We start from the raw sequence: 115,343 nt of genomic DNA, 5'->3' as shown, positions 1-115,343 counted from the left end.
TTGTTGGCGCTACCTTACGGTGGCAGGAGCCGCAGCACCAGGGCTACCAGCAGCTGAAATCAGCCTGGATCAACTTTAAGGGAAAATATAGTGACATGAAATGGGATTCCGTGCCCGCTTCATATACGGATACACCTGCCTACCGGCAGCAGTTGATCAACCGGCTGGTACAAAGCGGCCACCTGGATACTTCCGGTGGCCATGGCACTGATACGGTGCTCCTGAAAAAGGCTATCCGTGCTTTTCAGAAAGAGTTTAATATGTATGAAGATGGCCAGGCAGGCAAAAAAACTGTCCAGGTGCTGAACAAGAGCTACCGCGACTGGCGGGCGCAGGTGGCCGTGAATATGGACCGCTGGCGCAAACTGCCCGATACCCTTCCTCAACGCTTCATCATGGTGAACATCCCCGGTTACAGAATGGAGCTGTGGGATAGCGGAACAGTAGTGCTGACATCGAAGGTCATTGTAGGCGCGCCACGCACACGTACGCCTTTGCTCAATTCCCGCATGACCAATTTCATCATGTTTCCCTACTGGCGCGTACCTTTCAGTATCACCATCAAAGAAATGCTGCCTGCCATCAAAAAAGACAGGGCATACCTGGCCAAAAAGAGCCTGGAGATCATTGACAGGGATGGAAATGCCATCAATCCTGATAGCGTACACTGGGAGCGCATGAGTAAAAACTACTTCCCTTATGTACTCCGCCAGATGGATGGCCTGGAGAACTCACTGGGTATCATGAAGTTCAATTTTATGAACAAATACGCGGTATATCTGCACGATACAAACAACAGGGGCCTTTTCTCCAATGCCTACAGGGCGCTTAGCCATGGCTGCGTGAGGGTGCAGCAATGGGATAGCCTGGCAATGTACCTCACAAAAGATGATAGCCGCCACCCGCGCGACAGTATGCGTATGTGGCTGGCGAACGGAAATAAAAAGCAGATCGATATTCAGCGGGCAGTCCCCATTTACCTGCGGTATTTTTCAGCGGAAGGAAGAGAGGGCAGTATCGTATTCCATGAGGACATCTATGGCGAAGACAGAGTACTGCGGAGGATAATGGGAATGTAGGTAGTTATGTGATTTTCGTACCTTTGTCCTCATGTCTGGTAGTCTATCAGTAGCAGAAAGGATAAAAGCAGGAATACCTGTTTTTAATAATAATACACCGCCTGATTTCAATGTGGCGTACTATGAAGTGAAGAGTGTTCCCATTTCGCTGCCATATCACCGGCGCGACTATTTCAAGATCTGGATCATCATTGGTAACAGCAGATTACACTTTGCCGACAAGACTATTGATATTGACAGGCAAAGGCCGGCCATCGTATTCTCCAATCCTTTAGTGCCTTACTCGTTTGAAACGGAAGACGACGAACGTTGCGGGTACTGGTGTGTTTTCACAGAAGAATTCTTCAAAACCAAAGACAGGAATGAAAGCCTGCAGGAATCTCCCTTGTTTAGAATAGGAGGGGACAACGTATTCTATCCGGACAAAGATCAACTGGCCACATTCCGCCATTTATATGATAAGATGATCGCGGAAATGAACGCTGATTATGTTCATAAGTATGATATGATCAGAAGTTACATTAACCTCATTATCCATGAGGCGATGAAAATGCAGCCTGCTATGAGTGCCGCCAGGCATAAGAATGCTAATCAGAGGATCGCCTCCATTTTTATAGAGCTGCTGGAGCGGCAGTTCCCTATTGAATCTCCGAAGCGCACACTGGTGCTCAGAAGGGCGGGCGACTATGCTGCGGCGCTTTCTATACATGTGAATCATCTGAACTTTGCTGTAAAGGAAATCACCGGTAAATCCACTTCTACACATATCACAGAGAGGATGCTCAATGAAGCCAAAGCCCTGCTGAAACATAGCGATTGGAGTATAGCAGATATAGCCTACAGTCTTGGCTTTGAATATCCGAACCACTTTAATAACTTTTTTAAAAAGAACACTAACACCACCCCGCTCTTATTCAGGAAATGAAGCGCCATTCATAGTAGCCCTTCCATTACAATCTTATCTGGCTGACTTATTTGATTTTCGTACTTTTTTCTTTGATCACGGCTCTTTTCCAGAGCCCGTGAAGGATAGCTTTGTGCAGTATTAAAATCATATCGCATGAAGTATAAAGTATTGGGAAACACAGGATTGGCAGTGTCCACCTTATGTCTTGGCACCATGACATTCGGAGGAAAGGGTATATACCAGGTGGTGGGCACACTTGGTCAACCGGAAGTGGATAAATTGTTTAAACGGGCAGTAGACGCTGGTATCAACTTTATAGATACTGCTAACATATACTCAGAGGGTATGTCGGAAGAGCTGACGGGACAGGCTATCCGGAACCTGGGTTTAAAGCGGGATGACCTGGTGATTGCTACCAAGGTTTGCGCAGCTATGGGTGCTGGCCTCAATGATAAGGGACTGTCCCGCAAGCATATCATGCAGCAGGTGGAAGCAAGTCTGAAGCGCCTGAATACCGACTATATCGATCTTTATCAGGCGCATGCCTATGATCCGGTGGTACCATTGGAAGAGACGTTAAGAGCAATGGACGATCTGATCACCAGTGGGAAAGTGCGCTACATCGGAGCCAGCAACAATGGCGCCTGGCACCTTATGAAGGCGCTGGCTTGTGCGGAGAAGCACAACCTGCATGCATACATCTCCATGCAGTCGCATTATTCTATAGCCACCCGTGAACTGGAACGCGAAGTGATCCCTGCACTGGTTGACCAGCGCGTGGGTTTGATGGTCTGGAGTCCTTTAGTGGCTGGCCTGTTGAGCGGTAAGTATAAGAGAAACGGCGAATCAACTGAGGAGGGCCGGTATAAAAAGTTTTCATTTATCCCGGTGGATACAGAACGTGCTTTTAACATCCTGGATGTACTGCAGGAAATGGCTGCTGAGAAAGGATCCACCGTTGCACAGCTTTCGCTGGCATGGCTGCTGCATCAACCTGCGGTAACGAGTGTGATAATAGGGGCGAACAATTTATCCCAGCTGGATGATAACCTGCAGTCTGTAAATGTTCAGTTCACGGCCGAAGAACTGCAGCGGCTTGACGATGTGAGTAGGCTGCCGGTGGAATATCCTAACTGGATTTTCGATTGGAGGAATAGATAAAAGCGTCCTGGACAACGGTGTCAACCAGATTAAATCGAAACCCGGTGATCATTCGCGCCAATGAGCTCCGTTGGGAGCGATGTGTTTGTAGCGCGGGGTTTTCAACCCCGGGGCCGCATAACGTGATCATTCGCTGCCGGTGGCATGCGATGTGTTTATAACGCACGATGCACCCCGCAACGGCAAAACGGCCATCAATCGCTTCAATGAGCTCCTTTAGGAGCGATGTGTTTGTAACGCGGGGTTTCAACCCCGGGGTTTAAAATAACGAGGTCCCTGCATTCGCAGGGACCTCGTGTTTATATCAGTATTACGTACGTGGCTTATTTTTTCAGTTTCGCTTTCAGTGCGTTATCCAGTTCCTGGAGGAACTCTTCAGTGTAAAGATAATGCTTTCCGTGCTCAACTTTGTTACCGTGTATACAAACTGCCAGATCTTTTGTCATCTTGCCGCTTTCTACTGTTTCAACGCAAACAGCTTCCAGTGCATGACAGAAGTCGATCAGTGCCTGGTTTTTATCCAGACGGCCACGGAATTCCAGACCACGGGTCCATGCGAAGATAGACGCGATAGGGTTGGTGGAAGTTGGTTTACCAGCCTGGTGATCGCGGTAGTGGCGGGTTACAGTACCGTGTGCAGCCTCCGCTTCCATTACAGTACCATCAGGAGTAACCAGGGTAGAAGTCATCAGACCCAGTGAACCGAAGCCCTGTGCAACAGTGTCAGACTGAACGTCGCCATCGTAGTTCTTACAAGCCCATACGAAGTTACCGTTCCATTTCAGTGCGCTCGCCACCATGTCATCGATCAGGCGGTGCTCGTAGGTCAGGCCGTTTTTCTGGAATTCAGCCTTGAATTCGTTCTGATAGATCTCTTCGAAAATGTCTTTGAAACGGCCATCGTATTTTTTCAGGATGGTGTTCTTGGTGCTCAGGTACAGCGGCCATTTTTTGATCAGCGCCTGGTTGAAACAAGCACGTGCAAATCCTTTGATAGACTCGTCAGTGTTGTACATTGCCAGGGCAACGCCATCGCCTTTGAAGTTGAATACTTCATGCTCGATCACTTCACCGTTCTCGCCTTCGAACTTGATGGTCAGTTTACCTTTACCTTTAGTTACGAAGTCTGTAGCGCGGTACTGGTCACCGAAAGCATGACGACCGATGCAGATAGGAGCAGTCCAGTTAGGCACCAGACGAGGTACGTTCTGTGTCACGATTGGCTCGCGGAATACAGTACCGTCAAGGATGTTACGGATAGTACCATTTGGAGACTTCCACATCTGTTTCAGCTTGAATTCCTTCACACGCTCTTCATCAGGAGTGATGGTAGCGCATTTGATACCAACACCTACTTCCTTGATAGCATTAGCAGCATCAATGGTCACCTGGTCATTGGTAGCATCACGATGTTCCATGCCGAGGTCAAAGTATTTGATATCAACGTCCAGGTAAGGAAGGATCAGTTTATCTTTAATGAATTTCCAGATGATTCGTGTCATTTCATCTCCATCCAGTTCAACCACCGGGTTGGCGACTTTGATTTTTTCTGCCATTTCGACTTTGATTTTTAATTAGATACGAGTGTTCATGTGATAATCGTGAAATATACGATAACCGGGTATAATTTACAAGTTCCGCTTTCCATGGGCTGGTTTTGCAACAATTCTTTGACAAAAAAATGAATTATCACTGTCTACCAACGCCTTGAAAAGCGGAACTATATGTTTTTGTGTATCCCGGAGGGTTACAGGTGCTTGATCACTTCATCTGCAAATTCACTGGTTTTTACCAGTGTAGCGTCGTCCATCAGCTTGTAGAAATCTATGGTCACACGTTTACGTGCAATCGCTGTGCTGAGGCCGTGTATAATGATATCTGCTGCTTCTTTCCAGCCCATATATTCCAGCATCATTACGCCGCTGAGGATAACTGAGCTCGGGTTCATAGTATCTGTATTGGCGAAGCGCGGTGCAGTACCGTGAGTAGCTTCAAATACAGCGTGGCCGGTCAGATAGTTAATGTTAGCGCCCGGAGCGATACCGATACCACCTACTGCAGCGGCAAGCGCATCGGAAATATAGTCGCCGTTCAGGTTCAGCGTAGCTACTACAGAGTAGTCCTGTGGCGCGAGGAGGATCTGCTGAAGGAAGTTATCTGCGATAACATCTTTCACGATCAGTTTTTTATGTGCGATAGCTACATTCAGTTCTTTGTTGGCCTCGTCTTCACCGCTGGCTTTTTTAGTGGCTTCCCACTGTTCCCAGGTGTATACTTTGTCGCCGAATTCACGTACCGCCAGTTCATAACCCCAGTTTTTGAAGCCGCCTTCGGTAAATTTCATGATGTTCCCTTTGTGTACCAGGGTCAGGGAAGGCAGTTTCTGTTCCAGCGCATATTTCAGGGCTGCACGTACCAGCCTTTCAGTACCTTCTTTGGAAACAGGTTTGATACCCAGGGAAGAGGTTTCCGGGAAGCGGATCTTCTTCACACCCATTTCGTTCTGCAGGAAGTTCAGCAGCTTTTCAGCTTCCGGTGTTCCGTACATGTATTCTATACCAGCGTAAATATCTTCAGTGTTCTCGCGGAAGATCACCATGTCCACTTTTTCAGGATGTTTTACCGGAGAAGGTACTTTATCAAACCAACGTACAGGGCGTACACATGCATAAAGGTCCAGTTCCTGGCGCATTGCCACGTTCAGAGAGCGGATACCGCCACCTACCGGTGTGGACAATGGTCCTTTGATGGATACCAGGTACTCTTTAAATGCATCCAGTGTCGCTTTTGGCAGCCATTCACCTGTCCGCTGAAAGGCTTTTTCCCCAGCCAGCACTTCTTTCCATTCTATCTTTCTTTTTCCACCATAGGCTTTTTCAACAGCGGCGTCAAATACACGCACACTCGCCCGCCAGATATCAGGTCCTATTCCGTCACCTTCAATGAATGGAATAATGGGATGATTAGGCACCTGTAACTGGCCATTGGTCATTGATATTTTTTCTGCCGGCATAAAACAGTTTCTTTACGAGTTTCGTAATTTATAATAATCGAGCGCAAAGGTACGGAATCCACACATCTTATGGGCTACTATATATGGTCTATGGTCTTTTTCTTATTTTTAGCTGCAAAAAAAGAAGAGATCCCTATGATACCGGGTATTCACACCGCCCAGGACACTACTGTCAGCAATTTTACCTATCTGGCCCTGGGAGATAGTTATACAATCGGAGAAAGTGTGCCGGAAGAGCACCGTTTCCCCGTACAGGCAGCCAGGCTGCTGACCGAGAAAGGTATTACCGTCGCTCCTCCCCGCATTATCGCTAAAACAGGATGGACCACAGACGAACTGGAAGCTGCAGTCAACGAAGCAGCGATCACTGATACCTTCAGTATCGTGACCCTGCTCATAGGCGTGAACAACCAGTACAGAGGGCGTAGCGTCGTGGAGTACAAGACCGAATTCACCCACTTGCTGAAACAAGCCATCCAGTTTGCCGGTGGCCATTCAGACAGGGTGGTAGTACTGTCCATCCCCGACTGGGGTGTGGTGCCTTTTGCTGAGGGCCGCGACAGGCAACAGATTGCAGATGAAATAGACGCGTTTAATGCCGCCAATAAGACAATTGCAAAGAAATTCAGGGTACACTACCTCGATATTACTGCCGACAGCCGGGAAGCTGCCGGAGATCCCAGCCTGGTAGCCGGTGACGGACTGCATTACTCCGGCAAGGAAATGGCCATTTGGGCCGGTAAATTAGCCGGTATAATGGAGGCCATCCTGCAATGATCATTTTTACCGCCTTTTTCATGCCGTTTACCGGGAATGAGCAACCTGTTAGCCTAAATAGGCTTTCTTAACCCACAGGCTCTTCCTAAGTTTGTATCGTAAATGTTAAACATCACATGGATAACCAAGAATATACGAAAGACGAAAAACAGGCAGAAAGGAGCGCCGAAAGAAGAGCGGAGAGAAGGCTGAGAAGAGCGGAGAGAAATGAGGGCTATAAATTCGGCAAAGGCATTATCTTTTTACTGATCGGTATTTTTCTCTTCATAAATAGCCTCGATCTGAACCTTCCGCCCTGGATGTTTTCCTGGCAGACATTGCTGATCGTTATAGGCACTGTTGTTCTTGCCATCAGCAATTTTAAGAACTGGGGCGGTCTTATCATGATGCTGGTTGGCGCCATCTTCCTGGTAAAAGAATACGTATACATCTCATATGATATCACCCGTTTTATATGGCCAGCTGTCTTTACGGTGATCGGCCTGGCGCTGATCTTCGGCAAACGACAGGAATCTACCATGAAAGACAGGCGGATATTGCCCCCCAGTACCAGCGTAGAAGACTATATCGACTCCTCCGTTATTTTCAGCGGCGAAAACAGAGTAGTGGTATCCAAACAGTTCAGAGGCGGAAAGGTCGTAGCCATCTTCGGGGGCGCTGACATTAACCTGATACAGGCCGACTTTCAGGACCGTATTGAATTTGATGCCACCTGCATTTTCGGTGGTATTGAACTGATCGTTCCTGCCAACTGGGATGTACGTCTGGAAATGCAGACTATCATGGGTGGTGTAGAAGACAAACGCCCGATAGAACTGCTGGCCAATAATTCCGACAAGATCTTCGTGATCAAGGGCATGTGCATCTTCGGCGGAGTTGAGATTAAAAACTATATCTGATTAACTTTATTTCATCCTCTAATAATCATATTTTATGCAATGGTTTGTAGCGAAGATCGTTTACCAGATCATCACCGGAAAAGGAGAACATCACCCGCAGTTTGATGAACAATTACGTCTGATAAGTGCAAACACGCGTGATGAAGCCTGGAAACGCGCAAGCGAGATAGGTATGCAGGAACAATATGCATTCAGGAATCAAAGACAGGAACTGGTAGAATGGCGCTTTATCAGCGTACCTGAGGTGAATGTGCTGAACAACCTGGGAGATGGCATGGAGCTCTATTCCCGTATTGAAGAACCAGGAGATGCCAACGCATATATTTCCTGGTTGCAGGTAAAAGCGAATCACCTGAAAGGACAGCAACTGCTGGACATTCACGCTTAATTACTTAAATCTTTATTCCAGATTCTTTGGCAAATCCACTACTGGCAAACAAATCTTTCAGATGGGCTTTAATAGGTACGAGCTATGTGTTCACCATCCTGCATGCCTATCTGTTGATATGCTGGTTTAATATCAGTGACAGTATTGCATGGACAGACAGCGTAGTACACAATGTGTTACTGGCGTTGACGGGGGTAGCTGTTTGTTTCAGTATGTCACATTACCGGCCTGCGAAAGGAAAATACGTTTTCCTGCTGGCCTATTGTACAGGACTTACCATCGTATGGGAAACCTTCAGTTACTGTACCCTGTATCATATTTTTGATTCAGTAGCTTACTATCAGTCCTGGCTGATCACAGCGCTCCCGGTACGTTTTATAATAGGCTGGCTGGTCATCACCGCGCTGGGTATCAAAAACGTGATGTGGTACAGTATGGAAGATCAGCGGGAGGAGCTGGCACGTAAAGAAGCCACAGAACGCATGGCAAGAGAAGCCGAGTTGTATAAGCTGAGACAACAGTTGCAACCGCACTTCCTGTTCAACAGCCTGAATTCTATCAATGCGCTGATCGCTTTACGGCCGCAGCAGGCGAGGGAAATGGTGCTGAAACTGAGCGATTTTCTGCGGGGTACACTCAAACGCGAAGACCAGCAATGGATCTTTCTGCCGGAGGAATTACAGTATCTGCAGTTATATCTTGATATTGAGAAAGTGCGTTTTGGTCACCGTTTAGCTACGGAAATTACTGCGGATGATAATACAGGCCGTTTAATGCTCCCGCCGATGCTCCTGCAGCCCGTTGTGGAGAACGCCATCAAGTACGGACTATACGATACAACAGAATCTATTACGATTTCAATTGCAGCATGGCAGACAGATGACATGTTGCATATACAGGTACGGAACCCTTTTGATCCTGAACTGCAGACACATGCTGGCACAGGTTTCGGGCTCTCATCCATCGAACGGCGGCTTTATCTGTTATTTGGCAGAAAAGACCTGCTGGAAGCAAAAGCAAACGGAAACATTTTTACAACCCTGATTAAAGTGCCACAACTATATGATAAAAGCAGTAATAATTGATGATGAACCCCTGGCGCGTGAGATCGTAAAGGAATACCTGCAGTCCTTTCCGCAGGTACAACTGATGCAGGAATGTGGTGATGGATTTGAAGGATTGAAGGCCATACAACAGCAACAGCCTGATATCATCTTCCTGGATGTGCAGATGCCTAAGATCAATGGTTTTGAAATGCTGGAACTGGTGGAAGAACTGCCTGCGGTGATATTTACGACAGCGTTTGAAGAACATGCTATCCGTGCTTTTGAAGTGAACGCTGTTGACTATCTGCTGAAACCATTTTCAAAAGAACGCTTTGATAGAGCCGTGCAGAAATGGCTGGACCGTCATGCTGCCGATGAACTCCAGCAAACGGCTGCTGTGCTGGAAACTGCGGCTACGTCACCCATACAGAGCAATAGGGTGGTCGTGAAGATCAGTGGTAAGATCAAGATCATTCCCGTACAGGATATTCACTACCTGGAAGCTGCGGATGATTATGTAAAAATAGTGACGCCGGAAGGAACTTTCCTGAAGAACAAAACCATGCAGTTCTTCGAGAAATCACTGGACCCGCAGCAATTTGCGCGTGTACACCGTTCCTATATGCTGAACATCAACCAGGTGACGCGTATTGAACCTTATGAAAAGGAAAACCACCTGGCCATTTTAAAGACCGGCGCCAAAGTACCGGTAAGCAAGACAGGATATCCAAGGCTGAAAACAGCGCTGGGATTATAAGATATATTGCTTTTTTCAGGAGAAGAGGGAGAGATGCTGGTCATCTTTCCCTTTCTTTTTATTGTACCACCAATACGGGTATCCTTACTTTATGCCTTACCTGGTTGGTCGTTTCCCCATAGATCCAGTCTTTGATACCGGTATGTCCATGGCCGCCCAGCACCAGGAAATCAGCTCCTTCCTCCTTCACGATCCGCACAATTTCTTCTGCACGGTGCCGGTAGCCCAGCAATCCTTTCGCTCTGATATTTTTTGCATGCAGTAAAGAGATGTAAGCCTGCATCTGTTCTTTGTCTTTTCTTGTTTCGAAGTCGTCAGACTCTCTTCCAAGATATTTAGCAGAGGCGCTTTCCACCACATGTATCAACAGGTATTCCGTCATCGGGTTCCCGTGCGCCAATGCATTGGAGATGATCTTTTCATCGTCCCTGCTGAAGTCCAGCGCCAGTGCAATACGATTATATACCGGTGGCTGGATATCTCCCAGCGAGAAATCGGGCGTGGTATGAATACGGGAAGATGCTTTCTGCTGATAACGGCTGATCAGCGGATAAGCTATGGTGATAACGATGAGGGCCAGGAAACCTACACCCGCTGTAATGATCAGTATATCCACCCAGATGTTGCCATTGTTGCTGATATACTTAGCCGCTTCCGTATACACCATGCGGGTGTTCAGGTAAACCAGCACAGCGGTAATGATCCAGCTGATCACTTTTACCAGCGGACCAACCGCATAACTGCCCATGGTCTTTTTATCGCTTACAAAGTGTATGAGCGGAATGATGGCAAAGCCCAGCTGCAAACTTAACAGCACCTGGCTGAATACCAGCAGTTCGCCTACTTTCTCCGGACCGGCTATCAGGATCACGAAGAGGGCAGGGATGATCGCCAGCAGTCGTGTAAGCAGGCGGCGCAGCCATGGATTGATACGCAGTCGCAGGTAACCCTCCATTACGATCTGTCCTGCCAGCGTACCCGTAACAGTTGAACTCTGTCCGGCGGCAATCAGCGCAATGGCAAAGAGGGCAGGGGCCCATTTATTGCCCAGCAGTCCTTCCAGCAGCCGGTGTGCATCCTGGATCTCCGCAATGTCTGTACGGCCTGTTTTAAAGAACACCGTCGCCGCCAGTATGAGGATGGCTGCGTTCACAAAGAAGGCCAGGTTTAACGCTACAGCGCTGTCTATGAAGTTGAGCTTCAGTGCCTGCCGGATGCCCTTTTCATCGCGCTGGATCTTGCGGGTCTGTACCAGTGCAGAATGCAGGTAAAGGTTGTGCGGCATCACCGTAGCCCCTATGATTCCGATTGCAATATATAATGCAGCATTGTCAGGGATGGTGGGTACAAAACCCGTCACTACTTCCCCCATCACCGGCTTAGCCATCACCAATTCTACCAGGAAAGAGACGCCGACTATTGCCACCAGGCTAATAATAAAGGCCTCCATCTTCCGGATGCCATAGCGCTGTAATATCAGCAGCAGGAAGGTATCCAGCACGGTGATGCTTACACCCCACTGCAGTGGCAGACCGGTGAGCAGCTGTATACCAATGGCCATACCCAGCACTTCTGCCAGGTCTGTGGCTGCAATGGCTATTTCTGCCAGTATGTATAAAATGAAATTAACACCCGGGGGATAGGTTTCGCGATTGGCCTGCGCGAGGTCCCTTCCGCGTACAATGCCAAGACGGGCACTGAGCGATTGCAGCAGCAGCGCCATGAGATTACTCATTAAGAGCACCCACAATAATTTATAACCATACTGGCTACCGCCGGCCAGGTCTGTGGCCCAGTTGCCGGGGTCCATATATCCGACGCTGACGAGATATGCAGGGCCGAAAAATGCCAGTAATTTGCGCCAGCGGCTCGTGCTGGGCACAGTAGTATCTACACTTTGATGAACTTCGCCTAACGATGTGTGCTGATGATTCATATGTTAGCTGTTATGCAGCCGCAGACCTATGCCGGCTGTTCGTTGTACATGTGTCAGGACTGACCTGTATACGTGTTAATGGCCGGATGTATTGTCTGCCAACTGCTTTATATCGGTTTGACCATTATATTTTTTGAGACCTGCTCACTGATCGTAAATGCAGGCTGATTGCGGATCTTCAGTTCGATGGAGTTGTCAAACTCATACCGTTCTATTACATCCAGTTGTGTCCCTAAGCGGATGCCTTTGGCATTCAGGAATTCAAGTAATGCGGTTGACTTGTCGGAAACTGCTACTACCTCCAGTCTTTTAGCCTTTGCTTTATGCAGTGGCGTATGTGCGCGGGGCTTGCCCATTTTACCCTGGGCGTCAGGAATAGGATCACCATGAGGATCTATCTGTGGGTTACCCAGGAACTCGCTGAGGCGGTTGGTCATCTTTTCGCTGCGTACGTGCTCCAGCTCTTCTGCCAGCTCATGTACCTCCTCCCAGCTGAATGCTAATTTATCTACCAGGAAACACTCCCACAGGCGATGCCTGCGAATAATGGATAGTGCCGCCTTTTTTCCGTCCGCAGTCAGGTTGATACCCTGATACTTTTCGTATTCGATAAGTTTCTTCTCTTTTAGTTTTTTCGCCATATCGGTAACCGATGCAGGCTTGGTGTCCAGTTCGCCGGCCAGCGCGTTGGTCGAAACCGCTTCCTGTCCTTCTTCTTCCAGTTTATAAATTGACTTGATGTAATTCTCCTCAGCAATCGACAAATTCATAATTCCTTAAAATAAAGTTTAGGTAAATCTAAATAAAAGGTGTGAGAATTACAAATGCAACGGCCCGGGCAGTACCCTTATTTTGATCATATCATTTTTTTCTCTAACTTTTCGGCCATAATAAACAAGCATATACGCATGAATAAGCTCGTGTTAGCGCTGTTGACTATCGGTTTACTGGCCGGTTGCGGATCGAAAAAGAAGAATTCAGGAAAAGATACCTTTACGTTTGAAGATTTCCGTCAATTATTTACACAGGCAAAACTGCCCTACAAGTTAACTCCGGAAACCTTACGGGAGAAATCTCCTGATTCTGCTGCCATTTCGCCGGAATTAATGAAACAGTTCCTGATAGATACATTGGGTAGATCCGATTTTCCTGAAGGAACAGTTATCAGGTTTTATCCACTGGCTACTATCGATGGTGCTGCGGTGAATTATTTTGTGGTAAAAGCAGTAGGCAAAGCAACAAGTACAGCTTACATATGCTTCCTCGATAAAAAAGGTCATTACCTGAACCGTATGGCTGTAGCAAAGGTGGATGACAAAAAAGACCAGCATTATTTTTCTGTAGATACCCGCCAGGTTGTCAAGATCACTAACGAAACAGAAATAAGCCCGGGGCGTAGGGCCATCAGGGAAGATTTTTACGGTGTTGGGGAAGATGGAAGGGCGACATTGATCATGACCAACACCAGCGGAGACGCTGTTGCCAACCAGATATTTAACCCGATCGATACATTGGCTGCAACGCACAAACTGTCCGGCGACTATCTTTCCGGCGAAACCAGTGTTGTGTCTATCCGCGATGGACAAGATCCGAAATCATTCCTGTTCTTCATCTCCTTCTCAAAAGATAAGACAGGTTGTAAAGGAGAATTGTCCGGAACGGGGCATTTTACCGGCAATAATAAAGGTGAATATAAAGACAAGGAAACCTCCTGTGGTATTGCCTTTCAGTTTGCTTCCGACAGAGTGAGCATCAAAGAAATAGGGGGCTGCGGCGCCTACAGGGGGGTGCGTTGTTTCTTTGAAGGAAGTTACAAGAAGAAGAAAAAGTAAGTACGATCAGTATAGAAATGACTCCGCTTCGTGTATTATGGGGCGGAGTTTTTTATTGTGATTTTTTGATGATGCCGAGGAAGTCCTCACGCGCTATCATTCTTGCTCCCAGTGAGGCCAGATGGGCTGTATATACCTGGCAATCGATCATTTCAAGGCCCTGTTCTGCCGCATATTTCACAAAGGTAATAAAGGCCGCTTTAGAGGCATTGCTGACGCGGGCAAACATAGACTCACCAAAGAAACAATCGCCAATCTGTACGCCGTAGAAGCCGCCTACCAGTTTATCGTGCTGCCAGCATTCAATGGAATGGGCATAACCAGCTTCGTGCAGTGCCGTATAGGCTTTCTCTACATCCGGAGTGATCCAGGTGCCATCCTGACCAGGCCGGGGCGAGTCTTTACAACCCCTGATCACACCCCGGAAATCTTTATTGATGGTAAATGTGAACAAGCCCTTCTTCAGCACCTGTTTCATACTGGCAGAGATCTTCAGTTCATCAGGAAATAATACGAATCTTGGGTCGGGGCACCACCAGAGGATAGGTGGCTCGTTGTACCAGGGGAAGATACCTTCACTGTAAGCCAGCAGTAGTCTGTCCGGCGACAAGTCCCCACCATAGGCCAACAGTCCATCTGGCTCCGCCAGATCAACGGGTGGGAAAATCAAATCATTGGTGAGTTGAAATACTGGCATTAGCTTTCTACCGCTTCTTCAAGAGTAGCGCTGATGCCCCTGTCGAGCAGGGCTTCGCACATAGGGCGGAGACGGGAGAATTCACCCTGCTTTACGGCATACTTGCCATTGTGGTGAATGATCAAAGCACATTGTTCAGCCTGTTCCGGGGAATGGTCACACACTTCAATGAGAGATTGGATCACCCAGTCGAAGGTGTTAACCTCATCATTCCATACAATGAGGCTGAAAGGGAACTGCTCATCTTCAGCCACCAATACATCTTCCCATTCTTTTGTTTGCGTGCCTGTTTGCTTACGCTGGCTCATAATCCGGTAAAAACTTTACACAAAACTACGGCTAATAATCGTTAAATTAAATAGGAAAGTTTTAAACTAATGCCACAGTAATGGTTTTGAAAATCATGTGTTTAACATAATCGGCAGCCATTGGCTGATAATTGTTATTATTGTGGTCACTAGAAGCGTAGGTTATGAATGTATTGAACGGCATTAAATTGTTGATGGATATTAGCTTACCGTTAAAAGATCCGGTTCCGATTTTCTCTTTGGTATTGTTTATCATCCTGTTAGCCCCTATCATACTCCGTAAGTTCCGTATTCCGAGTATTATAGGTCTGATACTGGCGGGGATGGCGATAGGCGACCATGGGTTCAAGATCATTGAGAAGGGGAGTATTGATCTGTTTGGAAAGGCAGGTTTGCTCTACATTATGTTCCTTGCCGGCCTGGAGCTGGATATGACTGAATTCAGGAAGAACCGTAACCGCAGTCTCGTCTTTGGTGCATTTACTTTTTTTATCCCACTTATCTTAGGATATTTTGTCTGCCACTATCTGCTGCACTTCAATTTCATGGCTACCTTACTGGTATCCAGCATGTTTGCCACGCATACACTGGTGGCATATCCGCTGGCCAGCCGTTTGGGCATCACTAAAAATGAGGCTGTTACCGTTGCGGTAGGCGGCACCATCATTACCGATACAGCCGTGCTGGTGATACTGGCGATCATTACCGGTGCAGCAGCAGGCAATCTGAACACGCATTTCTGGGTGCGGCTATCTGTGTCCCTCATTGTGTTTGCCGCTATCATACTCTGGATATTCCCGCTGATAGGACGCTGGTTCTTCAAAAAGATCAAAGACGATAAAACATCCCACTTCATCTTCGTACTGGCGCTGGTATTCCTGGCGGCCTTCCTGGCTGAACTGGCAGGTGTGGAAGGTATCATTGGAGCTTTCCTGGCTGGTCTTGCCCTGAACCAGCTGATACCACACACTTCTCCGCTCATGAACAGGATTGAGTTTACAGGCAATGCCCTGTTCATTCCCTTCTTCCTGATCAGCGTAGGGATGCTGGTTGATCTGCGGGTATTGCTGAAAGGTCCTGAAGCACTGATGATAGCAAGTGTACTTACGATAATGGCGCTGGTCAGCAAATGGTTTGCTGCGTTCTTTACACAACTTTCCTTTGGTTATACACCGACACAACGAAATGTAATATTCGGATTAAGCGGTTCACACGCCGCTGCTACGATAGCTGTGATATTGATCGGGTTCAACATGGGTATCATCAATGAGAATGTGCTGAACGGTACGGTGGTGCTGATCCTGGTTACCTGTCTGGTAAGCTCTTTCGTAACAGAAAGCGCAGGCCGCAAACTGGCTATTGTGGAAGCTGAGCGGAAGCCGGTCGAGGAAGAGATGCCCGAAAGATTACTGGTACCTATTTCCCGGCAGGGACATATGGAAGCACTGCTTGATTTTGCCCTGATGATCAAAGATCCTGATGCCAGTACCCCTATTTATCCGCTGGCGGTAGTGCAGGATGATGAAGAGGCCAAGCAGAAGGTAGCGCTTACCGGCAAGATCATGGAGGCCGCTGTCATGTATGCGGGTGCTACGGAAAGCAGGGTGCAGGCAGTGACACGTATTGACCTGAACGTTTCTGATGGTATTGCTCGCGCAGCAAAAGAACTGCTGATAACAGATGTGGTACTCGGCTGGCCGGATAAAACCACTACAACAGAGCGTCTCTTTGGCTCCATCTTTGGTACTACGCTCGACAACGTGTTGCAGAGTGTATGGGAGAACGTCTATGTATGCGATTTCCACTACCCGCTGAACGCTACCCGTAAACTGGTGCTGGTCATGCCTAAGAATGCGGAATACGAAATCGGGTTCCTTCATTATATACAAAAGATCTTCCTGCTCAGCAAACAGATAGGCGCAAGGTTGCTGCTGTGTTGCTGTACTAAAACACAATCAGCCGTAGAAGCCTATCTCCAGCAGTTTAAACTGAATATAGAGATCACCTTCAGGCAGTTCAACAACATCGAAGAGTTGTTGAAGCTCGAAAAGGATATCACGAAAAATGATCTTCTCATGGTGGTGGCTGCCCGTAAAGGAACACTTTCTCATCATCCCTATCTGGATGGCATGCCGGGACGTTTAAGCAAACATTTTCCTGCCAATAATATTGTGCTGATCTATCCGGAGCAAAGAGAGATAGATTACATAGAAGCAGGTGTGCAGCCTGAAGACCTTACACTCGCGCCTATCCAGGAACAGCTGGCTAATCTGAATAAACTGGGTAAAGCAGTGAAACGCATCCTCAAAGGAAAGAAATAGTTTAGGGCATCCTTTCAAGGTGAATGAACTTGTTTTCTATCGGGATATACTCTTCACATACCAGCCGTCGTAAGAATCTATAAATAACATTATGATCCATGATGGATGGGCCGCATGCAGTGCGCCCATCTGTCTTACCATACCTGTAGGCCACCACTCCTGAATGCCCTACTACAGATTAATAAAATTCCCGGTTGAACGGCCGCCAATACATGGCGTCGTCCGGTATTTCTTTCTTCCAAATAACCGATATGGGCTGACAAATCTTTTCAGCGTCATCACATTAAACAAAACATTGTGTGAATGTTCCCACGGATATAGCAGCGCTGGGATCAGGGCTTTGGCAGTGGATCTGCCCTGAATTAGGGGATGCTCTTTAACCGGATTCGGGGATAAGCGGTTCACAGGAGCGGCAATACCTTTGACCATGTAACCTTTTTCCTCAAAACAGGACATTGGAACAAGACACAACTGTGAAGTCTATGTGATCACAGGTCTCGATAATCAGCAACAATTAAATGACATTTCAGCAATGAAAAACCACAACGAACAATTGAAAGGTAAAAAGATCCTTTTCGCAACAGTGCCTGCCGACGGGCATTTCAACCCACTGACCGGACTGGCAAAACATTTACAGGCATCGGGCTGCGATGTACGGTGGTATGCTTCCCCTCTCTTTACAAAGAAGCTGGACAAACTGGGTATTCAGCATTATCCTTTTGTAAAAGCACAGGACATAAACCAGGATAATCTGGGAACTGTATTTCCCCAAAGGGCACTGATCGAAGATCCTGCAGCGAAACTGGACTTTGACATGATAGAGATCTTCGCTAAAAGAGGGCCAGAGTACTACGAAGACATAAAAGCTATTTATCAGTCTTTTCGGTTTGATATCATGGTGGCGGATTCTGTGTTTACCGGCATCCCATTTGTCAGAGCCAGGATGAACATTCCGGTACTGGCAATCGGCATCGTTCCGCTCGCAGAGTATTCCGTTGATCTCGGACCTTATGGTTTGGCTTTACCTCCTGCTACCAATGAAGCTGAAAAAGCAAAATATGCGGAATTACACCAGCTGATGGATACAGTCGTGTTCAAAAAGTCAACAGATGTCCTGGATGACATTCTGAGCAGGTATGACATTGCTCACAAAAGGGGCTTCCTTTGTGATGTGCTGATACGTCAGTCCAGTTTGTATCTGCAGATAGGAACGCCCTCTTTCGAATATGAACGCAGTGATATAGGAAAGAACATCCGTTTTATAGGTGCATTGATGGCTTATGTGGAGAAGAAACAAACGCCATGGTTTGATGAGCGCCTGAAAGAATATAAGAAGGTAGTGCTATTGACACAGGGTACCGTAGAGAAAGATATCAATAAACTGATCATTCCGACGCTGGAAGCGTTTAAAGGTTCTGACGTGCTGGTAGTGACGGCAACCGCCAATAACCAGACAGCCGCATTACGGGCGCAATATCCGTACGATAACATCATCGTGGAGGATTATATTCCATTTGATGAGATCATGCCTTATGCCAGCGTTTATGTAACAAATGGAGGCTATGGCGGTACACTGTTGAGCATCAAACATAAGTTACCGATGGTAGCTGCGGGTATACATGAAGGAAAGAGTGAAATATGTGCCCGCATAGGTTACTTTAAACTGGGGCTTAACCTGGCTACGGATACGCCTACAGCAGCGCAGGTGAAAGATGCGGTGGATAAAGTACTTGCCGACAGCAGTTACAAAGAGCACATCACAAGGCTGGCCGATGAAATAAATACGTACAATGCGATAGAAACAAGTGCCGGTTATGTTGCCAGTTTAATACAGGCGCATGCTGCCAGCGCAGTTACGCAATAAGACATCTTGTAGCCATAAATGAAAAATAAGCCACAGATCATTGGTGTCTGTGGCTTATTCTTTTGGCAATATCTTTCGGATCAAATTAAATCATTCGAGCCATTAGGCTCCGTTAGGGGACGATGTGTTTGTAGCGCAGGTGCAAGTTGTGTAGCTGTATAATTAGATCATTCGTGTCAATAGGCTCCGTTAGGAGCCGATGTGTTTGTAGCCCGGGGTGCAACCCCGGGGCATAAAAAAAGGCCCATCTAAGATGGACCTTTAATACGTGGGAGTTGACGGATTCGAACCATCGACCCTCTGCTTGTAAGGCAGATGCTCTGAACCAGCTGAGCTAAACTCCCTTGAAGAAAAAAATCAGTGAAAAAACTTAAGAGTGGGAGTTGACGGATTCGAACCATCGACCCTCTGCTTGTAAGGCAGATGCTCTGAACCAGCTGAGCTAAACTCCCTCTTTTTTTCTTCGTTACCGTCAGGCCTTTCGTCTGATGGGATTGCAAAGGTATAAACTATTTTTATTCTGCCAAATTTTTTTGAGAAGATTTTGAAAAAAGTAAGTGCTTCTAAACTTATATTGCTATCAAATGCTTTGCTGTAAATAGTTTCAGACGATTGAAAAATTATAAGCAGTACTTCGTCACACTATTTCAATTCCCATTCTATGAGCTGATTTGTCCATTCCTGACGATAAGGTGTGGTCACTTTGATATAGTTATCAGTGTATCCTTCCATCATACCATCCTTGCCATGTTTTTCAAACAACACCTTCCTCGTTTCACCTACATGCTGTTCATTGAAATACTGTTGTTTTTTATGGCTCAGGTTACGCAGCATCTTATTGCGCTCATTCCTTATGTTCACAGGTACTACCGGGGTAATATCAAGCGCAGCGGTATTGGCACGTTCAGAATAGGTGAATACATGCAGGTAGCTCACGTCCAGTGAATGCAGAAAATCGTACGTTTCCTGGAAGTGTGCATCAGATTCTGCCGGGAAGCCTACTATTACATCTACACCAATGGCGCAATGCGGCATAAACTGTTTGATCAGGGCAACCTTCTCTGCATACAGTTCCCGGCGGTAACGGCGACGCATCAGGCCCAGTATTTCATTACTGCCGCTTTGCAGGGGAATATGGAAATGAGGCATGAACTTCTTGCTGTTAGCCACAAATTCGATGATCTCATTGCTCAACAGGTTAGGCTCTATGGAGGAGATGCGGTAACGTTCTATGCCTTCCACTTTGTCCAGTTCCTGTATCAGCTCAAAGAAGGTTTCTTCCCTTTTTTTACCGCCTTCCAGGCCCTTGCCAAAGTCTCCCAGGTTGATACCGGTCAGCACAATCTCTTTCACGCCGGTGGCTGCCAGGGAATGGGCATGCTGCACCACGCTGGCTACACTGTCGCTACGGCTTTTACCACGTGCCATGGGAATGGTACAGAAAGAGCAGGTATAATCACAGCCATCCTGCACCTTCAGGAAGGTACGGGTACGGTCGTTCAGTGAGTAAGAGGCATGGAAAGTGTTTACATCTTCGATATCGCAGGAGCAGATCTTTGCGCTATCGCCTTTAGTGAGCGTTTTCAGATGGTCCACAATATTGAACTTCTCTGCCGCCCCCAATACCAGGTCAACTCCTTCAATTTCAGCGATCTCCTTCGGTTTCAGCTGTGCATAGCAGCCGGTGATCACGATCATGCTTTCAGGGGCCCTGCGCTGGATACGGCGTACCAGGTGCCGGCACTCCTTGTCCGCATTGTCTGTAACAGAGCAGGTATTGATCACATAAACATCGGCCTGTTCTTCAAAATCCGTCTTCACAAATCCATCCTGTTCCAGCAGCCTGCTCAGGGAGGAGGTTTCTGAAAAGTTCAGCTTACAGCCGAGGGTGTGAAATGCTACTTTTTTACCTGTTGTCATAAGGAGTGCAAAGGTAGCACCTTTTTTTTATACTGATTATATTGCCAAAATTGTATAGATTGCCGCCCGGCAGAGCAAATGCTGAAATATTCCGTAACAGAGCGTAACCATGAAATCTAAGGGCAAGTATGTACCTATGTTGTTATTAGGGTTATTGTTGTGGCTGGCCTGGCAGCAACAATGGTGGAAAGGACCACAGCGGCATCCGCGTGTGTCTGCTCCTGGTAGCACAAATGTCACAAGAGCAAACCAAAAAAATTCCAATACCAGGGGCAGCGACCCGGCCATTCTCGACCGGCATGCCCCTCTCAGATATACCCGCCACGCCAGGTGCCGGATGGCCTGCCGCCATGTAACCGAAGAGGAAGTGGTCGAAATCCTGGAAACGGGACGCGTAAATACGGAAAAATCCAATCCCCACGACGAACCTTGCCCGACCTATGCACTTGAGGGCTATTCGGAAGAAGGACAGCACCTCAGGGTGGTCTTCGCACCATGTGAAGATACCACCAGCGTCGTTACCTGCATTGATCTTGACAAGGACTGGACTTGTAGCTGTAATTAGGTATTTCGGTCAGTAAGCAGTAATTTGCCGGCTTCGATCCGACTAATAAAGAGACTGGCATTTATTATGAAGTTATTGCTCAAGCCGTTACATGTAGTGTATATCATATATGCTGCAATTGTTTTTCTCGCTATCATGTTCCTTATCCTTCCGCCCATCTTTGTGGCCTCTTTCTTTGGAAAGGTAAAAGGAGGGAACTTCGTCTTCTATTTCCTGCGCTTCTGGTCTCATACATGGTTTCCTGCAGTTGGCATAAGAGTGAAAAGAATTTATAAATGCGACAGGAAGGATAAAACACCTTACGTGTACGTGGTGAACCATCGTTCCTATCTCGACGCTGCACTGGCCGTACAGGTGATGCGCCTGCCTTTCCGTCCGCTCGGTAAGATAGAAATGAAGAAGATCCCGTTTTTCGGGTTTATCTATAAACAGTCTGTTGTACTGGTAGACCGGAAGGATGCCAAAGCCCGTTCCCGCAGTGTAAGAGAGATGATTGCCGCCATTAAGGAAGGTATCTCTATCCTCATCTTTCCCGAAGGAACTACCAATCATACCGATGAACCATTGCAGCCATTCCATAATGGCGCTTTCCGTATAGCCATTGAAACGCAGACGCCCATTCAGCCTGTCCTGTATCTCGATAACGGAGACCGCCTCCATGCTAAAGGGTTCAACCTGAATCCCGGCCGCTGCAGAGTGGTATACCTGCCTCCCGTACCTGTCAACGGACTGAAAATGGAAGACCTGCCCACCCTGAAACAACAGGTGTTTGACATTATGGAACGGGAATTGAAAGCTAGTGTATAACATTTACAAATGAAGTTTGCTGACGTCATACTGCCATTGGCTCTGCCCAAAAATTACACCTACACGGTGCCTCCCCACATGGAGGAAACCCTGAAGGTGGGCAGCCGTGTGGCCGTACAACTGGGCAAACAGAAGAAATATGCAGGCATCGTAAAGGCTATTCACGAACAGGCCCCCGCCGACTATAAAACCAAACCATTACTGGATATGCTGGATAAAGATCCGGTGGTATATCCTACACAGCTGTCATTCTGGCAATGGTTGTCATCTTACTACATGTGCAGCGAAGGGGAAGTGCTGAATGCTGCCTTACCTGCTCACCTGAAACTCTCCAGCGAAACACTGCTGCTCTTCAACGATGCCTACGGCGATGATTTCTCCGACCTGGATGATGACGAATACCTGGTGGCAGAAGCCCTGCATATACGAAAAGAGCTGAGAATTGAAGAAGTACAACTCATACTCGACAAGTCAGACGTATACTCTACGATCAAAAAGCTGATTGAGAAGAAGGTACTGCTGGTATATGAGGAGCTGAAAGAAGTATACAAGGAGAAGAAGGAGAATTATGTGCAGCTCCACCCACAATATGAAGACGAAGAACAATTAGCACCGCTGTTCAATGAACTGTCCCGCGCGCCCAAACAGATGGAGCTACTGCTGGCTTACCTGCACCTGGTAAAAACACAGGGCAGCGTACTGCAGAGTGAACTGCTGAAAAAATCAGGCGCTACCTCCGCACAGCTGAAAGGACTGGTAGACAAGAACGTGGTGTGGATAGAACAGCGGGTGGTAGACCGTGTGCCGGGTAATGGCAAGGCAGAGATACAGATTGACTTTGAGCTTAGCCCTGCGCAGGAGAAAGCCCTGGCAGAAGTGCGTAACAGCTTTGCTGCAAGACCGGTTACATTGCTGCACGGCGTTACTTCCAGTGGTAAAACACAGTTGTACATAAAACTGATCGAAGAGTATGTGGCCAGCGGTAAACAGGTATTATATCTCCTGCCCGAAATAGCGCTGACCGCACAGATCGTGCGCCGCCTGCAGAAACACTTTGGAAAGAAGATCGGGATCTATCACTCCCGTTTTAATAATAACGAAAGGGTAGAGATCTGGAACAAGGTAAAGACCGGCGAACTGCAGATATTGCTGGGCGCACGTTCCAGCTTACTACTGCCTTTCCGCGACCTCGGCATGATCATCCTGGATGAGGAACACGATACCTCGTACAAACAACAGGACCCTGCCCCCCGTTATCACGCCAGGGATGCAGCTATCTATTACGCCGGATTGTTCGGCGCAAAAGTGTTGCTGGGCTCTGCTACGCCTTCTCTGGAATCCTACTTCAATGCACAGCAGGGGAAATATGGACTGGTAGAACTGATGGAGCGTTTCGGCGGACTGGAAATGCCGGAAATAGAAATCGTGGACGTAAAGAAGGAACGTGCAGAAAAGAATATGCAGGAGAACTTTACGCCACAGCTCAATGCTGCTATCAATAACAGTATGGCGGCAGAGAAACAGGTGATCCTTTTCCAGAACAGGCGTGGGTATGCACCTTTCCTGATGTGTACTACCTGCGGCTGGATACCTAATTGCAAAAACTGTGATGTTTCGCTGACCTATCACCGTCACCAGGATAAACTGCATTGTCACTATTGCGGTACCCGTTATCCTTATCCGCAGACCTGCGCGGCCTGCGGCAGCCAGACACTTATTCCCAAGAGCTTTGGTACCGAAAAGATAGAAGACGACCTGTTGCAGTTGTTCCCGAAGGCCCGTATAGCCCGTATGGATATGGATGCGGTGCGTAACAAGGATAGTCACAATAAGATGATCCAGCTGCTGGAACAAAAGGGCATAGATATCCTGGTAGGCACACAGATGGTGGTAAAAGGCCTCGACTTTGAGAATGTGAACCTGGTAGGTATATTGAGTGCGGATAGTTTACTGAGCTTCCCGGACTTCCGTGTGAATGAGCGGGCTTTTCAGCTGATGGAACAGGTGAGTGGCCGTGCAGGTAGAAAACATGGAAAGGGAAAAGTGATCATACAGGCCAGCAATACACGGCATCCGATATTACATTATGTTACCACCCATGACTATAAAGCAATGTATGCCGCTGAAATAGCAGAGCGGGAGCGTTTTGGTTATCCACCTTTTTACAGGCTGTTGAAAATTACTCTCAAGCATAAGAATCAGCAAACGGTAGAACAGGCAGCACAGGTGTTAGGCAACTGGTTGCGGCCGCATATCGGGCCAAGACTGGTGGGACCTGCAGTACCCCTGGTAGGCCGTGTACGTAATAACTACCTGCAGGAAATGCTGATCAAGTTACCCCGCGATACAAAAGTCATCGCCAATACTAAACGGCTGTTACAGGAACATTTCATCAAACTACTGGCTGAGAAGCAGTTCCGTTCGGTGATCATCGTACCGGATGTGGATTGTACGTGATGTTCATATTGCCAGGTCCTCAGTTCGTTATCAAATTATCTTTGTACTGATTACGCATGACCTTTGTTCTCTCAGGTCGTCAACTCGCTGGCAATGTTATTTTACAGCTTGTGGATTGTATATGACTTTTATCTTCCCCGGCCAGCCAATTCCCTAATAGCATCATATTCATACACATGCGTACCGTCTGGCGCTTTCTTGGCCACGTTGAGCATAGCACAGGCAACATTTGCAGCTTTCACAGGGCGGTATTTGCGCCATCGTCCCTGCCACAGGAAATAGAATACCATCGCGAGTACTATTCCCAGCCATTCCTTCAACCGGAATATCTTGCGTACACCCAGCAATATGGAAGGACGGAAAATATGCAGGGAGGGGAATCCCAGTTTTTCTACAGCGTGTTCCACTTCACCTTTTGTACGCAGATAAAAGTTGCGGGCATGGGGATTAGCACCGATGGCAGATATCAGCTGGAACTGCTGCATACCATGCCTGCGGGCCAGTGTGGCGCAGCGCACGGGTATTTCGAAATCCACCTGCCGGAACCGCTCTTTAGAACCTGCCTGACGGATGGTGGTGCCGATGCAGCAAAAGAGTACATCGCCCTGTAATGCTTCAGAAAGGCCCTCCTCATCGTTAAAGTCCACCAGTACGACTTCCAGGCCCGGACGCTGTTTGAAGGAAGGACTGCGTAGCAGTACCTTCACTTTACTGAAGTGCGGGTCGTGCAGCAGCAAAGTGACGAGAGTAGTACCTGTGAGCCCGGTAGCGCCTATTACAACAGCAGTTTGAGGCATGGTTTTATTATATTTGTCAGTTGTTGAACGCTGCAGTGCAGCTTTATACTAAATTTACGATCATATGCGCATATCCGAAAATGTTTCGCTCAGGTCTTATAATTCGTTTGGCATTGCTGGCCAGGCACGTTTCTTCGCCACTTTCAGGTCCACTGATGAGTTGAAGCAACTGCTTGAAAATCCGCCTTTACCGGAGCTGCCCCATATGATATTGGGAGGTGGCAGTAATATACTCTTCGTCCGTAATTTTTTTGAAGGCTTACTCCTGAAGAATGAAATAAGAGGCATTGAGGTAGTAGGTGAAGATGACCAGTACGTATATGTGAAAGCGGGAGCAGGGGAGAACTGGCATTACTTCGTGATGGACTGTATCAAAAATAACCGTGCGGGACTGGAAAACCTGTCGCTCATACCAGGCAACGTAGGCGCGAGTCCCATGCAGAATATCGGCGCATACGGTGTGGAAATAAAGGACTGTTTTCATGAGTTGGAGGCTTACCACCTGAAGGACCATGCCACCGTTGTTTTCAATAATGCGGATTGTCAGTTCGGATACCGTGAAAGTGTTTTTAAGCGTAAGTACAAAGGGCAGTTTGCTATTCTTTCTGTGACCTACCGCTTATCCAAACATCCAAAATTCAATACCAGCTATGGCGCTATAGAAGAAGAGCTGAAACACATGGGTGTACAGGAATTGAGCATACAGGCCATCAGTCAGGCTGTGATCAATATCCGCAGCTCCAAGCTGCCTAATCCGGCGGAAATAGGCAATGCCGGCAGCTTTTTCAAGAACCCGACAGTCACTGCAGAAAAGTACGCTCAACTAAAAGAAGCATTTCCGCATATCGTGGCCTATCCGGCAGCAGACGGGGGCTATAAGCTGGCAGCAGGCTGGATGATAGAACAGTGTGGCTGGAAAGGTTTCAGGGAAGGAGATGCAGGTGTACACGCCCGTCAGGCCCTGGTACTGGTGAACTATGGCAATGCCACCGGCGATGAGATTTATCGTTTGTCGCAGCGGGTACTGGACAGTGTCCACGAGAGGTTCGGCGTGGAACTGGAAAGAGAAGTGAACATCGTCTGATTATTCAGCAGGAACATATTGAAGAAGCGCAGGACACATTCTCTCGCTTCCGTCAGCCCGCCGCACCAGCCGGCGGGCTGCGTGTTTATTCGGATGTATCAAAAGAGCCAGGGCGCTAAAACCCACTTAAACGACTATCGGCCCATCAGGTAACGGAACAAAAAGGCTGCATCACATTGGATACAGCTCCCGCATTATTCGCGCAACCTGCCCGATATATGTGCAATGATTTTATCAGCATGATCTCTGGAGTTTTCAATGAACCAGACATGTGTGTCCATACCACCGCATACCACCCCTGCCAGGTATAAGCCGGGCATATTGGTCTCCATGGTATCCGGATTATAAGTCGGATATCGCTTAGCATCGCGGCTGAGGGTCACACCCACCTTTTCCAGGAAGTTGAAATTGGGCTGATAGCCTGTCAGCGCCAGCACAAAATCATTCTCTATAGTGATCATACCATCAGGTGTCAGTATGTCCACTTCGTTCTCCCTGACGGCTTTTACATGGGAATGGAAATAAGCCTTTATACTGCCTTCCTTTATACGGTTCTCAATATCCGGTTTTACCCAGTATTTGACCCGTTTTCCGATCCCATCCTCCCTTATCACCATTGTAACGTCAGCTCCCTTACGGTAAGTTTCCAGCGCTGCATCTACAGACGAATTGTTGGCGCCGATCACCACTACCTTCTGTGCCGCATAGAAATGAGGGTCTTTATAGTAGTGATTTACCTTCGCCAGATGTTCTCCCGGTATGTGCAGCATGTTTGGAATATCATAAAAACCTGTAGCAATGATGATATGCCGGGCATTATAGCTCGCCTTATCGGTTGTGACCTGATATATATTCTCCGTGCGTTTAATGTCTGTTACGGGCTCAAATAAGCGTACGTTGAGGTGATTGGAGATAGTGACCCTGCGGTAGTATTCCAGGGCCTCAGGACGCATCGGTTTAGCGCTGATCGAAACGAAGGGAATACCGCCGATCTCCAGCTTTTCCGAAGTGGAAAAGAAGGTCATGTATAGCGGATAATTGTACAGGGAATTGGTAAGACATCCTTTTTCCGCAATAATGTAACTTAATCCAGCCTTTTGTGCGGCCAGTCCACATGCAATGCCAATAGGACCGGCCCCTACTATCAGTATATCGTATGTTTCCATATATGCTAAAATTACGAATGATCATCCGTAATTGCCAGTCAGGAAGTCTAATAAGCGGTACATCGTTATGTTACTGCCCTCTATATATCGCTGTTCGCGTTTAATCGTATCTGCATCCTGCACATAGGCTGCCGGAATGAGTTCGTCCATGCCGTGTAACAACATCTCGCTGAGCGACTCGGGGGTTACCTCAAAATGGTATTGCAGTCCCATTACATTGTGTCCGATCAGGAAGGCCTGGTTGCGGGTAACCGGTGTGGATGCAAAACATACCGCATCTGCCGGCAGGTCGAAGGTGTCTCCATGCCAGTGAAAAACCGTCTGGGCCTCCGGCAGTTCTACCGCCAGGGCAGGAGGCAACAGGGCGGTGGAGTATACCACGGGGAACCAGCCGATCTCCGGCTGTGTGTTGGGATATACATTAGCCCCCAGTGTAGTGGCAATAAGTTGTGCCCCCAGACAAATGCCGAGTACCTTTTTGCCGGCCTGGATGGCCTGAAGTATGCATTGCTTTTCTGTCTTCAGCCAGGGATGCGCCGCCTCATCATGGACGCTCATTGGGCCGCCCATAACGACCAGAAGATCAACCTCCGTCATATCCGGCTGTTCAGGATGTTCATACCACCGGGTAAAAGTAACCCTGTGATGATGAGTATTGGCCCAGTCCGAAATACACCCCGGACCCTCAAACGAGACATGCTGAAAAATGTGTATATGCATGATATGTAATCTTCTTTTACTGTAAAACAATCTGATAAAAAGTACACTACATTTATAGCTTTTCAAATATTCCTTGTAAGGCCGCTACTACGGCTTAGTTCCGGATATAACCCATATATAACCCATATATAAGCCATATCTATAAAGATATGGGTTATATATGGGTTATATGTAGGTCAATGATGGTTTAGATATGCGTTACCATTGGGAAAGACACGGGACGTCTACGGTACCAAAACCGGTTCAAGCAGGCAATGGCCTTCACCGCGCCGGTTTCCGGCACTGGATCAAAAGTGATGGGAGCGGGCTTGCTTATGGAACTGTTACCCGTGCCATGGCTACACGGTAAAATTCATAACCTTTCATGTGAACGGCTTCATCGCCATAATACATGCGGCGGAAGGAGGGAGTGTCCAGATCATGCATCAGTTCCATGTTGTAGGAGGCCAGAAATTCCTTTATGTTGGCAGGATGGATACCGAAGTTCCAGAATTCGTTATTGCGGCGTAATAGCCTTGTAATGCTTGTAGCGCCGGTAAATTTTTCGGGCTTGTCAAGCATCTCCTTGTCAATATAGGCGAAAACGATAATAGTGCCGGGGCGGAAACGTTTGAAGTAGTCAAACACCATGGCGGGAGCTACGGGGGCTGTCAGGTTCTTAGTCACGCCTTCCCAGATGAACATGGTCTTATAGTGACCCTGTTGAAAGATCTGGGGAATTACATGATCCAGCTCCTGGGTGTTGAAGTCAACCGGCACATAATTGATCACAGCTTCCCCGCCATTCATACGCCGGTTATGTTCCAGAATATCTCTCTTTTGAGCCTGAAAGCCGGCATGGTCTATCTCGACAAACTGTATACGTTTCTTCAGTTTCAATCGCAGGGCTCTTGAGTCATAGCCGGCGCCGAATATAATCACCTGGTTGATGCCTTCATCGTGAATAGTGTTCTCCAGCATCACATCTACCAGCCTTGTTCTGGCGGAACAACAGGTGAGCGCTCCTCTCCAGTTCCTGTCTATAAACCAGGCAATAAATCTGTTCAGGAAGGATATACGGGACAGTTTTTCAACCAGTCTCAGGGAAGAGGGCAGAAAAAGTTTTGCAAACGGATCATAAATTAAGCGCTTACTTTCTGGACGGTTCGATTCAATAGCGCGCAATAAGGCTAAATAGGTCGCAGCCTTGCCGGCAGGAACCAGGTTCATAACGTTTAGTAATTTTTAGAAATGTATGACATGTGAATTAACATGATAGGTTTAGCAACAGCATACTCACCTGAATAGATACTGGTCAAATTTTGTACTGCTTAAATGTAGCGATTATTTACTTACCCGAGATGATAGCGGCAATTTTATTGTAAGCCCTGATGTATTTATTTAAGCGGGGAACATCCTTTTCTGATATTTCAGGAATACGCCTGATATCCATATTATCCGTCAGGTCGTTGATCTTCACTGCACATGCAAGCCGGTTAGTGATGATACGGTTAATGAAATGATCGTAGTCTTCATCTTCAGACACTTTCGTCACACAACGCAGCGCTTCCAGCTGATGCGGCGCAAGGCCTTTATCAACCAGCTGTTCAAAGGTCCATGAGCTATCTTCCACTACGTCATGCAACACACCGACGATCTTCTCGTCTTCTGTTTTACCCAGTTCCATTACACGCATTACATGTTTAAGATACGGAGCTCCGTATTTATCCAGCTGGCCTGCATGGGCTTCAACTGCAATCGATATAGCTGTAGCAAGTGTCATGTTCTAAAGCTACAGAAAAAAAGAATCAGGTTGAAAACCTGTATAGAGAAAGATCGTAGATCAGCCAGGCTTCAGACCGACTGCGTGTTTACAGCGTGAGGTACAACCCAAGGGAACACAACAAAATCATTCGCGCCAATCGGCTCCGCAGGTGCCGTCTTGTATCACGGGGAGGCAACCCCGGGAACAAATAACAATATCACACCCCGGGCCGAACAAATTAAAAAGCCCCCGTCCATTTGCTGAACGGGGGCCGTAATGTATTTTTAAAGCTGGCTATTACATGAAGTGATATCTAACGAAAGCCTCCATAGCCGCATATTTCTGCAAACCTAACTGGTCGTACAGGTTAGCGGTGTTGGCGTTACGGTCTTCTGCTCTTTCCCAGAACTCACGGAGGTCAGTACCCTGGAAAGGCACTACGTCTTTCTGGCTCTGGTGGATGAAGATACCAAGGCGTTTCTGCAATACCTGGTCAGGGCTCATTGGTACAGCCATTTCGATCTCATGGATGTTCCATTCCTGCCATGCACCTTTATACAGCCACACCCAGCAGTCTTTCATGAAGTCTTCGTGTTTCAGTCTTTCCAGTGCTGCAAAGATGATGTCCAGACATACCTTGTGTGTACCATGCGGGTCAGCGAGGTCGCCTGCGCAATAGATCTGCTGCGGTTTCAGCTGACGGATCAGGTCAACAGTCATCTGGATATCTTCTTCACCCATTGGTTTCTTCTCTATCGTACCTGTTTCATAGAAAGGCAGGTTCTGATAGTGAATATTTGTTTCAGGGATACCTACGTAGCGGCAGGTAGCTTTCGCTTCACCACGACGGATCAGGCCTTTGATAGCGCGGATCTCAGGAGTATCTTTCTGGCTTGGCTTCTTCACGCGGAGGAATGCTTTCGCATCTTCCAGGATCTGGGAGCTCTTGCTGCGGTCTATGTCGAACATACCTTCGAAACCTACGGCGAAGTCGATGAAACGCAGTACGAATTCGTCTGTTACAGCGATGTTACCGGAAGTCTGGTAAGCAACATGTACATCATGTCCCTGTTCGTGCAGACGGATGAAGGTACCTCCCATGGAGATGATATCATCGTCAGGGTGAGGGGAGAAGATCAGTACACGTTTATGCTGAGGCTCTGAACGTTCAGGATGGCTTGGCAGCTGTGCACCTGGTTTACCACCCGGCCAGCCGGTGATGGTGTCGCGGATACCGTTGAACTCTTCGATGTTCAGTTCATAGGCAGAACCATACTGTACGATCAGGTCATTCAGACCGTTTTCGTTGTAGTCTCTGTCTGTGAGCATCAGGATCGGCTTGTTCAGCTTTACGGCCAGGTTGGTAACAGCTTTACGACGGAGTTTTGGCGTCCATTCGCAGTCGCCGGTCAGCCATGGCTCTTTGAAACGGGTCAGCTCTTCAGCGGCCTGTTCGTCGATCACAAATTTACAGTCAGGGTGCTGTTGCAGTAAGGATGCAGGTACCTGATCGGAGCTGTGGCCTTCTACAGACCTGCGTACGATCTTGGCTTTGTGCGTACCCCAGGCCAGCAGTATAATGCGTTTAGCTTTGAAAATGGTGCTCAGACCCATGGTGATGGCCAGACGGGGCACCTGGCTCATATTGGCAAACTCGTATGCGTTAGCCTGTCTGGTAGCATTGTCCAGGGTAACGAGGCGGGTGTGAGAGGTCAGGGTTGAACCGGGCTCGTTGAAACCGATATGTCCGTTTGTACCGATACCCAGGATCTGAAGATCAATACCACCGGCTGCTTCTATGCGGCGCTCGTATTGAGCTGCATATTCTTTCACTTTTTCCTTAGGCAAAGTGCCGTCCGGAACATGACAATTCTCTGCAGGAATATCAATGTGATTGAAAAGCTGCTCTTTCATGAACCTGTTGTAGCTCTGAAGTGCATCTGCTTCAATCGGATAATATTCATCCAGGTTGAATGTGATCACATTTTTAAAGCTAAGCCCTTCTTCTTTATGCAGTCTTACCAGTTCTGCATACAGGTATTTGGGAGTTGAACCGGTTGCAAGGCCCAGTACTACTGGTTTATTGGTACCCTGCCTTTGTTTAATCAGTGCTGCTATTTCCTGCGCAACTGCTTTGGAACCGTCCTTAGCCGTAGGATGTATATCCACGGCTATTTGTTCGAAACTGTCGATCAGTTCAATTTCCTGATGATTAAGCGTCATGATCTATGTTTTGGATTAGATGCGGTTTAAAAACGAGACGGAAAATTAAAAAAAATCTCTCTATCCACATAGAAAGTTGGGGTTTTGTTTAAGTTATATTCGTAGAATTCGATAAATGTACAGAATACCCTTAACATACTATATATAAATGAGATAAAACCATCAGTGATGCAAACGTGTTAATTACCAGAGACAAACATCGGAAACTTGCAAAAAATAAAGCGGTTATAAGGGCATGACCGCAGAAAAACCTCAAATTTTCAGCCGGGAGCGCTACAAGCAGCCCTGTTGTCACGTACCGGTCAATCAATTTTTAAAATTTACATGTTTATGAAAAAGACATTTCTGTCGATGCTTTGCATCTGTTTCATCGTTGCTGCTCATGTGAATGTAAATGCAGCAAGCCCCGGCCCCATATACCACAAATATGCCCAGGAAGAGTGGTCGAAAGCCAAAGATGGTATCTGGAATGGTGTGAAAGACAAAAAAAACTACTGGTATAAGTTAGACAAAGACGCAAAGCTCTGGTGGAGCACCAACGGAAAGAAATGGGTTGCTGTGGACGATGGTATGTGGACCGATAAAGATGGCCACTGGCTGAAAGTAAGCGAAGCTAAACTAATGTGGAGCGCTGACAAAGGTGCCACCTGGTCTGAAGTGCCGGAATGGAAATGGGAGGGCCCTAAAGGTGAATGGTATAAATTTGATAAAGACTGGACTGTGTGGGTAACAGGCATCGGAATATCATAACCTGACACTATCAATTTATTTCAAATTATTTCAAATGCTTAATATTGAACATGTGTTCAGTATTAAGCATTTTTTATTTTAACTTTATCCGCCACCAGCAGAGAACCACTAGTATTAATAAAAGATAGCAGCGCGCATATCTACTAATATCAACCAAGTTCGTAGTGCAGTCAGATCATGCCACTTTACAAATGCTCGCCGGTAGGATTGCAACAGGGGACGAAAATGCTTACAGGCAGTTATTCAGGCTCTTTTACAAGCCATTGTGCCAGTTTGCTACTTCCATCGTAAGATCCAACGAACAGGCAGAGGAAATAGCTTCAGACGTATTCGTAAACATCTGGAAGAACAGAGAACGGCTTTTACAGGTCGGTAACCTGAAAGTATATCTCTATGTATCTACCCGTAATACCGCCCTTAACTATCTGAACAAACAACAGCTACAGCATTTTAGTATAGACGAATTGTCTGTAGAACTGACTGTCGCCGACAATACTCCTGAACAGCTGATGATCTCGGGCGAAATGGCCCGTAAAATGGCAGAAGCGGTCAATAACCTGCCTCCGCGCTGTAAGATCATCTATAAACTGATCCGTGAAGACGGATTGAAGTACAAAGAAGTGGCCAGCATCCTGGAAATATCTGTGAATACGATCGATGTACAGATGGCCATTGCCTGTAAGAAGATCAGTGAATCCCTCCGTTTGTATCTGCCCAAACGCTAATGTTTCCTTGTTCAAAATATTTTTTCAGAAGACTTAGTAGATGTCTTTAAATCCTTTGTCTTATTAAGTGTAAAGCCCATAAAAAGTTTATGAGTCAAGACAGAACCTGGATATTGCTGGGAAGAAAAATATCAGGTGAGGCTACATTAGATGAACTAAGGGAGCTGGAGGCTTTGTTGAAAGAGGATGCAGCACTGAGTTATCAGGCATCCCTGATCAAGGAGCTGGAACTGAGTACACCTGACATAACGGGGGAAACGGAAACCGCGCTGGAAAAGCATATGCAGCGTATGCAGGAACTGTACCCGCAAGATTTTCAGGTAACAGCAAGTGGGCTGGTTACAGGACCGGAAATGCCGGAAAGCAGGTCCTGGCTGAGAAGGAACGGTATCAAAGCGCTGGTGGCCGCGGCTTCACTCATAGTAGTGGCAATGGTTGGATTATGGAGCCTGCGCGACCGTAAAGCACCCGACAATAAAGAACTCGTAAGCGAAATATCTACCCGCCATGGCTCCCGTACGATGGTAACATTGCCCGACGGGTCCGTTGTTTTCCTTAATGTAAGCAGTAAGCTGACCTATGATTACGGAAATGACAACAGCAGACAGGTGGTGCTGGAAGGAGAAGCATTTTTTGATGTATTTAAAGACGAACAAAGACCTTTTATTATCCATACAAAAAAGATGGACATTACAGTATTAGGGACAACTTTTAACGTCAGGGCTTATGAAGAGGACAAGACTGTAGAAACCTCATTAATACAGGGGAAAGTAGAAGTAACAATAAAAGGCGAAGTGCCAAAAAAGGTGATTTTATCGCCCAACCAAAAGATCGTTTTATTTAACGAAGAACAACAACCAAAGATGGTGTCAGTACCTGCCACAGTGGGTCCGGACAAAGAATCATACCGGCTGGAAGAAGTGACGGTAAATCCGCACGACAGTCTGGTAGCAGAAACAGCATGGAAGGAGAATTGTCTTGTGTTTAACAATGAGCGCTTTGCAGATATAGCGCTCAAGATGGAAAGATGGTACGATGTACAGATCATTTTTGCAGACAAACAAGTGGAAGATTACCGCTTTACAGGGACTTTTATTAACGAAACAGTTGACCAGACTTTAGAAGCGCTCCGGTTTACGTCTCCATTTCACTACCGCATTGAAAAGAAGAAAATCATCATTGAACGATAAACAGACCTTACAAGACAAGACTTATGAAGTAACTATGAACTATTTGAACTTTAACTATTGAACTATTTGAATTTTAACAACTAACAAAAAGTAAGGGGAAATGCGGCAACATTCCCCCTCAACCAAGATCAGCGAGGGACAGGTGTTTCATTTGGCGATGAGACCTGCCCGACATTTTATTGACCTTAAACAATCTAAAAGTATGGAAAAAACCAGACTTAATCTGTTTCTTTTACCTAAACCAAAGTCTCTCCTAAAAGCAATTCTACTGATGAAACTGGCCTTTTTGCTGACGCTCGTGACCTGTATGCAGGTGTCTGCCAGTGTATACTCACAGAAAAGGTTCACCCTTAACCTGGAAGATGTGAAGCTGGCTAAATTGCTTAAAATCATTGAGAAGCAAAGCGACTATCGCTTTGTGTACAGCAATGATGTAATTGCTGCTGATACGAAGGTGACGGTATCTGTAACAGATAAGACTGTAGAACAGGTATTAGACAAGGCATTAAGCAGCACCGGACTTACATTCCGCGTAATGTCTGACAGGCTGGTAGGCATTGCGCCCAAAAGTGAAGTAATAGCAGATATCAATATCAAAGGCCGTGTAACAGATGCTGCCGGTACGCCACTGGTAGGTGTAAGCGTACGTGTGGCAAAAGGCAATAAAGGCACTGTTACCAATATGAAAGGCGAATTCGAGATCGAAGCGCCATCTACTGCTACACTCGTATTCAGTTATATCGGCCATTTGGACCAGGAAGTAGCCCTTAACGGTCGTTCCACCCTCAACGTAGTAATGCAGGTAGATACCAAGGGCCTGAACGAAGTGGTGGTAATTGCCTATGGTACTACCAGCCGCAAGACCTTTACCGGTTCCCTGGCACAGATCGATGCAAAATCATTGCAGACACGCCCTGTAACAAACGTGTTCAACGCACTGGAAGGCGCAGCTCCTGGTATACAGGTAAACGCCGGCAGTGGTCAGCCAGGTGAAGGCCCTTCTATCCGCATCCGTGGTGTGGGTTCTATCAACGCATCCAGTGAGCCGCTGTATGTAGTCGATGGTGTGCCTTTTACCGGTAATATTTCCAGCATCAATACAGACGACATCGAGAGTATGTCCCTGTTAAAAGACGCTTCTTCTTCCGCCTTATATGGTGCCCGCGCTGCCAACGGCGTAGTGATCATCACTACCAAAAAAGGTAAACGCAATGGTAACCATATTCAATTCAAAGCCATGCAGGGTGTTACTTCCCGTGCTATTCCCGAATATGACCGCGTAAATGCTTATGAGTATTATCCGCTGATGTGGGAATCTTACAGGAATAGTTTAATATCCTCTACGGTAACGCTGGAGCAGGCTAGTCAGACTGCTACAGCCAATATCAAATCCCGCCTGGGTTATAATCCGTTTAATGTTGCCGACAACGACATCGTACGTACGGATGGTACTATAAATCCTAACGCCAAACTGCTTTATGAAGATGACCTGGACTGGACAAAAGCTGTTCAGCGTACAGGCAGCCGTGGCGATTATGGTATTAGTTTCAATGGCGGATCAGACAAGAGTGATTATTTCATCTCCCTGGGATATGTGAAGGAAAAAGGTTTTGTGATCAAATCAGATTTTGAAAGGATCACTGGCCGTGTAAACGTGAATACCACGCCGCTGAAATGGTTTAAGACTGGTATTAACGTGAATGGGTCTTATGTGAAATCTAACCAGGGGAATACTGTTGATAACAGCTCGTCCTATATAAACCCGTTCAACTTCACGAGAGGTATGGGTCCTATTTATCCCATTCATGTACATGATGCCACTACCGGTGCTTTTGTATTAGACCAGTATGGCAACCAGATCTATGACCGCGGTGATGGCTCACAGGGCGGACAGGCTGCAAGACCTGCAGGCGCCAATGCGGGCCGTCACGTGATCATGGAGACCGAACTGAACGACAACAGTTTTAAGCGTAATACCTTGTCTGCAAGAACATTTGGCGAGGTATCTTTCCTGCGTGACTTCAAATTTACGACCAACATCAGTGCAGATCTTACCAACGACCTAGTAGCTACTTTCGATAATACCAGCATCGGTGATGGCGCTCCTGCAGGCCGTGCCAGCCGTACTAACCGTGTGAGGACAGGCTTTACCTTCAACCAGTTGCTCAATTACAGTCATGCGTTTGGTTTACATCATGTAGAGGTACTGGCTGGTCATGAGAACTATGACATGACGTACAATTATTTCTACGGTTCAAGACAGCAGATCATCCTCGATAACGGCAACTCTGAACTGGGTAATTTTACCACTACCAACAGCCTGACTTCCCGTACCGATAAATACCGCACGGAGGGGTACTTTTCCCGTGCAAACTATAACTACAATGAAAAGTATTTTGCTTCAGCATCCTTTCGTCGTGATGGTACAAGCCGTTTCTCGAAAGACCTGCGCTGGGGTAACTTCTGGTCAATAGGAGGTGCATGGAAGATCAACAGTGAGGATTTCATGAAAGATATCCGTTGGATAGATCTGTTGAAAGTACGTTCTTCCTATGGTTCTGTAGGTAATGATGCATTACTGACTGCAACCTCTGATGCTATCTATTATGCATGGCAGGCATTGTATGAGCCTTATGCAAATGCTGACGAACCGGGTATGTTACAGAGCTCACTCACCAGTAACCTCGTGTGGGAACAGAATAAGTCTTTTGATGTAGGTGTTGACTTCAGCTTTTTACATGAGCGTGTAAGTGGTAGCATTGAATACTTCCACCGTCAGTCAGACAACCTCCTCTTCCGCGTTCCATTGCCACTGTCCAGCGGTTTGAAGGAACAGAATGCAAACGTGGGTTCTATGTGGAACAAGGGCTTCGAATTCCAGGTAGGTGTTGATGTGGTGCGTAACAAAGATTTCAAGTGGAATGTGAACCTGAATGCAACAACTTATAAAAACCAGGTAACGAAACTGCCGAAAGAAGAGATCATCAGCGGTACCAAGAAACTGATGGTAGGTCACTCACAGTACGACTACTGGGTAAGAGAATTTATGGGCGCAGATGAAGCGGATGGTGCTCCGTTGTACCGGGCGCAGAACACTGCTCCGACAGCGAACAACACTACCCGCATCACCAAAAACGGCGATACGGTAACCACATTGTTATCCAATGCCCGTTACCATTATTCAGGCAGTGCGATACCTGATGTATATGGAGGTATCACCAATACGTTTAACTACAAGAACTTCGAATTGTCCATCCTGGTAAGTTACCAGATAGGTGGTAAAGTATATGATCAGACATATCAGAACCTGATGCTGGGCGGCGTGTATGGCACTGCGTTACATAAAGACGCATTACAACGCTGGCAGAAAGCGGGAGATGTAACGAACGTTCCTAAAATGAACTTCGCCAATCCGACCAACCTTGCTTCCGGTACCTCTGACCGCTGGCTGACGGATGCATCCTTTGTGAACCTGAGAAGGGTGAGCCTGGGATACAATCTGCCTAAAGCATATACTTCTTTATTACACCTGGCAAGTGCCAACATTTTTGCGAGCGGAGAGAACCTGTTCCTGAAAACAGCGCGTAAGGGCATGAACGTAACACAGTCTTTCACTGGTGTTACATCAAACGTATACGTACCTGCCCGCGTAGTAACCCTCGGTATTAATGTTACACTCTAAAATGGAAAAAAAGATGACGAAGAAATTATTATATACACTCATAGCTGTACCTGTTTTAATTTTTAGTGCCTGCAGTAAGGACTATTTAGATACCAATCCGACTGATGCCTATCCGTCAGAGTCTGTGTTTACAACCGTTGACAATGCATGGTCTGCCATCAATGGTATACACCGTGCATTGTACATTCAGTATGATAACCAGGACCAGGGTGGTCAGGGTAGTATCATGATCAACAATGACATGCTGGGCGACGACCTGGTAATGACGGCGGCTGGTAATGGCTGGTTCAACTCAAACTATCAGTGGGTGACACACCGTAATGCTTCTGCTGCATTTCTGAAATTCACTTACCTGTTCTATTACAAGATCATCGCTAATGCCAACATGATCATTGATAATATTGACAAGGCAGTGGGAGATGATGGCGACAGGAAGGTGATCAAAGGACAGGCGCAGGCATACCGTGCATGGGCTTACTGGAACCTGGTACAGATGTATGGCAAACGTTATGATGCCACTACCGACAACTCACAGGATGGTGTGCCGCTGGTGCTGACAAGTACTACCGCAGGCCAGCCAAGAGCAACAGTAGCGCAGGTATATGCGCAGATGGTGAAGGATATTGATGATGCTATCGTAAACCTGGCAGGTTTCAATAACAAGCCTAAATCACATATCAGCATTAACGTAGCAAAGGGTATTAAAGCACGTATCGCGCTGACTATGCAGAATTGGGAAGTTGCGGCAACTTATGCAGCAGAAGCAAGAGCAGGTGTGGAGCTGATGAGCAATGCCGATTACAAGACGGGTTTTAATGATGTGAGCAATAAAGAGTGGATGTGGGGCAGCCACCAGATCTCTGAGCAGACCACTTATTTCTACTCTTTCTTCGCCTTTATGTCTGCGAATTACAACTCTAGCAATATCAGGACGAATCCTAAGGCGATCAACTCTGTATTATACGGTAAGATTACGAATACGGATGTGCGCAAACAGGTGTGGAGCAATGATGGGCAGGACGTACCGGTACCTCCGAATGGCGCGAGATATCCATACATCAACAAAAAATTCCTGGTAGCTACTGCCTCCAGCATTGGCGACGTTCCTTTGATGCGTGCCGCTGAAATGTACCTGATAGAAGCAGAAGCAATGGCACATCTGGGACAGGATGGAGCTGCAGCGGATGCGCTGTATACGCTGGCGGTGAACCGTGATCCGCAGTATACAAAAAGCATTGCTACCGGCGATGCCTTACTGCAGGAAATTCTGACACAACGCCGTATCGAACTGTGGGGTGAAGGTTTCCGTTTTTATGACCTGAAACGCCTGCACCTGCCGTTGAACAGAACAGGGGCTAATCATACTACTGCATTAACAGCCGGAGCGATGGAAGTGCCTGTTGATGATATCCGTTGGGAGTTTCTGTTCCCACAGGATGAGATCAATGCCAATAAGGCTATCAGGCAGAACCCGATCTGATAATATTCAGCAAATCTAAACCGAAAAAAGGGCGTTCGCATTAGCGGACGCCCTTTTCAGTATGATTAAGTTTGTTGACGGTTTAAATACCTGCAGCTTCCTTTGCCTGCGCCAGTATCTTCTTTACCTCACTTACCTGTGTTTTGGAAATACCATATTCAGGTACACCTGGAATACCGCCCATACTCACGTTAGGGTTACGGTACTGCATACCGCTTTCCTCATAAGCTTTGGCAGTGGTGTGAAATTCGGCAGCGCCGGTCTCTTTTACCAGTTCGGCAATGTTGTGGGCGCGTACGCCTGAACCTACCATAATGGCAATGCGTCCTGCTGCTTTTTCTACCAATGTTTTCAGTAAAGGGATACCCTCGGTAGCGGTGTTCCTTTGGCCGGAGGTCAGGATACGTTCACAGCCGGTTTCGATGATATCTTCCATTGCCTGCAGCGGATCTTCCGTCATGTCGAAGGCGCGGTGGAAGGTAACGCCCATTGGCCAGGCCAGTTTCACAAGCTCTTTTGTACGGGCTACATCCACTTTACCATCTGCAGTTAACAGGCCGATCACCACACCATTACATCCCAGTGTTTTGCACAGTTTGATGTCTTTCTGCATGACGGTAAATTCCATGTCGTCATACAAAAAGTCGCCACCACGGGGGCGAATGATAGGATAGAGGTCGATATTCACCTTTTCACGCGCCACTGCAATAGTAGCGTAGCTGGGAGTGGTGCCGCCTTCCAGCAGGTTATCGCATAATTCTATTCGCTGTGCGCCTCCTTCTTCAGCTGCAATGCAGGAAGCTACGGACGCAGCACAGATTTCAAGCGTGATCTTCTTGTCCATTCTTTTTATCAGAAATAGTGCTTGCCGTCTATCAGGATGTTATTTTCCTTTTCAGACTTTACAGCATAGTTAAATCCTTTCTGCAGGCAATATGCGCCATGCTGACCTTTTTTATTGATAGCAAGGAAACCTACCTGTAAGCCCTGGGCTCTTTGTTTATTCTTCTTTACGATACGAGTTACTGCCTCTTTGCATGCCGCTTCAGGAGAATATCCCTGGCGCATCAGTTCTACTACGAGGAAGCTGCCAACTACGCGGATCACTTCTTCACCTACGCCGGTGGAGGTGGCAGCACCTACTTCGTTGTCCACGTACAGGCCGGCGCCTATGATAGGGGAGTCGCCTACGCGGCCATGCAGTTTATAAGCCATACCACTGGTGGTGCAGGCGCCGGAGAGGTTGCCGTTGGCATCCATGGCGATCATACCGATAGTATCATGGTTATATACGTTTCCCGGCAGTTTTAGCGGGTTAAAAGCCGATTCTTTCTCCGGACCATAGGAAGTGTTCTCTATGTTCATAATAGGCTTGTATTCGGACTTTTTCAGCCATTCACGCCATGCCTTCTCTGATTCAGGTGTAAGCAGGTTCTCTTTTTTAAATCCGTTGGCCAGTGCAAACTGGAGAGCACCATCGCCTACGAGCATCACGTGAGGTGTTTTTTCCATCACAGCACGTGCTACGGAAATGGCGTGTACAATGTGTTCCAGGGCGGCTACAGAGCCACAGTTGCCCAGTTCATCCATAATGCAGGCATCCAGGGTAACACGGCCATCACGGTCGGGATATCCGCTGTAACCAACGGTATGATTGTTAGGGTCTGCTTCCGGTACTTTTACGCCGGCTTCCACTGCGTCGAGGGCACGGCCGCCGGTTTTCAGTACATCCCAGGCCGCTTCATTGGCTGCACGGCCAAAGTCCCAGGTAGATACGACAATGGGTTTTGCCTTTGTTCCTTTCACAAAAGGCGCTGCGTGTGCCGGTTTAGATGTAATGCCATCTAAAGATAAAGCAGCGGCACTTAGTGCCGCTGCTTTCAGAAAATGTCTGCGATCTTGCATAATGCTTTATTTATGATACCGGATGTCCGGCCGAAAGTTTAATCTTTCATTTCCCAGGCTAGTGCGCTGGCGCCTAATATCGCTGCATCACTTTCTTTCAGCTCGGAGAACACCAGCTTAACCTTGTTCTGGAAGATAGGCAGCAGGTTTTTCTCCATGTGCTCACGTACGGGTTTCATGATCATGTCGCCTGCCTTTGTCAGACCACCGAAAAGAACGATGGCTTCAGGGCTGGAGAACATCACGAAGTTAGCTAAGGCTTCACCCAGTATTTTACCGGTGAACTGGTATACTTCCACAGCCAGTGGGTCGCCCTTCATAGCTGCTTCATATATGATCTTGGAGTTGATCTCTTCTTTTGGATGTTCGCGCAGAATGCTTTTGGTTTCCGGACGGTTAGCCAGGAATTCCAGTGCTGTATTGGTTACACCGGTAGCGGAAGCATATGCTTCCAGGGAACCGTGAGCACCGGTACCAGGGTGATATCTGCCGCCTGGTATCACGATACAGTGACCCAGCTCGCCGGCAAAACCATCATGACCATAAATCAGCTGGCCATTGGCAACGATACCGCTACCTACACCTGTACCCAGGGTAATAACGATAAAGTCTCTCATGCTTCTTGCTGCGCCATACTGGAATTCACCCAGTGCAGCTGCGTTGGCGTCGTTGGTAAGGATAGCCGGTACGCCGAATTTCTCACCCAGCAGTTTAGCCAAAGGAACTACGCCTTTCCAGCGAAGGTTAGGAGCATACTCGATGTTCCCTGTATAAAAGTTACCGTTTGGTGCACCTACACCGATACCTCTGATGTTTTCGATACCACCAACCTGTGCTATCAGTACGGAGAGATGCTCATGCAGCTCATCCAGGAAGCCATGAACGTCTTCGTGTTGATTTGTAAGCATACGGCCATCACACAGAATATTACCTCTGCGATCTACTATGCCAAACTTTGTATTGGTTCCGCCAATATCAATGCCCACCGCTAATTGCTGACTCATAATCTATTCCCTGTGATTTTAATATGTTTTTAACTCTGAATGCAAAGAAAGCCAGGTATGCGAAGCATATCACAGCTACAATGTAAGAATAATGAATACCTATTGAAGGAATGTCTGCCAGACCACCCTGAACCGGAGGGATCAGTGAACCTCCCAGGATCATCAATACAAGGAAAGAGGAACCCTGGCTGGTGTATTTACCAAGACCTGCAATAGACAGTGCGAAAATGCATGACCACATTACGGAACAGAACAAACCACCGCTGATGAAAGCGAAGATGGATACTGAACCGTTAGTGCAAAGACCTATTACCATGGCCAGAATACCAAGCAGTGCAAATATCATGAGGGTTTTCGCAGGCTTTTCCTGACCGGCAAAGAAACCAATGATCTGAACAACCAGCACCCAGGCGTACGGAAACAATACACTAACATCTGTACCCTTCAGATGGTTTGCACCCAGCACGACGCCGTAAGCAATAAACGGTACGAATACGGAAAGTATCTGACGGGCAGTTTTGGAAAGATTGAATACGGTGATGGCGCCAGTCCAGCGGCCCACCATCATACTACCCCAGAAAAGGGATACATAAGGGTCGATCTGGGACTCTGACAGGCCTTCCGGTGTCAGGAAGCCCGGATGTTTAAGCAGGGCGCCCATGTTGCTGGCAATAGTTACTTCTACGCCAACATATACGAAGATGCCGATCATACCCATGATCAACTGAGGATATCTCATTGCTCCCCAGCCATGACCGTCCTGACGGGCTTTACTGAGGGAGTAATAAAGAATACCAAGGATACCTACGATACCAACGACAAAGAAAGGTAATCCCAGATCAGCCGTTTCGGAAAATCCGATGGAAGTCTTGATCGCATTCAGTACGATACCGACCATGATCAGAATGAACATAGCGGTGATACCTCCCAGTGATTTACTTGCACGTGGAGACTGTTCAAACGGTTCGTCAGAAGTACCTTTCGGCATTTTGGAGAACCAGAAGATAGCAGCAGCTACCAGGAACAATACGATCAACAGAACGTACAGCGTATTGATTTTGCTGATGTCAGTATCTGCAGAAACGGAGGCATCTTTAGCGGAACCAAAGAGCAGGATGCTCACCACTAATGGTCCGATGGTGGTACCGAAAGAGTTAATACCTCCGGCCAGGTTCAGACGGTGAGTACCTTTTGCAGGATCGCCTAATAAGATGGCAAAGGGATTCGCAGCAGTCTGCTGCAGAGAAAAGCCCAAGGCAACAATAAAGAACGCACCGAGAATAAGATAAAAGGCCATAGTGGCATCAGCCATTTTATTACCGATGTTCACAGCAGCGATCAGCGCTACCGCACCTACTACGGAAATAAGTAGGCCATAAATGATCCCTTTCTGGTAGCCGATCTTGTTTAGAATATCTACGCCCCGTATTGCTGAAAAGAGATACAACAGTAACGAGCCGATAAAGTAAGCGCCGTAGAACGAGAAATCTATCAATTGCGATTCCAGTTGTCCCAGATGAAAGTGGGCCTTACAGAAGGGAATGAATATGCTGTTTGATGCAGCAACAAATCCCCAGAAAAAAAATACAAGTATCAGTACAAAGAAAGATGGATGTGTACTTTGCTTTGTTTGTTGAGCCATAAACGTGTTAAATTACTGTAATTTTTGCGCGATAAATGTATAAATTATTTTCCGAGAATTCCTAAATTTTCAAAATAAATGTGCCTATTTTCCTGAGGCAAAAACGTTTTAGCTAATATGTTATAAAATTTCTATTTAAATTGGACATAGACTGATTAAAATTCCGGATTGAGAATAAAAAAGCGTACTTTTTGAGCTAATTAAGATGGGAATTTAACTTAAATCTATTAAAAAAGCTGATTTGGTTGCAAATTCCTATGAAATGCAGAAATAGTTAACTAAGTTCGCAAAGATCAATCAAAATCATTAAAATTTATAAACAGGAAGTAATGGCTAACACCGCAACGACGCTTGCGCCGCCCAAACGGGCCGGCTATGTGCAGGCACTCAGTATTCTGGGGATTCTTTATTTCATTATGGGGTTTGTAACGTGGGTGAACGGAACACTGATACCTTTCCTGCGCATTGCATGTGAGCTTAATATCTCAGAAGCGCTGCTGGTAACGTTCGCGTTCTATCTGGCTTACTTCTTCCTGTCAGTGCCTTCTTCTTTTATCATTAAAAAGACGGGCTTTAAGAACGGCATGGCCCTCAGCCTTGTAGTAATGGCTGCCGGCTCCCTTATCTTCATCCCTGCTGCCAATGCACGCAGCTTCGGCCTGTTCCTGACCGGTCTGTTCGTACAGGGCGCAGGACTTTCCTTATTACAGACAGCTTCCAACCCATATGTAAGCATCATTGGTCCCATAGAGAGTGCTGCTAAACGTATCAGCATCATGGGTATCTGTAACAAAATAGCAGGTGCTGCCAGTCCGCTGATCCTCGCTTCCATCGTACTGAAAAATGCTACAGAACTGGAGGCAAAGATCGTGGCAGCTACTGATCCTGTAGAGAAAGCCGCTTTACTGGATAGTCTGGCTTCCCGCGTGATCGTGCCATATATCGTTATGGCCATTATACTGGTTTTACTGGCGGTAGTCATCAGCCGTTCTTCCCTGCCAGAGATTGAAACAGATAAGAATGGTTCATCTGATGGAGCCGGTAAATCGGTTGCAGATAACAGAACAAGCGTTTTCCAATATCCTTACCTGTTGCTGGGTACGCTGTGTATCTTCGCATATGTAGGGGTAGAAGTAATGGCCGGAGACGTGATCGGTACTTATGGTTCCGCCCTGGGTATGAGCCTTGATAAAACCAAGTACTTCACTACATTCACGCTGCTGGCGATGTTGGTGGGATACATTGTCGGCATCATCGCTATTCCGAAATATCTTTCGCAGGATATGAGCTTACGCATCTCCGCTATCCTCGGCATCATATTTACTGTATGTGCTTTCATGACCACAGGGTTTACCTCGGTTACATTCATCGCCTTACTTGGATTGGCCAATGCCCTGATGTGGCCTGCTATCTGGCCCCTGGCCATCGATAAGCTGGGCGCTTTCACCAAGATCGGTTCTGCTTTCCTGGTAATGGGTATTGTAGGTGGTGGCGTGCTGCCGCTGATATACGGTGGTCTTTATAACAAAGAGGGGCTGTTTGGCTTCCTGTATTCAGACACCATGGATTTCAGACATGCCTTCCTGTACTGTATGGTGCCTTGCTACATTTACATCCTGTACTATGCCATAGCAGGGCATAAAGTAGGTAAGAGATAATCGTACTTTATGATAGAAAAAGCCTTCCGTTGCAACGGAAGGCTTTTTTATTTTTAGTACTGGTCGTCCAGTGCAAAGATCGGTTTTCTGTTCATCCATCTTCCTCGTGTGAAATCCGGGATGTACTGCACATTCCCACCTTCGGCCACTGATTGTTCGCTCAGTGGTGTGATGGCATACCAGGTAGCCAGATCATATACATCCAGGGCATAAGGTGCGCCCCGTTTGATACTTTCCACAAAGGAATTGATCACATACCAGTCCATGCCGCCATGGCCTGCACCGGCAGCGCTGCTGGTGTAACGCTTCCATAAAGGATGATCATACCTTGCCATATAACTACCGGCATCTTTCTCTGTGCCTGCTTTCTCCCATTCATCATAAGGGCTTTTTCCTTCTACATAGATCGAATCGAAATCGTCCATCCACAGGCCATTAGTGCCCTGTACGCGGAAGTTGAGCGAGTAGGGGCGCGGAGAGTTGGTATCGTGTGATAACATGATGGTCTCGCCGTTATTGGTGCGGATCAATGTGGTGACAATATCGCCCAGCTTAAATTCTACTTTAGCATTCGGATGGTTTTCACCGCCATTATCCACGATGTACTTGTGTAAGCCCCTTGGTTTAGTGGCTACAGAAGTGAGCGACAGCAGGCGGTTGCCCCGGTTAATATTGATCATATTGGCAACAGGGCCGAGGCCATGCGTCGGGTACAGGTCACCATTGCGGTGTACACTATGATTCGTACGCCATTTGGCTTCTGACATTGCTTTCTCGCCAAATTCAACGCCGCCGCCATACAACTGTTTACCGTTGTTGAATTTTACCTTGCGCAGGTCATGCTGGTAACCGCCCTGGAGATGTGTCAGTTCGCCGAAAAGACCTTGCCGTACCATGTTCAATACAGCCATCACATCCCGGCGGTAGCATACGTTCTCCATGCCAAACAACGGAACGCCGGTGTCTTCACTTGTATCAACCAGGTTCCAGCACTCCTGGATGTCGGAGGCGCCGCATACCTCCACTGCTGGTGTTTTACCCGCTTTCATGGCAGCGACAGCCTGTATGGTATGCCACTCCCAGGGAGTAGCGATGATCACTCCATCGATATCATCGCGTTTCAGCATGTTGTAAAAATCTTCAGGGCCGTTGCTGTATTCGGCCACTTTTTTCTTACCGCCGTAGGCTTTCGAGATCAACTCGCGCGACTTAGGGATAGCCCATTGGGTATCAGGGTCGCAGATGGCAATAACGTCTACATCCTCGCGGTGAAGGCATAGTTCCAGGTGCCCTTGTCCGCGGGCGCCTACTCCGATCAATCCTAGTCTTACTTTTTCTTTTTTGGTGTTTGCAAAGAGGCGGGCGGGCGTGTTGAGAAGGGTCAATCCTACACCTGCTGCCACAGTGGTTTTGAGAAAGTTTCTCCTGTGAAAGTGCTGCTTTTTCATGCGTTGTTTGGTTTTAGCCCTTGCTAAAAGATCGAGACTGCTGGTGTATGTAGTTGATGTCTAAAAGTATAGAAAATGTGTTATAGTTGCTATAGCCCTTGTAAAATAGTTTCCGGCTGGAGGCACATTGTGTGTGCAGAGCCGCGGTGCACCTGCCATGTACCGTGTTATCAGGATAAAACGATGCGCACGCGATGGGGTATCAATATAGTATGTATTCGGTACCAATCCGGTACCAATGGCCTCATCTTATGTTCATCTTACGTTTAAAACGTAGGATGAACATAAGATGAGGCCATTGGTACCGGATTGGTACCGGATTGGTACCGGATTGGTACCGGGAAGATATGGAACATCCGATAAAAGTTTTAGGGAAGCGCGCTAAACCGGTTCTCCTGTATTTTAGCTTTCCCTACATCAATTTTCTCCTGTTGTATACTTAACGCCTTATTAAGCATTATTTTTAGATGTATACTCAGATACAGCATGTATCGGAATAAACAAAACAGGTCTATTACTACTGATTGCGCCGGGAGCAATTCCGGTTCCACGAAAGACAAACATCATAGATGAGAAAATTTCTATTAATGGCGGGGCTTTGCAGTACCCTGGCCACTGCTCATGCGCAGGAAATTGCCCCTTATGGTGCACTGCCCTCAAAAGCCCAGTTAGCCTGGCAGGACATGGAATACTACATGTTCATCCACCTGGGCCCGAATACCTTTACTGACAATGAATGGGGACATGGGGATGAAGATCCGAAAGTGTTCAATCCGAGTCAGCTGGATGCCCGTCAGTGGGCGCGTACTGCGAAACTGGCAGGGATGAAGGCCATCATTATCACCGCTAAACACCACGATGGTTTCTGCCTCTGGCCCAGTAAGTACAGCACTCATACCGTAAGGGAAAGCGCCTGGAAAAACGGGAAGGGCGACGTGCTGAAAGAACTGTCTGTCGCCTGTAAGGAATATGGCCTGAAGTTCGGTGTATACCTCTCTCCCTGGGACCGGAACCATCCTGCCTATGGCACTCCTGAGTACAACCAGGTATTCTCCAACACGCTGAACGAAGTGCTCAGCAGCTACGGCCCGGTATTCGAGCAGTGGTTCGATGGGGCGAACGGAGAAGGTCCGAATGGCAAAAAGCCGGTATATGACTGGGACCTCTTCCACAATACAGTGTATAAAAATCAGCCTAATGCCATCATCTTCAGCGACGTAGGTCCTGGTTGCCGTTGGGTAGGTAACGAAGATGGCATTGCCGGCACTACCAACTGGGCCACCCTGAATGTAGCAGGTTTTACGCCTGGTAAAGGGGCCCCTGCTCAGTCGGTGCTGAATGAAGGTAACATGAACGGTGAGAAATGGATACCTGCAGAATGCGATGTCTCTATCCGTCCGGGATGGTTCTATAGTGCTTCTACCAACTATAAGGTAAAGAGTGTGCAGCACCTGCTGGATATCTATTATGGCTCGGTAGGACGCAATAGCAATATGCTGTTGAACGTACCGGTTGACAGACGCGGATTGATCTATTCGACAGACTCTATCCGCCTCATGGAATTCAGGCGCTTCCGGGAGGCGACCTTTAAGAACAATCTGGCACTGAAAGCAAAGGTAACTGCTACAGTCACCCGTAAAAACAATACGAAAGTAAACGTACGCAACCTGATAGACGGCAATAACAAGACTTACTGGGCCACGCCTGATAACGAATTGAAAGGCAGCATCAGGCTGACATTTGCAGCGCCTGTGGTATTCAACCGGGTGGTACTGCAGGAGTACATCGCGCTGGGACAGCGTGTGAAGTCATTCTCAGTAGAAGCGCTGATCGATGGCGCCTTTAAAGAGATAGCGACTGCCACCACCATCGGCCATAAGCGCATTTTGTCATTCCCCGATGTGACAACTACACAGGTTCGTATTAATATACTCGATGCACTGGCTTGTCCGGTGATCAGCGAAGTACAGCTGTACAAGGCGCCGGGCTTACTGGCAGTGCCTGTTATATCGCGAGACAAACAGGGGAATGTAAGCATTACCTGTTCTTCTCATGATCCGGAACTGCATTATACATTGGACGGCACGGAGCCGAAGTTTACTTCTCCAAAGTATACCGGGCCCTTCCCACTGCCGGATGGCGGTATCGTGAAAGCGAAAGCCTTCCTGGACAAGGGAAAACAGGCGAGCGCGATGATAACCACTATATTTGACATTGCACCTGCCAAATGGAAGGTGACGCATACTGATGGCCATGCCAAAGGTTTTGACGGCGAGAAGGCAATAGACGGTGATCCCGAGACTTTCTGGAACAGCAGCGTGAAGCCTGATACAGCAAAATACCCGCATGAAATCCAGGTAGATCTGTCGGATGTGCTGACACTCACCGGCTTTACTTATACTCCGAGACATCTGGTGACACAATCCGGTGCTATCTATAAGTATGCATTCTATGTGAGTGCAGATGGCAAACATTGGGGAGACCCGGTGGCACAGGGAGACTTTGCCAACATAGCAAACAATCCTGTGACACAAACAGTCCGATTTAACAATCCGGCGAAGGGGCGTTTCATCAGACTGGTGGCAGTTGCTCCCGCCAATGAAAAGGAGCAATGGGCCAGTGTGGCAGAACTGGGTGTACTTACGAAATAATTAAATAGTTGATTTTCAGTAACTCCCCGTCAGGCCGACGGGGAGTTTTTTGTTATATGTATTTTTAAAATCTATGTTGGCCCGTAATTTGCAACTACCTATCTGATAATTTAACTTACCGTCCTTAATTTTTTTGACCGCAGAAAAAAATAATAGTATAACTTTGCGTTTGATTTTATTAAAGACAGTTTTTAACAATTTAATGCTGAACTGAAGTTGGAAAACTTTGCGGCCCATAATCTTTCTGCATATCATCCTTCTCTGATGGAAGGAGAGTACTCTATTGGGTTCAATGTCTTTAGATATCTTTCCCGACGACCTCGTATTTGATAGCGTTCGCTCACATTAATGCACGCTATCGCAGCACCGTGATATAACTCAGTCACACAAAAAAGGTGTTTTTTTATCCAGCAATGGATTCCAGATTATTAATTTATTGATTACGTTTTCAATTGACAAAATTGGAAAATCCAAATATCATTGTCAGGGTTGCTACCGCTGACGATAAGCATTATGGCAAAACCATCACTGACGAGATGGAATCTTCCGCCAAGGCACGTGGAACAGGTATTGCCAAACGTTCTCCTGAGTATGTCCAACTTAAGATGGAGGAAGGTAAAGCCGTTATAGCAGTAACAGATAAGGGCGAATGGGTAGGCTTTTGCTATATAGAAGCCTGGGGACATGAAAAATTTGTGGCCAACTCAGGGCTTATCGTGAATCCTGCCTTCAGGGGACATGGTGTGGCCAAGGCCATCAAACATCGTGTGTTCGAATTGTCAAGAGAGAAATACCCTGACGCTAAAATATTTGGTCTGACTACAGGGCTTGCCGTGATGAAGATCAACTCGGAACTGGGTTACGAACCGGTAACTTATTCAGAGCTTACAGATGATGATGAGTTTTGGAAAGGATGCCGCAGTTGTGTGAACTTTGATGTGCTGACAAGCAAGAACCGTAAGAACTGTCTGTGTACGGCGATGCTGTACGATCCTGTGGAGAAGGCAAAGGAAGAGGCTGAGAAGAAAGAGGCAATGAAAAAGGCCACGCTCAGCATTACGACAGAGCCGGCACATCCTCAGCCACAGGTGCTGGTAGCCGCAAACGGGCAGATGAAACACAACAAAAAAGCCAGGAAGTTCAAAGAGAACTTCAAGCTTTTCGAAAGGTGGCTGCGGTTCAAAAGATTTGTGCTGCTGAAGAGCGGAAAGGAAGGCGTCGGCGGCGGCAGTGCACCATCTAGTAAGAAGAAATTCTTCTTCCTGTTCAACTTATTCTAAAAGATCATTTTATTACTATAACGCATCGCCCATACATGGTATGGAGAAGGAGCACAATCTTATCATAAATGAAAAAAGTAGTACTTGGATTTAGCGGAGGGCTTGATACTTCCTATTGCGTAAAATACCTGACAGAAGAAAAAGGGTATGAAGTGCATTCAGTTATTGTCAATACCGGTGGTTTTTCAGCGGAAGAACTGCAGGAAATTGAGAAACGCGCATATAGCCTGGGAGTAAAGAGTCATAAGACGGTAGATGCAGTACGTTCTTACTATGATAGTGCTATCAAATACCTGGTATTTGGTAATGTGCTGAAGAATAATACTTATCCGCTCAGCGTAAGTGCAGAGCGTGTTACACAGGCACTGGTAATTGCACAGCATGTGAAAGAACTGGGCGCTGATGCAGTAGCGCACGGTAGTACCGGCGCTGGTAACGACCAGGTACGTTTCGACATGATCTTCCATATCATGATCCCCGGTGTTGAGATCATCACGCCGATCCGCGATATGCGACTGAGCCGTGAAGAGGAGATTGCTTACCTGAAAGGTAAAGGCGTGCAGATGAACTTCGAGAAAGCAGCTTATTCTATTAATAAAGGCATCTGGGGTACTTCTGTAGGTGGTAAGGAAACACTGACATCAGACGGATTCCTGCCGGAAGAGGCATGGCCTACCCAACTGTCCAAACAGGATGTTGAAAAGGTATCTCTGCAGTTCGTGAAAGGTGAACTGACCGGTGTGAATGGTAAGACCTTCAGTCATCCGTCAGAAGCTATCCAGCACCTGCAGGCAATAGCTGGTCCGTTTGCTATCGGCCGCGATATCCATGTAGGCGATACCATCATCGGTATCAAAGGCCGTGTGGGTTTTGAAGCTGCTGCGCCTGTGATCATCATCAAAGCGCACCATGCACTGGAAAAACACGTATTGACCAAATGGCAGCTGAGCTGGAAAGACCAGCTGGCACAGTTCTACGGTAACTGGCTGCATGAGGGACAGGTAATGGACCCTGTAATGCGCGATATCGAAGCCTTCCTGCAACACAGCCAGGAGCATGTAACCGGCGAAGTATATGTTACCCTCCAGCCTTACCGCTTCCAGGTAACAGGTATCAAGTCTGAATTCGACCTGATGAGCAGTAAGTTTGGTAAATATGGTGAAATGAATAGTGGCTGGACAGGTGAAGATGTAAGAGGTTTCAGCAAAATATTCGGTAACCAGACAATGATCTGGCATCAGGTGGCAGAAAGTGCGAAAGACAAATAGCCGGAGGCGCAAAACACAAGAAAATGGCAAACGACAAGAAAATAAAGGCAGGGATCATTGGTGGAGCAGGATATGGCGGTGGTGAAATGATCCGTCTTTTATTGAATCATCCCAACGTAGAGATCTCTTATGTAAATAGCCGGAGTAACGCCGGTAATCCACTGTACGCTGTACATGCCGACTTGCTGGGGGAAACTGAACTTACCTTTACAGGGGAAGTCAGCAGCGACATAGATGTATTATTCCTGTGTCTCGGACACGGAGAAGCAAAGAAATTCCTGGAAGAAACGGAGATCGCTCCAGCTGTAAAAGTGATAGACCTCAGCCAGGACTTCAGGCTGGGAGAGACGGTGAAAGGAAGGGAGTTCGTGTACGGATTGCCTGAAATGCAGCGTGAAAAGATTGTTACAGCCAATAATATTGCTAACCCGGGTTGTTTTGCAACAGGTATCCAGTTAGGATTGTTGCCATTGGCTAAGGCGGGTTTGCTGCAGGAAGTACATACCACCGGTATCACAGGATCCACCGGTGCAGGACAGAGTTTACAGGCTACCTCTCATTTCACATGGAGGGCCAACAACATCTCCACTTACAAAGTACTGAGCCATCAGCATTTAAAAGAAATACGACGAAGTTTACAGCTGTTGCAGCCGTCCTTTGCCGGCGACGTGAATTTCGTACCGGTACGCGGGGATTTTCCAAGAGGTATCTGGGTAACCTCTTACCTGCAGAGCGATTTGTCGCTTGAAGAAGCGCAGCAGCTGTATAAAGCCTACTACGCAGGACATCCGTTTACACATGTGAGTGATAAACAGATAGACCTGAAGCAGATCGTGAACACCAACAAATGCCTGCTCCAGCTGGAGAAGGTAGGTAACAAACTGGTGATCCACTCAATTGAAGATAATCTGCTGAAAGGTGCATCCGGACAGGCGGTGCAGAATATGAACCTCATGTTCGGACTGGATGAAACTGCGGGATTAAGGCTGAAGTCTATTGTATTTTAAACTATGCCCAACCTGGTGCCAATTTTTTACAATCTTCCGTATAAAACGGAAACAATCTGAGCTACGATGCAATTATTCGACGTATATCCCATCAACGATATCACTATAGAGAAGGCTGCGGGTTCCAACGTATGGGATGCGCAGGGCAATAAATATCTTGACCTGTATGGCGGTCATGCTGTAATTTCTATTGGTCATACACATCCTCACTACGTTCAGCGTTTAACAGACCAGTTACAGAAAGTAGGTTTCTATTCCAACTCTATCAAAATACCATTGCAGCAGCAGCTGGCAGAGAAACTGGGTAAAATTTCCGGTAAGGAAGATTATCAGTTGTTCCTTTGTAACTCAGGTGCTGAAGCCAATGAGAATGCGCTGAAACTGGCCTCTTTCCACAATGGAAAGAAGAAAGTGATTGCATTTAAAAAGTCTTTCCATGGCAGAACTTCACTGGCGGTAGCAGCTACCGACAATCCGAAGATCGTAGCGCCGGTGAATGAAACTGACAACGTAGTATTCCTGCCCTGGCAGGATGAGGCGGCTTTGGAAGCGGCTTTTAAACAATATGAAGTATCTTCTGTTATCATCGAAGGCATTCAGGGAGTAGGCGGTATCCAGGTAGCTGGCGAGTCTTTCCTGAGAAAGATCAGAAGCCTTTGCGATGCACATAACGCAGTGTTTATTGCTGATAGCGTACAGTGCGGTTATGGCAGAAGCGGTAAGTTCTACTCTCACGATTTTGCTGGTGTGAATGCAGACATTTACACAATGGCAAAAGGAATGGGTAATGGTTTTCCTATAGGTGGTATTATCATTGCTCCGCATATTAAAGCTTCCTACGGCCTGCTGGGTACCACTTTCGGGGGTAATCACCTGGCATGTGCAGCAGCGCTGGCAGTACTGGAGGTGATAGAGCGGGATAACCTGATGGCCAATGCTGCGAAGGTAGGCGGTTACCTGATAGAACAACTGAAAACATTCCCGCAGGTAAAAGAAGTAAGAGGAAGAGGATTGATGATAGGTATAGACCTGCCTGAGTCACTGAGTCATGTAAGGAAGGAACTGCTGTTCAAGCACAGGATCTTTACAGGTGAAGCAAAACCAAATGTAATAAGACTGCTGCCTTCCCTGGCGCTGACCATGGAACATGCAGACCAGTTCCTGACTGCATTCAAACAGGAAGTAGAGAAAAACTAAACAATCATCATTACAGAGCCATACAGAAAATGAAACAATTTATTTCCGTAGATGATGTGCCAAGTGTCCCGCGTTTAGTGGAGATCGCACTGGAGTACAAAAAACAGCCTTTCAAAGACAGAACATTAGGACAGAACAAGACGCTGGGAATGATATTTCTGAACCCAAGTCTGCGAACACGATTGAGTACGCAGGTGGCGGCGAAGAACCTTGGAATGGAAGTAGTGGTATTTAACATCGATAAGGAAGGCTGGCAGCTGGAAATGAATGATGGCGCTATAATGAACGGAAATACTTCGGAGCACGTAAAAGAAGCCGCTGCCGTAATGGGACAGTACTTCGATATAATGGCGATCCGTACGTTTCCGGGACTGAAGGACAAAGAGTCTGATTACAAGGAAAAATATATCAATCAGTTCATCAAATACGCAGGCGTGCCTGTATTGAGTCTGGAAAGCGCTACTCTGCACCCATTGCAGAGTTTAACAGACGTGATCACCATTAAGGAGCAATGGCAGCAGCCACGCAAACCGAAGGTGGTGATGACCTGGGCGCCGCACGTAAAGCCCCTGCCACAGGCTGTTCCCAACTCTTTTGCACAATGGATCAATGCCTGGGGTGAAGCTGATTTCGTGATCACACATCCGAAAGGATATGAGCTGGATCCGAAATTCAGCGGCAATGCGCAGATAGAATACGACCAGGATAAAGCCCTGGAAGGTGCGGACTTCGTGTATGTAAAGAACTGGTCTTCGTATAAAGATTATGGCAAGATCACCTGCACAGACAGCAGTTGGATGGTGACGAACGACAAGCTGAAGGGAAGCAACCAGGCAAAAGTGATGCACTGTTTGCCGGTAAGAAGGAATGTGGTAATAGCTGATGAAGTACTGGATGGACCTAATTCCATTGTGATCCCTGAAGCGGCTAACCGTGTATGGGCGGCACAGGCAGTATTAAGCCAGATCTTAAAAGGTTAATTTGTATGATCGATCTCTTTGTAATAAAAGTCGGCGGTAACGTCATCGATAATCCTGCATTGCTGGATGCATTCCTCGAAAAGTTTGCAGCCATCAAAGGAAAGAAAATACTGATCCATGGGGGTGGCAAGATAGCCACCCGCATTGGAGATCAGCTGGGTATCGAATCAAAATATGTTAACGGCCGCCGTATTACCGACGCTGCGACGATCGATGTAGTGACAATGGTATATGGTGGATTGGTAAATAAGCAGCTGGTGGCCAAATTACAGGCGAATGGCTGTAATGCTATCGGTATGACGGGCGCAGACGCCAATATCATTCCTGCCAGCAAACGTCCTGTGAAAGATATCGATTATGGATTTGTAGGAGATATCAACACCGCAGATGTACAGGGTGCTTCCCTGAGAGCGTTACTGGAGGCCGGCCTGATACCTGTATTTGCACCGCTGACACACGATGGCAAGGGGCAGATGCTGAATACAAATGCAGATACCATTGCTTCTTCCCTGGCGATAGCTTTGTCGAAATTCTACTCCGTACGACTGATCTATTGCTTTGAGAAGAAAGGAGTGCTGCATAGCCCTGATGATGATAATTCTGTAATTACCCTGATAGACCGTATGATCTATGAGGAACTTAAGGCTGATAACGTGCTGACAGACGGTATCCTGCCTAAACTGGAAAATGCTTTCGCAGCTATAGAAAGTGGTGTGGCGGAAGTACTGATTGGTCATGCTGATGACGTACAGAGCAACACCACAGATACAGTAGCGGGTACCTTAATACGCTAAACCTATGTGGAACCAACAGCTGTATGATGATGCAGTAACTTTATTAAAAGGGCTGATCTCCATCCCTTCCCTGAGCAGGGAAGAACAGGGGACGGCCCAACTGATCGCTGATTTCCTGAAGGAGCGGAATATTCCTTATCAGCAGCATCTGAATAATATATGGGCAAAGAATAAACATTTTGATCCCGCAAAGCCCGTAATTGTTTTTAATTCTCACCACGATACAGTAAAACCTAACCCGCAATATACACGCGACCCTTTTTCACCCGATGTTGAAGACGGTAAACTGTTTGGTCTTGGCAGCAATGACGCAGGCGGATGCCTGGTAAGTCTTATTGCTACCTTCCTGCATTTCTATGAACGTAGTGACATGGCCTACAATATCATTCTTACAGCTACAGCGGAAGAAGAGATCAGTGGTGTGAACGGTATTGAAAGTATCCTGTCGCAATTGCCTGCTATCGACTTTGCCATCGTGGGAGAACCGACTCAGACACAACTGGCAACAGCAGAAAAAGGCCTGATGGTACTGGATTGTACGGTACAGGGTAAAGCAGGACATGCCGCACGTGACGAAGGGGAAAATGCGCTGTATAAGGCATTGCCGGATATTGAGTGGTTCAGGACTTATCGCTTTCCGAAAGTATCTGATACACTGGGGCCTGTGAAGATGAGTGTAACCGTGATCAACACTTCTAATAAGGCACATAACGTGGTGCCGGCAGATTGCAGCTTTGTAGTCGACGTACGGGTAACGGAACAGTATACACTGGAAGAGGTGCTTGACATCATCCGGGCGAATGTGAAATGTGAGGTGAAGCCCCGTTCCCTGCGTATGCGTCCTTCAGGCATCCCGATAGATCATCCGTTTGTGCAGGGCGGCTTGCGTCATGGAAAAACTACCTATGGCTCGCCCACCACATCAGACCAGGCGCTGATACCGGCTACGTCCATCAAGATGGGGCCTGGCGATTCTGCCCGTTCGCATACTGCGGATGAATACATTTACCTGGACGAGATCCGTCAGGGTATTGATAGTTACATTAAATTACTGGAAGAAATCTTGTAGATATGAAAATCTGGCAAAAGGATAAAGCTGCGCTGGCAGAAGTGGACCGGTTTACCGTTGGTAAGGACCGTGAAATGGACGCTTATCTGGCGCCATTCGATGTGCTGGGCTCCCTGGCGCATACAACCATGCTGGAGAGCATCGGCCTGTTAACGGCAGATGAACTGGTCATCCTGCAAAAGGAATTAAAACAGATATACAAAGAGATACAGGAGGGTAATTTCAAGCTGGAAGATGGTGTGGAAGATATCCATTCACAGGTGGAATTACTGCTCACCCGCAGGCTGGGAGAAGTAGGCAAGAAGATCCATAGCGGCCGTTCCCGTAACGACCAGGTGCTGGTAGACCTGAAGCTGTTCCTCCGTCATGAACTGGAAGTACTGGTAGGAGAGGTGAAGACCTTGTTCGACCTGTTACAACAGAAAAGTGTTCAATACAAAGATCACCTGATACCGGGTTATACACACCTGCAGATTGCGATGCCATCCTCCTTCGGATTATGGTTCGGCGCGTATGCAGAAAGTCTGGTAGATGATCTGACTGTTTTGCAGGGTGCTTATAAGGTTGTAAATAAGAATCCATTGGGTTCTGCTGCCGGTTATGGTTCCTCATTCCCGCTGAACCGTACCATGACCACACAGCTGCTGGGTTTTGATGACCTGAACTATAATGTGGTATACGCACAGATGGGACGTGGAAAAACAGAAAAGATCGTTGCCTTTGCACTGGCGGGAATTGCTTCCACAGTGGCAAAAATGGCAATGGACGCCTGTTTGTTCATGAACCAGAACTTTGGTTTCATCAGTTTCCCTGACGAACTGACCACAGGTTCCAGTATCATGCCGCACAAGAAGAATCCTGATGTATGGGAACTGATCCGCTCACATGGCAACAAGCTGCAGGCGTTGCCGAATGAGATCACCATGATGATCACAAATCTGCCCAGCGGATATCACCGTGACCTGCAACTGCTGAAGGAAAACCTGTTCCCTGCATTTGGCGTGCTGAAAGATTGTTTGCGGATGGCAGGATTAATGCTGGAGAACATCCGCATCAGAGAAAACATCCTCGATGATGAGAAATACCGTTACCTGTTCAGCGTTGAAGTAGTGAACCGGCTTGTGCTGGAAGGCGTACCGTTCCGTGAGGCATATAAGCAGGTAGGTCTGGATATTGAGAAAGGCAATTTTGCACCTGAGCAGACCGTACAACACACACATGAAGGAAGTATCGGTAATCCTGGTAATGAAGAGGTGAGCAGGATGATGGAAGAAGTGATCAAAGGATTTCCTTTTGCAAAAGTAGCAGCGGCGGTAGAGAAGCTATTGAGTTAAGCGGAAGAAAGACTGGAACGATATAAAAGAAGAAGCCTGAAAGTATGACACTTTCAGGCTTCTTCTTTTATATCGTTCCAGTCTTTCCATTTTAAGCCCATTTAGAAGGCTATATTGACGCCAGCGAAGAAATTGGTACCAGCCATCGGATAATACCCGTTAGTCGATTTTTCGGCCCCATCTTCCTTATATGCGTAGGTCCAACCGTTAGGTGAGTACTTCTTGTTCCAGATATTGTTCAGCATGAACTGTAACCCCAGCTCTTTAAACAGCGGTTGAGGTATTACATAGTTAATGCGGAGATCGTTTGTGTAATAGCCATCCAGGCTGCGTGCTTTTGTGCTGGAGTTATCCAGGTACTGTCTGCTTACATATTTGCCCAGGAGACTTATTTCCAGGTTCCTCACCGGCTTGGCCGTCAGTGTATAACCACCTACAAAGGCAGGGGAGAAGGCGATATCGCTGTTGCTGTAAGTTACGGTATCCTGCAGGCCGGAATTCCAGTTGTCTAAGAAGTTACTGAAATCTTTTACCTTGTTCCGGCTCAGCGCAGCATTGGCAGAGAGTGTGAAGAGATGGCCGATCCTTGTGCTGGCTTGCAACTCTACACCAGCACGGTAGCTCTTCGGAATATTGGTGCGGGTATAAGCGCCTACATCATTCAGCTGACCGGTTTGCACCAACTGGTTTTTGTAGTCCATGTAGTAGACGTTGGCCTGTAATACCAGGTTATTGCTGCGGTAGGAATATCCGGCTTCCACATCACGAAGTGTTTCGTGTTTAGGTGTATTGTTCACACCCGCTTCGAAGTCGTTGCGGTTCGGCTCTTTGTTACCCACTGCAAAGGAAGCGTACACTTCCTGGCGGCCGTCCAACGTATAGGAGATACCTGCTTTCGGATTGAAGAAATTATAGTCGTTGTGTTGTATGAGGTGAGGATTGTCGTCAAACCCATCGATATTGTATTTCACCGTCCGGTATTGCAGGTCAGCAAACAGACGGAGATCTGTGGTGAGTTTGTATTCGCCTTTCCAGTATACGTTCAGATCGCGTTTGAAAGCGTCGTTGTCGTAATACCGGTGATCCTTATCTATGGCATATTGTGCCCAGATGATCTTACCGAAATGACCGCCTTCATAGCGGTTCCATCCGCCACCCAGGCTCCAGTTCAGTTTTTCGCCCTTATAGTTGACAGAGAAGATACCGCCATAGAAATCATTATCCAGCCAGAGTTGCCTGATAAGATCTGTTGTTGTTACGGGAGCGCCGTTAATGACAGGATCTGGCAGGCCATAATCGGCAAATGCTTCGCCTTCTCTGTACTGCTCGTAATAACCCCTGCCGCGTGTATAGTGTGCGGCAACGTTGAAGTCTAGCCTTGAGTTGAGTGATTGGTTCAGGAACAGCTGATAATGATCCTGCTGGTAGTTATCAGTTTCATTGTCGTAATAGGAGCCGTCAGAACGTTGTCCCGCGGAGTTGTATGTACGATGTGTCTTCAGTGAATCAAACGGTACACCGTTCCATGCCTGATAGGTCTTTTCTTTACCTGAAAATACGTTGAGGCGGATGGCGGTGTTTTTGGAGATATATGCAGCAGAAGTATAGAACGAGCGCAGGTCGGAAGAAGCGCGATCTATATAACCGTCTGAAGAAATTTTAGACAGTCGCGCATCGATGGTGAAATGGTCATTGATCAAGCCGGAACCTGCTTTCACCGTATGTTTCCAGGAATTGAAGGAACCGTAGCTGTTGCTGATCTCTCCATAAGCTTTATCTCTGAAATCGTTGGTGCTGAGGTTCAGCGAAGCGCCGAAAGCGCCGGCCCCGTTAGTGGAAGTACCTACACCACGTTGCAGCTGAATGCTGCTCACTGATGATGCAAAATCGGGCATGTTCACGAAGAAAGTACCCTGAGATTCGGCGTCATTAATAGGAATACCGTTTGCAGTGACATTGATACGGGTGATATCAGAACCTCTTACGCGGATACCGGTATAACCGATGCCCGTTCCGGCGTCGGAATTGGTAACCACGCCTGGCTGCTGATTAAGCAGCAGTGGCAGGTCCTGTCCAAGGTTCTGCTTTTTGATATCTTCAGCAGTCACGGTCGACTGTGTGAAGGGGGAGTGTTCACCTGCACGCAGGCTGGTAATCTCGACAGGCTTCACGAACAGCCCTGTTTCCTCCAGGGAGATGTCTGTCTGAATGTTGCTGCCATTGGCGCTGATATTTGTTGTGAATGTCCTGAAGCCGAGATACGTAGCCTGTAAGGTATATTGGCCTTTTGAAGGGATGGTGAAGCGATATTGACCGCTGGCATTGGTATGAACGCCGGTATTGGCGGAAGGGATACTTACAGACACGCCCTGCAGCGGTTTACCGCTGTTCTTGTCGGTCACTGTTCCTGTCAGCACAGTTTGCGCGTGTACAGTACTTAAGCTGCAAAACAGCAAAAGAAATAATAATTGTCTCATTGGACTATGACGGTTTAATAGCTTACAATCTGTAGCTTTCTTTCAATATGCGGGTAAGGAAGAGATTGTTCGCTTACCTTTCCTAAACAGCATTACCTGGTCAGGTTCAACGGGTCTGATCTCAGCCTGATAGTAAGGCACCCCGAGGTGAAACCGGGAGTTTTAAATGTTAATTTGCGCCAGTACGCACTCCTGTTTCCGGGAACAAAGTTATAGCTGCTTTGATTAAAAAGAGAAAATATTTTTCACAATGAAAGAAAATGTATAATTTCCATTCATTATACATCTCGCGCAAATTGAATCCTCCCTGAACTTTTTTTAATCGTTAACCAAATTAAATCTGTAATGATCAGACTACAGTTAATCGGGCATCTTGGACATGATGCAGTTCAGCGGCATGTGAATGGAAAGGCCGTGCTTAGTTTTCGTGTGGCGCACACGGAGCGGTTTACAAACAAAGAAGGCATATTGCAGGAAAAGACCATCTGGGTCGACTGCTCCTATTGGGAGCGTGAAAAGGTGGGGCCTTATCTGACGAAAGGCACACGTGTGTATGTAGATGGCAATCCATCTGCAGAAGTATACGTGAACAATCAGGGAGAACAGGCATCGTCGCTTCGGCTGCGGGTCACCACGTTACAGTTACTTTCCAGCCCGCGTGGAAGCGGCAGGAAGGATTTAGAGGTGGACGAGACCGTAAACGATGATGCGGAGGTTGCCGACGACCTGCCTTTTTAGATTCACATGGCAGCAGCAGCGGATGCGGTGGCCGGTGTTGGATATCCATTCCTTCAATCAGGGGTAATCGACATTTTATGGCGGCTGTAGAAGTGGCAGCCGCAGGGTGTTGGAATATCGGCTGGTTTAATCCGCGGGTAATGAGCAACATTTTGGACAGCAGCAGAAGTGGCTGCCATAAGTTGCTGAGTTATTCGCTGGTTTGAATCAACCGGGAAGGTCTGACATTTTCTGGCAGCAGCGCAAGTGGCTGCCATAGGTGTGAGTATTCGCTGGTTTGAATCAAACGGAAGGTCTGACATTTTATGGCCGCAGCGGAAGTGACTGCCATAAGGTGTGACTTATTCAACTGGTTTGAATCAACTGGAAAGGTTTAACATTTTTACGGCGGCAACAGAAGTGGCTGCCGTAAGGTGGTGAATTATTCGCTGGATTGAATCAACCGGAATAGCCCAACATTTTATGACCACAGCGGACGTGACAGTCTAAATGGGCTTAAATGCTGTGCTGTAAGGCATTTTATGTGAATTTTAAAGATGAATGCTGAAACTTTTTTCTAGCCTTTTTCAGATTTTTCTAAAAAAGATTTGGAGGGAATGATTTTAATCCTATCTTTGCACCCTCATTGCGAGGTAGAGCAGAGGTAGCTCGTCGGGCTCATAACCCGAAGGTCAGGGGTTCGAATCCTCTCCTCGCTACAAAAAGATCAAAGCAAAAAAAGGCCGAAGTGATTCGGCTTTTTTTATTTCAGGAAGTTAAGGAAATTCGTTGTGCATGCATAAAGCTGGTTTCGTAAATATCTTCGGTAAGGCCAATGCAGGGAAAAGTACCCTGATGAACGCGCTGGTGGGCGAAAAGCTCGCTATTGTATCTCCGAAGGTACAGACGACCAGACACCGCATTACGGGGATAGTCACCACGCCGGAATACCAGATCGTATTCTCTGACACACCCGGTATTATCGATCCCCGTTACCGGCTGCACGAAAAGATGATGGGAGCTGTTAAATCAGCGCTGGAAGATGCCGACGTTGCCATGTTGCTCATGGATGCCAAGGACAACCTGGAGGAAAACCTGGAGCTGTTTGGTTCACTGAAACTGAAAGCCCGCAGCATCCTGGTGATCAACAAGTCGGATCTCCTCATGAAAGATGAGCTGGACGCATTGGTAAAGAAATGCGAAGAGTGGGGGAAAGCGGAAAAAGTGGTAGTGATCTCCGCTCTGCAGGGAAAAGGTGTCCCCGCACTGCTGCAAACTGTGGTAGGCCTGCTCCCCGAAAGCGACCCCTTCTATCCGGAAGATACGTTAACCGATAAGTCTACACGTTTTTTTGTAGCCGAGATCATCCGGGAAAAGATATTTCACCTGTTTGACGAAGAGATCCCTTATCATACTGCGGTAATCGTTACGCAGTACCAGGAGAAGAACACGCTGATCAAGATCTCCGCGGAGATCATTGTAACACGTGAGACGCAGAAAGCGATCATCCTGGGCGACAAGGGAGCTTCCATTAAAAAGATCGGTACGCTGGCCCGCCAGGATATCGAGAAATTTGTGGGTCAGAAAGTGTTCCTTGAACTATTTGTGAAAGTGCGCAGCAAGTGGCGGGATAATGATATTTATTTAAGGGAATACGGTTATTAATTTTATTTAGTTATGGCAGGATTTACAGTAGCAATCGTCGGTCGTCCAAATGTGGGTAAATCTACCCTGTTCAACCGTTTGCTGGAGCAGCGTAAAGCCATCGTCGATGACGTGAGCGGTGTTACGCGTGACAGGCAATATGGTGTTGCGGACTGGAACGGGAAATCGTTCAACGTGATTGATACCGGTGGTTTTGTATCCAAAAGTGAAGATATTTTCGAGCGTGAGATACGCAAACAGGTAAAAATAGCAATGGAGGAGGCCAACCTACTGCTGTTCATGTGTGATGTGGCTACAGGTATTACCGACCTGGATGAGGATATGGCAAATATGTTGCGTCGCTCTTCCAAACCGGTGATACTGGTGATCAATAAAGTGGATAACAACACCCGTCAGCTGGAAGCGACAGAATTTTACAGCCTCGGGTTCGAAAACGTATTTTTCATCTCTTCCATGAGTGGTAGCGGTACTGGTGAATTGCTGGATGAGATAACCAGCAAGATCCCTGAAGACGATGAAACCCTGGAAGCAGCGCAGGAAGCTGCAGAACTGCCGAAGATCGCGATCATCGGTCAGCCGAATGTAGGTAAATCATCTCTGCTGAATGCCCTGATAGGGGAGGAGCGCAATATTGTGTCTGACATCCCCGGCACCACACGCGATACGATCCACACCCACTATAAGATGTTCCAGAAGGACTTCATCCTGATCGATACTGCCGGTTTGCGCCGTAAGAATAAAGTACAGGAAGATCTGGAATTTTATTCTGTCATCCGCGCTATCAAAGCGATGGATGAAGCGGATGTCTGCCTGTTGCTGCTCGATGCCGCGAAAGGTATTACTGCACAGGATCTGAGCATTTTCAGCCTGGCCGGCCGTAAAGGGAAAGGCCTGGTGGTGTTGGTGAATAAATGGGACCTGATCGAAGATAAAAGCACCAATACGGCAAGGGATTATGAAAAAGACCTGAAAAGCCGTCTGGCGCCATTTTCTGATGTACCAATCATATTCACTTCTGTAACAGAGAAACAGCGTATTTTCAAAGCGATAGAAGAGGCCTTGCGTGTATATGAGAACCGTAAGCGTAAAGTGCAGACTTCGAGATTAAATGAGGTGATGCTGAAGGCGATCGAGAATTTCCATCCGCCGGTAGTGAGAGGTATTCCTATCAAAATCAAGTATGTAACGCAGCTTCCGACATTTACACCGGCATTTGCGTTCTTCTGTAACCTGCCGGATGACGTGAAGCAGCCATACAGAAACTACCTTGAAAATCAGCTTCGTAGCAACTTTGATTTTGAGGGCGTGCCATTGAAACTATTCTTCAGGAAGAAATAAAGGTAAAATTTTGATATAGATGTTGTTCTATATTTAAAAATAACTATACCTTTGCGCATCTTTAAAAACAAACTAAAGCATGAAAAAATTATTCTTCTTCGCAGTTGCTACTAGCATGTTCTTCGTAGCTTGCGGCGGTGGTGCTTCTACCACTACTACAGATTCTACTGCTGCTGCTCCAACTGTAGATACAGTTGCTGCTACTCCAGCTGTTGATTCTGCTGCTGTTACTGCTGATTCAGCTGCTGCACCAGTTGCTGATTCTGCTGCTGCTGCTCCTGCTGCAGAAGCAAAACACTAATCTGTTTTGTAAGAATTATTGGCCGTCTCGTGTAAACGAGGCGGTTTTTTTTTGCCTATCCTCAAAAGGCGATAGTCAATGACGTCCGCTTATGTTTTGTTGTTCTACATATCATAGCGATGGCGATACCCGCGGTCTTCAGGCTGGGATCACTGGCTGAGTTCTTTGAAGCTGCGTGCTATTAAGCATTTGGGATCGTGTGAGCCATTGGATATGTATTAAACCCCTGTCAATCGTGTGAGCAGCTTCAAACAACTGATGCCAGTGATTCCCACCTGAAACCGCTATGCTTATTGGCTTCCACTAATGTTTTGTTGTTCTGCATATCATAGCGATGGCGATACCCACGGTCTTCAGGCTGGGATCACTGGCTGAGTTCTTTGAAGCTGCGTACTATTAAGCATTTGGAATCGTGTGGGCAGTTGGATATGTATTAAACCCCTGTCAATCGTATGAGCAGCTTCAAACAACTGAGGCCAGCGATTCCCACCTGAAACCGCTATGCTTATTGGCTTCCACTAATGTTTTGTTGTTCTACATATCATAGCGATGACGATACCCGCGGTCTTCAGGCTGGGATCACTGGCTGAGTTCTTTGAAGCTGCGTGCTATTAAGCATTTGGAATCGTGTGAGCCATTGGATATGTATTAAACCCCCTGTCAATCGTATGAGCAGCTTCAAACAACTGAGGCCAGCGATTCCCACCTGAAACCGCTTTGCTTGACGACTTCCGCTTATAGATTGATGGCTGCTATACAAAGGTGCAATGTATTGATGGCAATTACTGAAGACTGAATATCGAAGACCTGTCAATGTGTTTTATGTCAGCATACGCATCATCGTCCTGAAAGCCGGACTCACTATATTATCGTAGGGAGAGCGAAAGTAGCACCCGGTTTCAGATGGGAATGTCGGGCCTTCGGCTCTCTGGAGGTACGACCGATGCGTTTAAATCGACATTCCCAAGCCTATCCGATTGACAAAGCTAAATAGCTGCATACTGCCAGAGAGGCGCCGACCGACATCCCATACTGGAACCGGAGCTACTTAGCGTGAATAATATAAATATTCCCAAGCCTATCCGATTGACAAAGCTAAATAGCTGCATACTGCCAGAGAGACGCCGACCGACATCCCATACTGGAACCGGAGCTACTTAGCGTGAATAATATAAATATTCCCAAGCCTACCCGATTGACAAAGCTAAATAGTTGCATACTGCCAGAGAGGCGCCGACCGACATCCCATACTGGAACCGGAGCTACTTAGCGTGAATAATATAAATATTCCCAAAGCTATCCGATTGACAAAGCTAAATAGCTGCATACTGCCAGAGAGGCTCCGACCGACATCCCATACTGGAACCGGAGCTACTAGCGTGAATAATAGTCTTCGCATAAAAAAAGCCATCCGAAGTAACTCAGATGGCTTTTAAAAACAGATAAGCTTAATTATTTCTTCAGCACCTCAACCGCCTTCTTCATCATATCATCCTCCTTATTCAGCGATTCATAGAACCCCGCATAACTCCACATCTGCCTTGCCAGCAAAGCTTTCAGACGTGTCCTGATCTCAGCCTCATCATGCGCATTGATAGATTCTACCCCACGAACACTGTCTTTCGCAGCAAAAGCCTTATAAGCACTGTAAAGTTCATTACTAACCTGGTATTGGTTACTGAATTGAGTAGCATCTTTATATTGTTTGAACTCGTCTCTATGATTATTATAGTACTGATAAGCAAAGTTGCTGAAAGTACTACGTGAATACATGCTTGTCAGCACATTAGAGAAGCGGCTGGTGTCAAAAGGAATGAAGACATCCGGAGTGATACCACCACCGCCATATACAACGCGGCCACTGGAAGTTTTGAACTGTACTGTATCCAGCGGGTGAATGCTGTCGCGGTTAACGAATTCACCGTGATTGAAACGGTTCAGGATATCCTCATCGTAAGCCTCACGACCGTTGGCATAAGATTTCTGAATACTTCTGCCGGAGTTGAGGTAGTAACGTGCTACCGTGAGACGCAGGGCGCCGCCATTACTGAGATCGAATTGTTCCTGCACCAGGCCTTTACCGAAGGTACGGCGGCCGATAATGGTACCACGGTCCCATTCCTGTACAGCGCCTGCAAGGATTTCACTGGCGCTGGCAGAGCCTTCGTCGGTGAGAATGGCCAGTTCGCCTTTCTCGAATATGCCCGGCTTTTCGCAGCGGTAGTCGGAACGGGGATAGCTTTTTCCTTTGGTATATACAATCAGTTTGTTACCGTCGAGCAGTTCGTCGGCAATGCGGGTGGCAGCATCGAGATAGCCGCCCGGATTCTGACGCAGGTCGATCACCAGTTTGGTCATACCTGCCTGGGTCAGTTTGCGCATGGCATCCATGAATTCCTGGTAGGTGGTGCTGGAGAACTTGCTGATCTTGATGTAGCCAATTCCAGGCGCCGTCATGTAACTGGCATCGATACTATAAAGAGGGATGTCGCCACGGATGATCTGAACAGGAACCAGTTTCTGCTGACGTAACATGGTGACAGCCACTTTGGAGTTTTTCGGACCACGCAGCATCTTGCGGATCTTGTCGCCGGAAATGCTATTGCCGGCCACGAGAGAGTCGTTTACCTTGATGATCTTATCGCCGGATTGTACGCCGGCAGTCTCTGAAGGACCTCCTGCTACTACGGAAACAATGTTCACGGTATCTGCTATGATGTTGAATTCCACGCCGATGCCGGAGAAGTGGCCTTCGAGGTCTTCATTCACGGTTTGCAGGTTGGACGGTGGAATATAGATAGAGTGAGGATCCAGGTGGCTGAGCAGGCCTTCAATGGCTTCCTGTTGCAGATCAGCTACCTGTAAGGTATCAACGTATTTTATTTTCAGCAGGTCCATGACTTCCTGCAATGGTGCACGGCCCGCCCGGCTGAATAGCAGTGTTTGTGCCCCTGTATTAGCTCCCGGCATTTTATGACCCAGATACATTCCCAAAGCAAGCACTATTGCAAATAAGAGAGGTAAAAAAACATTCAGTTTCCTGTTCGACATAATGATGTATTGAAAACAGCTGCAAGGTAGCTTGTATCTTGTCGCTATTTATTTAACTTGTGGCAAAAATAGTATATTAAACCTCAACCTTCAACGGATGTGTCATGAAAGTACAGCTAATTGCAGATAGTGGATCTACCAAGGCTGACTGGTGCCTGCTGGGCGCCGGGGAGGCCACGCGTTATTTGACATCCGGGATCAGTCCTTATTTCCTGAATGCACAACAGATACAGGAGTTGCTGGAAAAAGAGCTCTTGCCTCAGTTACCGCCGGATAGTCAGATAGACGAGATCCATTATTACGGGACGGGCTGTTTACAGCGGAAGAGTGTGGAACTGGTGGAAACGGCCCTGCACGCGGTGTGGCCCGTGGCATCTTTTGAGGTGAACCACGACCTGATGGGAGCTGCCCGGGGACTGTGCGGAAAGGAACCCGGAGTAGCCAGTATTCTTGGAACAGGGTCAAACTCCTGTTTTTTTGACGGTACCACCATCAAAAAGAATAACCCGGGACTGGGCTACGTATTGGGAGATGAGGGGAGTGGCGCATTCCTGGGGAAAAAGCTGCTGCAATACTACCTGTATAATTCCTTTGATGAAGAGCTGAAAAGCCGTTTTGACGCCCAGTATAACACCAATCATGAGGAAATACTGGAAAATGTATACCGCAGGCCCTTCCCGAACCGTTATCTGGCTGGTTTTGCGAAGTTCCTGGGAGAGAACAGGGGCCATTTTATCATAGAAAACATCCTGGAAGATAGCCTGAACGAATTTTTCTTCAGCCATATTTACAAATACAGCGAAAGCTGGACACACCCGCTGCACTTTACCGGAAGTATCGCCTGGAATTTCAGGGATATCCTGGAGGAGTTATGTGAACTATATGAACTGCAGCTGGGCCGGATATTGCGCAGTCCTATGGAAGGACTGATGGCATATCATCAATAAACAAATACACTACAAATGTCCTTTGAGAGAGTAACAGAGCAAACATCACACTATCGCCACCTGGAGAAAATGAGTGTGCAGGAAATTCTCAGCAATATTAATCAGGAAGATACCACCGTGCCCCAGGCCGTAGCCAGGGCGCTGCCGCAGATAGAAAAGCTGGTGACCGCCATAGCAGACAAAATGCTGGCAGGTGGCAGGTTATTTTACCTGGGAGCAGGTACCAGCGGACGTTTAGGCATTGTTGATGCCTCTGAGTGCCCGCCCACCTTCGGAGTGCCTCATGGATTGGTCATAGGCCTGATAGCCGGGGGAGACGCCGCCATCCGTAAAGCGGTGGAGTTTGCCGAAGATGACAGGGAACAAGGCTGGAAAGATCTGCAGGAATTTAATGTTACAGAAAAGGATGTGGTAGTGGGGATTGCCGCCAGTGGTACCACTCCTTATGTGATCGGCGCGCTGAATAAGTGCCGTAGGGAAGGGATCGTAACAGGAAGCATCTGTTGTAATCCCGAAGCTCCTTTGTCGGCCGAAGCAGATTTCCCTATTGAAGTGGTAGTAGGGCCGGAATTCATCACCGGTAGCACCCGTATGAAAAGTGGTACTGCACAGAAGCTGGTGCTGAACATGATCTCTACTGCCGTGATGATCCAGCTGGGAAGGGTGGAGGATAACAAAATGGTGAACATGCAGCTGAGTAATGATAAGCTGGTGGACAGAGGCGTGAAGATGTTGATGGAAAAGTTATCCCTTACAGATTACGAGAAGGCAAAAGAATTATTACTGAAAGCCGGCAGCGTCAGAAAAGCCATTGAGGACTATGTATAGTTACGACTTTTTCCAGAAATGGAACGTTTCTATTTTCTGAAATTTCCACCGAAATTTGTAGAAACGAACATTTTAGAGTTAGCGTGACATGCATGATATAGAACCTTTTTATAACTGGCGCCATTTGTATACTGCGGAGGATGATGAACTTTCCCCTTTTTATGGAAGGGAATATAGTGAGTTCACCTTCACCAATACTGTATATAATTATTACGTACACCCTCAATGGGATGAATTTGGCTCCCGTAATCTGTATCTGAAAGTGCTCTTTGCCGATTACGAGTTTAACTATGCCATTATTGAAGTGTTGGGAGAATGGAATGACTGTATTGAGAATGATATCATGGTATTGAAGCGTGATGTCATTGATGTGATGATAGCCAACAAGATCAATAAGTTCATCCTTATCACAGAGAATGTGATGAATTTCCACTCATCTGATGACAGTTACTATGAAGAATGGTGGGATGACATCCGTGATGAAGGAGGGTGGATCGTGAGCCTTAATATGCCGAAACAGACACGGCAGGAATTTGAAAAAGCCCATCTGGACAATTACGTGCATCTCCTTGATAATGAGAAGTGGCGTACTTACCAGCCACAGCATCTCTATTCCCTTGTCGATAACGTTATGATGCGCCGTCTTGAGTAGCGGCGGAAATGAAGTCCACGTTTCTTGTTGATCTCATCGTGAATGTAGCTGGTTTTCCTGCTAACCGGCAGGTTAGCAGCGTTTGTTCTGCCATGAACCGGGTAGCCAAGGCTAAAACAATGAATTGGCGCTCAGTTTCAAAGCAAAAACTGAGAAATATCATTTGCTTTTAATTTTTCCTGCGCTAAATTTGCGCGATATATTCGAAATATTATCATATCATCTTTTAAGGAAGCTTAGAATTTAACTTATGAAGTGGTCACAGTTTTTTAATACCTCTATTGGTAAAAAATTATTAGTGGGTGCTACCGGTCTCTTTCTGTGTAGTTTTGTTATCGTGCACCTGGCTGGTAATCTCGCCTTGCTCAAAGAAGATGAAGGTGAGGCTTTTAATATTTATGCCGCATTCATGAGTCACAATGGCCTTATCCAGTTTATAGCCTGGGGTTTAAAGGTTGTTATTCTTATCCACGCTATTCTTGCTTTTCAACTCACCTTTCGCAACAGGGCTGCGCGTCCGGTAAAGTACGCTATCAATCCTGGTAATCAGACCTCTTCCTGGTTCAGCCGCCAGATGGCTATCATGGGTAGTATCCTGCTGATTTTCGTGATTATTCACCTGAAAGACTTCTGGTACTGGATGCACTATGGAGACTTACGGCCTGTGACTTACAACGGAGAGGAGTACAATAACCTTTACCTCGTTGTACAGGAGGCGTTCACGCAATTATGGATGGTGATCCTGTATGTGATTGGTATGATCGGTTTATCTTTCCACCTGATTCACGGGTTTAAAAGCGCTTTCCAGACATTTGGCCTGAACCACGTTAAGTACAATGGCCTCATCAACTTCGTAGGTGTTTGGTTATTCGGGATCCTGATCCCTATTGGCTTTGCCATTATTCCCGTGGTTATATATTTCAAATCAATTTAGTAAAGTAAGGATATATGTTGAACTCAAAAATTCCTGCCGGTTCATTAGATAAGAAATGGGAAGATTATAAGGGGCATTGTAAGCTGGTAAACCCGGCTAACAAGCGCAACATGGAAGTGATCATCGTGGGTACGGGTCTGGCAGGGGCTTCGGCTGCTGCTTCTTTGGGTGAGTTAGGTTATAAAGTGAAAGCTTTCTGTTTTCAGGACAGTCCACGCCGTGCACATAGTATTGCTGCACAGGGTGGTATCAATGCTGCAAAGAATTACCAGAACGACGGTGACTCTGTGTTCCGTTTGTTTTATGATACTGTAAAAGGTGGCGACTACCGTGCCCGTGAAGCCAATGTGCATCGCCTGGCAGAGGTAAGTGGCAATATTATAGACCAGTGTGTGGCACAGGGAGTTCCTTTTGCCCGCGAATATGGCGGATTGCTGAGCAACCGCTCTTTCGGTGGTACACAGGTACAGCGTACTTTCTACGCTGCCGGTCAGACCGGTCAGCAGCTGCTGTTAGGCGCATACTCCGCTCTGGAGCGCCAGGTGGCTCTGGGTAACGTGACCATGTACAACCGTCATGAAATGCTGGACATCGTAGTGATAGATGGCAAGGCGCGTGGTATCATTGCCCGTAACCTCATCACCGGTAAGCTGGAGCGTCACTTCGGTCACGCAGTACTGCTGGCAAGCGGTGGTTATGGTAACGTGTTCTACCTGTCCACAAACGCCATGGGATCTAACGTAACTGCAGCCTGGAAAGCCACCCGTAAAGGTGCTTTCTTCGGTAACCCTTGCTTTACACAGATCCACCCGACCTGTATCCCTGTTTCCGGCGACCACCAGTCCAAGCTGACGCTGATGTCTGAGTCGCTCCGTAACGATGGCCGTATATGGGTACCTAAAAAACAGAACGATAACCGCAAACCTTCCGATATTCCGGAAGACGAAAGGGATTACTACCTGGAAAGAAGATATCCTGCCTTCGGTAACCTGGTACCACGTGACGTGGCATCCCGCGCTGCCAAAGAAAGATGTGACGCCGGTTACGGTGTTGGTAGCTCCAAACAGGCCGTATACCTGGACTTCGCATATAACATGGACCGTTACGGAAGAATTGAGGCAAGCAAAAGACAGCTGTCCAATCCTACTCCTGAACAGATCCGTAAGCTGGGTAAAGAAGTGGTAGCCGAGAAATACGGTAACCTCTTCGATATGTACGCAAAGATCACCGGTGAGAATCCATATGAAGTGCCAATGCGCATTTACCCTGCAGTACACTATACTATGGGTGGCCTGTGGGTGGATTATGAACTGATGACCACCGTTACCGGTCTGTATGCACTCGGTGAAGCCAACTTCTCCGATCACGGTGCAAACCGTCTGGGTGCTTCCGCACTGATGCAGGGTCTGGCTGATGGTTATTTCGTAATTCCTTACACACTGGGTAACTACCTGGCTGACGATATCAAGACCAAAGCGATTTCACTGGATCATCCGGCATTCGTCGAGGCTGAAAAGAATGTACAGTCTACCATCGATAAGCTGATGAGCATTAAGGGTACCAAATCTGTAGACCACTTCCACAAGAAACTGGGTAAGATTATGTGGGATAAATGTGGTATGGCCCGTAATGAGCAGGGATTGAAAGAAGCTATCGTTGAGATCCAGGCTTTGCGTAAGGAATTCTGGAGCGATGTACGTATCCCTGGTGATGCAAACGAATTCAACCCTGAACTGGAGAAAGCCGGCCGCGTGGCTGACTTCCTGGAGCTGGGAGAACTGATGTGCGTAGATGCGCTGAACCGTCGCGAATCCTGTGGTGGTCACTTCCGTGAAGAATCACAGACACCAGATGGGGAAGCACAACGTGATGACGAAAACTTCGCGTATGTAGCAGCATGGGAATATAAAGGTGAAAGCCAGTTCGAGTTGCATAAAGAAGCTCTTGAGTTTGTAGAATGTAAACCAACTCAACGTAGCTATAAATAATTATCACAATAATAATAGTCCAATAGATATGGAACATTATACTATGAATCTCACACTTAAAGTGTGGAGGCAGAAAAACACAGACGCACAGGGAAAATTTGAAACTTATCCGGTAAGCGGCATTTCTTCCGAGATGTCATTCCTGGAAATGTTCGACGTGCTGAACGAGCGCCTGATCAATGAAGGCAAAGAGCCGATAGCGTTTGACCATGACTGCCGTGAAGGTATCTGTGGTGCATGTTCCATGCATATCAACGGCCGTGCACACGGTCCTTGGGCTGGTACTACCACTTGCCAGCTGCACATGCGCGCTTTCAAAGATGGCGATACCATTACTGTTGAGCCATGGAGAGCAGGATCTTTCCCTGTTGTGAAAGACCTGACCGTTGACAGAGGTGCGTTTGACCGTATCATCGAGGCGGGTGGTTATGTTTCTGTAAATACAGGTAATGCCCAGGATGCCAACAACATTCTGGTACCAAAAGATAAAGCAGATGCAGCGTTTGCAGCAGCAGCATGTATCGGTTGCGGCGCCTGCGTAGCAGCTTGTAAAAACTCTTCCGCTATGCTCTTCGTTTCAGCGAAAGTATCCCAGCTGGCATTGCTGCCACAGGGACAGCCTGAGAAGAAGACAAGGGCATTAAATATGATCGCACAGATGGACAAGGAAGGTTTTGGTAGCTGTACCAACACCGGCGCCTGTGAGGCAGAATGTCCGAAAGAAATTTCTCTGACAAACATTGCACGTCTGAACCGCGAGTACATTGCTGCAGGTTTCAGCTACGAAAAATAGTCATTGTCACGATTGCATTTGGTGAATACCATGATCCCCCTCCTGAAACGAGGGGGATTTTTTTTGTATATTGTTTGTGTTTAAAACCCGTTTGCACACAAATTTTACGTTATGACAGACAACTCCAGGAGAAAATTTCTCCGCAACCTCGGAGGCACGGCCGCCATGCTGGGCGCCGGTTCATTGGCCGCTTTAGGAAAGGATCAGGTCCATATCCTTCAACCCAACACCCGCATTTCTGCCAACGACAAGATCCGTATCGGTTGTATCGGTATGGGTATCATGGGTTTCGGCGATGTAGAGACAGCGCTGAAAGCACCCGGAGTGGAATTCGTAGCAGCCGCCGACCTCTATGATGGTCATCTTGCGAAAGTCAAAGAGGTGTATGGTAAAGACATCTTTACCACCCGCGACTACCGTGAGTTGCTGAACAGGAAGGACATAGACGCTGTGATTGTTGCCACGCCCGATCACTGGCACGATACCATTTCTATTGATGCGATGGAGAAAGGCAAGGCTGTTTACTGTGAAAAACCCATGGTACAGCAGATCGAAGAAGGGCATAAGGTGATTGCTACCCAGCAGCGTACAAAGGCCGTTTTTCAGGTAGGTAGTCAACGGGTAAGCAGTATTGCCCTGGCAGAAGCAAAGAAGCGTTATGAGGCCGGAGAAATAGGTCAGCTGAACATTGTGGAGGCAAGAATAGACCGTCATGATGCGCTTGGCGCATGGCAGTATTCTATTCCACCGGACGCTTCCCCTGCTACTATCGACTTTGACACCTTCCTCAAGGATACCGCCAAAGTACCATTTGATCCCACGCGCTTCTTCCGCTGGCGCAATTACCGGGCTTATGGTACGGGTGTACCTGGCGATCTGTTTGTACACCTCATCTCCGGACTGCACTTCATCACCGGTTCCCTGGGCCCTGAGCGTATCTTCGCCAGCGGTAACCTGGTGCAATGGAAAGACGGGCGTGATGTGCCGGATGTTGTTGTAGCGATCTTTGATTATCCGGAAACAAAAACGCATCCTGCCTTCCAGGTAACATTACGTGTAAACTTCGCCGATGGTGGCGGCGGCGGTGAATTTACCCGCTTTATCGGCACAGACGGCGTGCTGGAACTGGGATGGGATGACTTTAAGATCAAAAAACATAAACTCTCCTCGGCACCTGGTTATGGTGGCTGGGATACCTATAACACATTTACAAAGGCTACCCAGGAAGCCTATGTGAAACAGTATAACGCAAAATACCCTGAGGAAACACGCAAGCCGGCACAGCGCTCAGAAAGCGCATATGCTGCTCCGCGGGGATATGACTCCCGCCTCGATCACTTTATTAACTTCTTTGAGGCCATGCGTACAGGTAAACCCGTGGTGGAAGATGCCTCCTTCGGACTCCGTGCTGCAGGTCCTGCATTGGTTACCAATGAAAGTTATTTCAGCAAAAAAGTGATCCACTGGGACGCTCAAAAAATGAAGATTGTGTAACAGGATAAGTATTACATTCGTATCCTCAATTTGTCACCTATGAGGAAAGCCGCTGCATTTACCATAATGTTGTCAGGCATGGGCCTGTTTGCCTGTAAGGAAAATAAGAAAAGTATGTCAGCAGAAGTCAAAACAGTAAAGCCGCCGGTAGCGGAACAAATAGATACGGCAATGACCATTCACGGCGATACCAGGATAGACAAATACTACTGGATGAATGACCGGAATGATCCAAAAGTTATTGCGTACCTCAAGGCGGAAAATGACTACCTGGATACCATGATGGAATCTTCCGCCGGTATGAGAAAGAAGTTGTATGAGGAGATGAGAGGCCGCATTATGGAAACAGATGCCAGCGTCCCTTACCTGAAGAATGGTTATTACTATTATACCCGTTTTGTACAAGGCAAGGAATATCCTGTATACTGCCGTAAAAAAGGCAGCCTGGAAGGTACAGAAGAAGTGATACTGGATGTGAACGTGCTGGCTGCAGGACATGACTACTTTCATGTAGGAGGCCTGTCTGTAAGCCCTGATGCGCAATGGCTGGCATACGGTGTTGATACGGTAAGCCGTCGTCAGTACACGATCCATGTCAAGAACCTGCAAACGGGAGAAGTATTGCCTGAAGCGATCACACAAACTTCCGGCAGTGCAGCATGGGCAAGCGATAACAAAACTTTCTTCTATACTGTCAAGAACCCGGTGACGCTGAGAGAGGAACGCATCCTGCGACATGTAACCGGTACGGACGTACGCACAGATAAAGAGGTTTTCAATGAGAAGGACGAAACTTTTTCCATTGATGTAGCCCGCTCAAAATCTGGTAAGTTCATCATGATACAAAGCCACAGTACTGTATCTTCAGAATACCGTATACTGGACGCTTCAAAACCTGAAGGTGCATTCCATGTTTTTGAACCACGCAGGCGCGATCATCTCTACGAAATTGATCACAAGGATGACAAGTTCTATATCGTTACCAACTGGGAGGCTGTAAACTTCCGTCTCATGGAATGTCCGCAGGACAAAACCGGCAGCAGTCACTGGAAGGAAGTGATCCCTCATCGTGCAGATGTGTTGTTGCAGGGCATTGAATTGTTCCGTGATCATATGGTGCTGAGCGAACGTAAGAATGGTTTAACACAATTGCGTGTGATCAACTCCCGCACGAAGGAAGATCATTACCTGAAATTTGAAGAACCCGCCTACGTTGCAGCTATCTCCACCAATCCGGAGTTTGATACAAAGACATTACGCTACTCCTATACTTCCATGACAACGCCGGTATCTACCTACGACTACGACATGGATAACAAAAAGAGTGAGCTGCGTAAACGCCAGGAAGTATTAGGCGGATATGATCCAAAGGATTATGTTACAGAGCGCCTGTATGTCACTGCCAGAGATGGAGTGAAAGTACCTGTATCTATCGTATACAAAAAGGGATTTGAGAAAAATGGCAAAGGGCCACTGTTGCTCTATGGCTATGGTTCTTATGGTCATAGTATAGAGCCTTCCTTCAGCAGTAACCGTCTCAGCTTACTGGACAGAGGATTTGCCTATGCTATCGCGCATATCAGAGGAGGCGAGGAAATGGGCAGACAATGGTATGAAGATGGTAAATTGTTCAAGAAGATGAACACGTTCACAGACTTCATCGATTGTGCCGACTATCTCGTAAAAGCCCGTTATACTGACAGTACACATCTCTATGCCATGGGAGGCAGTGCCGGCGGTTTGCTGATGGGTGCAGTTGTTAACATGCGTCCTACCCTCTGGAACGGCGTTATCGCAGCCGTGCCATTCGTAGATGTAGTGACAACAATGCTCGATGAAAGCATTCCTTTAACTACCGGTGAGTTTGACGAATGGGGTAATCCTAAGAAGAAGGAATACTACGACTACATGAAGGCTTATTCTCCTTACGACAACGTAAAGGCACAGGTATATCCTAATATGCTTGTAACAACGGGTCTGCATGACTCGCAGGTGCAATACTGGGAACCTGCAAAATGGGTTGCCAAGCTGCGTGAATTAAAAACTGACAAGCATATGCTGCTCATGCACACCAACATGGAGGCGGGGCATGGTGGTGCTTCCGGCCGTTTCAAGATGCTTGAGGATATTGCGTTGCAGTACGCCTTCCTATTAGCATTGGAAGGCAAATAGTATCAGTTCATATTTTTTAAGCCCATAGGTCTTTCGCGATCTATGGGCTTTTTTATTTGTTGTTGCGTTGTGGTTTGTTTGTTTGTTTGTTTGTTTGTTTGTTTGTTGGAAGTAGCTGCGGTTCCAGCTGGGATGGCGGTCGGCGCCTCTTTGGTTGGATGTCTATTTGACATTTTCAAGCGTATGGGCTGGGATCTTTATTTAGCTGCATCTATCGTGTGTCAAAGAGCCGAAGGCCCGCCATTCCCACTGAAACCGCTTGCTACTTCCGGGCTCCCAATTACAATTAAGGGTCCTTTTGAATCGTGGAAAAAAAGAAGAGGTGTCAAAAAATAAATGAAGACTCTCAGAGCTGCTTAGACATGATAACTCTCGGTCAGATATCCGAATGAATAGAAGAGTAAGTATCAAAAATAAGTGAAGGCGCTCAGAACTGCTTAAACGATGATAACTCTCGATCAGATATCCGAATGAATAGAAGAGGAAGTATCACAAATAAGCGACGGCGCTCAGAGTTGCTTAAACGATAATAGACCTCGATCAAATATCCGAATGAATAGGAGAGGAAGTATCAAAAATAAGTGACGGCGCTCAGAGTTGCTTAAGCGATAATAGGCCTCAATCAGATATCCGAATGAATGGAAGGGGAAGTATCAAAAATAAGTGGGGGCGCTCAGAGTTGTTTAGGCGATAATAGGGCTCGATCAGATATCCGAATGAATAGAAGAGGAAGTATCAAAAATAAGTGAGGGGCTCAGAGTTGTTTAGACGATGATAGGGCTCGATTACGGAGCCGAATAAATAGAATAGGAAGTTATGAAAAATAAGAAATTCACTGATAGCGGAGCATTACCGCTAATAGGGAGCGTATAAGTAGCACCGGTTTCAGATGGGAAGCGCGGGCCTTCGGCTCTTTGACACACGATAGATGCAGCTAAATAAAGATCCCAAGCTCATACGCTTGAAAACGCCCCATCGTCATTCTACCAAAGAGGCGCCGACCGCGATCCCATACTGAAACCGAGCTACTTACGCGGTCTCAATAAATTCACAATCCACCGTCAATCATGATCAATAAAACCGAGCTACTTACGCGGTCCTAATAAATTACGCTCCTCCGGCAATCAGCATCAAAAAACCGAGCTACTTACGCGGTCCTAATAAATTACGCTCCTCCGGCAATCAGCATCAAAAAACCGAGCTACTTACGCGGTCCTAATAAATTACGCTCCTCCGCCAATCAGCATCAAAAAACCGAGCTACTTACGCGGTCCTAATAAATTACGCTCCTCCGCCAATCAGCATCAAAAAACCAAGCTACTTACGCGGTCCTAATAAATTACGCTCCTCCGCCAATCAGCATCAAAAAACCGAGCTACTTAACGCGGTCCTAATATTTACAATCCGCGCCAGCATGATTTACGGATTGATAAACTCCGTCTTCACCGTCTCTCCCAGAAATATCTCCGTCTGCTTTTCAAATATCACCGGATCATCCGTAGTAAAATACTTCCGGCTTCCCCCCTTACCAAGACGGACTTCCATCTCAGGATGACGCTGCAGATAATCTTTCAGACTATGCGCCACGATCTTGCCCTGAGACAACAGCGTAATCCCCCCCGGAAGGAACTGTTTAATTTTTTTTGTCAGGATAGGATAGTGCGTACAAGCCAATACCAGCGTATCAATATCTGGCGCATCTGTCAGTATCTGATGAAGATACTTTTTGACAAAGTAATCAGCCCCCTCACCATCCGCTTCACCGTTTTCAACGATCGGTACCCACATAGGGCAAGCCAATTGATGTACATTGACATGTGGAAAGAACTTCCGGATCTCTATAGGATAGGACTCGGATGCCACTGTGCCTTTAGTAGCCAGAATGCCCACTTCACCACTCTGCGTGAGCGTTCCCACCATTTCAGTCGTCGGACGGATCACGCCAAGCACACGACGATCCGGAGCAATACGTGGCAGGTCTTTCTGCTGAATGGTACGCAGCGCCCTGGCAGAAGCGGTATTACAGGCCAGTATCACAAGCGGACAACCCATGTCGAACAGGTGCTGCACGCACTGAAGCGTATAGGTATGAATGGTATCAAAACCACGGTTACCATAAGGTGCCCGCGCATTATCACCCAGATAGATATAGTCATATTGCGGCAGTGTCGCTATGATTTCCTTTAGTACGGTCAATCCTCCGTAACCGGAATCAAACACGCCAATAGGTCCTGTCATTTGTCATCCTTTTTTTTCATCAAGCCCTTACCCGTCAGGTCATAGATTTCCTGGATATTATGCAGGATACCTTCAAAGTCGATTTTCAGGTCGATAAGTTTGCCGGTGTAGAGGTCATATACCCAGCCATGCACGGTAGGGTAACCTCTTTCAACATATGATTGCTGTACGGCGGCTGTTTTGATAACATTTACGCATTGTTCCTGAACGTTCAGTTCCACCAGGCGATTATAACGGGCATGATCATCTTCGATGGCATCCAGTTCCTGGCGGTGTAAACGGTATACATCGCGGATGTTACGCAACCAGGGGTTGAGCAGTCCGAGGTCGGCGGGCTGCATGGCTGCCTTAACGCCGCCACAGTTGTAGTGACCACAAACAATAATGTGTTTTACGCTCAGGTGTCGCACCGCATAATTGATAACGGCCATGACACTCAGGTCCACACTATTTACAAGGTTGGCGATGTTGCGGTGTACGAAGACTTCACCGGCGTCCAGTCCCATGATCTCATTGGTAGGCACGCGGCTGTCACTGCAGCCAATGTAAAGGTATTCCGGGTTCTGTTCCTCGGCCAGCTTTTCAAAGAATTCCTTGTCTGCGGCTGTTTTGGAAGCCATCCACATCCTGTTGTTCTCGAAGATTTCGTCGTACCTGGTCATATAGTATGGAGTTTAATAAAGTTAGATAGCGTATATCACTCACGGATAGAGCGTAAAGATACGTCACGGCAGCTATTACTGTTTCATCAGTCGTAAGCGGTATGCATTCATGGCGCTGTGCCCCAGTTTGTCTGTCAGCCGGTGATTGACATAGGCGCCTACGGCAGCTCCGATCACAGGCATGAGCTGCAGCAGTTTGGCCAGGTCGAGGTAGTCGCGGTACTGCTGTTGAAAGTTACGCCAGTCGAAGGCATGAATATCTTCCGGTAGTTCCCGGCTATAGTTCTCCCAGTCGGCAATAATAGGATAAAGCTTGTTGCGGAAGTCCTGGGTGGAGAAAGTAATGAAGAAAATATGCAGGATGAAGAGGCGTTCTTTATAATCGCCCACATTACGGCCGTAAAGGGCGGCAATATCAAACAGCATTTTCATTTTGATGGTCAGGAACAGGGGGAAATCGGCCAGGCCGAGCAGGATGCCACCAGCACCTGTCAGGGCGCCTTCGGTTGCAGCCGTGGTCTTGTAAAAATTGATCCGCTCCCTGACCTTCGATTCCCGTATGGCCAGATCTTCCTCAAATAAGGGTGGGGGGCTGGTAAAGCCCGCCCCGGATATAACCGCCCGGGTTGTTTGCTTGACGGCGGTGGTCAGGGCTTCATGCACCCTTTCGGGAATGACCCGGTTAATTTTTTTTTGCAGTCCCCTGGTTAGCCGTCCGGGGAGGCTAATGCCCCGCTGCATGGCCTTTTGCCAGGCCATGAGCTCTTTATTAACCTGTTGGATATAAGCGTCCATCTGATGATCGTTACAAAGAATAAACCACAAACGGTAAAACCAGGAACATTTAGTAACTTTGCGCCTTAAATTTCTTTAGCCAGCATGATCAGTGTTAAAAACGTATCGCTTTCTTTCGGAAAAAGGGTGTTGTTTGATGAAGTTAACCTCAATTTCACCAAAGGTAACTGTTATGGTGTAATCGGCGCCAATGGTGCCGGTAAATCCACGTTTCTTAAGATATTATCAGGTGAGATTGAGCCTACTAAGGGCGCTGTTGAAATCACCCCTGGTGAACGTATGAGTGTTCTGAAGCAGAACCACTTCGAATTTGACGAAGTAACTGTGCTGAATACCGTACTGATGGGAAATAAAAAGCTGTGGGAAATAGCGCATGAGAGAGATGCGATCTATGCCAAAGCTGATTTTACCGAAGAGGATGGTATGCGTGCAGGTGAGCTGGAAGCCGAATATGGCGAAATGGGCGGTTATACTGCAGAAAGTGATGCCGGCGTACTGTTGGGCGACCTGGGTGTAAAGGAGGATCTGCACAGCTTACAGATGAAGGACCTGAGTGGTAACCTGAAGGTGCGGGTGCTTCTGGCGCAGGCCCTGTTCGGTAACCCCGATATCCTGCTGCTGGATGAGCCTACCAACCACCTGGACGTGGAGACGATCGGCTGGCTGGAAAACTTCCTGGCTGACTATGAGAATATCGTGATCGTAGTATCCCACGACCGTCACTTCCTGGATGCCGTTTGTACGCACGTGGCAGACGTTGACCGCGCCAAGATCCAGATCTTCTCTGGTAACTATAGCTTCTGGTACGAGTCTTCCCAGCTGATGGCCCGTCAGATCGCCGATAAGAACAAGAAAATGGAAGATAAACGTAAGGACCTGATGGACTTCATCGCCCGTTTCAGTGCCAACGCTTCCAAGAGTAAACAGGCTACTTCCCGTAAAAAAGCCCTGGAAAAACTGGTTATCGAAGATATCCAGCCTTCCAACCGTAAATATCCTGGTATCATCTTCAAGCAGCAGCGTGAAGTAGGTAACCAGATCCTGAATGTGGAAAAACTGGAGAAATCCATCGAAGGTAATACCCTGTTCAGCAATGTATCCTTCACCGTGAACAAAGGTGATAAGATCGCCTTCCTGGCCAAGGAGCACCTGGCGCTGACCACTTTCTTTGAGATCATCAATGGCGAACAGAATGCGGATGGTGGTAAATTCGAGTGGGGAACAACAGTAACGTCTGCTTATCTGCCTAATGATAACGCCAAATATTTCACAGATCCGACCCTGAACCTGATGGACTGGTTGCGCCAGTATGTGCCACCACATGTAACTGATGTGGATGAGCCGTTCCTGCGTGGCTTCCTGGGTAAAATGCTGTTCAGCGGTGACGAGATCATGAAAAAGACCAGTGTGTTGAGCGGAGGGGAGAAGGTACGTTGTATGGTGAGCCGTATGATGTTGCAGGATCCCAACGTTGTAGTGCTGGACGAGCCTACCAACCACCTGGATCTGGAATCTATCCAGTCTTTCAACGAAAGTATGATGAACTTTAAAGGTATCGTGCTGTTCACGACGCATGACCATGCCTTTATGCAATCTGTAGCAAACCGTATTATCGAGATCACTCCAAGGGGTATTATCGACAGGTTAACTACTTTCGATGAATACCTGGCTGATGATAGGGTAAAAGCGCTGAGAGAAGAGATGTACGGAGATAAAGTGGCTATTTCCTAGTTAATCGGCAAGCTCCGTTACGGGCTGTAAGTTATATAAGTTAGGAATTGGGTATTAAGAATGAGGATCATCTCCTGGCTCTTAACTCCTGATTCCTGATTTTTTTTAGAGGTAGTCCTTGATCTGCTGCATTTTCTCGGAATCCAGGGGTTTGGTGATATAAGCCTTCAGTTCCGGCGTACGTTTCACTTTCTGGATGTCGCGCATATCAATTGAGGATGAGCACATAATGATGGGGATCTGTTGGCTCAGGCTACACTTAATGCCACGGTAGGCCTCTATAAAATCCCAGCCATTCATCCGCTGCATATTCATGTCCAGGATGATCAGGGAGGGCAAAGGATGTCCGTTAGGATGCTGCAATTCTTCCAATGCATCTTCCGCACAAAGGAATGAAGTCACTTCCAGTTTTTCGTCTTGTTGTTCCAGCATTTTTTTCAGGATGAAATGGAATATTTCATCGTCGTCAACAACATACACCTGTTTAGCGGTTTCCACCATATATACCTGATTTAGCAACTTAGTCTTTCCTAGTAATTCGAGGGGGGTAGCACAAAACACAGCTGATGTAATCCCCGGTTTTCACATGATACAATCGAATACAAATAAACACTAATTAATTTTATTTTTATATATGATGATTGCCCAATAACTAATTGTTAACAAAATGTTGGAAATGTGGAGATATGGGTTGTGCGTTGCTTTGGTTGCCCTGTCAGCATAAAAAATCCCGGATGTATTGCCCGCCTTGGCGGGTGAACATCCGGGATTCTTAATATAATCAGGTAAAAGACTATTAGAACAGTCCGCCTTTTTTCAGTGTTACTTTGCCTGAACCGATCTTGTAACCATCATGGTAGATCTCAACAGCGTAATCACCTGGTTTGAAATCTGAATTCTGTTTCCAGTCCATGCTTACGGTTTGTTTCTGGCCGGTAGCGTAGTTTACAGTTTTCTTAGCAGTATATAATTTTTCAGTACCGTCTTCCAGGGTAAATCTGCCGGAACCCAGTGCTTCTACTGCCAGCGGAGAGCCATCAGGAGAAGTGATAGAAACGTACAGTTCTTTATCGCCGGTTGGAGCGATCCTGTTTTCATCCAGGTCGAAGCTTACACGCATCATATCTGCGCGTTTAGCCTTGCTGGTTTCTACTTCCTTGCCATTCTTTTTTACATTGATAGGCTGGAGGTGGATGTTGGAAGCGTGTAATACGGAACCCAGGTTTACCTTCTTGTTCAGACTATCTCTCTGGGTAGTTACTTCGTCCCTTTCTTTGCGGGCGTTGTCACGCTCACCTGTCAGCACGATCTTTTCACCTTCCAGGCGTTCGATAGTTGCCGTATAGTTTTCAATGTTACCCTTCAGTGTTTCGATCAGACGACGGGCTTCAGCCAGTTCTTTCTGGGTAGCATTTTTATTGGAGAGGATACCCTGGATCCTCGCTTTCATATCAGCAATTTCCTTATCTTTTGTTTTTACCAGACTATCCATGCGGCTGTTCTGGGAGATCAGGTCATCCAGACGCGCATTAGCGGCATTGTATTCCTGCTGTAAAGCATCTCTTGAAGTAGAGATGGAATCTATCTGTGTTGCCTGTTGAGCAATTTGATCGGTAGTTTTATTTTTGTCATACAACATGTATATCCAGGTACCGGCCAATGCTGCAATCAATATACCATATATCAGACCATTACGGCTTCTAGGCTTTTCAGGTCCGGAGGATCCTGCCGCAGGCGTGTTAAAAGTGTTCTCAGTCATAGTCGTTTTTGTGTTTTATAGTTAATTGTTATATGGTTAAAACTCCTTATGCAAATGTAATTGTTAAAAATACTTTATTACAAAAAAATATAAACCGTACGAACAGTGTTACCGAATATATCTTTAGATCAGTTATTGCTACTTGATATTGAAACAACTCCGGCTGTTGCGGCCTTTGATTTTTTACCTGACAATATGCAATCGCTCTGGGTGGACAAAATTGCAAAAACTTTGCCAGAAACGGGGAACCCTACAGAGGCATACGCAGACCGGGCCGGGATTTATGCCGAATTCGGCAAAATAATCTGTATTTCAGTGGGGTTTTTCCATGCGGAAGGTGGTCGTTATCAACTACGTATAAAATCATTTTATAATGACGATGAAAAAGTTGTATTAACGAGTTTTTTAGAATTGGTGAATAAATTTCATATCAAATTTCCCCGTTTCCAGTTTGCAGGACATAACATCAAAGAATTTGATATTCCGTTTATTTGCAGGCGATCTGTTATTCATCAGCTATCTTTGCCCCTGCCATTGCAGATCCATGGGTTTAAACCCTGGGAGCTGCCGATGTTGGATACCATGCAGTTATGGCGGTTCGGAGACTTCAAGAATTATACTTCCCTGAAACTGATGACGGCTGTGATGGGTATTCCGACTCCTAAAGATGATATTGATGGTAGCATGGTGGCGAAAGTCTACTGGCAGGACAGGGACCTGGAAAGGATCGCTAATTATTGCCAGAAGGATGTAGTGGCCGTCGGACAGCTGTTGATGCGTTTTAAAGGCGTTCCCATACTGGAAACGGATGATGTGGTGTATTCAAAATAATAAAGCATGGAATATCAGGATATTATAAAAGACTGGAAGCAGAAGAAATACAAGCCCTTATACTGGCTGGAAGGGGAGGAAGATTTTTTCATTGATCAGGTGAGCAATTATGCGGAACACCACCTGCTGGATGAAGCGGAAAAAGGCTTTAACCTGACCATCCTTTATGGCAAGGATACAGACTGGAGCACCGTTATCAACGCCTGCCGCCGGTATCCCATGTTTGCCGAAAAACAGGTAGTGGTGCTGAAAGAGGCCCAATCCATGAAAGATATCCTGAAACTGGAAGCATATATCGATAATCCATTGTCTTCCACCATTTTCGTGGTGGCGCATAAGCAGGGAAAGATAGACGGACGTAGCAAACTGGCTAAACTGATCAAGGAGAAGGGGGTGCTGTTAAGCACCAAGAAGATGTACGACAACCAGTTGCCCGGCTGGGTGGAAGCTTATGTGAGCAGCCTGGGAAGGGCTATTTCACAGAAGGCCGGCATCCTGCTGGTAGACCATATTGGCAATGACCTTTCCAGGATGGCCAATGAAATAGATAAACTGCTGGTCAACCTGCCTCCTGATAAAAAGATAGATGAGAATGACATTGAGAAATATGTAGGCATCAGCAAGGAATATAATGTGTTTGAGCTGCAGAATGCCTTGGGGCAGAAAGACATTACCAAGGTAATGCGTATCATCCGTTATTTTGCCGCCAACCCTAAGGCGGGACCTATTCAGATGGTACTGCCGGCGCTGTATAATTTCTTCAGCAAAATGAACATGGTGTTTGGTGTAAAGGGGGGAGAAAAGGAGATTGCAGCCGCTTTAGGCGTACATCCCTTCTTTGTGAAGGATTATGTCAACGCCGCCCGTCAATACGGCGCAGAGGGCACAGAAAAGGCCATTCTGCTGTTGCATGCCTATAACCTCCGCAGCATTGGTATCAATGACAGTGGTGTGGAAGACGGAGAACTGATGAAAGAACTGGTATACAAGCTGATGTACTGACAGGCGTGGTTGTGATACCGCCGTTTTCACATCAGGGTCAGGAGGCCAGGACATTTTTGGCGGCGAGACTGTCTTTGTCCATCTGGTCGATCAGGTCCTGGATATTGTCAAATTTCAGGTTGGCCCTGATATAACTGATGATCTCCACTCTCAGCAGCCGGTCATAGATTTCCTGGCTGAAATCGAAAATATGCGCCTCCAGGCGAAGGTCGACCCCGTTAAAAGTAGGACGGGTGCCTATGCTCATCACGCCATTCAGCGGTGAGGGTTGTTTATCAAGATAAACTTTTATAGCGTAAATGCCCTGTGCAGGAATCAGTTTGCGCGGATCAGGCAATTCAATGTTGGCGGTGGGATAACCCAGCTGCCTGCCCATTTTATCGCCGTGGATGACCGTTCCTTCCAGGAAATAATGGTAGCCAAGCAATTCATTGGCCAGCTGAATATTGCCGTCCTGCAGGCTTTTGCGGATCTTGGTGGAGCTGACTGCCAGGTCGTGGACGATCTGCTGGGGGATCTCTACCAGCTGGAATCCGTACCTGTTCTGTTCTGCCTCCAGCAGTTCCAGGCCGCCTTCGCGGTTATGACCAAAGCGGTGGTCGTAGCCGATAATGATCGTATGTGGATTGAATTTTTCTATCAGGAAGTCTTCCAGGTAGGCCCGGGCGGAAAGTTCTGAGAATTCTCTGGTAAAAGGGACGATCACCAGGTGGTCGATACCCTCTTTGGCCAGCAGTTCGATCTTTTCCTCCAGAGTGGTGAGCAATTTGACAGGTGCGCCGCCGGGTTGCAGTACCTCCCGGGGATGCGGGTCAAAGGTAATGATCACGCTTTCCCCGTCACAGGCTGCAGCGGTTTCCTGCAATTGCTGTATAATGTAACGGTGACCGCTGTGAACGCCGTCAAAAGTACCAATTGTTATAACAGCCCGCCTCAAAGCTGGCAAATGGGTGAGGTCCCTGTGTATCCGCATAAATTGCCTTAAACGATCAAAATCCTATGCAAATTACAACATTTAGATATCAGATAAGTGGCTAATCAGTTACTTTTGCAGCAGATTGTTCATTAATAAAATTATCTGGTGGATCAGAATATCTACGCGCAGCGCGGCGTTTCAGCCGGAAAAGAGGATGTGCACAACGCTATTAAGCATATTGACAAGGGACTGTTTCCAAAAGCTTTCTGTAAAATAGTGCCCGATATCCTGGGCGGACAGGACGATTATTGCAATATTATGCATGCGGACGGCGCCGGTACCAAATCGTCGCTGGCATATACTTACTGGAAGGAAACAGGCAACCTGGATGTATGGAGAGGCATTGCGCAGGATGCTATCATCATGAACATTGATGACCTGCTTTGTGTGGGCGCTACCGAAAATATCCTGTTATCATCCACCATCGGCCGTAACAAGCAGCTGATACCGGGTGAAGTGATCGCGGCTATCATCAATGGCACAGAAGAGATCCTGGAAGAATTGCGCAGCTATGGTATCAGCATTTACTCCACCGGCGGCGAAACTGCAGATGTGGGAGACCTCGTGCGGACAATCATTGTAGATTCCACCGTGACCTGCCGCATGAAAAGATCTGAAGTGATCTCCAATCATACCATACAGGCCGGAGATGTGATCGTAGGACTGGCTTCTTACGGGCAGGCATCTTACGAGAAATTCTACAACGGAGGGATGGGCAGCAATGGACTGACATCCGCCCGTCATGATGTGTTTAACAAACAGGTGGCAGAAAAGTATCCTGAGAGCTACGATCCGGGTATACCTTACGAATTGATCTTTAGCGGAAAGAAAGCGCTGACCGATAAAGTTGATATCCCGGGCTTCGGCACCATAGATGCCGGCAGGCTGGTATTGTCACCCACCCGCACCTATGCTCCGGTGATCAAACAGATCCTGGAAGCCTACCGCTCCCGTATACACGGACTGGTACACTGTAGTGGTGGTGCTCAGACCAAAGTGCTGCACTTCATTGATAACCTGCATGTCATTAAGGATAATCTGTTCCCTGTTCCGCCATTGTTCCAGCTGATCCAGGAACAATCAGGCACCGGCTGGAAGGAAATGTACCAGGTATTTAATATGGGACATCGTATGGAATTATATGTGCCTGAGGAAATTGCAGCCGATATTATCCGGATCAGCAAAAGCTTTAATATCGACGCGCAGATTGTGGGTAGGGTAGAACCGGCAACTGTTAAGCAGGTGACTGTGCGCAGTGCTCATGGGGAGTTTGTGTATAATTGATCTTTACCAGGGTAACCTGATCTGAATAGAAAGAGGCTGTCTGCTTAGCGACAGCCTCTTTTGTTTTTTAGTTGTGAGCATGAAGTGTTATTGCAATACGTAGCGGATGGGCAGATGAAATTCTACACTTACCTTTCTACCTTCATGTTTGCCCGGTATCCAATTGGGCATGGCGGCTACCACGCGCATAGATTCATCTTCAAGACCATTTCCGATAACCTTACCTACAGTGGTTATCTGTGAAATCTTACCCTCGGGGTTTACTACAAATTTTACAAATACAGTGCCGGTGGTATTATTCGCTTGTGCCGTTTTCGGATAGCGGATGTTACGTGACAGGAACCGGACCAGTGCCTTTTCCCCACCAGGGAATTTTGGAGGATTATCTACAACTTTAAATACTTCTTCTGAAGATGTTGTTGTAGCAGACGATTGTGAAACATTCAGTAAAGCAGCACTGCTTTTAACAGGCGATTGCAGGTCGAGATCCTGTTGACATCCGATAACAAAACCCAATAGTACCAGAACGGGGAATATGATAATCTTTTTCATCAGTGCGTAATTTGCCTTGTGAGTGAACAACATGAGGATGCGGCGTTTGACAGGCGCCTGTGCGAAGCTGTTGACCAGGAACATGCGTTTGGTCTGCAGCGTCATTTGCAATAATGTCCTTGCATAGTCGTCGGGAGCGTTGTCAGACGCCGCAGCTTTATCCGCCAGGAATTCATGCACCATAGCCAGTTCTCTTTTGAAGAGATGAAAGAAGGGGTTGAACCAGAGAACAGCGCAGACGAACTGCAGAAAGAGTTTGTCTGCCGTATGCCGGCCCTGTATGTGTTCCAGCTCATGTCTGAGCACCTGTTTACCTTCCTCGCTGTCGGGTGTGAGCTCTTCGCCCCAGAAGATGTTGCCGAAGAAAGAAAAGGTAGATTTTACCTGCGGATGCCTGATCAGCATGTACCTGTCATAACTGGTTTGTTGTCCCTGTCTTGTCAGGCGTTTGATCAGCAGCCAGTTCCGCAACATATTGATGATTAATAGTAAAGTTATCAGGGAGTAGATGCCGGGTGGAATCCAGGAAGCGATGCCAGCGCCACCGGCCTGCTGGACAGTGTTTGTCATGTACCCGTATACGGTTATCAGCGGCGCTGTATAGGAAGGAGGAGCAGCGCTGACAAATGAAAATTGCAGCAAGGGCAGGAGGATGGAGGTCAGGGTGGCGAGCAACAGGTACCCCCTGTTCCAGCGGTGGAACGGGTTGTTTTTCAGCACCAGTGCATAATAACCATACAGTACACCTGAGCATACCAGCATTTTGATGAAGTAAGCGATCATGGTTGTTCTTTTTTGGCGTTCTTAATCTGTTCCAGTAGTTGTTCCAGTTCATTGACACTGATCTCTTTTTCCTTGACGAAGAAAGATACCATGTCTTTAAAAGAGCCGGAGAAGTACCCTTTTACAAAGTTTTGCATGGTGTTTCTGCTGTATTCCTCTTTGCTGATCAGGGCAAAGTACTGGTAGGATTTACCATAAGCCTTGTAATCTACAAAACCTTTATCCTGCAGGATCTTCATTAAAGTCGATACAGTATTGTAGTGTGGCTTTGGCTCGGGAAGAATGTCTATCAGGTCTTTAACGAATGCAGGGCCTGTTTTCCAAAGGGCCTGCATGACCTGCTCTTCCGCTTTAGTCAATGTTTTTACTGCTGACATAATGTGAAATTTAGGTTGCTGAAACTAAGTTAAAACTAATTTATTAGTTTACAAACTATTTTTTTAGTTGTGTAAAGGGAGCGTTCAGGATGTTTCTTCGTCGCTTATTCGTTGCTTGTTCGTCCGCAGGTTTGTGTACTGGATTACTCTTAAGTTGGCCTTAAGATAGTGTAGAGATTCGGTGAGGGTCATAGCTTATAGGCTCTCTACTATAGCGTTATAGCCACTATTGTATAGCCAGGGCTATAGAATAGCAGGCGTAACGCAGGACTATAGCGCCTTTAGATAAGGAACTTCACACTAGTTGCAGGCCATTCTTACACTATCTTAAATAAATTCCAGGCCAGATCGGCCGCATGCGGGTGGTTATGATGATAAATAGCTATTTTTGTTATTATTAAACCCATACGGCAGAAATGACAGAACAACCGATTATACAATTATCCAATGTGAATATCTACCAGGGGACTTCCCTGATCCTTGCAGACGTGAATATTACGGTGAACAAAGGAGAATTTGTATACCTGATTGGCAGGACCGGGACCGGTAAATCCAGCCTGCTCAAGACCCTTTATGGGGATTTGCCGCTGAAGGAAGGCGCCGGTCAGGTGGTAGGGTTTGATCTGAAGAAGATGGACTGGAAGAAAGTACCTTATCTGCGCCGTAACCTGGGCGTTGTGTTCCAGGATTTCCAGCTGCTGACAGACAGGACCGTTTACGACAATCTGAAATTTGCCCTGAAGGCGACGGGCTGGACAGACAATAAGAAGATGGACGAGAAGATCAAAGACGTGCTGGACAAAGTGGGATTGAATACCAAGGGGTTCAAAATGCCTTATGAGCTGAGCGGTGGCGAGCAGCAGCGTGTGGATATTGCCCGGGCCATGCTAAACTCTCCGAAACTGATCCTGGCGGATGAGCCGACCGGTAACCTGGATCCTGAAACCTCTGACGGTATCATGCAGCTATTGTTCAGGATCAGCCGGGAAGAGGGCGCCGCGGTGGTAATGGCTACCCACGACTATATATTACTGCAGAAGTTCCCATCCCGGGTACTGAGAACCGAAAATGGCAAGGTAACAGATCACGCCAGCGTGACTTTTGTGTAAAATTTTTGTGAAATTGTTAATTCACAATATTTGATTTACCTTTGCCCCGGAAAAATAGCGACTAAATAAACCTTTATCATTTTATTTTTATTTAATTCAAGATGTCTTACTTAACTGTTGAAAAGAAAGCCAATATTTTTAAAGAATTTGGTGGAAGCGAAAAAAATACCGGCTCTGTGGAAGCGCAAATAGCACTGCTGACTGAGCGTATCAACAGCATTTCCAGTCACCTGAAAGAAAACAAAAAGGACTTTTCTACACACCGTGGTTTGATGAAAATGGTAGGCCAGAGAAAGCGTCTGCTTTCCTACCTTTCTAAAACTAACCTCACAGGCTACCGTGCCCTGCTTGAGAAATTAGGTCTCAGAAAATAATAAGAACTTTTTTATAGCGCTATTCCCAACTTATAAGGTTGGGAATAGTTTTTTTTTAGGTATACCATTTTAATCTTCTCATTTTTATGAATCTGACACCTATCTCAGTTAATTTCGATATAGGAGATGGCCGGATCGTGACCATTGAAACTGGCAAGTTAGCCCGCCAGGCTGATGGTGCTGTGACGGTTCGTCTGGGCAATTGTATCCTGTTGGCTACCGTCGTTGCAGCTAAAACTCCAAAACCCGGACAATCTTTCTTCCCCCTTACTGTTGATTATCAGGAAAAATTTGCTTCTGCAGGCCGTATACCAGGTTCCTTCTTTAAGCGTGAAGGAAAACTGTCTGACTATGAAGTTTTAATTTCACGTTTGATCGACCGCGCTTTGCGCCCCCTTTTCCCGGATGATTATTTCTGCGAAGTACAGGTACTGGTGAGTCTCATCTCTTCTGATGCAGAAGTGATGCCGGATGCACTGGCTTGTCTGGCCGCTTCAGCAGCGCTGGCCGTTTCTGACGTGCCCATCCAGGAGATTATTTCCGAAGTAAGAGTGTCCCGCATTGAAGGACAGTTAGTTATAAATCCGAACCGCACTCCGCTGGAGAAAGCTGACATGGACTTCATCATTGGTGCTACTGACAAGAACATCATGATGGTGGAAGGTGAGAGCAAGGAGTGCAGCGAGGAAGATATCATCAAGGCGATCGAATTCGCTCACAATGCTATCAAGGTACAGGTAAAGGCACAGGAAGAACTCCGCGCTAAAGCTGGCGTTGCCGGCAAGCGTGCTTACGACCAGCCTTATGCAAATGAAGAGCTGAAAGCCAAAGTAGCTGCGTTTGCTAAAGACCGCATCCTCGCCGTAGCGAAATCTGCTTCTGCCAAGCATGACCGTGGTGATGCTTTCGATAAGATCAATGAAGAACTGGTAGAATCCCTGGGCGAACTGCCTGAAGAGGATGCTCCACTGGTAGGCAAATACTTCCACGACCTGGAAAAGGAAGTGGTACGTAACATGATCCTGGATGAATCTATTCGTCTGGATGGCCGTGGCCTGGACCAGGTACGTCCGCTGAACATGGAAGTAGATGTACTGCCTTCTCCGCACGGTTCCGCTCTCTTCACCCGTGGTGAAACCCAGTCCCTTACTACCGTGACCCTGGGTACTCCCGATGATGAGCTGCTGATCGAAAGCGCTGCGACATCAAAATATTCAAAGTTCATACTGCACTATAACTTCCCTCCGTTCTCTACAGGCGAGGTGAAACCTATGCGTGGCCCCGGCCGTCGTGAAGTAGGTCATGGTAACCTGGCGATGCGCTCCCTGAAGCAGATGATGCCAGGCAGCGAATACGCTTATACCGTACGTGTAGTGTCCGATATCCTCGAATCCAACGGTTCCTCTTCAATGGCGACCGTATGTGCCGGTTCACTGGCGCTGATGGATGCAGGTGTGCCTATTCCTAAACACGTTTCCGGTGTTGCAATGGGATTGATCTCCCGTGCTTCTGATGGAAAGTGGGCAGTGCTCACAGACATCCTCGGAGATGAAGACCACCTGGGCGATATGGACTTTAAAGTAACCGGTACACGCGATGGTATCTGCGGTATCCAGATGGATATCAAGGTAGATGGCCTGAGCATGGACGTAATGCGTAAAGCGCTGGAACAGGCACGTAAAGGCCGTCTGCATATCATCGATGCAATGTATGGATGTATTGAGGCGCCACGTCCTGAGCCGAAACCACATGCACCACGTATGGAGAAACTGATCATCGACCGCGAATTTATCGGTGCTGTGATCGGACCTGGTGGTAAAGTGATACAGGAGATCCAACGTGAAACCGGCACAAACATCAACATCGAAGAAGTTGGTGAAACCGGTGAAGTAAGTATCTTCTCTGCACAGAAAGAAGGCCTGATGAAGGCACTCGAATGGATAAAAGGTATCGTTGCTGTTCCTGAGATCGGCGAAGTATACGAGTCAACCGTGAAGTCAGTAATGCCTTACGGTGCATTCGTAGAATTCCTGCCAGGTAAACAGGGACTGCTGCATATCTCCGAAGTTTCATGGAAACGCCTGGAAACAATGGACGGTGTACTGTCTGAAGGTGAAAAGGTGAAAGTGAAACTGGTAGGTACAGATCCTAAGACCGGTAAGTTCAAACTCAGCCGTCGTGTACTAATGCCAAAACCAGAAGGTTATGTAGAAAGACCTGAAGGTGGCGAGCGTGGTGAACGTGGTGACAGAGGTGATCGCGGCGACAGAGGCGACCGTGGTGGCCGTGGCGACAGAGGTGATCGTGGTGGACGCGGTGATTTCCGTGGCGATCGCGGTGACCGTGGTGGAGATCGCGGTGACCGTCGTGGCCCTCGTGACGGTGGTGACAGAGGCGAGCGTGGTCGTCCTACACCTCCGCCTGATCAACCGCAGGAGCCAATGTTTGATGAAGAATCATAATTCAGACAGATCTTTCAGATCAATATACTCAGCAGCCGTCCTCTATCAGAGGGCGGCTGTTTTATTTCCACGCTATTTTATTTGTGAGAAAGCTGGTCGACCGTCTGACCATTCCTGTAAATTGTATCTTACTGCTGGATAAATCGCATTATATTTCATGACTAAAATTTCCACATCAGTGAAAACAAAACGCATTTCGTTAAACGTATATCATGGCTTTGCACTGGGAATGATCCTGTTCCTCCTGCCATGTCTGTTGCAGGCAGCCCATCATGCTCCTCCGAAGAAAGAATTTTACAGTATCCTGATCTATCATCTGAAAGATGCTGAACAGGAAACGCGTATGGACAATTATCTGAAAGATGCGCTGATTCCTGCCTTACATAAAGTTGGTGCAGCACATGTGGGTGTATTTAAACCTGTGGGTAATGACACCACTGCAGATCGCAGGGTATATGTTTTTATTCCAGGCAATTCTCCTGAACAGTTGTTACAGTTGCCAAGAACATTATTGCAGAATACAGCCTATCAGCAGGCAGCAAAAGATTTCATTGATGCTGCGTGGGACAAGCCAACGTATACACGCCAGGAAACGATTATACTCGAAGCCTTTCCCGGTATGACAAAAATGGAACTCCCGGGTTTGAAAGGACCTAAAAGCGAACGTATATACGAATTGCGCAGTTATGAAAGTCCGACGGACAAACTCTATCGTAATAAAGTAGAAATGTTCAACAAGGGCGACGAGATCGGTATTTTCAAAAGGTTGGGTTTCAACGCAGTGTTCTATGCTGAAGTATTGAGCGGCAGCCATATGCCTAACCTCATGTACATGACCACTTTTGACAATCGTGCTTCAAGAGATGAACACTGGAAGGCATTCAGTAGTGATGCACAATGGAAAACCCTGCTGGCAAAGCCGGAGTACAGCCATAATGTGTCTAAAGCAGAGATCATATTCCTGCAGCCCGCAGCATATTCCGAAATATAAGCTGAAGCTGTAATTATAATATAGCAGAAAAGGCCAGCGCATTGCGCTGGCCTTTTCTGCTGACTATCGACTATCTATCCGTTGATGAATTTACTTTGTGATTTTATCTGGCAGCGCCACTTCCTGCAAACTGCTCTATGTAATGATTACTTTCTTTGAAGATGATTTTACCGGAAGGTAATTTAAAGATCTTAAACGGCTGACCGGCGATATCTTCCCAGAAAATAGTGTACTGTGGTACAGACTTTTGAGTGCTTTTGTCGATCACTTTGATCCTTCCGTCTGTCAGCAGGCTGGATAACATATCTTCTATGTAAGGGAGGAGAATGTTCTCACCTTCTGTCCAGAACTGAATGAATTTATCCGTGCTGTATTCCAGGTTGGTATGTGTGGAATCGGCCAGGTAAGCAAGCGCGGAGGTGAAGTGAGATTCGATATCCTGTGCTGTCAGATGGCTGAACTGTACGTTACGGAAAGCTCTGTTATCGCTGTAACAGGTCTTCTGTAATACGGTATCCATTCCTTTCATGTAGTTCACCAGATCTACACGATTGATAACCAGGATACTGGTACTGTTCTTATAGACGATTGAATCTGTCATGGTATCGTCCGGGTATAATTTGACGATATCCTGGGCCTGGCTGGCATAGGCTGTTACCAGCATTGCCGCTGCTAAAAACAAGGTTTTCATATAATATGGTTTCAATTAAAGATATTGCAAATATAACAAAATAATTCTATGCATTTATCAGTTACCACATTAGTTATTAACATTACAATAACAGGTCTGGGCGCAGGTCTCACACGTACGCGTTATATATCATGCATTTAGTTTCTATATCTTTGTTGCTATGGCACATATAGCAATTACCCTGACCTGTACCGATGATACGAAAGACATTCTGGTGGCAGTGTTGTCAGAAAAAGGTTTTGAGGGGTTTGAAGAACAACCCGGTAATGTTCTCGTTGCTTACATTCCTGAAGAGGATTTTAATGAAGAAGAAACGAATGAGCTGACGACGGGTTTTGGTATGACGTATACGCGGGAACGTATAGAACAGACAAACTGGAATGCGGTATGGGAAAGTAACTTTCAACCTGTGCTTGTGGATAATTTCTGCGGCATCAGGGCTTCTTTCCATCCCCCTTTTGTTCCGCCCCCGCAACATGAAATACTGATCACCCCAAAGATGTCATTTGGAACAGGTCACCATGCCACCACTTATTCTGTTATCAAGTTAATGGAAGGCATTGATTTTGTGGGAAAGAATGTGTTTGACTTTGGCACTGGTACGGGGATACTGGCTATTCTGGCTTATAAGATGGGAGCGGCCATTGTGGATGCGATTGATATTGACACCTGGTCGGTAGAAAACACGAAGGAGAATATTGCCAATAATAATGCACTGCCGGTGAAGGTATGGCAGGCAGACAGCCTGAAGAGTATCCGGAACAGTTATAATGTGGTATTGGCCAATATTAACAGGAATATCTTACTGGAGTTCATGGGAGATATGCGCCGTATACTCGTCAGGGATGGTGTTTTATTGCTGAGCGGTATTTTAAAGGAGGATGAGACTGCGATCCTGGAGGCTGCCAGAAGGAATGCGCTGGTGCTGGAAACCCAGCTGGAGAAGGATAATTGGCTGGCTATGAAATTATTAGCGAGATAGTTGTGTTCGCTCTAGATAAATTAGTTAATATTACTCTGGAAACTATACAATTTTCGTGTTAACGAAATTCTTAATGTTTTCTTAATTTTAACGAACGAATTTACTATCTTAGCAAAACCTAACTTGTTGTATGACAGAATTATTGTTACTATTTTGTGCTTATCTCATTGGATCCGTACCTACCGCGGTGTGGGTAAGTAAAGGCGTTTTTGGGATGGATATCCGGGAGTACGGCAGCGGCAATGCCGGTGCTACTAATACTTTCCGTGTATTAGGACCAAAGGCGGGTTCTTTTGTGATGTTGGTGGATATGCTCAAAGGAGTAATTGCCGTGCGTCTGGCTTACCTGGTGGGCTACTATCAGAACCCTGAGCATCTGCAGGAGGTTACGACACAGCTGGTGAACTTCCAGATCGGTCTTGGTCTGGCCGCTGTAATCGGTCACATTTTTCCTATCTGGGCAAATTTCCGTGGCGGTAAAGGTATTGCTACCTTGTTCGGCCTGGTGCTGGCCATCCAGCCTTTAGTGGCTATCTGCTGCGTAGGTGTATTTCTGCTGAGCCTTTCACTGACCAGGTATGTATCGCTGAGCTCTATTTCCGCCAGTATCGCATTCCCTATCCTGATCCTCTACATCTTCAATGAGCCCGAAGTATTCTATCGCATCTTTGCTATTGCTGTTGCACTGATGGTAGTGCTGACACATCAGAAGAACATCTTCCGTCTTATAAACGGTAATGAGAGCAAGGTACCCCTATTTAAAAACAGGAGGGACAAAAAATAATCTGCGCTGCTACCGGGTATGCCGTATCCATTCTGGCATATCTCTTGTACTGAATGATATAAATGTTTTAATTTTCCTCGGATTTTGATTGTCGCTTTATAGGGTATTCAGATGCTTTATAGTGTGACGATCAAAGTTGCTTTAAACAACTGTAGTAGCACTTTTCGGACGGGTAATACCCGTCAAAAACAAATGTCAGATGCAAAACAAACTTCTTCTTATCGGTACCGGTCTTGCGCTTATTACAGCCTGCGCTAAAGTACCTATCACTGGCCGTAGCCAGTTAAACCTGATCCCTGAAAGCACCATGCAATCTATGGCGCTGCAGGAATATCAGAGTTTCCTTTCCCAGAACAAAACGATCGCCGCTACAGCCAGCAAAGATGCTGAGATGGTGAAAAGGGTAGGGCAACGTATTGCTTCTGCAGTTACCCGTTACATGACCCAGAATAATCTGGCCAGCGAGGTAGCTAATTACAAATGGGAATTTAACCTGGTAGATAGTAAAGAAGTGAATGCCTGGTGTATGCCGGGTGGTAAGGTAGTGGTGTATACCGGTTTATTGCCTGTAACACAGAACGAAACTGCCCTTGCCTGCGTAATGGGACATGAAATTGCGCATGCTATTGCCCGTCATGGTAACGAGCGTATGAGTCAGCAGGTAGTGGCACAGGGTATCCAGGTAGCTGGTTCCGTGGCACTGAACCGTAATCCACAGGCGCAGAATATCTTCCTGCAGTCCTTCGGTGTAGGTGGTAACCTTGGTATGCTGGCTTACTCCCGTAAGAACGAGCTGGAAGCGGATCATCTGGGTGTTATTTTCATGGCGATGGCCGGATATAATCCTCAGGAAGCTATTCCTTTCTGGCAGCGTATGGCGGCTGCAGGTGGCAGCAACAAACCACCAGAGCTGGTGAGCACGCACCCTAGCGATGAGCGTCGTGTATCACAGCTGCAGAAACTCATGCCTGAGGCAATGAAGTATTATACGCCTATCAAGAAATAATCAGATAGCTTATTGTAAAAGAAAAAGCATCCGTTCATCGCGGATGCTTTTTTCTTTTACACTTATTCAACAGATTATTTATCCACTGTTATTTCCACAATATTTTTGTTCTTCTGAATCTTCATCTTCTCGGGTACGTGTGCCAGTATTTCTTTCTTAAAGGCGGCGATTAAGGCCTGTTTAATGAAGAAGCGGTGTGTTACTATGCTGATCTCCCTTACCGGCTCCGGCGCCTTGAAATAGCGCACCATATTCATCTGCCGGGCAGACATTTCCTGGAGGGAGAGTTCCGGCAAAATAGTAAATCCGGCGTTCAGGTCTACCATTCTTTTCAACGTCTCTACACTGCCTGTGTTATATTCCAGGTTCTTATATTCGCCCATTGTAAATTTATCGCGACAGATGTTCAGTACCTGGTTACGCATGCAGTGTCCTTCATTCAGCAGCCACACTTCGCGTACGTCGATATCTTCCGGTTTAATATATTTCTTCTCAAACAGGCTGTTAGTCTTTGCTGTATACACCACAAAAGACTCGTAGAATAATGGTTGTTCATCCAGGTTGGGATTATGTAGCGGTGTCGCGAGCAATCCGCAGTCCAGTTGTTCCTGCTTCAGTTGCTGTATGATCTGCTCTGTAGGATATTCCCATATCTCCAGTTTCACTTTGGGATATTTCTTCATGAAGCCTGTCAGAATGCGTGGTAGCAGATAAGGCGCCAGCGTTGGGATAATGCCTACACGCAGGTGACCTTGCACTTCTTTTTTATGCTCGCCGATGATCTCTTTGATTTTCCCGTTTTCTTTCAGAATGATGCGGGATTGTGCTATGATCTCTATACCTATCTCCGTTGGGATCACAGGTAACTTACTCCTGTCGAAAATCTTGACTCCCAGCTCGTCTTCCAGCTTCTGTATCTGCATGCTGAGCGTAGGTTGCGTGACGAAGCATTTTTCGGCTGCAATGACGAAGCTTCGGTAGGTGTCAACCGCAACAATATATTCTAATTGAACTGTGGTCATGCGTCAAAATTACGAATAAGAATGACGAATTGTGTATGATGCAGGTCAGGAATTCGCTGCTGCTTCAGATAACTGTCGTCAGTGTGTATTGGCTTTTGTTTTCGCGTTCTGCATATCATAATGGTGGGGGATACCGCGGTTTTCAGGCTGGGATCACTGGCTGAGTTCTTTGAAGCTGCGCGCTATTGAGCATTTGGAATCGTGTGTGATTTTGAATATCGATTGAACTCCTATCAATCGTGTGGGCAGCTTCAAACAACTTAGGCCAGTGATTCCCACCTGAAACCGCTATGCCTATTGACTTCCACTGATGTATTTGGGTGCTGCATATCATGATGATGGACTTTCACTTGAATCAGGGAGTGATCGTTGACGAGATCTTTACTTCTATAGGGAGTTAGAAAATACCTGCCATCCATGCATACAGGAGGCAAGAGATTGTAATAGGGAGAGCGTAAGTAGCAGCGGTTTCAGATGGGAATGTCGGGCCTTCGGCTCTCTGGGGCTACGACTGATGCAGCTAAATCGACATTCCAAAGCTCATCCGATTGACAAAGCTAAATAGCTGCACACTGCCAGAGAGGCGCCGACCGACATCCCATACTGAAACCGAGCAACTTAGCGTAAACTATCAACAAACAACTATCGGGACCAATTCCAGCAGATCTTTCCAACAAACCGGAGCAACCTGACATAAAACAAAAAGGACGAATTACTACAAGTAATCCGTCCTTTATTATGCAGAAGGTGATCTGCTAGAATATTCTGTACCTGTATTTGATCTTGTCAGTATTATTATACAGCTCCTTGATGTTGATAGAAGCCTGTATCTCTTTCACCGCTTCATCCTTCAGATTACGGAACTCCGCTTGCTTGGTATCAATAGTGTTCTTGTCAGCCAAACCATTGTCCTGAGCAATCTTCAGGGAATTATTTACTTTACCGTAGTACGAATCCAGCAGAGTAAAGTATTCATTGTAGAGATTTTCGAAACGCTTCGTCTGCAGGATCAGGTCTTCCAGCTGGTTGTTCACCTCTTTTAAGTTTGGATTCTCACGCAGCAACGCCTCATAATCTACTTTTTTGCCTTTGCTGTATTTCGTCTCCAGATCATTAAAGAACGTCACTACTTTATCTCTTTTGAAGTCAAAGAAGAAGTCATTCATCGTTTCTCCCAATGATTTGTTACCACGCTGTGGCAGCTGATATTTCAGGGCGCTTGCGGTGAACATGAGGTGATCATACAGGTTGTCCTGCAGGAGATTCAGCTGATCTTTATTGAAGTTCAGACCATATTCGAATTTCTGGTTTGCATCATTCAGCGCTGTGTAATAAACTACATATTTGTTCAGCTCTTTTTCGAATTCTTTCAGCGTATTCTGATTGATCTCTTTATTGTTCACACTGATGCTGTGCAGAAAGTTCATTACTGAGTTAGCGATTGCCAGTGGCGGTGTCAAAGAGGTAAAGCTCTGGAAGATAGGGCTGGCAATGATGGATTTGGTAGATTCAACGATCTTACTGTTCTTTTCATTCTTGTCAGCCTTGCCTTTTAACACTACTTTCTCTACCAGTTCCACGATACGGTCGCTCAGAGAGAAGCCCAACTCTTTACTTTCCGGGTTGTTCAATGAGGTGATGAATACGTCGAGATTGTTGGTAGTAGTACGTGATTTCAGGTCAATGATCTTTTTATTCAGGAGATAATAAGTCTCACTTGCAAATACGATGTTGTTACGGATCAGTTCATATTTGGTAATGTTATCGATCTCACGTCCCTGCAGCAAGCCCTGGATGGCATTGGAATTCTGTTTGTCACTGTCGTTAATACGCTGCAGTTCCTCCATGATCCGGCGGATGGTAGTGTCCTGTGTTCTTACCTGAGGCATTACCACATTCTTCAACTCTGAATTTGGATCGCCTTTAGGTTGTTCAGTTGGCAGCTTCGGTTTTTCCGGTTCCTGTGCTTGCGCAAAATGGAAGCTTGAAAGTAAAATCAGTAATAGTGTCAGATATCTCATAGAATTTAAATGCGTGATCTTGACTGATTTAAAAAAAGCAAAACATTCACAATAGGATAGATTCTTCCCATAAAGCCGACAGTCAGAATGCCCGCTCTCAGTTGCGACCTGTAATTGTTTTTGCATGCACTATTTGCGTTTGCGTTTCATTAGCAACCCATGAAAATATGGTGCCAAAAAACCAGTTTACACAAAGATAACAATTTATAATAAGTTGAAATTGCCAGTCATTCAACTACTTTATTACCTTTAGCCGCAAATTACCCACTTTCATGTTAAATAATAAAAAGATAGTGGTCGTATTGCCTGCCTACAACGCCGCTTTAACTCTTGAGAAAACCTACAATGAAATTCCGTTTGACATTGTTGACGAAGTCGTATTGGTCGACGATGCCAGTAAAGATGAGACAGTTGCCGTCGGAAAGCAGCTGGGAATCAAACACATCATCCGGCATGATAATAACAAGGGCTATGGTGGGAACCAGAAATCCTGTTATAACAAGGCCCTTGAGCTGGACGCGGATATCGTGATTATGTTACATCCTGATTATCAATACACTCCGAGGCTTATTACAGCCATGAGCAGTATTATTGCAAATGATGTGTATCCCGTAGTGTTCGGGTCCCGTATACTTGGGAACGGCGCATTAAATGGAGGGATGCCCCTCTATAAATATGTTGCTAACCGCTTTCTGACGCTGGTGCAGAACCTGGTCATCGGACAGAAACTCAGTGAATACCATACCGGTTACAGGGCATTTTCAGGAGTAGTGCTGAAAAACATTGCGTATATGGCCAATGATGACGATTTCATCTTCGATAACGAAATGGTTTCTCAGATTTTTATGAAGGGTTATGAAATAGGTGAAGTAACTTGCCCCACCAAATACTTTGAGGAAGCATCAAGTATTAACCTGAAACGCAGCATTATCTATGGGTTTGGCGTATTACGGGTGTCCCTGCAGCATCGCCTGCACATGTGGGGATGGGTCAAAACGAAAATATATAACTGATAAATAACTGATTAAACTGTCTATTTTGGGCCTACAGTGGGAATTAGCTAAAAAATACCTGCATTATTATTTCACAGCGGGCAACCGGCACGATGTACATTCTCCCTTCGTATTTGATCTTGTGGAGAAGGTGTTACGGGATACGAAAAAGCCGGTAGTATTCGGCGAAATTGAACAGGTACGGAAATCTTTATTGCGCAGTACGGAAACCCTTCAGGTCACTGATCTGGGAGCGGGTTCTCTCACCAATGCGGGAAGGGAACGTAAAGTGAGCGATATCACCCGTCATGCGGCCAAACCGGCCAAATTCGGCCAGTTGTTCTATCGGCTGATACAATACTTCCAACCGGAGCATCTGCTGGAACTGGGTACCTCCATGGGAATGTCTACGGCATATATGGCGAAGGCAGCGCCTTCTGCTACTGTGCATACCATTGAAGGATGTCCTAATATTGCTGCCCGCGCCGGCCGTAATTTTGAGGCTTTACAGCTGCATAATATCAAACAGCATGTAGGCAACTTTGATACTGTATTACCAGCTTTACTGCAGGCCTTACCCCGACTGGACTATGTGTATATTGATGGCAACCACCGTTCGGTACCTACGCTGAATTATTTTGAGCAATGCCTGTCCAAAGTGCATGATGAATCACTGTTCATCTTTGACGATATTCACTGGACACCGGATATGGAAACTGCATGGCATACCATTCAGCAACATCCAAGAGTCACTTTTACGGTGGACCTGTTCTTTATCGGGTTGGTGTTTTTCCGCCCCGATATGAAGATAAAACAGCATTTTATACTGAAGTATTAACGTCATTGACTGATGTAAATAAGGGATTCCGGGTGAAACGTATGTTTTATCCGGAACTTTTGTTTTGTAAAGTACCAGTAGGCATGCCTTCCTGGAGTTGATTGATTTAGTCAATGGTTTGTATGGCAGGATAGGGCAGCAGGGCGATGCGCACCGGGCCCATTATCGTTACCTGAGACCGGCTGTCATAAAGTGTTACAGGTTATCGTTAGTGTTACAGATATTTATAGGGCAGGTAGCAGGTTTGTGATGCCTGATATTTTCCTGGGTTAAAAATTTTAATTTCAATACGAATATCCAATATCTAAACATCAAACATTCCATTATGAAAATACTCCGGGCCCTGGCAGTACTGCTGATAATACAGTTTTTCTGCTCTTACGCGCATGCGCAGACAAATCCTGATTTCAGCGCTTACAGTTACGAAACATTTATTCATAACGGCGATACGTTGGAATATCGCATGTTGCAACCGGTGGGGTATGATTCTCAGAAGCCTTATCCCCTGATAGTGTTCCTGCATGGTTCCGGCGAGAGGGGTACTGACAATGCGGCCCAGTTGTTGCACGGCGGCAGCCTGTTCCTGAAGGATTCCCTGCGTCAGCGTTTTCCTTCTTTTGTGATATTTCCACAGTGTCCTCCTGACTCCATGTGGGCATCGATGAAGGTGACCAGGGATAGTACAGGAAAGGCCATAAAGAGGGAATTTTCAGATGGTACGGACAGGCAATCCACGCCGGGATTGCTGGTAAAATTGCTGGTAGACAGCCTGATAAAGATTGAGAAAGTGAATAGCAAACAGGTCTATCTTGGAGGATTATCCCTTGGCGGAATAGGTACATACGACCTGCTGGCCCGTTATCCGAAGATGTGGGCGGCGGCCTTTCCGATCTGCGGAATAGGTAATGTCAGCACTGCGGCGAAATTCGCAAAAGTACCGCTATGGATTTTCCACGGCGGTGCAGATAATGTAGTACCTGTTTCAGGTTCAAGGGATTATGTGGAGGCGCTGAAGAAATTGAAGGCTAAGGTAAAATATTCAGAATATCCGGGCGTAGGGCATAACAGCTGGGATAATGCATTTGCTGAACCTGAGCTGCTGCCCTGGTTATTTTCTCATAAAAAGTAAGGAGACTAAAAACGCCCCGGCACATGACCGGGGCGTTTTTCCACTCTGCACAGGATTTGAATTGTTAACTATGTATAGACTGTATGGCTGATTTTGCAGCGTCTACTGTCGTGTCGAGATCTTCTATTGTCAGCGCAGTACTGAGGAACCAGCTTTCAAAAGCGGAAGGTGGCAGATATATACCGCGTTCCAGCATAGCATGAAAGAAATGTTTGAACAACTCGTTGTTAGCACCCGAAGCAGCTTCAAAATTAATGATTGGATATTCTGCAAAGTGAACACTCATCATAGAGCCCAGATTGTTGACCTGATGAACAATCCCGGCCGCACTCAGTACAGATTGCAATCCTCCGGCCAGGTAAGCAGCTTTTTCCGCCAGTTGCCGGTAAATATCCGGGTTGTCGTTCAGCGTTTTCAGCAGCGTATAGCCAGCGATCATTGCAATCGGGTTACCACTCAATGTTCCTGCCTGATAAATTTTCCCGGCAGGGGCGATATGTTCCATGATCTCTCTACTTCCTGCGAAGGCGCCTACCGGCATACCTGCGCCAATTATCTTGCCAAAGGTAACCAAATCTGCTTTAATATTGAACAGTTCCTGTGCACCTCCGCGTGCTAATCTGAAACCTGTCATTACTTCGTCGAAGATCAGGAGGATATTGTGCTCATCACACAGATTGCGTAGGCCCTGTAAGAAGCCCTCCTGTGGCAGTATACAGCCCATGTTACCGGCAACAGGTTCAACGATGATAGCGGCTATCTGGTCAGGATGTGCCGCGATCAGTTTTTCCACCGCCGGTAAATTATTGTAAGGAGCGGTAAGGGTATCGTCGGCGACGGTTTGCGTAACGCCGGGGACAGATTGTATGTCTAAGGTGGCTACGCCGCTACCCGCACTTACCAGGAACGAATCTGCGTGGCCGTGGTAATTACCTTCAAATTTGATGAATTTATTGCGGCCGGTATAACCTCTGGCCAGCCTCAGGGCCGACATACAGGCTTCTGTACCGGAATTCACCATACGCACCTGCTCAATGTTGGGCACCATGCTGACGATCAGCTCTGCAATGCTGATTTCCAGCTCGGTAGGCGCCCCGAAGGAGGTGGAGTAGGTGGCATATTCCTGGATGGCCTTCACTACCGGTTCATAGGCATGTCCCATGATCATCGGCCCCCATGAATTGATGTAATCTATGTAGCGGTTGCCGTCCACATCATACATATAAGCGCCTTTAGCGTTTTTCATGAATATGGGTGAGCCGCCCACACCTTTGAATGCGCGAACGGGCGAGTTTACACCGCCTGGGATGAGCTGTTTTGCTCTTTCAAATAATGATCTGCTTTGCGTGTACATGGTGGTAGTGATAAGTATTTTTAACTGAAAAGCATGTGCTGTTGTTTACAATAATCGCACCGCATCTTTTGCAAAATAGGTAGCGATCAGATCCGCGCCTGCACGTTTGATACTGGTGAGCGCTTCAATAATGGCCTTATCTTCGTTGAGCCAGCCCATTTTAGCTGCTGCCTTGATCATGGAATATTCTCCGCTTACATGATAAGCACTTACTGGTACGTGTACATGATCTTTGATCTTGCGGATCACATCCAGGTAATATAGCGCCGGTTTCACCATCACAATGTCAGCTCCCTCTTCTACATCCATCAGGGTCTCTTTCAGCGCCTGATCGCTGTTTGCAAAGTCCAGCTGGTAAGTCTTTTTATCGCCGAAGCCCGGAGCAGAGTCAAGGGCATCGCGGAAAGGACCGTACAGGCAGGAGGCATATTTAGCACTGTAGGACATAATACCTACTTTATGGAAGCTGTGTTGCTCCAGGATGGTACGGATGGCAAGGATGCGGCCGTCCATTTTATCGCTGGGTGCTACAAAGTCGGCCCCTGCTTCAGCATGGCTGAGGCTCATACGCGACAATACTTCTACGGTGATGTCATTCACGATCTCTCCATTCTCAACAATCCCGTCGTGACCGTAAGAAGAGTAGGGGTCCAGCGCTATGTCAGTCATCACTACGATTTCCGGAACAGCGTCTTTGATGGCTTTGATGGCGCGTTGCATCAAACCGTTGGGATTCACTGCCTCAGTTCCTTTATTGTCTTTCAGTTCATCAGCGCATTTGATGAACAGCAATACGCTTTTAATACCCATGTTCCACAGTTCTTTCACTTCTTTCACGGTAAGGTCCAGTGAATGACGAAAATAACCGGGCATTGAAATGATCTCTTCCTTCACATTTTGCCCTTCCACAATGAATAACGGTGCAATAAAGTCGCTGGGCGTCAGTACTGTTTCTGCAACCATCGCCCGGATGGCGGGAGAAGTTCTCAATATCCTGTTTCTACGTATCATGCTAAATGTGTTTTAATGTGTTCAGATGACCCACTCTCTGGGTTTCAGCAATTCAACCAGTTCAGCTTCCCTGCTGCCCGGGCTTGGATGATAGTCATATTCCCAGCGGGCCCTGGGCGGAAGGCTCATCAGAATGGATTCCGTACGTCCGTTGGTTTTCAGGCCGAACAGGGTGCCTCTGTCGTGTATCAGGTTGAACTCTACATAGCGTCCGCGCCTGTACTCCTGCCAGTCCCTGTGGGCGTCGGTATATGGAGTGTCTTTCGTTTTCCTTACAATGGGCAGATAGGCTTCCAGGAAGGCCTCGCCGTTAGCTTTTGCCAGATTATACAACTGTTCAGCGCTCATTTTTTCACCGGGGCGCTGGTAGTCGTAGAAAATGCCGCCAATGCCGCGGGCTTCGTTGTTCCTGTGTTTATTGACAAAGTATTCGTCGCAGTGTTTTTTAAACAGCGGATAAAGTTCCGTACCAAAAGGATCGCAGGCATTTTTGAATGTCTGATGGAAATGTATGCCATCCTGCTCGTCGAGGTAATAGGGCGTCAGATCGGCTCCGCCGCCAAACCAGGAGTCTTTTAAGGTGCCATTGTCATCGTACAGCTCAAAGTAACGGAAATTGGCATGTACGGTAGGCACAAAGGGATTGAGCGGGTGAATGACGAGGGAGATACCGCAGGCCATGAACTGTGCCTGGCCTACGCCAAACTGTTTGGCCATGAGTTCTGGTAGCTCGCCATGTACCACAGAGGTGCTCACGCCGCCTTTTTCGAATACGTTACCGCCAGCAATGACGCGGGACTTACCACCTCCGCCACCGGGACGTTCCCAGAGGTCTTCCCGGAATTTCGCTTTACCGTCAATATCTTCCAGCGCCGCACAGATCTCGTTCTGCAGGCGATGTATGAGGGAAATAAAGTTGTCTTTGATGTTCATGGCTGGTTTCCTTTAGAATTCCTTTACTGTCTCAATGAAAGCTTTGGCATGATCAACAGGCACATTAGGCAGGATGCCATGGCCCAGGTTCGCAATGTAGCGGTGTTTGCCAAAGCCGTTCAGCATTTCCTTCACAGCTTTTTTGATCTCAGGAATAGGGGCCAGCAGCTTAGCGGGATCAAAGTTGCCCTGCAGGGTCACGTTATTACCGGCAAACTGTCTCGCACGGGCCGGCTGGATGCACCAGTCAACACCCAGGCAATTAGCGCCGGTAGCGGCCATTTCTTCCAGTGCAAACCAGGCGCCTTTGGCAAATACGGTAACCGGGCAGACATCTTTCAGTGCAGCCACGATCTGGCGCATATAACGGAGGGAAAGGGTTTCAAAGTCCTGAGGACTTAATAAACCACCCCATGAGTCGAACAGCTGTATGCAGTCAGCTCCTGCTTTCACCTGTTCTTTCAGGTACGCGATGGTAGTATCTGTGATCATCTGCAGCAGCTGATGGGCTACTTCGGGCTGCTGATAACAGAATGCCTTGGCACTATCGAATGTTTTGGACCCTTTACCCTGCACCATATAACAGAGCAGTGTCCAGGGGGCGCCGGCAAAGCCGATCAGGGGAACGGCGCCGTCGAGTGTTTTCTTTGTTAATGCGAGCGCTTCAAAGACATAGTTGAGGGTGTCCTTCACATCGGGCACGCGGAGTTTCTTAAGATCATCCGCACCTTTTACCGGATCTGGCAGTACGGGACCGATCTTTTCGATCAGCTGTACTTCCATTCCCATGGCCTGTGGTACTACGAGGATGTCGGAGAAGATGATAGCTGCATCCACGCCCACCTGGTGTACAGGCATCACGGTGATCTCGGTGGCCAGTTCAGGGTTCATGCAGCGTTCAAAGAAGGAGTATTTCTCCCGCAGTTTGATGTAGTCAGGCAGGTAACGGCCAGCCTGGCGCATCATCCATACAGGGACACGTTCTGTTGTTTCTCCGCGTAAAGCTCTCAGTAAAAGGTCATTCTTTAAGGCGCTCATTCTTTGTCAGTTAATGTTGTTAAAGTATAATATCGTTGTCAGTACCAGCTGTTCCATGCCGGGGCTAGTACTGGTAATAATCTTATTGCCCGTATATGCCTGCAGGGCCCTGGCCGTGGTTGGGCCAATTGAGAAGCAGACGGTATGCTGCGGCAGGCTGTTGACTGAAAAGAAACTCTCTACGGCACTGGGACTAAGAAAAAGGATCCCATCATACTCCTGTCCGGTGAGGGCAGGGGTTTCTGTTGTCTCATATACGATCAGTTCTTCCAGGGAGATATTATGTTGCCGTAGCAGGTCTGGCAGTTCATCCCTGCGTCTATCGCCACAAAAAAAGACCAGTGGTCCTTTTTCTTCGTTTTTTATGATCTCTTCTGCGAGTGCGGCCGCATTAGCTGCAGTACCAGCTATTGTGTGCCGGATGCCGTGTTGTTGTTTTAAAGCCTCTTGTGTGGCTCCTTCCAGGCAGTATACATTCCATCCAGGGGAAAAGAACCCGCCCTTTTTGAATGCTTCAAACGCTTCGTCTGTCACGGTTGGAGGAAATGCTGTCCAGGTGCCGTAATAGTATTTTCCGTCCGGATACAGGTAATGATCATGCAGCGCTTGTACTGCATTTACGCTGGTGAAAATGACAGTTGCTTTTTCCTGGAACAGCTGGTGTATGCGTTGTTTCAGGTTGTCTGTAACCAACGGTTGTATGCTGATGAATCCTTTTGCCTCAATATCGATGTTTTGCTCTGCAGCTATTGCGATCAGTGCCTGATCAACCGCTTTGGTGCTTAATATGCGATATCTTTTATTTGATGGCATCCCTTATTTGTGCAACAATTTTATCGCCGCCCTGTGCGAGGATCTTTTCTGCGGCAATTTTACCAATATGGCCGGCATCCTTCAGGGGCGCCTGTTCTGTAATAGTGAACAGCTGCTGGCCATCCAGGCTGCATAGCTCTCCGCTGAAATGCAGGGTTTCATCGCTTACAGTAGCATAAGCGCTGATGGGAGTGGTACAGCCGCCCATGAGCGTACGCAGGAAGTCGCGCTCTACACGGGTGCAGAGGGCTGTAGCCAGGTCGTTCAATGGCGAGCATGCCTGCAGGCAGAAATCATCATCTTCACGGCATACGGCCACCACGGCTCCCTGAGCAGGGGCGGGCAGCATCCAGTCCAGTTCTATAGAGGTAGCAGGACGTATGCCTATTCTTTCCAGTCCGGCAGCCGCAAAGATGGCACCATCCCAGTTCTCGGCTGCCAGCTTTTGCAGACGGGTATTCACATTGCCACGCAGGTTATGCAGCTGGTGATGCGGATATTTACGCAGCCACTGGGCTTTACGTCTGACGCTGCTGGTAGCAATATTGGCGATATATCCCGGCTGGTCAAGAAAGGAAGTATCCTTCTTATAGACCAGCAGGTCCTTTACGGGGCCTCTTTCCAGGACAGCCGCCTGTATAATATTTTTAGGTAATTGTGTCGGAACGTCTTTGAGTGAGTGAACGGCAATATCAATACGGCCGTTGAGGAGAGCGATGTCCAGGCTCTTGGTGAAAATACCCTGAACGCCTATTTCGTAAAGTGGAGTGACGAGGTCGATGTCTCCCTCGCTTTTGATAGGTACCAGTGTTGTTGTATATCCCTGCGCTTCCAGCAGGCCTTTTACCTTATTAGCCTGCCATAGTGCCAGCTGGCTTTCCCTTGTACCTATCCGTATTTCTCTGTTCATGAATTATTCCTGGTTAACGCCTGTCTCAAAGATATCATTGATCATGGCGATATATTGATCACTTTTATCTGTTTCCCGGCGTACTTTTCCAGCCATCAGGTTGATCATCTTCTGGATGATACGGGAAGATACTGCTTCAATATCTTCCAGATTGTACTGGTTGCCGTTCTTCTGTTGTTGTATTTCCTTAGTGTGTATTTCTGTCAGCTTATCCTTTACTGCTTTCAGCACCACAGCGTGTTTACGCATTTTGTACCAGTAGAGGAACTCATTCATGTGTTCCTCAATAATGCCTAAAGCTTTAGGTACTTCCTGCAGGCGCATCTGTAACGTCTCATCCTGTATCCTGGACAGTTCATCCACGTTCACCAGTTCAATATGGGGCAGCTCTTTTACTTCAGGAGCCACATTGAAAGGGATAGACAGGTCGATGATCAGTTTAGGAGAAGACTGCTGAAAGTGAGCAGGTAAGATGGTCGGTTCCGGTGCATTGGAAGCTACAAGGACGATATCAGCATCCTGTAGTTCTTCCGCCAATCGCTCGTATGGCGCATAACGGAGGCCGTGTTGCGCTGCAAATTCCTCTGCTACTGAGGTAGTACGGTTCACAAGTGTTACCTGGTTTACGCCCAGGTAGTCCATCATGTTCTTGCAGGTATTACGTCCGATTTTGCCAACGCCGACCAGCAGGATCTTTTTATGAAGGATGTCAGGCACTTTATGTTCCAGCAAACGTACAGCTGCAAAAGCTACTGATACGGTACCGGAGCTGAGGCCCGTTTCATTCTTGATGAGCTTAGACACCTGCAGGACGCTGTTGACCAGCCTTTCCTGGAAACCGCCGAAGCATCCGTTCGCTTTCGCAAATTTAGTGGCGGTACGTATCTGGCCAATGATCTCATAATCGCCGAGGATCTGTGAATCAAGTCCTGTTCCTACCTGGTATAGGTGTTTAATGGCATCTTCGCCCGATTTCACGTACGACAACTGGCTGAACAGATTACAATCTCCCTCGGTTTCATGGCACACCAGTTCTACCAGCTGTTGCGGATCATCGGCAAACCCATAGATCTCAGTTCTGTTACAAGTTGAGAGTACAAAAATATCATCCAGGTGTTGGGACTTTGCACTGTCGAGTAAGTGCTGGTATTGTACCTGGTTAATAGCGAACGATCCTCTTATAGCAGCATCTGTTTTCTTATAGTTGATACCAACGATATGAAAATGGGCTATATCTTTTGAATGACTACCCTGCATTTTATTCTTATAAGCTTCCGGGTGCAAAAATACTTGCATAGACCGCAAGAAAGGGCAAGAGGCTGTCATTAGTGTGTCATTTCTACAGCTGGTATCAAGGCTTGCAGAAAAATGATTTTTGTCAGTTTACACGCTGATAAGTGTTATCTATTGCCTGATAGCTAATAATTAATTTATTTCAACAATTGTATGACATTTGCAGGCTGGAGATGCTATTACATTTGCAACAATTTAAAGTAAAGGATGGAAGCTAAATCTGATAAAGGAATTATTCTGATGAACCTGGGTTCGCCGGATTCTACGGCTGTACCTGATGTTAAGCGTTATCTTAATGAATTTTTGATGGACAAACGGGTGATTGATTATCCGTATCTGTTCCGTTTATTATTGATAAAGGGTATCATCGTGCCTAAACGCGCTCCTAAATCGGCTGAAGCATACAAATCCATCTGGTGGGAAGAGGGTTCTCCGCTGGTCGTGCTGACAAAACAATTACAAAACGCGGTGCAGCATGATCTGCAGATGCCGGTGGAGATCTCCATGCGTTACGGTAATCCGTCGCAGGAAGCCGCCTTTGACAATCTGCTGAAACAGAATCCGAACCTGAAAGAGGTGATCCTGCTGCCACTGTATCCGCATTACGCCATGTCTTCTTATGAAACAGCAGTGGAACATGCAAAAGCGGTACATAAAAAGAAAGGCTATACATTCAGTCTGTCAATAGTTCCTCCTTACTATAATGAACCGGATTATATCAATGCACTGGCCGAAAGTATGCGTCCGTACCTGGCACAGGAGTACGATCACCTGTTGTTCAGTTATCACGGTGTACCCGAAAGGCATATACGAAAAGGCGATATTACCGGAAAGCATTGTATGCAGGTAGAAAATTGTTGTAAGGTGGATTCTCCTGCACACGAATTCTGTTATCGTCATCAGGTATATGTGACGTCAGAGCTGGTGGCAGAAAAGCTTAATATACCAAGGGAGAAGTGGAGTGTGACCTTCCAGTCCCGTCTGGGAAGGGAGGAGTGGTTGAAGCCTTATACTGCTGCTACGCTGGAAGAATTGCCGAAGAAAGGTGTGAAGCGTCTGCTGGTAGCATGTCCAGCGTTCGTTTCTGATTGTCTTGAGACCCTGGAAGAGATAGCAGTGGAGGGTAAGCATACTTTCATCAACAGCGGAGGTGACAGTTTTACGATGATCCCCTGTATGAATGTGCATCCTTTATGGGTACAGGCAGTCGTGAAGTGGATGACCCGCCTGCAATCGTAACCGGAGTTATTTATTCTACAAATAGCCACTACCATGAAAACACAGCCCGTTATCATTGCCGGCGCCGGTATTGCCGGTTTGAGCATAGCTTATGAATTACAGCAGAAAGGCATTCCCTATGAGATACTGGAAGCAGGATCTCACGCAGGTGGTGTAATAAAGTCATTACATGTGGATGGCTATGAACTGGATGCTGGCCCCAATTCCCTGGCTGCTTCACCGGAAATACTGGCTTACATTGATCAATTGGGACTGCAGGATAAAGTGCTGGAAGCAACAGCCGCCAGCAAGAATCGTTTCCTGGTCAGAAATAATCAGCTGCACGCAGTATCTCCTCATCCGCTCAAAATACTTAGATCAAATTATATAAGTGGGGCGGCCAAATGGCGCCTGTTTACAGAGAGATTCCATAGTCCTCGTCCAGTTGAGGGAGAAGAATCGGTGACTTCTTTTGTTACCCGCCGTTTTGGAC

General features: G+C 46.9%; 96 protein-coding genes, 3 tRNA genes, 1 pseudogene and 1 riboswitch (2 of these 101 running past the window's edge). Of the genes and pseudogenes, 60 read left to right on the top strand and 40 right to left on the bottom strand.

All coding sequences use genetic code 11. The annotated features are described in order from the left end of the window. From L3C95_RS24985 to L3C95_RS24975, 3 genes are all read left to right on the top strand, one after another. A protein-coding gene (locus L3C95_RS24985; RefSeq protein ID WP_236391900.1) for a murein L,D-transpeptidase crosses the window boundary here: on the top strand, positions 1-1,079 show its 3' portion. Its footprint begins 583 nt before the window's first position; the window shows 1,079 of its 1,662 coding nt (coding positions 584-1,662); its start codon lies off the left edge, out of view; it ends in the stop codon at positions 1,077-1,079. A 31-nt stretch (positions 1,080-1,110) separates the two neighbouring features. Beyond that, a complete protein-coding gene (locus L3C95_RS24980; protein ID WP_236391899.1) occupies positions 1,111-2,004 on the top strand; it encodes a helix-turn-helix domain-containing protein in 894 nt (297 codons plus the stop codon). A gap of 135 nt (positions 2,005-2,139) precedes the next feature. Continuing rightward, entirely contained in the window at positions 2,140-3,147 is a 1,008-nt protein-coding gene (locus tag L3C95_RS24975; protein WP_236391897.1) for an aldo/keto reductase, read from the top strand. Between the two features lie 323 nt (positions 3,148-3,470). On the opposite strand, the gene L3C95_RS24970 is transcribed toward L3C95_RS24975, so the two are convergent. Beyond that, on the bottom strand, positions 3,471-4,703 hold the full coding sequence (locus L3C95_RS24970; RefSeq protein ID WP_236391895.1) for an NADP-dependent isocitrate dehydrogenase: 1,233 nt from the start codon (positions 4,701-4,703) through the stop codon (positions 3,471-3,473). A 191-nt stretch (positions 4,704-4,894) separates the two neighbouring features. After that, the gene (gene icd, locus L3C95_RS24965) at positions 4,895-6,160 is read right to left on the bottom strand and encodes an NADP-dependent isocitrate dehydrogenase (RefSeq protein WP_236391893.1); all 1,266 of its coding nucleotides are present in this window, start codon (positions 6,158-6,160) and stop codon (positions 4,895-4,897) included. Positions 6,161-6,229: 69 nt separating this feature from the next. Between icd and L3C95_RS24960 the strand changes: the two genes are divergently transcribed. The 5 genes from L3C95_RS24960 to L3C95_RS24940 all read left to right on the top strand — a co-directional run bounded on the left by L3C95_RS24960 (position 6,230) and on the right by L3C95_RS24940 (position 10,027). Next, positions 6,230-6,937 carry an SGNH/GDSL hydrolase family protein gene (locus L3C95_RS24960; protein WP_236391891.1) on the top strand — a complete coding sequence of 236 codons (708 nt, stop codon included), beginning with the start codon at positions 6,230-6,232 and terminating at the stop codon, positions 6,935-6,937. Positions 6,938-7,053: 116 nt separating this feature from the next. Continuing rightward, on the top strand, positions 7,054-7,836 hold the full coding sequence (locus tag L3C95_RS24955; RefSeq protein ID WP_236391889.1) for a LiaF transmembrane domain-containing protein: 783 nt from the start codon (positions 7,054-7,056) through the stop codon (positions 7,834-7,836). 34 nt (positions 7,837-7,870) lie between these two features. Beyond that, the gene (locus L3C95_RS24950) at positions 7,871-8,224 is read left to right on the top strand and encodes a DUF4288 domain-containing protein (RefSeq protein ID WP_236391887.1); all 354 of its coding nucleotides are present in this window, start codon (positions 7,871-7,873) and stop codon (positions 8,222-8,224) included. 26 nt (positions 8,225-8,250) lie between these two features. Further along, entirely contained in the window at positions 8,251-9,309 is a 1,059-nt protein-coding gene (locus L3C95_RS24945; protein ID WP_236391885.1) for a sensor histidine kinase, read from the top strand. After that, the gene (locus L3C95_RS24940) at positions 9,287-10,027 is read left to right on the top strand and encodes a LytR/AlgR family response regulator transcription factor (RefSeq protein ID WP_236391883.1); all 741 of its coding nucleotides are present in this window, start codon (positions 9,287-9,289) and stop codon (positions 10,025-10,027) included. The genes L3C95_RS24945 and L3C95_RS24940 overlap by 23 nt, the downstream gene beginning before the upstream one ends. 58 nt (positions 10,028-10,085) lie before the next feature. Here the strand turns inward: L3C95_RS24940 and L3C95_RS24935 are convergent, their stop codons facing one another. After that, entirely contained in the window at positions 10,086-11,963 is a 1,878-nt protein-coding gene (locus L3C95_RS24935; RefSeq protein WP_236391881.1) for an Nramp family divalent metal transporter, read from the bottom strand. A 107-nt stretch (positions 11,964-12,070) separates the two neighbouring features. Beyond that, positions 12,071-12,733, bottom strand: a complete 663-nt coding sequence (locus tag L3C95_RS24930; RefSeq protein ID WP_236391880.1) for a metal-dependent transcriptional regulator — start codon at positions 12,731-12,733, stop codon at positions 12,071-12,073. A gap of 138 nt (positions 12,734-12,871) precedes the next feature. Between L3C95_RS24930 and L3C95_RS24925 the strand changes: the two genes are divergently transcribed. Next, a complete protein-coding gene (locus tag L3C95_RS24925; RefSeq protein ID WP_236391879.1) occupies positions 12,872-13,795 on the top strand; it encodes a hypothetical protein in 924 nt (307 codons plus the stop codon). A gap of 52 nt (positions 13,796-13,847) precedes the next feature. On the opposite strand, the gene aat is transcribed toward L3C95_RS24925, so the two are convergent. Both aat and L3C95_RS24915 read right to left on the bottom strand, forming a co-directional pair. Next, entirely contained in the window at positions 13,848-14,465 is a 618-nt protein-coding gene (gene aat / locus L3C95_RS24920) for a leucyl/phenylalanyl-tRNA--protein transferase (protein WP_236391878.1), read from the bottom strand. A gap of 26 nt (positions 14,466-14,491) precedes the next feature. Further along, complete coding sequence (locus L3C95_RS24915; protein ID WP_106602012.1) at positions 14,492-14,800, bottom strand: ATP-dependent Clp protease adaptor ClpS; 309 nt, start codon at positions 14,798-14,800, stop codon at positions 14,492-14,494. Positions 14,801-14,964: 164 nt separating this feature from the next. Here L3C95_RS24915 and L3C95_RS24910 point away from each other — a divergent pair, with 164 nt between their 5' ends. Beyond that, positions 14,965-17,121 carry a cation:proton antiporter gene (locus tag L3C95_RS24910; RefSeq protein ID WP_236391876.1) on the top strand — a complete coding sequence of 719 codons (2,157 nt, stop codon included), beginning with the start codon at positions 14,965-14,967 and terminating at the stop codon, positions 17,119-17,121. 532 nt (positions 17,122-17,653) lie between these two features. Further along, on the top strand, positions 17,654-18,985 hold the full coding sequence (locus L3C95_RS24905) for a glycosyltransferase (protein ID WP_236391873.1): 1,332 nt from the start codon (positions 17,654-17,656) through the stop codon (positions 18,983-18,985). 269 nt (positions 18,986-19,254) lie between these two features. Here the strand turns inward: L3C95_RS24905 and L3C95_RS24900 are convergent. The 3 genes from L3C95_RS24900 to mtaB all read right to left on the bottom strand — a co-directional run bounded on the left by L3C95_RS24900 (position 19,255) and on the right by mtaB (position 20,905). Then, positions 19,255-19,329, bottom strand: a tRNA-Val gene (locus L3C95_RS24900). Positions 19,330-19,362: 33 nt separating this feature from the next. After that, positions 19,363-19,437 (bottom strand) — tRNA-Val (locus L3C95_RS24895). Between the two features lie 190 nt (positions 19,438-19,627). After that, positions 19,628-20,905, bottom strand: coding sequence for a tRNA (N(6)-L-threonylcarbamoyladenosine(37)-C(2))-methylthiotransferase MtaB (gene mtaB, locus L3C95_RS24890; RefSeq protein ID WP_236391871.1), 1,278 nt, complete (start codon positions 20,903-20,905; stop codon positions 19,628-19,630). Positions 20,906-21,014: 109 nt separating this feature from the next. Here mtaB and L3C95_RS24885 point away from each other — a divergent pair, with 109 nt between their 5' ends. The 3 genes from L3C95_RS24885 (at position 21,015) to priA (ending at position 24,734) form a co-directional block, all read left to right on the top strand. After that, positions 21,015-21,470 (top strand): DUF4258 domain-containing protein, encoded by a 456-nt coding sequence (locus L3C95_RS24885; protein ID WP_236391869.1) that lies wholly within the window; start codon positions 21,015-21,017, stop codon positions 21,468-21,470. Positions 21,471-21,536: 66 nt separating this feature from the next. Beyond that, entirely contained in the window at positions 21,537-22,277 is a 741-nt protein-coding gene (locus L3C95_RS24880) for a lysophospholipid acyltransferase family protein (protein ID WP_236391867.1), read from the top strand. 9 nt (positions 22,278-22,286) lie between these two features. Beyond that, positions 22,287-24,734 (top strand): primosomal protein N', encoded by a 2,448-nt coding sequence (priA, locus tag L3C95_RS24875; protein WP_236391864.1) that lies wholly within the window; start codon positions 22,287-22,289, stop codon positions 24,732-24,734. Between the two features lie 128 nt (positions 24,735-24,862). On the opposite strand, the gene L3C95_RS24870 is transcribed toward priA, so the two are convergent. After that, complete coding sequence (locus tag L3C95_RS24870) at positions 24,863-25,531, bottom strand: NAD(P)H-binding protein (RefSeq protein WP_236391862.1); 669 nt, start codon at positions 25,529-25,531, stop codon at positions 24,863-24,865. 64 nt (positions 25,532-25,595) lie between these two features. Here L3C95_RS24870 and murB point away from each other — a divergent pair, with 64 nt between their 5' ends. After that, complete coding sequence (gene murB, locus L3C95_RS24865) at positions 25,596-26,615, top strand: UDP-N-acetylmuramate dehydrogenase (RefSeq protein WP_236391860.1); 1,020 nt, start codon at positions 25,596-25,598, stop codon at positions 26,613-26,615. Between the two features lie 194 nt (positions 26,616-26,809). Here murB and L3C95_RS24860 read toward each other — a convergent pair whose 3' ends face one another. From L3C95_RS24860 to nagB, 5 genes are all read right to left on the bottom strand, one after another. Next, positions 26,810-27,781, bottom strand: a complete 972-nt coding sequence (locus tag L3C95_RS24860) for a YpdA family putative bacillithiol disulfide reductase (protein WP_236391858.1) — start codon at positions 27,779-27,781, stop codon at positions 26,810-26,812. Positions 27,782-27,802: 21 nt separating this feature from the next. Beyond that, positions 27,803-28,501, bottom strand: coding sequence for a type 1 glutamine amidotransferase (locus tag L3C95_RS24855; protein WP_236391856.1), 699 nt, complete (start codon positions 28,499-28,501; stop codon positions 27,803-27,805). A gap of 312 nt (positions 28,502-28,813) precedes the next feature. Continuing rightward, the gene (locus tag L3C95_RS24850) at positions 28,814-29,710 is read right to left on the bottom strand and encodes a class I SAM-dependent methyltransferase (RefSeq protein ID WP_236391854.1); all 897 of its coding nucleotides are present in this window, start codon (positions 29,708-29,710) and stop codon (positions 28,814-28,816) included. 118 nt (positions 29,711-29,828) lie between these two features. Continuing rightward, positions 29,829-30,263 carry a phosphohydrolase gene (locus L3C95_RS24845; RefSeq protein WP_236391852.1) on the bottom strand — a complete coding sequence of 145 codons (435 nt, stop codon included), beginning with the start codon at positions 30,261-30,263 and terminating at the stop codon, positions 29,829-29,831. A 279-nt stretch (positions 30,264-30,542) separates the two neighbouring features. Continuing rightward, positions 30,543-32,468 (bottom strand): glucosamine-6-phosphate deaminase, encoded by a 1,926-nt coding sequence (gene nagB / locus L3C95_RS24840; protein ID WP_236391850.1) that lies wholly within the window; start codon positions 32,466-32,468, stop codon positions 30,543-30,545. 330 nt (positions 32,469-32,798) lie between these two features. Between nagB and L3C95_RS24835 the strand changes: the two genes are divergently transcribed. The 5 genes from L3C95_RS24835 (at position 32,799) to L3C95_RS24815 (ending at position 40,295) form a co-directional block, all read left to right on the top strand. Then, a complete protein-coding gene (locus L3C95_RS24835) occupies positions 32,799-33,218 on the top strand; it encodes a hypothetical protein (RefSeq protein ID WP_236391848.1) in 420 nt (139 codons plus the stop codon). A gap of 164 nt (positions 33,219-33,382) precedes the next feature. After that, a complete protein-coding gene (locus L3C95_RS24830) occupies positions 33,383-33,943 on the top strand; it encodes an RNA polymerase sigma-70 factor (RefSeq protein ID WP_236391846.1) in 561 nt (186 codons plus the stop codon). Between the two features lie 89 nt (positions 33,944-34,032). After that, positions 34,033-35,133 carry a FecR family protein gene (locus L3C95_RS24825; RefSeq protein WP_236391844.1) on the top strand — a complete coding sequence of 367 codons (1,101 nt, stop codon included), beginning with the start codon at positions 34,033-34,035 and terminating at the stop codon, positions 35,131-35,133. A 271-nt stretch (positions 35,134-35,404) separates the two neighbouring features. Then, the gene (locus L3C95_RS24820; protein ID WP_236391841.1) at positions 35,405-38,815 is read left to right on the top strand and encodes a TonB-dependent receptor; all 3,411 of its coding nucleotides are present in this window, start codon (positions 35,405-35,407) and stop codon (positions 38,813-38,815) included. Positions 38,816-38,828: 13 nt separating this feature from the next. After that, complete coding sequence (locus L3C95_RS24815) at positions 38,829-40,295, top strand: RagB/SusD family nutrient uptake outer membrane protein (RefSeq protein ID WP_236391839.1); 1,467 nt, start codon at positions 38,829-38,831, stop codon at positions 40,293-40,295. Between the two features lie 82 nt (positions 40,296-40,377). Here L3C95_RS24815 and L3C95_RS24810 read toward each other — a convergent pair whose 3' ends face one another. The 4 genes from L3C95_RS24810 to L3C95_RS24795 are packed head-to-tail and all read right to left on the bottom strand — an operon-like array spanning position 40,378 to position 44,846. After that, positions 40,378-41,139 (bottom strand): copper homeostasis protein CutC, encoded by a 762-nt coding sequence (locus tag L3C95_RS24810; protein ID WP_236391837.1) that lies wholly within the window; start codon positions 41,137-41,139, stop codon positions 40,378-40,380. An 8-nt stretch (positions 41,140-41,147) separates the two neighbouring features. Continuing rightward, the gene (locus L3C95_RS24805; RefSeq protein WP_236391835.1) at positions 41,148-42,200 is read right to left on the bottom strand and encodes a N(4)-(beta-N-acetylglucosaminyl)-L-asparaginase; all 1,053 of its coding nucleotides are present in this window, start codon (positions 42,198-42,200) and stop codon (positions 41,148-41,150) included. A 38-nt stretch (positions 42,201-42,238) separates the two neighbouring features. Continuing rightward, positions 42,239-43,204 (bottom strand): ROK family protein, encoded by a 966-nt coding sequence (locus L3C95_RS24800; RefSeq protein ID WP_236391833.1) that lies wholly within the window; start codon positions 43,202-43,204, stop codon positions 42,239-42,241. Beyond that, positions 43,176-44,846 (bottom strand): MFS transporter, encoded by a 1,671-nt coding sequence (locus L3C95_RS24795; RefSeq protein WP_236391831.1) that lies wholly within the window; start codon positions 44,844-44,846, stop codon positions 43,176-43,178. Before L3C95_RS24795 ends, L3C95_RS24800 begins: the two co-directional genes overlap by 29 nt. A gap of 329 nt (positions 44,847-45,175) precedes the next feature. On the opposite strand from L3C95_RS24795, the gene L3C95_RS24790 reads away from it, so the two are divergent. Beyond that, complete coding sequence (locus L3C95_RS24790) at positions 45,176-46,504, top strand: sugar MFS transporter (protein WP_236391829.1); 1,329 nt, start codon at positions 45,176-45,178, stop codon at positions 46,502-46,504. A gap of 53 nt (positions 46,505-46,557) precedes the next feature. On the opposite strand, the gene L3C95_RS24785 is transcribed toward L3C95_RS24790, so the two are convergent. Next, on the bottom strand, positions 46,558-47,952 hold the full coding sequence (locus L3C95_RS24785; RefSeq protein WP_236391827.1) for a Gfo/Idh/MocA family protein: 1,395 nt from the start codon (positions 47,950-47,952) through the stop codon (positions 46,558-46,560). Between the two features lie 569 nt (positions 47,953-48,521). Here L3C95_RS24785 and L3C95_RS24780 point away from each other — a divergent pair. From L3C95_RS24780 to argH, 10 genes and pseudogenes are all read left to right on the top strand, one after another. Then, positions 48,522-49,877, top strand: a pseudogene (locus tag L3C95_RS24780) (alpha-L-fucosidase); the annotation flags it as partial. A 150-nt stretch (positions 49,878-50,027) separates the two neighbouring features. Beyond that, positions 50,028-50,603, top strand: coding sequence for a discoidin domain-containing protein (locus L3C95_RS35265; protein ID WP_410683534.1), 576 nt, complete (start codon positions 50,028-50,030; stop codon positions 50,601-50,603). A gap of 461 nt (positions 50,604-51,064) precedes the next feature. Further along, entirely contained in the window at positions 51,065-51,883 is an 819-nt protein-coding gene (locus tag L3C95_RS24775) for a GNAT family N-acetyltransferase (RefSeq protein ID WP_236391823.1), read from the top strand. A gap of 68 nt (positions 51,884-51,951) precedes the next feature. Further along, entirely contained in the window at positions 51,952-53,151 is a 1,200-nt protein-coding gene (locus tag L3C95_RS24770) for an argininosuccinate synthase (protein WP_236391821.1), read from the top strand. 23 nt (positions 53,152-53,174) lie between these two features. Next, a complete protein-coding gene (gene argC, locus L3C95_RS24765) occupies positions 53,175-54,158 on the top strand; it encodes an N-acetyl-gamma-glutamyl-phosphate reductase (RefSeq protein ID WP_236391819.1) in 984 nt (327 codons plus the stop codon). Between the two features lie 66 nt (positions 54,159-54,224). Next, positions 54,225-55,355, top strand: a complete 1,131-nt coding sequence (locus tag L3C95_RS24760; protein ID WP_236391817.1) for an aspartate aminotransferase family protein — start codon at positions 54,225-54,227, stop codon at positions 55,353-55,355. A 29-nt stretch (positions 55,356-55,384) separates the two neighbouring features. Then, positions 55,385-56,335 (top strand): N-acetylornithine carbamoyltransferase, encoded by a 951-nt coding sequence (locus L3C95_RS24755; protein WP_236391815.1) that lies wholly within the window; start codon positions 55,385-55,387, stop codon positions 56,333-56,335. Between the two features lie 5 nt (positions 56,336-56,340). Next, positions 56,341-57,129: an acetylglutamate kinase gene (argB, locus tag L3C95_RS24750; RefSeq protein WP_236391813.1), complete on the top strand. Its 789-nt coding sequence runs from the start codon at positions 56,341-56,343 to the stop codon at positions 57,127-57,129. 4 nt (positions 57,130-57,133) lie between these two features. Beyond that, entirely contained in the window at positions 57,134-58,198 is a 1,065-nt protein-coding gene (locus tag L3C95_RS24745) for a M20 family metallo-hydrolase (protein WP_236391811.1), read from the top strand. 2 nt (positions 58,199-58,200) lie between these two features. Further along, positions 58,201-59,532, top strand: coding sequence for an argininosuccinate lyase (gene argH, locus L3C95_RS24740; RefSeq protein ID WP_236391809.1), 1,332 nt, complete (start codon positions 58,201-58,203; stop codon positions 59,530-59,532). A gap of 101 nt (positions 59,533-59,633) precedes the next feature. Here argH and L3C95_RS24735 read toward each other — a convergent pair whose 3' ends face one another. After that, complete coding sequence (locus L3C95_RS24735; protein ID WP_236391807.1) at positions 59,634-62,009, bottom strand: TonB-dependent receptor; 2,376 nt, start codon at positions 62,007-62,009, stop codon at positions 59,634-59,636. Positions 62,010-62,071: 62 nt separating this feature from the next. Then, a riboswitch (TPP riboswitch) is annotated at positions 62,072-62,164 on the bottom strand. Positions 62,165-62,354: 190 nt separating this feature from the next. Here L3C95_RS24735 and L3C95_RS24730 point away from each other — a divergent pair. The 5 genes from L3C95_RS24730 to L3C95_RS24710 all read left to right on the top strand — a co-directional run bounded on the left by L3C95_RS24730 (position 62,355) and on the right by L3C95_RS24710 (position 66,030). Further along, a complete protein-coding gene (locus L3C95_RS24730) occupies positions 62,355-62,747 on the top strand; it encodes a single-stranded DNA-binding protein (protein ID WP_236391805.1) in 393 nt (130 codons plus the stop codon). A gap of 626 nt (positions 62,748-63,373) precedes the next feature. Then, positions 63,374-63,445 (top strand) — tRNA-Met (locus L3C95_RS24725). A 76-nt stretch (positions 63,446-63,521) separates the two neighbouring features. Then, on the top strand, positions 63,522-64,391 hold the full coding sequence (era, locus tag L3C95_RS24720) for a GTPase Era (RefSeq protein WP_236391803.1): 870 nt from the start codon (positions 63,522-63,524) through the stop codon (positions 64,389-64,391). A 12-nt stretch (positions 64,392-64,403) separates the two neighbouring features. After that, positions 64,404-65,729, top strand: coding sequence for a ribosome biogenesis GTPase Der (der, locus tag L3C95_RS24715; protein ID WP_236391801.1), 1,326 nt, complete (start codon positions 64,404-64,406; stop codon positions 65,727-65,729). A 79-nt stretch (positions 65,730-65,808) separates the two neighbouring features. Next, positions 65,809-66,030 carry a hypothetical protein gene (locus tag L3C95_RS24710; protein ID WP_236391799.1) on the top strand — a complete coding sequence of 74 codons (222 nt, stop codon included), beginning with the start codon at positions 65,809-65,811 and terminating at the stop codon, positions 66,028-66,030. A gap of 1,452 nt (positions 66,031-67,482) precedes the next feature. Here the strand turns inward: L3C95_RS24710 and L3C95_RS24705 are convergent. Next, positions 67,483-69,081 carry a S41 family peptidase gene (locus L3C95_RS24705; protein ID WP_236391797.1) on the bottom strand — a complete coding sequence of 533 codons (1,599 nt, stop codon included), beginning with the start codon at positions 69,079-69,081 and terminating at the stop codon, positions 67,483-67,485. A gap of 104 nt (positions 69,082-69,185) precedes the next feature. On the opposite strand from L3C95_RS24705, the gene L3C95_RS24700 reads away from it, so the two are divergent. The 8 genes from L3C95_RS24700 to L3C95_RS24665 all read left to right on the top strand — a co-directional run bounded on the left by L3C95_RS24700 (position 69,186) and on the right by L3C95_RS24665 (position 78,889). After that, a complete protein-coding gene (locus L3C95_RS24700) occupies positions 69,186-70,028 on the top strand; it encodes an N-acetylglucosamine kinase (RefSeq protein ID WP_236391795.1) in 843 nt (280 codons plus the stop codon). A 15-nt stretch (positions 70,029-70,043) separates the two neighbouring features. Next, the gene (gene murQ / locus L3C95_RS24695; RefSeq protein WP_236391793.1) at positions 70,044-70,856 is read left to right on the top strand and encodes an N-acetylmuramic acid 6-phosphate etherase; all 813 of its coding nucleotides are present in this window, start codon (positions 70,044-70,046) and stop codon (positions 70,854-70,856) included. Positions 70,857-70,944: 88 nt separating this feature from the next. Next, entirely contained in the window at positions 70,945-71,508 is a 564-nt protein-coding gene (locus L3C95_RS24690; RefSeq protein WP_236391791.1) for a hypothetical protein, read from the top strand. A 250-nt stretch (positions 71,509-71,758) separates the two neighbouring features. Next, positions 71,759-72,442 (top strand): succinate dehydrogenase cytochrome b subunit, encoded by a 684-nt coding sequence (locus L3C95_RS24685; protein ID WP_236391789.1) that lies wholly within the window; start codon positions 71,759-71,761, stop codon positions 72,440-72,442. A 14-nt stretch (positions 72,443-72,456) separates the two neighbouring features. Next, on the top strand, positions 72,457-74,430 hold the full coding sequence (locus L3C95_RS24680) for a fumarate reductase/succinate dehydrogenase flavoprotein subunit (RefSeq protein ID WP_236391787.1): 1,974 nt from the start codon (positions 72,457-72,459) through the stop codon (positions 74,428-74,430). Positions 74,431-74,458: 28 nt separating this feature from the next. Next, positions 74,459-75,223, top strand: coding sequence for a succinate dehydrogenase/fumarate reductase iron-sulfur subunit (locus L3C95_RS24675; protein WP_236391785.1), 765 nt, complete (start codon positions 74,459-74,461; stop codon positions 75,221-75,223). Positions 75,224-75,334: 111 nt separating this feature from the next. Then, positions 75,335-76,717, top strand: coding sequence for a Gfo/Idh/MocA family protein (locus tag L3C95_RS24670; protein ID WP_236391783.1), 1,383 nt, complete (start codon positions 75,335-75,337; stop codon positions 76,715-76,717). A gap of 39 nt (positions 76,718-76,756) precedes the next feature. Further along, positions 76,757-78,889 (top strand): S9 family peptidase, encoded by a 2,133-nt coding sequence (locus L3C95_RS24665; protein WP_236391781.1) that lies wholly within the window; start codon positions 76,757-76,759, stop codon positions 78,887-78,889. A gap of 1,419 nt (positions 78,890-80,308) precedes the next feature. Here the strand turns inward: L3C95_RS24665 and murI are convergent. The 3 genes from murI to L3C95_RS24650 form a co-directional block, all read right to left on the bottom strand. Then, positions 80,309-81,127 carry a glutamate racemase gene (murI, locus tag L3C95_RS24660; RefSeq protein ID WP_236391779.1) on the bottom strand — a complete coding sequence of 273 codons (819 nt, stop codon included), beginning with the start codon at positions 81,125-81,127 and terminating at the stop codon, positions 80,309-80,311. Continuing rightward, the gene (locus L3C95_RS24655) at positions 81,124-81,789 is read right to left on the bottom strand and encodes a carbonic anhydrase (protein ID WP_236391777.1); all 666 of its coding nucleotides are present in this window, start codon (positions 81,787-81,789) and stop codon (positions 81,124-81,126) included. The genes murI and L3C95_RS24655 overlap by 4 nt, the downstream gene beginning before the upstream one ends. 75 nt (positions 81,790-81,864) lie before the next feature. After that, positions 81,865-82,584, bottom strand: a complete 720-nt coding sequence (locus L3C95_RS24650; RefSeq protein WP_236391775.1) for an EcsC family protein — start codon at positions 82,582-82,584, stop codon at positions 81,865-81,867. Positions 82,585-82,668: 84 nt separating this feature from the next. Between L3C95_RS24650 and L3C95_RS24645 the strand changes: the two genes are divergently transcribed. Continuing rightward, on the top strand, positions 82,669-84,315 hold the full coding sequence (locus L3C95_RS24645) for an ABC-F family ATP-binding cassette domain-containing protein (protein WP_236391773.1): 1,647 nt from the start codon (positions 82,669-82,671) through the stop codon (positions 84,313-84,315). A gap of 105 nt (positions 84,316-84,420) precedes the next feature. On the opposite strand, the gene L3C95_RS24640 is transcribed toward L3C95_RS24645, so the two are convergent. Both L3C95_RS24640 and L3C95_RS24635 read right to left on the bottom strand, forming a co-directional pair. Further along, positions 84,421-84,816 (bottom strand): response regulator, encoded by a 396-nt coding sequence (locus L3C95_RS24640; protein WP_236391772.1) that lies wholly within the window; start codon positions 84,814-84,816, stop codon positions 84,421-84,423. Positions 84,817-85,111: 295 nt separating this feature from the next. Then, positions 85,112-86,074 (bottom strand): hypothetical protein, encoded by a 963-nt coding sequence (locus L3C95_RS24635; RefSeq protein WP_236391769.1) that lies wholly within the window; start codon positions 86,072-86,074, stop codon positions 85,112-85,114. Positions 86,075-86,269: 195 nt separating this feature from the next. On the opposite strand from L3C95_RS24635, the gene L3C95_RS24630 reads away from it, so the two are divergent. Together L3C95_RS24630 and holA are read left to right on the top strand one after the other, a co-directional pair. After that, the gene (locus tag L3C95_RS24630; RefSeq protein ID WP_236392035.1) at positions 86,270-86,905 is read left to right on the top strand and encodes a ribonuclease H-like domain-containing protein; all 636 of its coding nucleotides are present in this window, start codon (positions 86,270-86,272) and stop codon (positions 86,903-86,905) included. Positions 86,906-86,911: 6 nt separating this feature from the next. Beyond that, positions 86,912-87,907 carry a DNA polymerase III subunit delta gene (holA, locus tag L3C95_RS24625; protein WP_236391767.1) on the top strand — a complete coding sequence of 332 codons (996 nt, stop codon included), beginning with the start codon at positions 86,912-86,914 and terminating at the stop codon, positions 87,905-87,907. A 37-nt stretch (positions 87,908-87,944) separates the two neighbouring features. Here holA and L3C95_RS24620 read toward each other — a convergent pair whose 3' ends face one another. Continuing rightward, a complete protein-coding gene (locus tag L3C95_RS24620; protein WP_236391765.1) occupies positions 87,945-88,880 on the bottom strand; it encodes a bifunctional riboflavin kinase/FAD synthetase in 936 nt (311 codons plus the stop codon). Positions 88,881-88,988: 108 nt separating this feature from the next. Here L3C95_RS24620 and L3C95_RS35140 point away from each other — a divergent pair, with 108 nt between their 5' ends. Next, the gene (locus tag L3C95_RS35140; RefSeq protein ID WP_236391764.1) at positions 88,989-90,167 is read left to right on the top strand and encodes an AIR synthase related protein; all 1,179 of its coding nucleotides are present in this window, start codon (positions 88,989-88,991) and stop codon (positions 90,165-90,167) included. Positions 90,168-90,254: 87 nt separating this feature from the next. Here L3C95_RS35140 and L3C95_RS24610 read toward each other — a convergent pair whose 3' ends face one another. Further along, positions 90,255-91,502, bottom strand: a complete 1,248-nt coding sequence (locus L3C95_RS24610) for a TonB family protein (protein WP_236391761.1) — start codon at positions 91,500-91,502, stop codon at positions 90,255-90,257. After that, positions 91,499-91,879, bottom strand: a complete 381-nt coding sequence (locus L3C95_RS24605; RefSeq protein WP_236391759.1) for a BlaI/MecI/CopY family transcriptional regulator — start codon at positions 91,877-91,879, stop codon at positions 91,499-91,501. The genes L3C95_RS24610 and L3C95_RS24605 overlap by 4 nt, the downstream gene beginning before the upstream one ends. Before the next feature lie 416 nt (positions 91,880-92,295). Between L3C95_RS24605 and L3C95_RS24600 the strand changes: the two genes are divergently transcribed. The 4 genes from L3C95_RS24600 (at position 92,296) to L3C95_RS24585 (ending at position 96,815) form a co-directional block, all read left to right on the top strand. Continuing rightward, complete coding sequence (locus L3C95_RS24600; protein ID WP_089835010.1) at positions 92,296-92,988, top strand: cell division ATP-binding protein FtsE; 693 nt, start codon at positions 92,296-92,298, stop codon at positions 92,986-92,988. Between the two features lie 101 nt (positions 92,989-93,089). Further along, complete coding sequence (rpsO, locus tag L3C95_RS24595; RefSeq protein WP_012794085.1) at positions 93,090-93,362, top strand: 30S ribosomal protein S15; 273 nt, start codon at positions 93,090-93,092, stop codon at positions 93,360-93,362. A gap of 86 nt (positions 93,363-93,448) precedes the next feature. Then, on the top strand, positions 93,449-95,824 hold the full coding sequence (locus L3C95_RS24590; RefSeq protein ID WP_236391757.1) for a polyribonucleotide nucleotidyltransferase: 2,376 nt from the start codon (positions 93,449-93,451) through the stop codon (positions 95,822-95,824). A 157-nt stretch (positions 95,825-95,981) separates the two neighbouring features. Beyond that, the gene (locus L3C95_RS24585) at positions 95,982-96,815 is read left to right on the top strand and encodes an NIPSNAP family protein (protein WP_236391756.1); all 834 of its coding nucleotides are present in this window, start codon (positions 95,982-95,984) and stop codon (positions 96,813-96,815) included. A gap of 103 nt (positions 96,816-96,918) precedes the next feature. Here the strand turns inward: L3C95_RS24585 and L3C95_RS24580 are convergent, their stop codons facing one another. Next, on the bottom strand, positions 96,919-97,506 hold the full coding sequence (locus L3C95_RS24580) for a hypothetical protein (RefSeq protein ID WP_236391753.1): 588 nt from the start codon (positions 97,504-97,506) through the stop codon (positions 96,919-96,921). Positions 97,507-97,666: 160 nt separating this feature from the next. Between L3C95_RS24580 and prmA the strand changes: the two genes are divergently transcribed. The 3 genes from prmA to L3C95_RS24565 all read left to right on the top strand — a co-directional run bounded on the left by prmA (position 97,667) and on the right by L3C95_RS24565 (position 100,278). After that, on the top strand, positions 97,667-98,488 hold the full coding sequence (gene prmA, locus L3C95_RS24575; protein ID WP_236391750.1) for a 50S ribosomal protein L11 methyltransferase: 822 nt from the start codon (positions 97,667-97,669) through the stop codon (positions 98,486-98,488). 130 nt (positions 98,489-98,618) lie between these two features. Continuing rightward, entirely contained in the window at positions 98,619-99,272 is a 654-nt protein-coding gene (gene plsY, locus L3C95_RS24570; RefSeq protein ID WP_149693089.1) for a glycerol-3-phosphate 1-O-acyltransferase PlsY, read from the top strand. A 199-nt stretch (positions 99,273-99,471) separates the two neighbouring features. Continuing rightward, entirely contained in the window at positions 99,472-100,278 is an 807-nt protein-coding gene (locus tag L3C95_RS24565) for a M48 family metallopeptidase (protein WP_236391747.1), read from the top strand. Between the two features lie 74 nt (positions 100,279-100,352). Here L3C95_RS24565 and L3C95_RS24560 read toward each other — a convergent pair whose 3' ends face one another. After that, positions 100,353-101,300, bottom strand: a complete 948-nt coding sequence (locus tag L3C95_RS24560; protein ID WP_236391743.1) for a hydrogen peroxide-inducible genes activator — start codon at positions 101,298-101,300, stop codon at positions 100,353-100,355. Between the two features lie 755 nt (positions 101,301-102,055). Continuing rightward, positions 102,056-103,321 carry a hypothetical protein gene (locus L3C95_RS24555; protein WP_236391740.1) on the bottom strand — a complete coding sequence of 422 codons (1,266 nt, stop codon included), beginning with the start codon at positions 103,319-103,321 and terminating at the stop codon, positions 102,056-102,058. Positions 103,322-103,593: 272 nt separating this feature from the next. Between L3C95_RS24555 and L3C95_RS24550 the strand changes: the two genes are divergently transcribed. The 3 genes from L3C95_RS24550 (at position 103,594) to L3C95_RS24540 (ending at position 106,280) form a co-directional block, all read left to right on the top strand. Then, positions 103,594-104,334 carry a glycosyltransferase family 2 protein gene (locus tag L3C95_RS24550; RefSeq protein ID WP_236391738.1) on the top strand — a complete coding sequence of 247 codons (741 nt, stop codon included), beginning with the start codon at positions 103,594-103,596 and terminating at the stop codon, positions 104,332-104,334. Between the two features lie 25 nt (positions 104,335-104,359). Then, entirely contained in the window at positions 104,360-105,151 is a 792-nt protein-coding gene (locus tag L3C95_RS24545; RefSeq protein WP_236391735.1) for an O-methyltransferase, read from the top strand. Positions 105,152-105,476: 325 nt separating this feature from the next. Next, positions 105,477-106,280: a dienelactone hydrolase family protein gene (locus L3C95_RS24540; protein ID WP_236391732.1), complete on the top strand. Its 804-nt coding sequence runs from the start codon at positions 105,477-105,479 to the stop codon at positions 106,278-106,280. Between the two features lie 64 nt (positions 106,281-106,344). On the opposite strand, the gene hemL is transcribed toward L3C95_RS24540, so the two are convergent. Genes hemL through hemA form a run of 7 tightly spaced genes read right to left on the bottom strand, consistent with a single transcriptional unit; the run spans position 106,345 to position 113,635 of the window. Next, the gene (gene hemL / locus L3C95_RS24535; RefSeq protein ID WP_236391729.1) at positions 106,345-107,634 is read right to left on the bottom strand and encodes a glutamate-1-semialdehyde 2,1-aminomutase; all 1,290 of its coding nucleotides are present in this window, start codon (positions 107,632-107,634) and stop codon (positions 106,345-106,347) included. A gap of 45 nt (positions 107,635-107,679) precedes the next feature. Then, entirely contained in the window at positions 107,680-108,645 is a 966-nt protein-coding gene (hemB, locus tag L3C95_RS24530; RefSeq protein WP_236391727.1) for a porphobilinogen synthase, read from the bottom strand. Positions 108,646-108,666: 21 nt separating this feature from the next. Further along, positions 108,667-109,578 (bottom strand): oxygen-dependent coproporphyrinogen oxidase, encoded by a 912-nt coding sequence (gene hemF / locus L3C95_RS24525; protein ID WP_236391724.1) that lies wholly within the window; start codon positions 109,576-109,578, stop codon positions 108,667-108,669. A gap of 12 nt (positions 109,579-109,590) precedes the next feature. Next, positions 109,591-110,616 (bottom strand): uroporphyrinogen decarboxylase, encoded by a 1,026-nt coding sequence (gene hemE / locus L3C95_RS24520; RefSeq protein ID WP_089835026.1) that lies wholly within the window; start codon positions 110,614-110,616, stop codon positions 109,591-109,593. A 6-nt stretch (positions 110,617-110,622) separates the two neighbouring features. Continuing rightward, the gene (locus tag L3C95_RS24515; RefSeq protein WP_236391721.1) at positions 110,623-111,429 is read right to left on the bottom strand and encodes a uroporphyrinogen-III synthase; all 807 of its coding nucleotides are present in this window, start codon (positions 111,427-111,429) and stop codon (positions 110,623-110,625) included. Next, on the bottom strand, positions 111,416-112,339 hold the full coding sequence (gene hemC / locus L3C95_RS24510) for a hydroxymethylbilane synthase (protein WP_236391718.1): 924 nt from the start codon (positions 112,337-112,339) through the stop codon (positions 111,416-111,418). Before hemC ends, L3C95_RS24515 begins: the two co-directional genes overlap by 14 nt. A gap of 3 nt (positions 112,340-112,342) precedes the next feature. Further along, positions 112,343-113,635, bottom strand: a complete 1,293-nt coding sequence (gene hemA / locus L3C95_RS24505) for a glutamyl-tRNA reductase (RefSeq protein ID WP_236391715.1) — start codon at positions 113,633-113,635, stop codon at positions 112,343-112,345. A gap of 204 nt (positions 113,636-113,839) precedes the next feature. Between hemA and hemH the strand changes: the two genes are divergently transcribed. Further along, positions 113,840-114,871 (top strand): ferrochelatase, encoded by a 1,032-nt coding sequence (gene hemH, locus L3C95_RS24500; protein ID WP_236391712.1) that lies wholly within the window; start codon positions 113,840-113,842, stop codon positions 114,869-114,871. 33 nt (positions 114,872-114,904) lie between these two features. Further along, positions 114,905-115,343, top strand: partial view of a protoporphyrinogen oxidase gene (gene hemG / locus L3C95_RS24495; RefSeq protein WP_236391709.1) — the beginning only. It continues 890 nt past the right edge of the window; 439 of the gene's 1,329 nt are visible here — the first part of the coding sequence; the start codon lies at positions 114,905-114,907; the stop codon falls past the right edge of the window.

Origin of the sequence: Chitinophaga filiformis (assembly GCF_021646545.1) — a bacterium.
Taxonomy (GTDB): domain Bacteria; phylum Bacteroidota; class Bacteroidia; order Chitinophagales; family Chitinophagaceae; genus Chitinophaga; species Chitinophaga filiformis_A.
This window is presented reverse-complemented; position numbering and strand designations above follow the sequence as displayed.

Excerpts from the sequence above, each read along its gene's own strand:
- L3C95_RS24980 (WP_236391899.1), top strand. The coding sequence starts at position 1,111 with ATGTCTGGTAGTCTATCAGTAGCAGAAAGGATAAAAGCAGGAATACCT.
- L3C95_RS24975 (WP_236391897.1), top strand. The coding sequence starts at position 2,140 with ATGAAGTATAAAGTATTGGGAAACACAGGATTGGCAGTGTCCACCTTA.
- L3C95_RS24970 (WP_236391895.1), bottom strand. The coding sequence starts at position 4,703 with ATGGCAGAAAAAATCAAAGTCGCCAACCCGGTGGTTGAACTGGATGGA.
- icd (WP_236391893.1), bottom strand. The coding sequence starts at position 6,160 with ATGCCGGCAGAAAAAATATCAATGACCAATGGCCAGTTACAGGTGCCT.
- L3C95_RS24960 (WP_236391891.1), top strand. The coding sequence starts at position 6,230 with ATGGGCTACTATATATGGTCTATGGTCTTTTTCTTATTTTTAGCTGCA.
- L3C95_RS24955 (WP_236391889.1), top strand. The coding sequence starts at position 7,054 with ATGGATAACCAAGAATATACGAAAGACGAAAAACAGGCAGAAAGGAGC.
- L3C95_RS24950 (WP_236391887.1), top strand. The coding sequence starts at position 7,871 with ATGCAATGGTTTGTAGCGAAGATCGTTTACCAGATCATCACCGGAAAA.
- L3C95_RS24940 (WP_236391883.1), top strand. The coding sequence starts at position 9,287 with ATGATAAAAGCAGTAATAATTGATGATGAACCCCTGGCGCGTGAGATC.
- L3C95_RS24935 (WP_236391881.1), bottom strand. The coding sequence starts at position 11,963 with ATGAATCATCAGCACACATCGTTAGGCGAAGTTCATCAAAGTGTAGAT.
- L3C95_RS24930 (WP_236391880.1), bottom strand. The coding sequence starts at position 12,733 with ATGAATTTGTCGATTGCTGAGGAGAATTACATCAAGTCAATTTATAAA.
- L3C95_RS24925 (WP_236391879.1), top strand. The coding sequence starts at position 12,872 with ATGAATAAGCTCGTGTTAGCGCTGTTGACTATCGGTTTACTGGCCGGT.
- L3C95_RS24915 (WP_106602012.1), bottom strand. The coding sequence starts at position 14,800 with ATGAGCCAGCGTAAGCAAACAGGCACGCAAACAAAAGAATGGGAAGAT.
- L3C95_RS24910 (WP_236391876.1), top strand. The coding sequence starts at position 14,965 with ATGAATGTATTGAACGGCATTAAATTGTTGATGGATATTAGCTTACCG.
- L3C95_RS24905 (WP_236391873.1), top strand. The coding sequence starts at position 17,654 with ATGAAAAACCACAACGAACAATTGAAAGGTAAAAAGATCCTTTTCGCA.
- mtaB (WP_236391871.1), bottom strand. The coding sequence starts at position 20,905 with ATGACAACAGGTAAAAAAGTAGCATTTCACACCCTCGGCTGTAAGCTG.
- L3C95_RS24885 (WP_236391869.1), top strand. The coding sequence starts at position 21,015 with ATGAAATCTAAGGGCAAGTATGTACCTATGTTGTTATTAGGGTTATTG.
- L3C95_RS24880 (WP_236391867.1), top strand. The coding sequence starts at position 21,537 with ATGAAGTTATTGCTCAAGCCGTTACATGTAGTGTATATCATATATGCT.
- priA (WP_236391864.1), top strand. The coding sequence starts at position 22,287 with ATGAAGTTTGCTGACGTCATACTGCCATTGGCTCTGCCCAAAAATTAC.
- L3C95_RS24870 (WP_236391862.1), bottom strand. The coding sequence starts at position 25,531 with ATGCCTCAAACTGCTGTTGTAATAGGCGCTACCGGGCTCACAGGTACT.
- murB (WP_236391860.1), top strand. The coding sequence starts at position 25,596 with ATGCGCATATCCGAAAATGTTTCGCTCAGGTCTTATAATTCGTTTGGC.
- L3C95_RS24860 (WP_236391858.1), bottom strand. The coding sequence starts at position 27,781 with ATGGAAACATACGATATACTGATAGTAGGGGCCGGTCCTATTGGCATT.
- L3C95_RS24855 (WP_236391856.1), bottom strand. The coding sequence starts at position 28,501 with ATGCATATACACATTTTTCAGCATGTCTCGTTTGAGGGTCCGGGGTGT.
- L3C95_RS24850 (WP_236391854.1), bottom strand. The coding sequence starts at position 29,710 with ATGAACCTGGTTCCTGCCGGCAAGGCTGCGACCTATTTAGCCTTATTG.
- L3C95_RS24845 (WP_236391852.1), bottom strand. The coding sequence starts at position 30,263 with ATGACACTTGCTACAGCTATATCGATTGCAGTTGAAGCCCATGCAGGC.
- nagB (WP_236391850.1), bottom strand. The coding sequence starts at position 32,468 with ATGACGCTTAATCATCAGGAAATTGAACTGATCGACAGTTTCGAACAA.
- L3C95_RS24835 (WP_236391848.1), top strand. The coding sequence starts at position 32,799 with ATGAAAAAGACATTTCTGTCGATGCTTTGCATCTGTTTCATCGTTGCT.
- L3C95_RS24825 (WP_236391844.1), top strand. The coding sequence starts at position 34,033 with ATGAGTCAAGACAGAACCTGGATATTGCTGGGAAGAAAAATATCAGGT.
- L3C95_RS24820 (WP_236391841.1), top strand. The coding sequence starts at position 35,405 with ATGAAACTGGCCTTTTTGCTGACGCTCGTGACCTGTATGCAGGTGTCT.
- L3C95_RS24815 (WP_236391839.1), top strand. The coding sequence starts at position 38,829 with ATGACGAAGAAATTATTATATACACTCATAGCTGTACCTGTTTTAATT.
- L3C95_RS24810 (WP_236391837.1), bottom strand. The coding sequence starts at position 41,139 with ATGGACAAGAAGATCACGCTTGAAATCTGTGCTGCGTCCGTAGCTTCC.
- L3C95_RS24805 (WP_236391835.1), bottom strand. The coding sequence starts at position 42,200 with ATGCAAGATCGCAGACATTTTCTGAAAGCAGCGGCACTAAGTGCCGCT.
- L3C95_RS24800 (WP_236391833.1), bottom strand. The coding sequence starts at position 43,204 with ATGAGTCAGCAATTAGCGGTGGGCATTGATATTGGCGGAACCAATACA.
- L3C95_RS24795 (WP_236391831.1), bottom strand. The coding sequence starts at position 44,846 with ATGGCTCAACAAACAAAGCAAAGTACACATCCATCTTTCTTTGTACTG.
- L3C95_RS24790 (WP_236391829.1), top strand. The coding sequence starts at position 45,176 with ATGGCTAACACCGCAACGACGCTTGCGCCGCCCAAACGGGCCGGCTAT.
- L3C95_RS24785 (WP_236391827.1), bottom strand. The coding sequence starts at position 47,952 with ATGAAAAAGCAGCACTTTCACAGGAGAAACTTTCTCAAAACCACTGTG.
- L3C95_RS24770 (WP_236391821.1), top strand. The coding sequence starts at position 51,952 with ATGAAAAAAGTAGTACTTGGATTTAGCGGAGGGCTTGATACTTCCTAT.
- argC (WP_236391819.1), top strand. The coding sequence starts at position 53,175 with ATGGCAAACGACAAGAAAATAAAGGCAGGGATCATTGGTGGAGCAGGA.
- L3C95_RS24760 (WP_236391817.1), top strand. The coding sequence starts at position 54,225 with ATGCAATTATTCGACGTATATCCCATCAACGATATCACTATAGAGAAG.
- L3C95_RS24755 (WP_236391815.1), top strand. The coding sequence starts at position 55,385 with ATGAAACAATTTATTTCCGTAGATGATGTGCCAAGTGTCCCGCGTTTA.
- argB (WP_236391813.1), top strand. The coding sequence starts at position 56,341 with ATGATCGATCTCTTTGTAATAAAAGTCGGCGGTAACGTCATCGATAAT.
- L3C95_RS24745 (WP_236391811.1), top strand. The coding sequence starts at position 57,134 with ATGTGGAACCAACAGCTGTATGATGATGCAGTAACTTTATTAAAAGGG.
- argH (WP_236391809.1), top strand. The coding sequence starts at position 58,201 with ATGAAAATCTGGCAAAAGGATAAAGCTGCGCTGGCAGAAGTGGACCGG.
- L3C95_RS24735 (WP_236391807.1), bottom strand. The coding sequence starts at position 62,009 with ATGAGACAATTATTATTTCTTTTGCTGTTTTGCAGCTTAAGTACTGTA.
- L3C95_RS24730 (WP_236391805.1), top strand. The coding sequence starts at position 62,355 with ATGATCAGACTACAGTTAATCGGGCATCTTGGACATGATGCAGTTCAG.
- era (WP_236391803.1), top strand. The coding sequence starts at position 63,522 with ATGCATAAAGCTGGTTTCGTAAATATCTTCGGTAAGGCCAATGCAGGG.
- der (WP_236391801.1), top strand. The coding sequence starts at position 64,404 with ATGGCAGGATTTACAGTAGCAATCGTCGGTCGTCCAAATGTGGGTAAA.
- L3C95_RS24710 (WP_236391799.1), top strand. The coding sequence starts at position 65,809 with ATGAAAAAATTATTCTTCTTCGCAGTTGCTACTAGCATGTTCTTCGTA.
- L3C95_RS24705 (WP_236391797.1), bottom strand. The coding sequence starts at position 69,081 with ATGTCGAACAGGAAACTGAATGTTTTTTTACCTCTCTTATTTGCAATA.
- L3C95_RS24700 (WP_236391795.1), top strand. The coding sequence starts at position 69,186 with ATGAAAGTACAGCTAATTGCAGATAGTGGATCTACCAAGGCTGACTGG.
- murQ (WP_236391793.1), top strand. The coding sequence starts at position 70,044 with ATGTCCTTTGAGAGAGTAACAGAGCAAACATCACACTATCGCCACCTG.
- L3C95_RS24690 (WP_236391791.1), top strand. The coding sequence starts at position 70,945 with ATGCATGATATAGAACCTTTTTATAACTGGCGCCATTTGTATACTGCG.
- L3C95_RS24685 (WP_236391789.1), top strand. The coding sequence starts at position 71,759 with ATGAAGTGGTCACAGTTTTTTAATACCTCTATTGGTAAAAAATTATTA.
- L3C95_RS24680 (WP_236391787.1), top strand. The coding sequence starts at position 72,457 with ATGTTGAACTCAAAAATTCCTGCCGGTTCATTAGATAAGAAATGGGAA.
- L3C95_RS24675 (WP_236391785.1), top strand. The coding sequence starts at position 74,459 with ATGGAACATTATACTATGAATCTCACACTTAAAGTGTGGAGGCAGAAA.
- L3C95_RS24670 (WP_236391783.1), top strand. The coding sequence starts at position 75,335 with ATGACAGACAACTCCAGGAGAAAATTTCTCCGCAACCTCGGAGGCACG.
- L3C95_RS24665 (WP_236391781.1), top strand. The coding sequence starts at position 76,757 with ATGAGGAAAGCCGCTGCATTTACCATAATGTTGTCAGGCATGGGCCTG.
- murI (WP_236391779.1), bottom strand. The coding sequence starts at position 81,127 with ATGACAGGACCTATTGGCGTGTTTGATTCCGGTTACGGAGGATTGACC.
- L3C95_RS24655 (WP_236391777.1), bottom strand. The coding sequence starts at position 81,789 with ATGACCAGGTACGACGAAATCTTCGAGAACAACAGGATGTGGATGGCT.
- L3C95_RS24650 (WP_236391775.1), bottom strand. The coding sequence starts at position 82,584 with ATGGACGCTTATATCCAACAGGTTAATAAAGAGCTCATGGCCTGGCAA.
- L3C95_RS24645 (WP_236391773.1), top strand. The coding sequence starts at position 82,669 with ATGATCAGTGTTAAAAACGTATCGCTTTCTTTCGGAAAAAGGGTGTTG.
- L3C95_RS24640 (WP_236391772.1), bottom strand. The coding sequence starts at position 84,816 with ATGGTGGAAACCGCTAAACAGGTGTATGTTGTTGACGACGATGAAATA.
- L3C95_RS24635 (WP_236391769.1), bottom strand. The coding sequence starts at position 86,074 with ATGACTGAGAACACTTTTAACACGCCTGCGGCAGGATCCTCCGGACCT.
- L3C95_RS24630 (WP_236392035.1), top strand. The coding sequence starts at position 86,270 with ATGCAATCGCTCTGGGTGGACAAAATTGCAAAAACTTTGCCAGAAACG.
- holA (WP_236391767.1), top strand. The coding sequence starts at position 86,912 with ATGGAATATCAGGATATTATAAAAGACTGGAAGCAGAAGAAATACAAG.
- L3C95_RS24620 (WP_236391765.1), bottom strand. The coding sequence starts at position 88,880 with ATGCGGATACACAGGGACCTCACCCATTTGCCAGCTTTGAGGCGGGCT.
- L3C95_RS24610 (WP_236391761.1), bottom strand. The coding sequence starts at position 91,502 with ATGATCGCTTACTTCATCAAAATGCTGGTATGCTCAGGTGTACTGTAT.
- L3C95_RS24605 (WP_236391759.1), bottom strand. The coding sequence starts at position 91,879 with ATGTCAGCAGTAAAAACATTGACTAAAGCGGAAGAGCAGGTCATGCAG.
- L3C95_RS24600 (WP_089835010.1), top strand. The coding sequence starts at position 92,296 with ATGACAGAACAACCGATTATACAATTATCCAATGTGAATATCTACCAG.
- rpsO (WP_012794085.1), top strand. The coding sequence starts at position 93,090 with ATGTCTTACTTAACTGTTGAAAAGAAAGCCAATATTTTTAAAGAATTT.
- L3C95_RS24590 (WP_236391757.1), top strand. The coding sequence starts at position 93,449 with ATGAATCTGACACCTATCTCAGTTAATTTCGATATAGGAGATGGCCGG.
- L3C95_RS24585 (WP_236391756.1), top strand. The coding sequence starts at position 95,982 with ATGACTAAAATTTCCACATCAGTGAAAACAAAACGCATTTCGTTAAAC.
- L3C95_RS24580 (WP_236391753.1), bottom strand. The coding sequence starts at position 97,506 with ATGAAAACCTTGTTTTTAGCAGCGGCAATGCTGGTAACAGCCTATGCC.
- prmA (WP_236391750.1), top strand. The coding sequence starts at position 97,667 with ATGGCACATATAGCAATTACCCTGACCTGTACCGATGATACGAAAGAC.
- plsY (WP_149693089.1), top strand. The coding sequence starts at position 98,619 with ATGACAGAATTATTGTTACTATTTTGTGCTTATCTCATTGGATCCGTA.
- L3C95_RS24565 (WP_236391747.1), top strand. The coding sequence starts at position 99,472 with ATGCAAAACAAACTTCTTCTTATCGGTACCGGTCTTGCGCTTATTACA.
- L3C95_RS24560 (WP_236391743.1), bottom strand. The coding sequence starts at position 101,300 with ATGACCACAGTTCAATTAGAATATATTGTTGCGGTTGACACCTACCGA.
- L3C95_RS24555 (WP_236391740.1), bottom strand. The coding sequence starts at position 103,321 with ATGAGATATCTGACACTATTACTGATTTTACTTTCAAGCTTCCATTTT.
- L3C95_RS24550 (WP_236391738.1), top strand. The coding sequence starts at position 103,594 with ATGTTAAATAATAAAAAGATAGTGGTCGTATTGCCTGCCTACAACGCC.
- L3C95_RS24540 (WP_236391732.1), top strand. The coding sequence starts at position 105,477 with ATGAAAATACTCCGGGCCCTGGCAGTACTGCTGATAATACAGTTTTTC.
- hemL (WP_236391729.1), bottom strand. The coding sequence starts at position 107,634 with ATGTACACGCAAAGCAGATCATTATTTGAAAGAGCAAAACAGCTCATC.
- hemB (WP_236391727.1), bottom strand. The coding sequence starts at position 108,645 with ATGATACGTAGAAACAGGATATTGAGAACTTCTCCCGCCATCCGGGCG.
- hemF (WP_236391724.1), bottom strand. The coding sequence starts at position 109,578 with ATGAACATCAAAGACAACTTTATTTCCCTCATACATCGCCTGCAGAAC.
- hemE (WP_089835026.1), bottom strand. The coding sequence starts at position 110,616 with ATGAGCGCCTTAAAGAATGACCTTTTACTGAGAGCTTTACGCGGAGAA.
- L3C95_RS24515 (WP_236391721.1), bottom strand. The coding sequence starts at position 111,429 with ATGCCATCAAATAAAAGATATCGCATATTAAGCACCAAAGCGGTTGAT.
- hemC (WP_236391718.1), bottom strand. The coding sequence starts at position 112,339 with ATGAACAGAGAAATACGGATAGGTACAAGGGAAAGCCAGCTGGCACTA.
- hemA (WP_236391715.1), bottom strand. The coding sequence starts at position 113,635 with ATGCAAGTATTTTTGCACCCGGAAGCTTATAAGAATAAAATGCAGGGT.
- hemH (WP_236391712.1), top strand. The coding sequence starts at position 113,840 with ATGGAAGCTAAATCTGATAAAGGAATTATTCTGATGAACCTGGGTTCG.